Here is a 110,939-nt window from a genome sequence, read left to right on the forward strand (position 1 = left end):
AGCGCTATCCGTTTATGCCGCGTGCGCCTGCCTGAGATGCCAGCGTTCGCTGGCATGACGAAGTTTCCTGAAAGCCGCCAGTCAACTTCCCACCCATCCCGGCATTCGTTCGCGCTGCCTAGAACACCACGTTGCGCACGAAGCGCAGCAGGTCCGTTCCGCGATTGACGAAGACATAGGGGCGGTCGCTGCTGAAGATGAGGAAGTCGCCCGCCGCAATGGTGCGCGTGCCGGCATCCATCTCGACCGTCAGCACCCCTTCCACCACATAGAGCATCTCGTGCCAGTCGGCGGCGTCCGCTTCCGCCGGATAGCGATCGCCCGGCGCCAGCGACCAGGTCCATAGCTCCGCCTCGCGGGCGGCCGGCACGGTGCCGAGCAGGGTCGCACGGCTATGCGCGTCCTCGCCCTGCCAGGCGAGGGTATCGATCCGGCTATTGTCCGGCATGTCGGGCGCGCGCACGACGTGCGAAAAGCTGACGTCCAGCGCCTGCGCCAGCCGGTCGAGCGTCGACAGGCTGACATTGGCTTCGCCGCTCTCGATTCCCACCAGCATGCGCCGACTGACCCCGGCCGCGCTGGCCAGCGCATCCTGGCTCAGCCCCTTGGCGGCGCGCAGGCGACGGATATTGCCCGCGACATGGGAAAGAACGTCCGGGCGCGGGACTTCGACTTGACTGTGCAATATATTGCTCATAACGCACTGTGCATTATGTTGCACAATGCCGCCCTCGACAAGAGCCCTGCGCCCCGGCTGATGATCGGCCGCCCCGAACTCGCGCTGATCGGGATCACCGTGCTGTGGGGCGCGACCTTCCTGATCGTGCATCATGCCATGCAGCATAGCGGGCCGCTCTTCTTCGTGGGGATGCGCTTCGGCACGGCGGCGCTGCTGGCGCTGCCGCTCGCCTGGCCGGTGTTGCGCGGCCTGACGGCGCGCGAACTGCTGGCCGGGTCGATGATCGGCCTTGGCATCTTTTGCGGCTACACGCTCCAGACCTGGGCACTGCAGACCATATCGAGCAGCACATCGGCCTTCATCACCGCCGCCTATGTGCCGCTGGTGCCGATCCTCCAATGGGCGATATTGCGGCGGCGGCCGCGCTGGACCAGCTGGGTCGGCGTGGCGCTGGCCTTTGCCGGCCTGATCCTGATCGCCGCCCCGCGCGAAGGGCTGTCGCTGGGCAAGGGCGAGGCGCTGACGCTCATCAGCACCCTGGCGATCGCGCTGGAAATCATCTTCATCAGCCTGTGGGCCGGCAAGGTCGACATTGCCCGCGTCACGCTGGTGCAACTGGCGGTCACGGCGCTGCTTGCCTTTGGCCTGATGGCGCCGATGGGTGAGGCGATCCCGCCCTTTTCCTGGACGGTGATCCTGTCGGCCTGTGGCCTGGGCGCGATGACGGCGCTGATCCAGTTCGTGATGAACTGGGCGCAGCGCACCGTGTCGCCGACCCGCGCGACCCTCATCTATGCCGGCGAGCCGGTCTGGGCCGGGATATTGGGCCGGATCGCGGGCGACCGCCAGCCCGCCACGGCGCTGGCCGGCGCGCTGCTGATCATCGCCGCCGTGATCGTGAGCGAATTGAAGTTCGAGCGACGGGGCAAGGACTGACCCCCTCCCCCCGCCGCGCTTCGATCAGGCCCGCTTGAAGACCGGCGCCCGCTTTTCGAAGAAGGCCATGAAGGCTTCCTGCGCCTCGGGCGAGGCCAGCGCTTCGCGGAACAGCCGGGCTTCCTCCGCGATGCGCGCCTGCAAGGCGGCGGGATCGCCCTTCATCAGCCGGCGCGTCGCCGCCAGTGCTTTGGGCGGCTTGGCCATCAGCGCCGCCGCCTTGGCCCGCGCATGGTCGAGCAGCGCGTCCCCTGTCACGATCGCCGTCACGAAACCGGCGCGATCGGCCCCTTCCGCATCCAATGGCTCACCCAGCAACAGCATCGCCGCCGCCCTGGCATGGCCCATGATCGCGGGCGCGAGCAGGCTGGAGCCGGCCTCCGGCACGATGCCCAGATTGACGAAGGGCATGACGAAGCGCGCGTCGGGCGCGGCATAGACCAGGTCACAATGGAACAGCATCGTCGTGCCGACGCCCACGGCAAGCCCCTGCACCGCCGCGACGATCGGCTTGTCGAAGGCGGCGATCGCGCTGATGAAGTCGAAGGCGGCGGCCCCGCCCTCCGGCCCGGCCATGAAGTCCTTGAGATCATTGCCGGCGCAAAAAGCGTCCCCCCGTCCCGCAAACAGCACCACGCCAATCTCCGGCCGGCTCGACGCATCGGCCAGCGCCGCCGTCATCGTCCGGTACATCGGCCCGGTCAGCGCATTCTTCTTGTCGGGCCGGTCGATATGGATTTCGAGCACGCCGTTCGTCTCGATGATGGCGATAGGGTCGCTCACGCAAATTCTCTCCCAAAGCTGTGTGCCGAGGCTGTTGGCCCAGAGGATGGGGCGGCGTCTATCCTTTTCCAAGCCCCTTCCCTATGCCCGGAACCATGATGACTCGCCTGCGCCTGATCCTCGATCCCTTCCTCGTCCTGCTGCTCTGCACCGTTGCCCTAGCGTCGGTCCTGCCCGCGCGCGGCCAGGGCGCCCATATCGCGTCGATCGTCGCGGATGCCGGCATCGTGCTGCTTTTTTTCCTGCATGGTGCCAAATTGTCGCGCGAGGCGATCTGGGGCGGCGCGAAGGCGTGGCAACTCCATCTTGCGACTTTGGGCACGACCTTCCTCTTCTTCCCGCTGGTCGGCATCATCCTGCAGCAGATCGGCGCGATCCCGGAGAATATGCGGGCGGGCCTGCTGTTCCTGGCGCTGCTGCCATCGACGGTGCAAAGCTCGATTGCCTTCACCGCGATCGCGCGCGGCAATGTCGCCGCCGCCGTGGTCAGCGCCTCCTTCTCCAACCTGCTCGGCATCGTGCTGACGCCGCTACTGGTGGCATTGCTGATGCAGCGCGGCGGCAGCAACCTCATCTCCCTCTCCTCTGTCGAGGGGATCATGCTGCAATTGCTGTTGCCCTTCGTGCTGGGCCATCTTGCCCGGCCCTGGATCGGCGGCTTCGTGTCGCGGCACAAGACGCTGGTCGGCCGGGTCGATCGCACATCGATCCTGCTGGTGGTCTATTCCGCCTTCAGCGCGGCGGTGGTCGAAGGGCTGTGGCACCGGGTCTCGCGCGCGGAGCTGGCGCTGCTCGCGCTGCTCTGCATCGCCATGCTCGTGATCGTGCTGCTCTTCACCTGGGGGCTTGGGCGGCTGCTCGGCTTTTCCCGCGAAGATGCGATCGTGCTGCAATTCTGTGGCTCGAAGAAGAGCCTCGCCTCGGGCGTGCCGATCGCCGGTGTCCTCTTCCCGGCGGCGGCCGTCGGGCCGATCATCCTGCCGGTCATGCTGTTCCACCAGATTCAGCTGATGGCTTGTGCCCTGCTGGCACGGCGCTATGGGGCGCAGGCGGCCGATAGGGCCGATTCGCAGATGGCAACCATATCATGACCCAACCGATCCTGACCGACATTCCGATGGAGAGCTTCCTCTCCCACATCGACGCCGTGGCCGGCGCGATCGCCAAATCGGACTGGCGGCCCGACTATATTGTCGGCGTCGGGCGCGGCGGGCTGGTGCCGGCCACCTATCTGTCCCACGCCATCAGCCAGCCGATGCTGTCGGTCGACCTGTCGGCCCAGGTCGTGGGCTTTTGCGACGAACTGCTCGACAAGCTGGTGGCGATGGCGCTCGAAGGATCGCGCCTGCTGTTCGTCGACGACATCAATGACAGCGGCCGCACGATCAACCAGTTGCGCGCGGCGCTGGCCGGTGCGCCGGCCGATCATCTGCGCTTTGCCGTGCTGATCGACAATGTCAGCTCGGCCGCAAAGGTCGAATATCGCGCGACCACGATCGACCGTGTCGTCACCAAGGACTGGTTCGTCTTCCCCTGGGAAGCGGTTGCCAGCCGCGCGTCGATCCTGTCCGACTGGGGCGAAGTGCCCGAACGGACCAGCTGAAAGTCTGTTTTAGAAAGCCGGCACCAGCCCGCTCCCCCGCCCAGCCACCCGACAGGATGACACCGGATCGGGTGGCTGGGCGGGGGAGCGGGCTGGTGCCGTACCGAAAAAAAATCGCTCTCTCGCGATTTTTCAAACGGGCTCCGAGCGACCTGTCACAAAAATATAATGGAATTTTGCCGCCCATTCGTTATACAAATGTATAACTGCATTGGGGCTTGCGGGGCAGATGGACGAAAAGGGAAGCGCGCCGGATCCGGACGCGGGCTATAGCCTGCCGGCATGGACCTATAGCGATCCCGAATTTTTCGCCGTCGAAGCCCGCCGCATCTTCCGCCCGAGTTGGCAGATCGTCGCCCATGACAGCGACCTGCCGGCGCCGGGCGATTTCCATGTGCTGGACTATCTTGGCGAGAGCATCATCGTCATCCGCGGGGATGACGGCGAAGCCCGCGCCTTTACCAACGTGTGCCGCCACCGCGGCGCGCGCCTAGTGGACGGGCCTTCGGGTCGCACCAGAAAGCTGGTCTGTCCCTACCATGCCTGGACCTATGGTCTGGACGGATGCCTGACGGGCCTGCCGATGGCGGGCAGTTATGGCAGCCTCGACCGGTCCAGGCATGGACTTGTCCCCATCGATATCGAAAATTTCCACGGCTTCCTGTTCGTTCGGCTTCAGGATGATGGCGGACCGTCGGTGGCGCAGATGATGGCGCCCTATGTCGACGAGATCGCGCCCTATCGCTTTTCCGAACTGCGCGCCCTGGGGCGGGTGACGCTGCGCCCGCGCGCGGTGAACTGGAAGAATATCGGCGACAATTATTCCGACGGCCTCCACATCGCGGTCGCCCATCCCGGCCTCAAACGGCTGATGGGCGATGGCTATGGCGTCGAAGCCAGCCCCTATGCCGACAAGATGTGGGGGCCGATCCTCGACCGTCCGTCCGCCAACCTGTCCGAGCGCGCCTATCAGCATTTCCTGCCGGCCATCCCGTATCTTCCGCCCGATCGGCAGCGGCTTTGGACCTATTTCAAGCTCTGGCCCAATTTCGCGTTCGACATCTATCCCGACCAGGTGGACTTCATGCAGTGGCTGCCGGTCTCGCCGACCCAGACGCTGATCCGCGAGATCAGCTACGCCCTGCCCGACAACCGCAGGGAGATGAAGGCGGCGCGCTATCTCAACTGGCGCATCAACCGCCAGGTCAACGCCGAGGATACGGCGCTTGTCGCCCGCGTGCAGGCCGGCATGGCGTCGGACAGTTTCACCGTCGGCCCTTTGAGCGAACAGGAAGTGGCGCTGCGCCATTTCTGCGCGCGGATGCGCGCCATCATTCCGCAGGCGCGCCAGCATCGCGCCCCTGCCCCCGGCTGGAGCCACATCGCATGACCAAAGCCTATGACGCCGTCATCATCGGCGCCGGCCATAATGGCCTTGTCTGCGCCTTCTACCTCGCCCGTGCCGGATACAAGGTGCGCATGGTCGAGCGCCGCAATGTCGTCGGCGGCGCGGCGGTGACTGAGGAATTTCACCCCGGCTTCCGCAACTCGACCGCCAGCTACACGGTCAGCCTGCTCAATCCCAAGGTCATCCGCGACATGAAGCTGGCCGACCATGGCTATCGCGTGATCGAGCGGCCGATCAGCAATTTCCTGCCCCAGCCCGATGGCGGCTATCTGAAGCTGGGCGGCGGGCTGGAGCGGACCCAGGCCGAGTTTGCCCGTTTCAGCGCGCGCGACGCCGCCACCTTGCCGGCCTATTATGACGCGCTGGAAGTGGTCGCCGATGTGTTGCGCGACCTGGTGCTCAAAAGCCCGCCCAATGTCGGCGATGGCCTGACCATGGTGGTCGAGGCGCTGAAGCAGGGCCGCCGCGTCGCCGGGCTCGACATCGAGCAACAGCGCGACGTGCTCGACCTGTTCACCAAATCGGCCCGAACCTTCCTCGACAGCTGGTTCGAGAGCGAGGCGGTCAAGGCCGCCTTCGGCTTCGACGCGGTGGTCGGCAATTTCGCCTCCCCCGACACGCCGGGCAGCGCCTATGTGCTGCTGCACCATGTGTTCGGCGAAGTGAACGGCAAGAAGGGCGCCTGGGGTCACAGCGTCGGCGGCATGGGCACGATCACCCAGGCCATGGCGAAGGTCGTGCAGGCGATGGGGGTCGAGATCAGCCTGGAAGCTCCGGTCGATCATGTGCTGGTCGATGGCGATCGCGCCGTCGGCGTGAAGCTGGCCAGCGGCGAGGAAGTGATGGGCACCAGCATCATCGCCAATGTCGGCCCCAAGCTGCTGTACGAGCAGATGATGCAGCCGGCCCACCTGCCCGCCGATTTCCTGAAACGGATCAGGGCGTTCAAGGCGGGATCGGGCACCTTCCGCATGAATGTCGCGCTCTCCGCCCTGCCCGACTTCACCTGCCTGCCCGGCATTGGCGAGCATCACCAGTCCGGCATCATCATCGCGCCCACGCTCGACTATATGGACCGCGCCTATCTCGACGCGAAGCGCGACGGCTGGTCGAAGCAGCCGATCGTCGAGATGCTGATCCCGTCGACCATCGACGACAGCCTGGCGCCCGAGGGCTGTCATGTCGCCAGCCTCTTCTGCCAGCAATTCGCGCCCGAACTGCCTGATGGGCGCAACTGGGACGATGAGCGCGAAGCCGCCGCCGACCATATCATCGCCACGGTCGAGGCTCATGCGCCCGGCTTTGCAAAGAGCGTGATCGCCCGCCAGATCCATTCCCCGCTCGACCTGGAACGCAAGTTCGGCCTGGTCGGCGGCGACATCATGCATGGCAATCTGACGCTGGACCAGATGTGGGCGGCGCGCCCTGTGCTGGGCCATGGCGCCTATCGCGGGCCGGTGAAGGGCCTCTACATGTGCGGCGCGGGCACCCATCCGGGCGGCGGCGTCACCGGCGCGCCGGGCCATAATGCCGCGCGCGAGGTGCTGAAGGATCGCGCCCTGTGGGGGAAATGGCGCGGCCGGGCCTGATCGGGTCTTTCCCCGCCTTGCCCCAACCGAAAGCCTGGCCTAAAGACCCGGCTCATGCCCGACATCTTCATTCCTGATGCAACGCCCGAGCTGACCGGCCGGGCGCTGTTCCCGCACCGGCACCTGCTGTCGATCGCCGACCTCAAGCCCTGGGAAATCCGTTTCCTGCTGGACGAGGCCGAACATTGGGCGCGCACCAACAAGGGCCAGGCGCGCAAGCATGATGACCGGCTGGCCGGCATGACCCAGATCAACGCCTTTTTCGAGAACAGCACCCGCACCTTGCTGTCGTTCGAGATCGCCGGCAAGCGGCTGGGCGCCGACGTCGTCAACATGCACGCCGGCCAATCGAGCGTGAAGAAGGGCGAGACCCTCATCGACACCGCCATGACCCTCAACGCCATGGCCGCCGACGTGATCGTCATCCGCCATGCCAGTTCCGGCGCGGTCGCGCTGATCGCGGACAAGGTCGACTGCCCGGTGCTGAATGCGGGCGATGGCTGGCACCAGCATCCGACGCAAGCGCTGCTCGATGCGCTCACCATCCGCCGCCGCAAGGGCGGGTTCGAAGGACTGGTGGTCGCCATCTGCGGCGACGTGCTGCACAGCCGCGTCGCCCGATCCAACATGCTCTGCCTCGCCGCGCTGGGCGCGCAGGTGCGCGCGGTCGCCCCGCCCACCCTGCTGCCGCCCGAGGTCGAGATGCTGGGCGCCACCCCCTATAGCCGGATGGAAGACGGGCTGGATGGCGCCGATGTCGTCATGATGCTGCGCCTCCAGAATGAGCGGATGGACGGCGCCTTCATCCCGTCGGCGCGCGAATATCATGCGCTTTATGGCCTGACGCCCGAACGGCTGGCGATCGCCAAGCCCGATGCCCTGGTCATGCATCCCGGCCCGATGAACCGGGGCGTCGAGATCACCAGCACGGTAGCGGACGATCCCGATCGGTCGGCCATCACCGAACAGGTGGCGATGGGCGTGGCGGTGCGCATGGCGTGCCTGGATGTTCTGACGCGCAAGGCGCGTGGCGTGGAGGGATGGGCGTGAGCATCCCGACCAACAAGGAAAAAGAGATGGGCGTAGGCCGGATCGCAATCGTCAACGGCAAGCTGGCCGATCCGGCGGGCGATGCCCTTGCCCCCGGCACCGTCCTGATCGAGGGTGACCGCATCCTGGCCACCGGCGCGATCGACATTCCCGCCGACGCGCAGCAGGTCGATGCCGGCGGGCTGGTGGTCGCGCCGGGCCTCATCGACCTTGGCGTCTTCGCCACCGACAAGCCGGCCTTCCACTTCGGCGGCATCACCCGCGCCGCCCTGATGCCCGACCAGCGCGCGCCGCTGGACGAGGCCGGCCTGATCCGGGAAGCGACCCGCGCGGGCAAGCCCGACTTCTGGGTCCACCCGATCGCCGCCGCGACCCGTGGCCTCAAGGGCACGGAGATGGCCGAAATGGGCCTGATGCAGATTGCCGGGGCCAAGGCGGTCGGCACCGGCCGCCAGTGGATCGCCGATTCGGGCGTGATGCTGCGCATCCTCTCCTATGCTTCGGGCCTTGGCCTCACCGTCATCGCCCATGCCGAGGATGGCGGCCTGTCCGCCAAGGCGGTGGCAACCAGCGGCGAGACCGCGACGCGCCTCGGCCTTGCCCATGCGCCCGCCTGCGCCGAGGCGATGGCGATCGCCCGCGACATCATGCTGGCCCGCGAGACCGGCGCCGCCATCCATTTCCGCCTGGTCACGACCAGGGCCGGCTTCGATCTGATCCGCGCCGCCAAGGCGGAGGGGCTCACGGTCAGTTGCGGCATCAGCCCCGCCTATCTGTTCCTGAACGATCAGGCGGTGACGGCCTTCCGCACCTTTGCGCGCCTGTCGCCGCCCCTTCGTTCGGAAAATGACCGCCAAGCCTCGATCGCGGCAGTCGCCGACGGCACCGTCGATGTCATCACATCGGGCCATGATCCGCGCGGACCGGAAGACAAGCGCCTGCCCTTCGCCGATGCGTCACCCGGCATGGCCGGCGCGGAAACGCTGCTCGCCTTGTCGCTCAACCTGGTGCGCGACGGCCATGTCAGCCTCAACCGGCTGATGACCCTGCTCAGCGCCAATCCGGCGAAGATATTGGGTGTCAATGCCGGCAGCTTCGCGCCCGGCAGCGCCGCCGACCTGATCCTGGTCGATCCCGATGCGCCCTGGATCGTCGATTCGGCGAAGATGGCGGCGTCGGCCGGCAACACGCCGTTCGACAAGGTGCCGGTGCAGGGCCGTGCCCGCCGCATCATGAAGGGCGGGCAGTTTTTCTAAGCGGACTGGCGTTGCGGCTCGCCGAGCCGCCGCCCCTTGCGCTGCCGCTTGTCCGCATAGAGCCGCGTGTCGGCGACATGCAGGACGGCGGCGGCGTCCGCCCCATCCTGCGGGAAGGTGGCGATGCCGAAACTGCTGCCGACCGACAGGCTGCACCCCTGCCAGCCCACAGGCGCAGCAACGGCCTGCCTGATGCCGGGCATGCGCCGATGCAGGGCGTCCACATCCGTTTCCGCGTCCTGGAGCAGCGCAAATTCGTCGCCGCCAAGGCGCGCGATGCTGACCGCATCCGGCATCAAGGCGCGCAGCCGGCCACCCAATGACGTCAGCAAAGCGTCGCCCGCCTGATGGCCATGCTCGTCGTTGCACTGCTTGAACCCGTCGAGATCGGCGAGCAGCACACTGAAGGCAGCACCCCGCTCCACCCGTTCACTGATCGCACGCATAAAGCTCAGCCGGTTGTCGAGGCCGGTCAGCGCATCGGTGCCGGCCAGCCGTGCAAGGTCGCGCTGCGACACCAGCATCGCCACCGTCTCGCGAAACTTGCCCAGCACCAGATTGGCCTGCATCACCGTGACGACCGCCATCATCACTGCCATCGCCCGCACGCCCAGATTGTCATAGAGCGCCATCTTCATCAGGATCGGCAACACCGCCGCGCCCATCGCGCCGATCGCGGCGCGTGGCACGCTCAGCAAGGTCGTCGCCGCAACCAGCGCGCCGATGCCGATGAACACCGGCGCCACCATGCAATAATAGATTTCGGTTTCGGTGAAGGCGTTGACCGCCCACAGGCCCGCCACCAGCCCGGATACGGTCGCGACATGCGCCACCCGCCTCAGGCTGCGCACCTGCTCCAGGGCATCCGTCGCCAGCGAGCCGCCACGCCAGCGCAGCAGAGATATCGCGCAGACCAGCAGGAGCAGCGCGGGCGGCGTCATTTGCTGCCACAGCGGCAGGTCGCCCATGACCGCGAGCGCCATCGCGAGCGCGTTGGCCATGATCAGCAGGCACAAAAGCGGCAGCGCGCGATGGAAACGGCGATATTGGGTATCCAGCACGGCATCGCGCGCTCCGTCCGGCACGGGCGCCGTGAACGGGCCATCCCACCCCTTCAACCGCTGCTTCCAGCGTTTTTCCGCCACTTAGCCGCTCCCTGCCATCTCGCTGCGAGCGCCCTTGAGTAGAGAAATGAGGTTAATCGTCCAACAACGGGAAACCCTAACGGGGGAAAACCATGAGGTCCGCGAATCAAGGAACCCTATTGCCTTTCGCGCGCTACCCCTGTTCAGCAGGGGATATTCATGACCGAAACGATCGCCCAGCAGGTGCATGTCGATGCACCGTGGAAAATCCCGCCCCGTGCCTGGTGGGAGATATTGAAGCGTGTCTATGCGGCCATGTCCGCCAATCATCTGGGCCTGCTGTCCGCCGGCGTGGCTTATTATGCCTTCCTGTCGATCGCCCCGCTGCTGGCGGCAGTGGTGCTGACCTATGGCCTGGTCGGCGATCCGCAGATCGTCGCCCGCCATATGCAGGCGATCATCACCGTCGTGCCCGCCGACGCCGCCCAACTGATCAACGACCAGTTGCTGGGCATGGTGAGCGCGCGCAAGCCCGCGATCGGATTCGGCCTGTTCCTGGCCCTGGGCCTGGCCGTCTATGGCGCGACCCGCGCCGCCTCCGCGATCATGGAGGCGCTCAACATCGTCTATGCGCAGAAGGAAGGGCGCAACATCTTCGCCTTCTACCGCGTGTCGATGGGAATCACCTTTTCCGCCGTGCTGGTGGTGGTCGCCGGCGTCCTGACCGCCACGATCATCGGCCTCCTCCAGAAACTGCTGACCAACTGGGGACCGGGCGTATTGTTCGCGATCAAGGCGACGACATGGATCTGCGCGGGCCTGCTCGCCAGCACCATCTTCGGCCTTATCTATCGCTTCGGCCCGCATCGTCGCCGGGTGCGATGGCAGTGGCTGACGGTCGGATCGATCGCCGCGACGCTGTTCTGGCTGATCGCCACGCTGGCGGTCTCCTTCTACGTCTCCACCTTCGGCGATTACAACAAGACCTACGGCTCACTCGCGGCCGTGGTGATCCTGCAACTCTGGCTGTTCGTGTCCGCCTATATCGTCCTGCTGGGCGCGCAGATCAACGCGGAGGCGGAACGGCAGACCAGCGTCGACACCCTTGTTGAAGAAGTTGCATAAAGTCGCTTGCCCTCCCCGATAGGCCACGCTAAAGCGCCCTCCTTCGCTGGCTCGGGCCAGTGCAGGAGTGTAGCTCAGTTGGTAGAGCGTCGGTCTCCAAAACCGAATGCCGTGGGTTCGAGTCCCTCCACTCCTGCCAAGCGAACTGGCCGCGAACCTTGTAAATCCATGGGTTCGCGGCTAAGTGCGCTTAGCGAAGTACGGGTCGCGAAGCGCGACCGCACCCCCAAACGCTGAACATGGCGGGATCGGGAGGGCGGACTGTTGCTTTGCGCTTTGGTGTTGATTTTGAAGGTGAACAGGCAGCGCGATGGCGAAGACTTCTCCGGGTGAGTTCGTCAATCAGGTCAAGACCGAATGGTCGAAAATTGCGTGGCCGACCCGTCGCGAAACGTTGATGACGGCCGTTCTGGTTGTCATCATGACCTCATTGCTTGGCATCTTCTTCTTCGGTATCGACACCTTCTTCGGTGCGATCGTCCAGTGGCTGCTGAGCCTCGCATCGGGTCGTTGAACGCAGGGCGTTCTACAAGGAGTTTAAGACGGTAACATGGCGCGCTGGTACATCATCCACGCCTATTCGGGCTTCGAGAACAAGGTCAAGGAATCGATCCTGACCGAGGCCGAGCGCATGGGCCTGTCGCAACTGGTCGAACAGGTCGAGGTTCCGACCGAGACCGTCACCGAAGTGAAGCGCGGCAAGAAGGTGCTGGTCGAACGCAAGTTCATGCCGGGCTACGTCCTCGCCAAGCTGGCGATGAACGACGATGTCTATCACCTCGTCAAGAACACGCCCAAGGTCACCGGCTTCCTGGGCTCGAGCGGCAAGCCGCAGGCAATCAGCGAGAGCGAAGCCGCCCGCTATTTCGGCGCCCAGAAGGAAGCCGCCGCCGCCCCGAAGCACAAGGTCAATGTCGATTACGAGATCGGCGACAGCGTCAAGGTGCTGGACGGCCCCTTCGCCAGCTTCAACGGCGTGGTCGAGGAACTGGATTTCGAAAAGAACCGGGTCAAGGTGTCTGTGTCGATCTTCGGTCGCGCCACCCCGGTGGAACTGGACTTCGAGCAGGTCGAACTGTCGAAGTAAATATCGCCGCAAGGCTTTTGCAAAAAGGGTCGCCCGCTTTCCAGCCGGCGGCCCTTTTTGTTGGGGACATATCGCTTTTCGGCCCAATTCGCCGAAAGACAGACTCCCCCTTCCCTTTGGACGAGAAGGTCGCTATAGGGCCGCGCTTCCATGCCCGTCCCTCGGGATGGCTGGATATGTGCGGGAGGCTCCCTTCGGGGCGCCGCTAGACCGCTAAACTTGAACCGGTGAATCTGTCCGCAGATTCACCAGCTATAGAGTGAGTGAAAATGGCCAAGAAGATTACGGGCTATATCAAGCTCCAGGTGCCCGCCGGAGCCGCCAACCCCTCGCCGCCGATCGGCCCTGCCCTGGGTCAGCGCGGCGTGAACATCATGGAATTCTGCAAGGCGTTCAACGCCTCGACGGAAAAGATGGACAAGGGCACCCCGCTGCCGACCATCATCACCGTCTATGCCGACCGTTCGTTCACCTTCGTGACGAAGCAGCCGCCGGCTACCTATCTGATCAAGAAGGCCGTCAACCTGAAGTCGGGCTCGAAGGAGCCGGGCAAGGTCGTCGCTGGCAAGATCACCCGCGCCCAGCTCGCTGAAATCGCCCAGGCCAAGATGGTTGACCTGAACGCGAACGACATCGACGCTGCGACGAAGATCATCGAAGGCTCCGCTCGCGCGATGGGCCTCGAAGTGGTGGAGGGCTAAGACCATGGCAAAGCTGACCAAGAAGGCGAAGGCCCTGGCGACCGCGATCGACCGCGAAAAGCTGCACGGCGTTGACGAGGCCCTGGGCCTGATCAAGACCCACGCCACCGCCAAGTTCGACGAAAGCGTCGAAATCGCGATCAACCTGGGCGTTGACCCGCGTCACGCCGACCAGATGGTCCGTGGCGTCGTCACCCTGCCCGCCGGCACCGGCAAGGACGTTCGCGTCGCCGTGTTCGCTCGCAACGACAAGGCCCAGCAGGCGCTCGACGCCGGTGCCGACATCGTGGGCGCTGAAGACCTGCTCGAATCGATCCAGGCCGGCAACATCGACTTCCAGCGCGTCATCGCCACCCCCGACATGATGGGTCTGGTGGGTCGCCTGGGTAAGGTTCTGGGTCCCAAGGGCCTGATGCCGAACCCGAAGCTGGGCACCGTGACGCCGAACGTCGCCGAAGCCGTGAAGGCCGCCAAGGGTGGTCAGATCGAATTCCGCGTCGAAAAGGCCGGCATCATCCACGCTGGTCTGGGCAAGTCGAGCTTCTCGGCCGAAGACCTGCGCAAGAATTTCGACGCCTTCGTCGACGCGATCGTCAAGGCGAAGCCGTCGGGTTCGAAGGGCAAATATGTCCGCAAGATCGCCCTGTCGTCGTCGATGGGCCCGGGCGTGAAGGTCGACGTGGCGGAAGTCGCTTCGGTCTGATCCTGCACGGATAAGTGATAAAGGGGCCGCCTTCCCTCCTTGCGGGGGAAGGCGGCCTTCTTATTTTATAGGAACATCCGCCCATCAAAGAGGCGGACGTGAGGGCCATGGGCCGGGCCGAGGGGTATTTTCGCTGCCTCGACCATAGGGGGACACCCCTCCACCACCAGCGCTGCTGGCGGTCCCCCTTCCCTAGCCGGGGAGGATTTCGGAACCAGGGGTCTGACCACCCCCTGGGCTCCCGCGGTCGGGAGCATGGAAGGTCTTTGTATCCGTCGGGAATGGCGGGTCGCTTTTACCGATGGAAAACAGAATATGTCCTTTGAACATCTCCCCTCAATTCTCGCCCAGGCGCTGGCCACCAAGGGCTATGAAAACCTGACCCCGGTCCAGGCTCAAGTCACGCAGGAAGAAGCGCATGGCCGCGACCTGCTGGTGTCGGCCCAGACGGGTTCGGGCAAGACCGTGGCCTTCGGCCTCGCCATGGCCGGCGAGCTGCTGGGCACGCAAGAACGCCTGCCGGTTGCCGGCCTGCCGCTGGCGCTGGTGATCGCGCCGACGCGCGAACTGGCGCTGCAGGTCAGCCGCGAGCTGGAATGGCTCTACGGCGCCGCCCGCGCCCGCATCGCCACCTGCGTCGGCGGCATGGACGCCGCCAAGGAACGCCGCGCACTCAGCCATGGCGCCCATATCGTCGTCGGCACACCGGGCCGTCTGCGTGACCATCTGGAGCGCGGTGCGCTCGACCTGTCGGCGCTGAGCACCGTCGTCCTCGACGAAGCCGACGAAATGCTCGACATGGGCTTCCGCGAGGATCTGGAGGGCATTCTAGACAGCGCGCCCGAAGGCCGCCGCACCCTGCTCTTCTCGGCCACCATGCCCAAGCCGATCGTCGCGATGGCCAAGCGCTATCAGTCGGACGCGCTGCGCATCTCGACCGTGGGCGAGGAACGCGGCCATGGCGACATCAGCTATCAGGCCATCACCGTCGCCCCGTCCGATATCGAAAATGCGGTGGTCAACCTGCTGCGTTTCCACGAGGCGGAAACCGCGATCCTGTTCTGCGCCACCCGCGACAATGTCCGCCATCTGCATTCCAGCCTGACCGAGCGGGGCTTCGCTGCCGTGGCGCTGTCGGGCGAGCATAGCCAGAATGAGCGCAACCACGCGCTCCAGGCGCTGCGCGACAAGCGCGCCCGCGTCTGCGTCGCCACCGACGTCGCCGCGCGCGGCATCGACCTGCCCAGCCTGACGCTGGTGGTCCATGTCGAACTGCCGCGCGACGCCGAAACGATGCAGCATCGTTCGGGCCGCACCGGCCGCGCCGGCAAGAAGGGCACCGCCGTCCTGATCGTCCCCTATCCGCGTCGTCGCCGCGTCGAATCGATGCTGCGCGGCGCCAAGATCCCGGTCGAATGGGGCAACCCGCCCAGCAAGGAAGCGATCCTGGAGCAGGATAATACCCGGCTGCGTTCGACCCTGATGGAAAAGGCCGAACTGGACGAGGCCGACTGGGCACTGGGCGCCGAACTGCTGGCGGAAAAGTCTGCCAAGGAAATCGCTGCGATGCTGGTGAAGAGCGCCCGTGCCTCGCTGCCCGCGCCCGAAGAACTGCTGGACCGCAGCGAAGCGCCGCCGCGCCAGGAAGGACCGCGTCCGGGCTTTGAGGACACCCAGTGGTTCCGCATGGACATCGGCCGGCGCCAGAATGCCGATCCACGCTGGATCCTGCCGCTGATCTGCCGCCGTGGCCATGTGTCGCGCGGTGACATCGGCGCGATCCGCATCACCACGAACGAAACCATGTTCGAAATCCCCAAGGCGATCGCCAGCCGCTTCCTGTCGGCCGTCAAGCGCTCGGGCGAAGCAAATGACGAGGGCGCCGACGTCGCGTTCGAGATGGTCGATGGCGCTCCGCGCGAGCAGGCCCGCGACAATCGCCGCCAGGGCAATCGCCCGAACGACCGTGGCCCGCGCCCGGCCGGCTACGCCCCCCGCCCCTTCAAGGGCGGCCCCAAGCGCCCCGGCGGCCCGCGCAAGCCGCGCGGCTAAGCGCTTGGGCATAGCCTCCTGAACGAAAAGGGCGGTGAACGATCAACCATCGTTCACCGCCCTTTTTTTGCTTTCCAGGTTCAGCCGGCTCCGCACAGTTGCAGCATGCGCGACGCCAGTTCCCGCTCACCCATGACGACATGGGACACCCCCAGCGCTTCGAGATGTGCGACCTCGGCATCGCTGTGGGCACGGACGATGACCTGCAGATTGGGGTTGAGATGGCGCGCATGCTCGTTGATCGCACCGCCCTCGAACCCTTCGGGCACGGCGACCAGCAGGTAGCGCGCCTCGCATATGCCCGCCGCCAGCAGATGCCGGTCCTCCAGCGCATTGCCGCGCACCACCGAAAGGCCCGCCTCCTCGGCCTCCTCGACCCGCTCGACGTCATCCTCGATCACCACGAACTGGACGTGGCGCTCAGCCAGGCGGTTGGCGATCAGCTTGCCGACCCGGCCATAGCCGACCAGGATGACATGGCCCAGGCGGGGTCGATCGGCCGCCGCTTCGGGCTGCGCCTCATCCTCTTCCTTCTTGTGGTCGCGCACGATCAGCGAGAAGAGGATCGGGTTGATGAAGATCGATACGATCGCGCCGGCCAGGATCAGGTCGCGTGCATCGGCCGGCAATACGCCCAGCCCGCTGCCCAGCGACGCCAGAATGAAGGAAAATTCGCCGATCTGTGCCAGGCTGGCGGCGATCGTCAGCGCCGTGACGTTGGGATGGCCAAAGGCGCGGACGATGCCCCAGGCGGCGATCGATTTGCCGACGACGATGATGAGGACGGTGGCCAGCAGCGGCAGCGGCTGCTCGATCACGACCGCCGGGTTGAACAACATGCCGACAGACACGAAGAACAGCACCGCAAAGGCGTCGCGCAGCGGCAGCGTCTCTTCCGTCGCGCGACGGCTGAGCGGGGTTTCGCCCAGGATCATGCCGGCAAAGAAGGCGCCCAGCGCGAAGGATACGTCGAACGCATAGGCCGCGCCGAAGGCGACCCCCAGCGCGATCGCCAGCACGGCCAGCCGGAACAGTTCGCGCGATCCGCTATGCACCACCCAGTGCAGCGCCCAGGGGATAAGCCGGCGCCCGACCACCAGCATCAGCACGACGAAGCCGACGACCTTGAGCAGGGTGCCGACCAGCGGCGCGATCAGCGCACTGGCCCCGCCGCCCGCATCGGCATTGTTCATCACACCCGCCAGAGCCGGCAGCAGCACCAGCGCGAGGACCATCACCAGATCCTCGACGATCAGCCAGCCGACCGCGATGCGCCCGCGTCGGGTCTCGACCAGGTCCGCCCCCTGCAGCGCGCGCAGCAGCACGACCGTGCTGGCGACCGATAGAGCGAGGCCGAAGACCAGCCCGCCCATCAGCGGCCAGCCCATCAGATAGCCAAGGCCCATGCCGAGCAGGGTCGCGACCGCGATCTGCACGATCGCGCCGGGCACGGCGATCGCCTTGACCGACAGAAGATCCTTGAGCGAGAAATGCAGGCCGACGCCGAACATCAGCAATATGACGCCGATTTCAGCCAGTTCATTGGCGAGGCCGCTGTCCGCGACGAAGCCGGGGGTGAAGGGGCCGACCATGATGCCGGCGACCAGATAGCCGACCAGCGGCGACAATTTCAGGCGATGGGCGATGGCGCCCATGATGAAGGCCACGACGAGGCCGGCAACGATCGTCCCGATAAGGGGCGTATGGTGGGGCATGAATATCCTTCCCTGTCCGCCGACAGCAGGCCTTCATCCTGCCGCCGGCGCGGAACATTGTCTATTATTCGACGATGCCGAGCATCGCGATCGAGAGCAGGGCGCCGGCGGCGCCGAGCCCGGCCATGACGACGGGCATGAACCAGCCGGGCGGATTGCGCCGGCTACCGCGCAACTTTCTTCTGCGGGGCATGATCTCAAATCCTTCTGTCTGACGGACGCCCGTTATGACGGGCGGTAAAAGGTCAGACGAAGGCGGGCGGGGCGCGAGCGCGACGACTCCGCGCACGCAGGCAGCTTTGGTCGGCGACCAGCAGCGGCAAGGGCGCATCGGGCGCCAGACGGCGCCAGGACAGCATGAGGGCAAGCGCCGCCGCCAGCAGCCAGGGCAGAGCCGCCCCGTCGCCATCGGGACGGGGCGCGCGCACCATATGCGGCGCGGGCAGCGAGCGGGCCTTGAGTACCACCCCGGTGGTGGCGGAGCTGAAGGCGGAACCGTTGAACTTGCTCGACGGCGGGCCATCGGGCGCAAGCGCACATAACAAAGCAACCAGGATTGCAGCCCACAGCGACGCGATGAAGGGCATCCTGCCCTTCCTCACCGCACCCTGGGGATGTAATCTGCTCATCGGCGCCTATATTCCCTTCCCTCCCGGATGTAGGAAGTCTAAGGACCAAAAACCAGCCCACAAGCTGGGTCCATGGTGGTTGACAGAATCGAGTCATTCCACTACCGGGCCACATTCCCGCGCGGGTCGAACAGGCTTTTTGTCCTCGACGATCTGCGTAAAGCAGATTTGAACGAGAAGAGACCAAGCCATGTTCGCTATCGTGCGCACGGGCGGCAAGCAGTATCGCGTCGCCGCCGGAGATAAGATCGTCGTTGAAAAGCTCGCTGGCGAAGCCGGCGACAAGGTTACGCTGGACGACGTCCTGCTGGCCGGCGAAGGCGGCGACCTGAAGGACGCAGCCAAGCTGACCGTCGCAGCCGAAATCATTGCGCAGGCGAAGGGCGAGAAGGTCATCGTCTTCAAGAAGCGCCGTCGTCACAACTATCGCCGTAAGAACGGCCACCGCCAGAATCACACGATCCTCAAGATCGTGTCGATCGCCTGAGCGCAGCTGAAGTAAGGAGTTTAGGTCATGGCACATAAGAAAGCTGGCGGTTCGTCGCGTAACGGTCGCGATTCTGAGTCGAAGCGCCTTGGCGTGAAGAAGTTCGGCGGTCAGGAAGTGATCGGCGGCAACATCATCATTCGCCAGCGCGGTACCCGCGTATATCCCGGCCGTAACGTCGGCATGGGCAAGGATCACACCCTCTTCGCCCTGGGCGAAGGTCGCGTCGTGTTCCACGACGGCAAGCTCGGCCGCAAATATGTATCGGTCGACGCGGTAGCCGCGGCAGCCGAATAACGGACGATCGATGACGGGTCGTCCTTCGCAAAAGGGACGTCCCGCCTGATCGGCCTTGCAGATAGCTGCACCGATCGGGATCGAGGGAAAAAAGGGCGCCCCTTAACAGGGAGCGCCCTTTTTCCGTTCTGACGAACTTTACCGGGCACTCCTCCCGATTTCCCTCAACCCTCTGGAACCACTGGCCTTCTCGCGCGTCGTGCGGGCGGGGCTCAGCCAGAGACGACCGTCGTCAAGCCGTCATGATTGGCGGCTAATGGCGCGCAGATAGAGGAGAGACGTGAATGTTCGCCCGTACCCCCCGCCTGCTGCTGCGGCCCGGCTGGATGGAAGATGCCCCCGCCCTGGCCCAGGCCATCGGCAATGAAGCGGTCCTGCGCAATCTGAGCCGCGCACCCGCCCCCTATGGCCTGGCCGATGCCGAGGCCTTTCTGGCGCTGCCGCAGGATTCGCGCATGCCGCGCCTGCTGGCCTTCACCCGTACCCGGGGGGCGCCACGCCTGGTGGGCGGCTGCGGCATCCATGCCGCCGAGGATGGCGCGCCGGAACTGGGCTACTGGATTGCCCGCCCCTATTGGGGGCTGGGTTTCGCGACCGAGGCGGCCCGCGCCGTCATGAGCATTGCCCGCGCGCATAATCTGCCCGCGGTTCGTGCGGTCCATTTTGCCGACAACCGCGCGTCGGGCCATGTCCTGCGCAAGATCGGCTTTCGCGCCAATGGCACGGTCGAGCGGCGTTACAGCCCCGCTCGCGGGGCCGAGGCCGACTGCCTGGTCTTCGACGAGGGTGAGGCCGCGCGTATGAGCGTGGACTTTGCCCTGGATCTCTATGGTGATGCGCTGCCGGCGCTCGCCGCCTGATCGAAAAGTGCGGGCGCCGATCGCGGCGCCCGTCTCTTACCCCTGGCTGGGCCGATCGAACACCCGGGTCGGCGCCCCATGGAAATCGACATCGCCCAGCGCGGCAAAGCCCAGCTTCTCCGCCACCTTGATCGATCCTGAATTGTCCGGCGCGATGATGCAGCGGATCGACGGCGCCGCCAGATGCGCATCGGTCCAGGCGAAGATCGCCGCCATCGCCTCGGTCGCGATGCCGCGCCCCCAGGCGGCCGGACCAAGTACCCAGCCCGCCTCCGGCACGCCGTCCAGTTCGGCAAGGCCCCGCGCCGCGCTCAGCAGTCCGGCCTCGCCCAGCAATTCTCCATTGGCGCGATCCTCGATCGCCCACATGCCATAGCCCAGCAACGCCCACATGCCGGCATAGCGCAGGATGCGGAACCACACCGCCTGCGCATCGAGCGCCGCGCCGCCGATGAAGCGCACCACGTCGGGATCGGCCCAGAGCGCCCGGCAGGCGGCATAATCCTCCACCCGGTGCGGACGCAGGATCAGACGGTCGGTGGTGAGCATGGGCGCGCTTGTCATCGCCCAGCTATGGCGGGTCACGCGCACGCCGGTCAAGCGCAGCCACACTCGGCGGTAGCCTTCCCACCGCCCCTGTGCCATGGGCAGAGCAACGTGCCCGCACCCACCCCCCTCAAACGCTCCCGCCTCAGCCCGGACGAAAGCCGCCTGCTCGCACTGGAAGCCGCCCGTGCCCTGTTGCTGGAAGCGGGGCCGCAAGCCGTGACGCTGAAGGCCGTGGGCAATCGGATCGATCGCACCCACGCCAATCTGCTCCACCATTTCGGATCGGCGGCGGGGCTGCAAAAGGCCCTGGCCGGATATCTGGCCGACACCATCACCGCCACGATCGGCGACGCGGTCAACGCGGCGCGGCGTGGCGAGGTCGAGCCCCGGCGGATCGTCGACATGACCTTCGATGCGTTCGACGCCGGCGGCGCCGGCGCACTGGCCAGCTGGATGCTCGCTTCGGGCAATGAGGATGCGCTCGACCCGGTGGTGGATGCGATCCACCGGCTGGTCGACAAGCTGGCCGCCACCGCGCTGCGCCCGCAACTGGCCGAGGTGATCCGCGACAATACGCTGATGCTGGTGCTGCTGGCGCTGGGTGATTCGCAGATGGGCGGTCCGATGGCTGCCGCGCTGGGCCTCAGCCGTGAAAAAGCGCGCGAACTCGCCGCCCGCAGCCTGGTCTCCGCCCTCACCGAAGAAGCCCGGTTGACGGCGACAGCGAAAGTGACGCAGGCTAAGGTTTAATTTTGCCCAAGAAGGCGCTATGGGCGCGCCATGCATTTTCTCGATCAAGCAAAAATCTACATCAAGTCCGGCTGGGGCGGTCCCGGCGCGGTCAGCTTTCGGCGTGAAAAATATGTCGAATATGGCGGCCCGGACGGCGGCAATGGCGGCAAGGGCGGCGACATCATCTTCGAGGCCGTAGCCGGCCTCAACACGTTGATCGACTTCCGCTATACCCAGCATTTCAAGGCGCAGCGCGGCATGCCCGGCATGGGCAAGAACCGCTATGGCGCGGGCGGCAACGACCTCATCGTCAAGGTGCCGCTGGGCACCCAGATCCTGTCCGATCCCCAGCCGATCGAGGGGACCGAGGACGAAGACGGCTATCCCGAATATGAGGAACAGGAAATCCTGGCCGACTTCACCGAGGTCGGGCAGCGTGTGAGCTTCCTGCGCGGCGGCGACGGCGGCCGCGGCAACCTGTCCTACAAGACCAGCACCAACCGCGCGCCGCGCCAGCATGGCACTGGCTGGCCGGGCCAGGAAATGTGGGTCTGGCTGCGGCTGAAGCTGCTGGCCGATGTCGGTCTGGTCGGCATGCCGAACGCCGGCAAGTCGACGCTGATCAACCAGGTGACGAACACCAAGGCCAAGGTCGGCGCCTATGCCTTCACCACCACCAAGCCGCAGCTGGGCGTGGTGCTGCACCGCGACCGTGAATTCGTGCTGGCCGACATTCCCGGCCTGATCGCGGGCGCGGCCGAGGGCGCGGGCATTGGCGATCGTTTCCTGGGCCATATCGAACGCTGTCGCGTGCTGCTGCACCTGATCGACGCGACCGGCGACGATCCGGTCGAAGCCTTCCGCATCGTCACCGACGAACTGGCCGCCTATGGCGGCGGGCTGGACGAGAAGCCGCAGATCGTCGTGCTCAACAAGGGCGACCTGCTGGGCCAGGAACTGATGGAAGACATTGCCGAGCAGCTGCGCGAGCAGGCCGGCGTGGAAGATGTCTTCATCATCTCCGGCGCGACCGGCGAAGGCGTCACCCCGTTGCTCGACACGGTGCTGGAAATCCTCGACGAAGAGCGCATCGAGGAGAAGGCCGACGACGAAAGCGACGGTGAAGCCACCTGGTCGCCGATCTGACCGCCTCTCCATTTCCTGTGTTTCGGATGTTCGACCAGTGACAACTTCGCTGTCCGGTTTCCCGCCCGCGCTGGTCCGCCGCCTGGTCATCAAGATCGGGTCGGCGCTGCTGGTCGATCCGGCGGGGGAAGTGCGTGTCGACTGGCTGCGCACGCTGGTCGCCGATGTCGCCGCACGCAAGGCGGCCGGACAACAGGTCATCATCGTCTCGTCTGGCGCGATCGCGCTGGGCGCGCGCCGGCTGAAACTGCCCAAGGGCGGACGCGGCAGCCTGGAGGATGCGCAGGCCGCGGCCGCCACCGGCCAGATCGCCCTGTCGCAATGCTGGGCCAGCCTGCTGCATGAGAAGGGCATCACCGCTGCGCAGATGCTGGTGACGCTCGACGATCTGGAGCATCGCCGCCGCTACCTCAATGCGTCGGCCACGCTGGAACGGCTGATGGCGCTCGACGTGGTGCCGGTGGTGAACGAGAATGACAGCGTCGCCACGGCGGAGATCCGCTTTGGCGACAATGATCGCCTCGCGGCGCGCATCGGACAGGCGGCACGGGCCGACGCGGTTGTGCTGCTGTCGGACGTGGACGGGCTTTACACCGCCAACCCGCACGCCGATGCGAATGCCATGCTGATCGAGAGGATAGAGCGCATCGACGCGCGCATTGCCGCCATGGCCGACACCGGTTCCGCGTCGGGCATGGGATCGGGCGGCATGGTGTCGAAGATCCAGGCGGCACAGATCGCCACCGGCGCCGGCGCCCATCTCGCCATCATCTCGGGCAAGGTCGACGCCCCGCTCAGCCATTGGGCCAATGGCGGCCGCGGCTCCATCTTCCTCGCCGCCGAAAGCCAGGGCGCGCGCAAGGGCTGGCTGTCGGGCCGACTCACCGTGCTCGGCCGGATCATCGTCGATGCCGGTGCCGAAGCGGCGCTGGGCAAGGGCAACAGCCTGCTGCCGGCCGGCGTCGCGCGGGTCGAGGGCGTGTTCGCGCGCGGCGACGTGGTCGACATTCTGAGCCAGGACGGCCGGGTGATCGCCCGTGGCCTGACCGAATATGACAGCGAGGCTGCCGCGAAGATCGCCGGCCGCCGCAGCGAGGACATCCCCGCCCTGCTCGGCGAAATGTCCCGCACCGTGCTGGTCCATCGCGACCATATGGCGATGTTCTGACCTATTATGTCCCTTAGAATTGCCATGACCGGCGCGACGGGTTTCGTCGGCGCCGAAACGCTCGATCAGGCGCTTGCCGCCGGTCTCCAGGTCAACGCCCTCACCCGCCGGGCACAGCCGCCGCGCGCCCATCTCAAATGGGTGCCCGGCTCGCTCGACGATGCCGCCGCGCTCGACACGCTGGTGCGCGACGCCGACGCCGTGATCCATATCGCCGGCGTCGTGAACGCGCCCGACCGCGACGGGTTCGAGGCCGGCAATGCGCGCGGCACGATGGCGGTGGTCGACGCCATGCGCAAACGCGGCGTGCGCCGGCTGGTCCATGTCTCCTCGCTCGCCGCGCGCGAGCCGGGCATGTCGGACTATGGCTGGTCGAAGGAACTGGCCGAACGCCATGTGAAGGCCAGCGGCCTCGACTGGACGATCGTGCGCCCGCCCGCCATCTACGGCCCCAATGACCAGGAAATGCTGGAACTGTTCCGCATGGCCAAGCGCGGCATCATGCTGCTGCCGCCCGGCGGCCGGCTGTCGGTGATCCATGTCGCCGATCTCGCGCGGCTGCTGCTGACGCTCGCCTGCGAAAAGGAACAGAGCCAGACCCGCACCTATGAGGCGGACGACGCGACGCCCGGCGGCTGGGACCATCAGGAATTCGGCCAGGCGATCGGCCGGGCCGTGGGCCGCAATGTCCGCACCTTCGCGACGCCGCAATGGCTGCTGGCGACCGCCGCCCGGCTCGACCGGCTGGTGCGCGGCCGCAATGCCAAGCTGACCCCCGACCGGGTCGATTATTTCTGCCATCCCGACTGGGTCGTCGCCAAGCGCAAGCAACCACCCAAGCGGCTGTGGACGCCGCAGATCCCGACCGAGGAAGGGCTCAAGGCCACGGTCGAGGCCTATCGCGCCAAGGGCTGGCTGTAGCCGGGCAGCAGCCAGGTCGCGCCCTTTAGATGGGACAAAGCGACGACCGCATTGCGACGAGAAGCTGACGTTTCCAATTCCTCCCAAGCTTGTCTTGGGGAGGATTATCGGACCATCCGCTTCCCACCCCTTTCGTCATTCCCGCGAAGGGGGGAGCCCATCTCCTGACCTTGCGTATCGCACTAGGCTGGGGCGATGGATCCGCGATTCCGCGGGGATGACAGTAGAAAACGGACCGGCGCTTAACCACACTTTCCCACCTGCCCCCTTCCCGCATGGCCCGCTCTCCGCTAGCGCATGCGCCACAAAAGAAAGGGGAGCATCCTTATGCGTTTGACGATTTCGCTGGCCGCGCTCGCGCTGGCCATCATGCCCATGGCCGTCCAGGCCCAGGACGGGGACAGGAAGAAGGATGAGGCACCGGCCGCCGAAGCCGGCGTGCCGGCCCCCAATGTCTCGGTCACCCATCATAAGGGCGTGTTCGGCGGCAAGGCGATCAGCTACACCGCGACCACCGGCGAAACCTATCTGAAGGACAAGGATGGCAAGCCGCTCGCGGCGATCTATGCCACATCCTATGTCAAGGATGGCGGCGATAAGACCCGGCCGATCACTTTCCTCTACAATGGCGGCCCCGGCTCGGGCTCGCTCTGGCTGCACATGGGTGCCTTCGGACCCAAGCGCGTGGTTCTACCCGATGCGCAGGATGACGGCGCCCCGCCCTATCCGCTGGTCGACAATGCCGAATCGCTGCTCGACGTCACCGACCTCGTCTTCATCGACCCGGTCGGCACCGGCTTCTCGCACGCCATCGGCAAGAAGGATCCCAAGGATTATTGGGGCGTATCCGTCGACGCCAAGTCGATCGCCGACTATATCCGCCTGTGGCTCGGCGAAAATGGCCGCTGGTCCTCGCCCAAATATATCGGCGGCGAAAGCTATGGCACGACCCGTTCGGTCGCCCTCATCAACGAGCTGGAGGGCAGCTACAACGACGTTTCGGTCAACGGCATCATCCTGATCTCGTCGATCCTCGACTTCGGCGCCTCGGCCGAGGTGCAGGGCAATGAAATGCCCTATATCCTCAACCTCCCCTCGATGGCGACGACCGCCTGGTACCACAAGAAGATGGGCAATCCGCCCGCCACCGTGGCCGAAGCGGCGCAGCAGGCACGCGCCTTCGCGATCGGCCCCTATGCCGCCGCGCTGCTCAAGGGCAACCAGTTGTCGGACCAGGAACGCGCGAGCGTCCGCGCCGAACTGGCCCGCCTCACCGGCCTGTCGGAGCAGTTCGTCGACAATGCCGAACTGCGCATCACCCCCGGCCGTTTCTATAAGGAATTGCTGCGCGATCGTGGCGTCAGCATCGGTCGCCTCGACACCCGCTATACCGGCAAGGATTATGACCGCGCCGGCGAGGAGCCCGACAATGACCCCAGCTTCTACGCGATCGACGGCGCCTATACCGCCGCGATGAACAGCTATGCCCGCGACGAGCTGAAGTACAAGACCGAGCGTCAATATGTGACGATCGGCGGGGTCAGCGGCTGGGACTGGAAGCTGCAGGGCCAGCGCGGCCGCGACAGCGAAGTTTACGCCAGCGTCGCCCCTTATCTCAGCAAGGCATTGCGCGAGAATAGCGGCCTGAAGGTATTCGTCGGCCAGGGCTGGTATGATTTCGCCACCCCCTTCTTCGGCGCCGAATATGCGATGAGCCGCACCGGCTTCGATCCCGCGCGGATCCAGTATCATTATTATGATGCCGGCCACATGATGTATGTCCGCCCCGACGACCTGCGCAAGCTGAGCGCGGATATCCGGGCGTTCATCACCGCGCGCTGATCAACGCTACCGATCCGTCCCTTCTTCCCGCGTCTGCCAGTCTTCCCGACCATGGCGGACGCGCAGGATGAGGGGCCGGTTCTCCTCGACCAGGTCATAGAGAATCAGATGCGCTCGAAAGCGGCGCACCCGCATCGGCGGCACGATCTCCTCACGCAGTCGCGCGGAGAACGGATATTTTGCGATCCGTTCGAAGGCCGCCGCCAATCCCGCATGATAGAGATCGGCCTGCGGCAGCCCGAACCGTTCGATACCGTCCACGAAAATCGCCATAATATCGTCCGACGCCGCACGGGTCAGACGATAGCGCGCCATCTCAGCGCTGCAGCCCCACCTGATTCAACGCCCGCTGGCGGATATCGTCCATCGTCTCGTCGCTGATCCCGCCTTCCCGGCCTTCATCGACCAGCATTTGCATATGGGCAATCTTCCCCTGTCGCTCCTGATCGCGGCGGATCAGGTCGCGCACATAGTCGCTCGCATCGCTGTATCGTCCGGTCGCGGATTGCGCCTTTACCCAGTTCTTCATCGGATCGGGCAGGGAAATATTCATCGTCGCCATAGGTTGCTCCTGCTTCATCCTATCGCATCTTGGCAAAGATTGCCAATCATTCAAAGGCACCGCAGACATGCCTCGCCATCGTAACAATCCCCCTTTAACGCCCGTAAAATCCCCTTATGCTCCTGCCCAGCAAGGGAGATTCACACATATGCGCCACGCGCTCACGGCCTTTCTGGCCGCTGTCAGCTTTTCGTCCATCGCCATGGCCCAGACTCCGGTCGCCGCGCCGGCCCAGCCAGCCTCTGAATCAGGGATGGTCCAGCCCACCCCCACGCCGCAGAGCGAACTGCCCGGCCTGATCGCCAAGGACATGGAGGGACTGATGACCCTCTATCGCGACCTGCACGCCAATCCCGAACTCTCGCTGCAGGAGGTGAACACCGCGGCCAAGCTGGCCAAGCGCCTGAAAGCGATGAAGTTCGACGTGACCGAGAAGGTCGGCGGCACCGGCGTGGTCGCGGTGATGAAGAATGGCTCGGGGCCGGTTCTCCTCATTCGCGCCGATATGGACGGCCTGCCCGTGGTCGAGCAGACCGGCCTCGACTTCGCGTCCAAGGTGCGCACCAAGACGCCCGAGGGGATCGAGACCGGCGTGATGCACGCGTGCGGCCATGACACCCACATGACCGCCTTCATCGAGACCGCCAAGCTGCTGTCGAGCCAGAAGGACAAGTGGAAGGGCACGCTGGTGATGATCCTCCAGCCGGCCGAGGAAGTGGGCAAGGGCGCGCGCGACATGCTGGAGGACGGGCTCTACACCCGCTTCCCGCGCCCGACCCATGCCATCGCCTTCCATGACGCCGCCAATCTCCAGGCCGGCGTCGTCGGCTATACGCCGGGCTATGCCCTCGCCAATGTCGACAGCGTCGATATCGTGGTGAAAGGGCTGGGCGGCCATGGCGCCTATCCGCAGACGACCCGCGACCCGATCGTGCTGGGTTCGCGCATCGTCACCTCGCTGCAAACGTTGGTCAGCCGCGAACAGGATCCGCAGGATCCCGCCGTGGTCACCGTCGGCAGCTTCCAGGCCGGCGCCAAGCATAATATCATCCCCGACCAGGCACTGCTGCTGCTGACCATCCGCAGCTATTCGGACGAGACCCGCGCCAAGCTGATCAAGGGGATCGAGCGGATCGCCCGTGGCGAGGCGATCGCCGCCGGCGTGCCGGATGACAAGATGCCGGTCGTCAGCGTGAAGGACGAGTTCACCCCATCGACCTACAACCCGCCCGAATTTGCCGAGCAGATGGGCAATTTGCTCAAGGGCCATTTTGCCGAGGGCCGCGTGGTCAAGACCCCTGCGGTGATGGGCGGCGAGGATTTCGGCCGCTTCTACCGCGCCGACAAGTCGATCAACAGCTTCATCTTCTGGGTCGGCGGCGTGTCGGCGGACAAGATGGCGGCGGCGGACGCCGGGCAGATCACCCTGCCCTCGCTCCACAGCCCCTTCTGGGCGCCGGAGGCCGACAAGGTGATCGCCACCGCCAGCGAGGCGATGACCGTCCTCGCCATGGACATCCTGAAGAAGGACTAAGTTCAGTCGCTGGCCGCGTAGCGGCGCCGATGGATGTCCATCAGCGCTAGCGCGGTCAGCGCCACGCCCAGCCCCAGGATCATGTCGATAAGATAATGGGTGCCCTCAACCGGCGTCGACAGCAGCATCGCCGCGTTGAGCGCGACGATCGGCCAGCGCAGCGCCGCGATCCGCCAGCCCGCCGCAATATACAGCACCGCCGCCGCCGTATGGAAGCTGGGTGCCGACACGATCCCGCGCAATTGGCCGAGGTCAATGGCATGGACCGCATGCGTCCGCAGCGCCGGGATCAGCCCCTGCTGCCACAGCTCGCTTTCGGGCATGTAGCGGATTGGCGCATGCCACAGATAGGAAAATGGCCCGACCGCCGGCATCAGGCTGAACAGGATCAGGGTGATGACCGCCGCCAGCCAGAAGGTCGCGATGAAGCGCCAGGCCCGTTCCTGCTCGCCCGCCCGCGCCATGCACCATAGCAGCAGCGCCGGCGTCACATAGATGCTGCGATAAGCAGCCGTCCCCAGCAATTGCAGCGCACGATGGTCCGCCGCCAGCCGATACCAGGCGAGCCAGTCGAAGCCCAGCGCCGCGTCGATATGCTGCAAGGTCGCATCGGCATAGCCATAGGTCAGCGCGGCAACCGGATAACTCGCCGCCGCGCCCATGACCGAGATCAGCGCGAACAGGCCGACATAGGTGGTAAATGGCGCCACCGTTCCGGCATGGCGCCAGCCACTGCGCGGCAGGCCGAAGCGCAGCGCCAGCAACAGCGCCGCCGCCGCGCCATAGGCGATGCTGCTCGGCTGCCAGAAGTCGATGCGCAGCTCAGCTATGTCCAGCAGCAGGGCGAGCAGCACCATGCTCACGCCCAGCGCCGCCAGAAAATGCCGCCGGATCGCCAGCGGGCGCGTGATGATCGGCACCGGACGCGCCTTCTGCGCGGCAACAGGCTCAGCCAGGGGCCAGGAGGTTTCGATCGATGGCATGGCGCATAGGTCCGGGAAGAAAGGCGGAAAGGCCGCCCTTCCGCCTCCCGTGCTTAAGCTGCGATGAACCGTTGCACTCCACCACCCGTCAGGGCTGCAACAACCAGCCCGCGCCACCGCCCAGCGCGATGATCGCCGGCATGCTCCACCGCCCCTTGATCCGCCAGGCACAGAGCGCGCCGACCAGAACGATCAGGCCCGCCGCCCAGAGCCGGTCCGCCCGCATCGCCGCCGCCCAGCCCAGTTGCACCAGCGTCGCCGCAATCACCCCGACCACCGCGGCCGCGACCCCGGCCAGCAGATGGTGGAGCGCCGGATTTTCGACCAGCGCCTCCAGCCGTTCATAGAAGATCAGGGAAAAGGCGAAGGCCGGCAGGAACATGCCCGCCGTGATCGCCAGCGCCCCGCCCAGCCCTCCGGCCATATAGCCGGCAAAGGTCGCGAAGATCACCAGCGGCGCCGGCAATATTCCCGCCAGCGCTACCCCGTCGAGGAACAACCCGTCCGACAGCCAGCCGCGCCCGACCGTATCGCCGCGCACATAGGGAATGGCGGTATAGGCGCCGCCAAAGGTCAGCAGCCCGCCCTTCAGACCGGCAATGAACAGCAGCAGCGCGTCGGGCCGCGCTGTGCCAGCCGCCACGGGGATCGGCGCAACAGCCACGCTCCCCTGGTGCAACAACAGCGCCAGCATGACCGCCCCGACCAGCACTGCGCCGATGACCATGGGCCGCGCGCGAAAGGCATGGACCAGCCCCGCCGCCAGCAACGGAATCCAGAAAGGCGTGCCCAGCAGCGTCGCGGCAAAGGCGCCGATCGCCAGCGCCCAGAGCAGCCGGTCCTCCAGCACATGGCCGCCGATCCGCTGCACCGCGCGCGCGATGATCGCCAGCACCACCAACTGGACGCCGAACAGCACCGGCAGCGCCCAGCCCGCGCCGGCGATCCAGTCGCGATAGAGCCAGGCCGCGACCAGCATCAGAGCCAAGCCGGGCACCATAAAGCCCAGGCCCGCAAGCAGCCCACCGATCCGCCCGCGCGCCATGATCCCCATATGGACGCACAATTCATGCGCCTCCGGTCCCGGCAATATCTGCATTACCGCCAGCAACCGGTTGAAGCGCGGGGCGGAAAGCCAGCGCTCCTCCTCGACCAAAGTCTGGCGCAGCATCGCGATCTGCGCCACCGGCCCGCCAAAGGCCAGGCAGCCAAAGCGCAGGAATTTGAGAAACAGCGGAAAAAGGCGGATCGGTGGAGGACCATCATCCAGTGTCGTCATCGTCATCGGCTCCTGCCGCAGGCGCGGCGCATGGAGCGGAACTTGGACGATCATCGCCTGAACGGGCGCCCGCACGGCCCGTTGGCGCTCATCATAGCATCGCGCGCCGCGAAGAAAAGAGGCCGCGCAACAGGATGGGGCGACCGTTTAGCCGCCCCTCCTGAATTCCCGATCAGGCGCCGAAGCCGCCGTCGATCGTGTGCATGGCACCGGTGATGATGCCGGCTTCCGGCCCCGCCAGATAGGCCGCCAGCCCGGCGATTTCCTCACCCGTGGCATGGCGCTTGATCGCCATGAAGCCGTGCATGGTGGCGCTCATCGGGCCATCGGCCGGGTTCATGTCGGTATTGGTCGGGCCGGGCTGGATGATGTTGACGGTGATGCCGCGCGCGCCGAAGTCGCGGGCCAGGCCACGGGCCATGCCCTGCAGCGCCGACTTGGTCAGCGCATAGGCCGCGCCGCCCTCGAACGGCATACGGTCGCCATTGACCGAACCGATGACGATGATGCGGCCGCCGTCGTTCATCTGCCGTGCCGCCTCGACCGCCGCATGATAGGGCGCACGGACATTGATATCGATCATCCGGTCGACAGCATCGGCGTCCAGCGTCAGCGGATCGCCCAGCACCAGCGTACCGGCATTGACGACCAGCACATCGAGCGCGCCCTCGCCCGCAACCACGTCGATCACCGCTTGGCGATCGGCCGCGTCGGACCGGATGGCACGGGCGCCGACATCGGCGGCGAGCGCCGTGGCGGCATCCTGCGACCCGGCATAGGTAAGGCAACATTCGCGCCGTCACCGGCGAAGCGCCGCACGATCGCGGCACCGATACCCCGGCTGCCGCCGAGGACGAGGACTTTCTTGGCAGTGAAATCGGTCATGGGACAATTCCTTGCTAAATTTGTAATGATCGCTATATAAATTACCAATCGCGCCCGTCAAGGATTTTTGTAATGACCATTAAAGAAAAAGCCAAGAGCCGGGGCCGCCCGCGTTCCTTCGACGAGGACGCCGCCCTTTCCGTGGCTCAGGCGCTGTTCCATCAACATGGCTATGACGGTGTCGGCGTCGCCGCACTGGCGCAGGCGATGGGGATCAATCCACCCAGCCTCTATGCCGCTTTCGGTGACAAGGCGGCCCTGTTCGATCGGGTGCTGGCGCGCTATGCCCGTAATGCCCTGCCGGTGGACGATATCCTTGTGCCCGGCACCCCACCGGCCGCCGCACTTACCGATCTGCTGCGCACCGCCGCCCGCATCTATGCCACCGATCCGGCCGCGCCGGGCTGCATGGTGCTGGAGGCTGCGCGCGGTGCCGACACCGCCGCCGCCGCACAGGCGCGCTGCTGGAAAGACAGGAGCGTCGATCGGGTCCGGGACTATCTGGCCCCCGGCCATCCCGACCAGGCGCTACCGGTCGCCGACTATATGGTGGCGATCATGTCCGGCCTGTCGTCAGATGCCCGCGACGGCAAGCCGGTCGAGCGACTGCTCGCCATTGCCGACATGGCCGGCCTCGCGCTGGACTCCACATTGGCCGCAAACTAATTATTGCGGCCGATGCCCCTTGCGCCATTTGGTCAGCAGATGGCGCGCCAGCATCAGCGGCGGCATCCGCAACCAGTGCGACCGCACGAAGAAGGCGAAGACCAGCGCTTTACGCGTCTCCTGCCCCCAGCCATTGCGCGCCAGCAGCCGACTGATGAAAGCTCGGTCGCTCCAACGCAATTTATAATCGACCTCTATAGGCACATGATAGGCTTTGACCTCGGTATCGAAGAGATGATGAGATAGGCGCAACGCCCGCCAAACTGCTGCAGTCAATTGGTGATGCGCCGCCTTCTCGAAGAGGCAGAGGTAAAAATCATCCTGTCGTTCCGACGATTCCTCACAGAGGCAATGAATATCCCACAGGTTGCGCAGACCGCCCTGCAAATCGCCGTCCGCCAGCAGATGCGCTGCCGCATGACAGACCCGGTCCTCCGCGCACAGCATATATAATCCATCGGTTATCAACACCGCATCCGCCATCATCGCGGCTGCATCCGGCGTCGGCCGCGCCGTCAGCGGCAGCACGGTATGATGCACGTCGATCATCCGGTCGCGCTCGGCGTGGATCATCGGCGGCAGCTCATGCATCCACTGCCGATAATAGGCGTCGTCATACGGGTCTTCCTTGACCCATTCCCAGCCGGCCGCGACCAGCGCATCGGCCGCCGCGTCGATCCGGTCGCGCGGCACCAATATGTCGAGATCGCCGATGAAACGCCCTCGCCCCGCCGGCAGGCCCGCCGCCGCATAGGCCGTCCCCTTGAGCAGGATCACCGGCAGGCCGATCGGCGCCAGCGCCGCGCGCGCCCGGTCCGCCTCCCAGATCGCCTGCCGCGCCTCCCGCGCCGCATCATCCCGCGTATCGGCCAGGATCGGCCGCACCGCATCGGGCACGCCCAGCCCCTCCAGCCGGAAGGCCAGCGTGCCGATAAGCCGCTCCGCCCGCGCCATCGCGATCAGGCTGTTCCAGCCGGTCGCATCCAGCGCCGCCGTCGTCGCCGGATCGCGCAATGCCATGACCAGCAGCGCCGCGCTCATGCGATCTCGCTCCACAGCCGGTCGACCATGGCGATCGCCGCCTCGCCCGAAGGGAAGTCGATCGCCCGCGCCGGCACCTGCGCCACGAAGCGCGTCAGCGCGGCAAAGCCCGGTTCGCCCAGCGCCACATAATTGGTCGATGCCTGGGTCAGACGCATGAACACCTCGCCCTGTCCCACCGGCCGCTCCGCCGGCCCGGAACCAAAGCGCGGGAACAGCAGCAGCGCCGGCATCCCGCCCTCGCCCATCCGCGCCACCGCGTCGGCGCGCGGCACCATATGACGGATGTCGCCCTTGGCCGTCGCGCCCAGCAGCGGCCCCATGCGCGCCGCTGGCACCTCGCCCGCGATCACGTCGATCGCCTTGTTCTTGAGCGACACCAGCCGGGGAAAGGGCAGGATCGCGCCGCTATCGAGATCGAGCAGCGCAAACTCGTCGCCCATCAGCCGCCAGCCGCGCTCGCCCAGTTGCGCCGCCAGGGTCGACTTGCCCGACCCGGACTCGCCGGTCATCACCAGCACCCGCCCGTCCTTCTCGACGCTCGAGGCATGGAGCAGCAGATGCCGGCGCCAGCCCAGCGCCATTTGCAGGTTCATCCCCATTTCCGCCGCCAGCAGCCCATGGGCCAGGCTCATCGGCGCGGCATCGGCCAGGCCATGATCGCCGGTGATGAAGATGGACGGCCGCACCCAGCGCCGGACCGCGCTGGTCGGCTGCAACCGCACGGTGAAATCGGCGATCGCCCCATCGACATCGGGATAATCGGCATAGAGCCGCGCCAACTGATCGATCGGCTGTGCCCAGGCGGAGCCGATGCGGAAGGTCGCCGGGCCGATGCGCAGGGTCAGGCTATGCCTCATGCCGGGCGCACCAGCCCGATCCGGTCGAGATAGGCGAGATGCTGGCCGATCTCGCCCACCACATCGCCCTCGCCCAGATCATAGAGCAGGGCCAGCCGATCGCGCAGCATCGTCGCGCTCGCCGGCAGGCCGTCGGCCATGGTGTCCAATATCTCGGGCACCGGGCTTATCACCATATGGGTCTGGCCCGACGGGCGATGATAGAGCAGGACGATATCATCCAGCGGCCGGACGATGATCGCCTCCGCCCCTTCGCGACGATAAAATTCTTCCCCGACCATGCGTCCGGCACCTCCATGGCTCCCCTCTTGCCCTAAAGCCAAAAGGGTAGCCAAGTGCCTAACGCATCAGGGAAAGGCCTGCAGCGCCACGCCGACCGGAAGCTCCCGCGCGCCGACCGTCATCAGCGCGCGCATATAGGTGTCCAGCGCCCGGTCCAGCCCATGTTCGCGCACCGCCTGCGCCAGTTGCGCGGGCGGCGCCGGATGCTCCAGCGCCCACTCGATCGCGCGGGCAAAGCCATCGACATGGCCGACCGGCACCGGCGGATGCTGGCCGGCCGCGGCCAGCAGCGGATGGATATTACGGGTGCAATCGGTCGCCACCACGCCCGCGCCACAGCCCAGCGCCTCGATCATCGTGCCGGCCAGCCCTTCCCAGCAGGACGGCTGCAACAGCAGGTCCGCTTCGGCAAACAGGCTGGCCATGCGGTGCGGGCAATCGACGAAGCCCAGAAACTCGACCCGGTCCGACAGGCCCAGCCGCGCGCATTGCGCCTCCAGCTGCGCGCGCAGCGGCCCCTGCCCGACGATGCGGAGCCGCCAGTCCCGGTCCCGCAGTTGCGCCAGCGCGGCGAGCGCGGTCGCCTGGTCCTTCTGCGGCGCCAGCCGCCCGACCATCAGCAATTGTGCCGGGCGCTGCGGGCAACAGGCGGTGCCGCGATCGTTGCACGCCTGCTCCATCAGCCGGGTGACGGTGGGACGCGGCATCAGCCGCACGTCGCGGCCGCCAAACGGCCCTTCCTCGGCCAGCAATTGCCGATCGGTCTCGCCCATGACGATGGTCATGCTGCAGGCCCTGGCGATGGCGCGGAACCGCGTCTTGCGCGCCCAGGCGGACAGGCCCTGCTGCCCCGGCCGAACGATCGGGTTGGAAATGCGGCCGACCGCGCGGGTCTGCGTGCCCAGCGTCGCGGCGGCGACCAGCATGTTGCTCTGGTTGCCGGCCGAATAGATGACATCGGGCCGATGGCGCCGCACCATCGCGGCCAGCGGCAGGAATTGCGCGATCATCGACAGTCGCCGGACCCAGCGCGGCGCGCAGACACGGCGCACCGTCAGCGCCGGGTCGATCAGCCCGGCCAGCGGCCCGTCCAGATGCGCCAGCCACAATTCGACCCGCAGGCCGCGCCGATGGAGATGATTGGCGAGCTGGATGGCGACCCGGTCCAGGCCGCCGTCACCGGGGCGATAGAGATAGACGACCGCGAATGGAGAATGTGCCGCCACCTGGCGTGCATGGAACATGGTGTCGCCCTTGCGCTCGACGGAACTGTCGATGCTTCGACGCCGTCAACGCGGGCGACCCGTAATCGGTTCTTTCAGTTCGACGCAGCTTTAGGGCTTAGCGTGGCATTTGCAGCGATGCGAAACAGGTAAAGCCGCTCTGCCCCGACTGAAGACGGCGGATATAGTTCAGATAGGCCTGATTCTGCTCATAGCTGGTGCCCGGCAGCGGCCGGCCGCGCAGCGCCTGCTTGACCTGCTCGCCGGTATAGGTGCGCCCCGTCGCGGGGAAGGCGCCGGGCGTACCCGCCGGCACCATCTGGCCATTAGGGGCGATATAATTGCCCGACCGCGACGGATCAGGCACCGGAATGGTGCAGTTGAGGACCGAGGCGGCGGTATTCGCCAGCGCCGGGCGGATCGACACGATCGCCGATGCCGCGACGGCGCCACCCATCAACAGCTGGCGCCGCGATGGCGTTGCCAGATCGGGTGCGACAACATCGTTCGTCGCCTTCTCAGGCTCCACGCTTTCCTGTCCGGGGATCCGCTCGCTCATGTCACAATGTTCCGCTATCGCGCTTGCCAAAGCGTAAATATTGGGCGCTATTCCCTGTAGCCATCGCAGCAAATGCGCGCAAAATCCAGCACGGTAACCATGAATCGACTGACAATTTCACAGATTACGGCCTCGCTGGCCGTGCTTTTACTCGGCACTGGCGGCGCGCTGATTCTCGGCGGATCGCCGCTTGCCATCGCCTTGCCGGTACTGGCGGGGCTGATCGTCCTGGTCATCACGGCAGAAGCCGGGCCGGTCGGCCGTGATACGCCCACCATCGCGCTCGACGCGCCTGACCTGTTCGTCCATCCCGACTTCCCCGGCCTGCTGGAAGCGATCTCGGACCCGCTGATGCTGGTCGAGCGCGGCCGCATCGTTCAGGCCAACCACGCCGCCAAGCGCCTGCTCGGCAGTCATATCGAGGGCGAGGACGCCCGCATCGCCATCCGCCACCCGGCCGCCGCCGAACGGCTGGCCAGCGTAGCGCCACTCGCCGAACCGGTGATGATCGAACTGGTGGGCCTGGGCACCCGCGAACAACGCTGGCAGATGCGCATCGCCTCGGTAGGCGCAGTCGGCGACATGCGACGCCTCGTCCATCTGGTCGACCATAGCGGCACCTATGCCGCCGAGCGGATGCGCGTCGATTTCGTCGCCAATGCCAGCCATGAGCTGCGCACGCCGCTGGCCGGCATATTGGGCTTCATCGAAACGCTCGCCGACCCGGAACTGGGCAAGGATGTCGAGACTCGCAAGCGCTTCCTCATGATCATGGACGGCGAAGCGCGACGGATGCAGCGCCTGATCGACGATCTCATTTCCTTGAGCCGGATCGAGGCGGAGAAATATCGCCTGCCCGAAGCCGCCGTCGACCTGTCGGAACTGACCGCCGAAGTGGTCGGCGTGTTCCGCACCAGCAATGGTGATCGCGGTCGCGAGGTGGAGATGGATATCACCCCCGGCCTGCCCGCCATCCAGGGCGATCGCGCCCAGTTGTCGCAGTTGATCCACAACCTCATCGGCAATTCGGTCAAATATGGCCGCCCCGGCACGCCGATCCACGTCAATCTGGGCGAAGGCCCCAGCGGCATGGTACGCCTGTCGGTGGCGGACGAAGGCGAAGGCATCGGCCCCGATCATCTGCCCCGCCTGACCGAACGCTTCTATCGGGTCGATTCGGGACGCAGCCGGGCAATGGGCGGCACGGGCCTTGGTCTCGCCATCGTCAAACATATTGTCGAACGCCATCGCGGCCGGCTGGATATTTCCAGTGTTCTTGGAAAAGGCACTAATGTCAGCATCTTGCTGCCCGGCGCCCCCATCGACGGGAGCGCAGCCCGCGCCAAGGCGTAAGAAAATTTCACGCCAAAGACGCGATCCGGCCCCTATGTCATGAAAATGCAATCTGACTGTCACAAAGGCGCGATGGTCCGCGGCTAGGCGCCTCCTTGAGGGGCGCGACATTGCGAATCGCGGCCTGTTAGTTGGAGGTTCCCGTGAAGCAATTCGCCCTTTTCGCCGCGACCGCTGTGGCCGCCCTTTCGCTTGCCGGCTGCGGCGACCAGTCGGGCGGCGCTGGGGCAACCCGTGACCAGATCCGCGCGGTCGGTTCCTCCACCGTCTATCCCTTCGCCACCGCGGTTGCCGAACTGTTCGTGCAGGGCAATCCCGGCATGAAGTCGCCGATCATCGAATCGACCGGCACCGGCGGCGGCATGAAGCTGTTCTGCGCCGGCGTCGGCGCCCAGCATCCCGACATCGCCGATGCCTCGCGCCGGATGAAGAAGGCGGAGTTCGAGCAGTGCGCCGCCAACGGCGTCAAGGACATCATCGAGATCCAGGTCGGTGTCGACGGCCTCGCCTTCGCGGAATCCAAGCAAGGCCCCGGCCTGAAGCTCACCCCCAAGATCGTCTATGAGGCGCTGGCCGCCAATCCCTATGGCAAGGGTCCGAACAAGGCCCAGACCTGGAAGGACGTAGACCCCAGCCTGCCCGCGATCGCCATCTCCGTCTTCGGCCCGCCCTCGACCAGTGGCACCCGTGACTCGCTGGCCGAACTGATCCTGGAAAAAGGCTGCCAGAGCGACGAGGCGATGAAGGCGCTCAAGGAAAAGAGCGAGGACGAGTATAAGGCCACCTGCACCCGCATCCGCGAGGATGGCAAATATGTGGACTCGGGCGAGAATGACAATCTGATCGTCCAGAAGCTGGGTGCCAACCCGAACGCCGTCGGCGTCTTCGGCTTCAGCTTCCTGGAAGAAAATAAGGACACGCTCAAGGACGTGCCGATCAACGGCATCGAAGCCAGCTACGAAACCGTCTCGACTGGCCAGTATCCCGGCGCCCGCCCGCTCTACATCTATGTGAAGAAGGCGCATATGCAGGCGATCCGTGGCCTGCAGGGCTTCCTCGACACCTTCGCCGCCAACTGGAACCCCGACGGCGCGCTGACCAAGCGCGGCATGGTCGCGGCACCGGAAGACGTGCGCAAGAAGAGCGCGGAAATCGTCAAGTCGCTCACTGTCCTCGACGGTTCGCAGCTGAAGTAAGGGCATCATGACCGGTCCTGCAATCCTCCTGCTGCTGGCGGGCCTGGGCGCGATCGCCTGGGTCAGCGCTCGCGCCCGTGCGCTGCGCCTTTCCGGCGTGGCGCGCGCCAGCGGTCGCCGCGACGCGGTACACAGCCTGCCCGGCTATCATGGCTGGTATGTCGCGCTGTGGACGCTGATCCCGGCCGGCATCTTCCTGGCGGTCTGGGCAAATGTCTCGCCCGGCCTCGTCACCCAGTCGGTGCTGGGTGACCCGGCGGCGCAGAGCCTGCCGATGGACGGCTTCTCCCGCTCCGCCATCCTGGGCGAGGCGCGGGCGATCGCCACCGGCGCGCAGGCCGGCGCCTTCAACCCCGCCGCGCAGGCCCTGGTCGAACCCTATCGCACCGCGCTCAGCCATTATGGCCTGGCCGGCGCGGTGCTGGCGCTGGTGCTCGCCTTTGCCGGCGGCGCCTATGCCTTCACCCGTGTCCGTCCCGATTTCCGCGCCCGCACCCGGGTCGAGCGGCTGGTCATGGCGACGCTGCTGATCGCCTCGTTGCTGGCGATCATCACCACGCTCGGCATCGTCGCCTCGCTATTGTGGGAAAGCTTCCGCTTCTTCTCGATGGTGAACCCGATCGACTTCCTGTTCGGCACCAAATGGAGCCCGCAGTCGGCCGCCATGGGCTATGGCAATGAGGATGCGTTCGGCGCGGTGCCGCTCTTCTGGGGCACGATCTTCATCGGCGCGATCATCGCCATGATCGTCGCCATCCCGCTCGGCCTGATGAGCGCCATCTACCTGACCCAATATGCCAGCCCGACGGTCCGCAAGTGGATGAAGCCGACGCTGGAGATGCTCGCAGGCGTCCCCACCGTCGTCTATGGCTATTTCGCCGCGCTCACCATTGCGCCGGCGCTGCGCGACTTTGCCGTGATGATCGGCATCCATGGCGCTTCTTCCGAAAGCGCGCTGGCCGCTGGCCTCGTCATGGGCGTGATGATCATCCCGTTCGTCTCCTCCATGGCCGATGACAGCATCGCCGCCGTGCCGCAGTCGATGCGCGACGGCAGCCTGGCGATGGGCGCCACCACCAGCGAGACGATCAGCCGCGTGCTGATCCCGGCCGCCCTGCCCGGCGTCGTCGGCGGCGTGCTGCTCGCCGTCAGCCGCGCCATCGGCGAGACGATGATCGTGGTGATGGCCGCCGGCCTTGCTGCCAACCTCACCCTCAACCCCTTTGCCAGCGTGACCACGGTGACGACCCAGATCGTCCAGTTGCTGACCGGCGACCAGGAGTTTGACAGCGCCAAGACGCTTGCCGCCTTCGCGCTCGGCCTGGTTCTGTTCATCGTCACCCTGCTGCTCAACATCGTGGCCCTGCGGGTCGTGAAGAAATATCGCGAGGCTTACGAATGAGCCCGAACATCCCAATTCCGTTCGGGCTGAGCCTGTCGAAGCCCTCCACTGAGCGAAGCGAAGTAGCTTCGCGTCGCTCAGCCCTGCCCTTCGACTTCGCTCAGGGCGAACGGGGAATGAAACGATGAGTGCCAAGAACCCCACCGACTGGAAGTCGGACGCCATGCGCAAACGGATCGCCCGGCGCTATGCCGCCGAACGTCGCTTCAAGGCGGCGGGCTTGCTCGCCGTGGCGCTCAGCGCCGCCTTCCTCGCCTTCCTGCTCTTCACCATGGTCGGCAACGGCATGCGCGGCTTCACCCGCACGGAAATCGCCCTCAAGGTCGATTTCCCCGCCTCGCCGCTGCTGCTCGACCCGGCCAACATCACCGACGAGGCACTGGCCAACGCCAATCTGCCGATGGTGACCAGCGCTGTCGCGCAGAAGACATTGGGCAAGGATGCCGACGCGCTGATCTCGCCGAGCGCCTGGATCTCGATCCGTGACGCGATCAAGGCCGATCCGAAGATCCTGAGCCGCACCGAGACGATCGACGTGCCCGCCGCGACCGCGATCGACCTCGCCGCCAAGAGTAAGGGCACGCCCGAAGCCGAGGTTCAGGTCGCGCGCCTGCGTCAGGCCGGCCTGCTCGCCACCGGTATCAACTGGGGCTTCCTGACCGCCAGCGACGGCACCGATCCGACCCAGGTCGGCATCTGGGGCGCGTTCAAGGGGTCGCTGCTGACCATGCTCGTGACCCTGCTGCTCAGCTTCCCGATCGGCGTCGCCACGGCGCTCTATCTGGAGGAATATGCCCGCAAGAGCTGGTGGACCGACATCATCGAAGTGTCGATCAACAATCTGGCGGCCGTGCCCTCGATCATCTTCGGCCTGCTCGGCCTGTCGATCTTCCTCAACCTGCTCCAGCTTCCCCGCTCGGCCGCACTGGTCGGCGGCATGACGCTGGCGCTGATGACCATGCCGGTCATCGTCATCGCCGGCCGCAACGCGATCAAGTCGGTGCCGCCCAGCATCCGCGACGCCGCGCTCGGCATCGGCGCCTCGCCGGTCCAGGTCGTGTTCCAGCATGTGCTGCCGCTGGCCCTGCCCGGCATCCTCACCGGCACCATCATCGGCATGGCCCGCGCGCTCGGCGAAACCGCTCCGCTGCTGATGATCGGCATGCGCGCCTTCATTGCCACGCCGCCTGGCGGCATCGTCGATCCGGCCACCGTTCTGCCGGTGCAGATCTTCCTCTGGTCGGATGAAGTCTCCAAGGGCTTCGTCGAAAAGACCTCGGCCGCCATCATCGTCCTGCTGGCCTTCCTGCTCGCGATGAACGGCCTCGCCATCTACCTGCGCAACAAGTTTGAAAAACGGTGGTAATCACACCCATGACCGAAGAACAGCAAAGCCTGGCCATTGCCAATCCGAAGATGACGGCCCGTGACGTCAAGGTCTTCTATGGCGAGAAGCAGGCGATCAAGGGCGTCTCGATCGACGTCGACATGGACCATGTCACCGCCTTCATCGGCCCGTCGGGCTGCGGCAAATCGACCTTCCTGCGGACGCTGAACCGCATGAACGACACCGTTGCCTCCGCCCGGGTCGAAGGGCAGATCACGCTCGATGGCGAAGATATCTACGCCCCCTCGATGGACGTGGTGCAGCTGCGCGCGCGGGTCGGCATGGTGTTCCAGAAGCCCAATCCCTTCCCCAAGTCGATCTACGAGAATATCGCCTATGGCCCCCGCATCCACGGCCTGGCGGCGGGCAAGGCGGACATGGACGTGATCGTGGAAAAGTCGCTGCGCCGCGCCGGTCTGTGGGACGAGGTCAAGGATCGGCTCAACGACAGCGGCACCGCCTTGTCGGGCGGCCAGCAGCAGCGCCTGTGCATCGGCCGCGCCATCGCGGTCGAACCCGAAGTCATCCTGATGGACGAGCCCTGCTCGGCGCTCGACCCGATCGCCACCGCCAAGATCGAGGAACTGATCCACGAACTGCGCGGCCGTTACGGCATCGTCATCGTCACCCACAACATGCAGCAGGCCGCGCGCGTGTCGCAGCGCACCGCCTTCTTCCACCTGGGCGAACTGGTCGAATATGGCGTGACGAGCGACATCTTCACCAACCCGCGCCAGGAGCGGACCAAGGACTATATCACCGGTCGCTACGGCTGATCGGGGGGAGAAGAAACATGGCTGAACATACGATCAAGGCATTTGACGAGGAAATCGACCGGCTGCGCGGCCTGATCGCCGAAATGGGCGGTCGCGCGGAAGCCGCGATCGAGAATGCGATGCTGGCGCTGCAGCGTCAGGACCAGCGCCTCGCCGCCGAAGTGGTCGCCGACGACAAGCGCATCGATGCCCTCGAAGCGGAAGTCGAAAAGCTGGTGGTGCAGATCATCGCCCTGCGCGCGCCCATGGCCAATGATCTGCGCGATGTGATCGCCGCCTTGAAGATCGTCAGCGTGGTCGAGCGGATCGGCGACTATGCCAAGAATATCGCCAAGCGCGTGCCGCTGATCGCCGCCAATCAGCACAAGCTGGAACCGGTGTCGCTGCTGCCCTCCATGGGCCAGGTCGCGGGCGAGATGGTTCAGGACGCCCTGAACGCCTTCGCCGCGCGCGACGCCGAACTGGCGCTGGCGGTGGTGGAGCGCGACCAGGTCGTCGATGATTTCTACGACAGCGTCTTCCGCACGCTGGTCACCTACATGGTCGAAAATCCCAAGACGATCAGCGAGTGCGCGCACCTGCTGTTCATCGCCAAGAATATCGAACGCATCGGTGACCATGCGACCAATGTCGCGGAAATGGTCTATTATGCCGCCACGGGCCAGACCCTGCCCGAACGCGAACGCGGCGGCACCCAGCAGCAGGAGAATTAAGGCATGGCGCGGGCGAAGATGCTGCTGGTGGAGGATGACGCGGCGCTGGCCGAACTGCTCATCTGGCATTTCAAGCGTGAGGATTTCGAGGTCGCCCATACCGTCGATGGCGAGGAAGCGCTGCTGATGGCGCAGGAAAACACGCCCGACATCGTCCTGCTCGACTGGATGGTCGAAAGCCTGTCGGGGATCGAGGTCTGTCGTCGCCTGCGCCGCATGAACGGCACCGCCAATGTGCCGATCATCATGCTCACCGCGCGCGGCGAGGAAGAAGATCGCGTGCGCGGCCTGGAAACCGGCGCCGACGACTATGTCACCAAGCCCTTCTCCCCGCGCGAACTGGTCGCCCGCGTCGGCGCGGTGCTGCGTCGCGTCCGCCCGGCGCTGGCCGGCGAGACGCTGACCTTCGCCGATGTCGAGATGGACACGGTCGGCCACAAGGTCCGCCGCGGCGGCCAGGTCATCCCGCTCGGCCCCACCGAGTTCCGCCTGCTCAAGCATTTCCTGGAGCATCCCGGCTGGGTCTTCTCGCGCGAACGATTGCTCGACAGCGTCTGGGGCCAGGACAGCGACATCGAACTGCGCACCGTGGACGTCCATATCCGCCGCCTGCGCAAGGCGATCAATGTCGACGGTCGCCACGACATCATCCGCACCGTCCGCTCGGCCGGCTATGCGCTGGACACTGACGGCATGGCCTGACCCTCGCGGCCATCGCGGACCAGAAAAAAACCTCCCCGGCACACCGCCTGGGGAGGTTTTTCTTTGTTCACTGCCAGTCGTCCACGTCCGATCTAAAACCGATCAATTACGCACTCAGCAGAAGCTCAGATAAAAGCAAGAATTCCGATCACAGCGCGCCTGGCAAGGTCCGTGCCTCGGATTGGGTCTGAAACCATCTGTAGATCGGCCCTATAACCGGTATCCGCTCCAATTTCTCTTGCTGGATGGCACTGTCCAGCCCCTGCAGCTGGGCATCGAACACACGTCCTTCCGCCGAGAGTTTGAGCTGTTTCAGAACACTGATTTTGCTCTTCCCCTCATCCATCCGGCGAAGATAGAAGGCCAGCCCTTCGGGATCGACGGGACGACCCAGCATGGTAACATAGGCCCAGCGGACGAAAGCCTCGCTGTCCATGGCAAGAAGCTGCTGCAATGATGCCGATGGAACGGTCGATCGTGCAACGGGTGATATGGAATCGCGATTCGGCATAAGCTGTCCCCTGTAGGGAACAACTTATGCCGACAATCGGAAGACTCAAGCGGCCTTGCGCGCCTTGCTGAGCTTCTTGAGCAGCATGTCGCGCTTCAGGCGCGACAGATGGTCGATGAACAGCACGCCTTCAAGATGGTCGATCTCATGCTGCAGGCAGGTGGCGAGCAGCCCTTCCAGTTGTTCCTCATGGATGCGACCGTCGCGGTCCATCCAGCTGGCCCGGATCACCGCCGGCCGCTCCACCTCGGCAAACTGGTCTGGCACCGACAGACAGCCTTCATTATAGGCCGACTGTTCCTCGGATTCCTTCAATATCTCCGGATTGATGAACACCATCGGCTTCTTGACCGGCGGCGCGTCTTCCTCATCCGATTCCGGCTCCTGCAGATCCATCACCAGGATGCGTTTGGGCACGCCCACCTGGATCGCGGCCAGGCCGATGCCCGGCGCGTCATACATGGTGTCGAACATGTCGTCGATCAGACGCTGCAGATCGTCGTCGATCGCCTCTACAGGGGTCGATATGGTACGCAGGCGCGGATCGGGCGCCTCAAGGATCGGAAGAATGGCCATGGCGGAAACATAGGCGGAACGGGGGAAAAGTTCAAGCGAGACGGGCATCCGTCCACGCGCCGCTTGCCGCCCCGCCCGGCCGGGTCTAGGCGAAGGGGCGTGACCGACGAAACCGCACAGCAGCGCCGCTACAAATCCTTCGAGGATACCCACCAGATGCTGATCGAGCAGGCGGTCGGGCTGATCGCCGATCGCGGCATCGATGCGCTGTCCCTCTCCGCGCTTGCCCGCGCCGCGGGGGTCAACCGCACCACTATCTATTATCATTTCACCGATCGTGACGCCCTGGTCGCGGCGGTAAAGCTCTGGTCATCGCAGCAGATCGTCGCCGCCTTCCGCCCGGAACTGCCGCGCCAGGCACGGATCGACTATGTCACCCGCTTCGTGCTCGACAATCCCGCCATCATGTCGCTGTGGATCGAGGATTTCATCGCGCCCGGCGACATCCGCGCCAGCTATCCGCATTGGGACGCCCTGGTATCGGGCATCGGCACCAGCCTTGCCGTCGCCTTCCCCGACGAGCCGATCGACGCCGAAGTCTATTGCGTGATGCTGCTCACCAGCGCGCTGATCGGCCCGCGCGTCTTTCGCCATCGCGTCGCCCCCGATCTCGACACCGAAGCCACCATCGCCCGCTTCCGCCAGGAACAGCAGCGGGTGCTGCGCCGGGATGGCATCGCCGACGACTGATACAATTTACAACAATAGTGTTGCAAATTTAGGTTGCCCCGCTCATGCTGTCGAAAAGACAGACAGCGGAGAGCGATGATGCACGGCGAACGGCCCGGCTTTCAGGGCATGAGCGACGACAGTCTGGCCTGGCTCGGCACCGCGCCGATCCCCGCCGCCCCTTATCATGATCCGGCCTGGTTCGAGCTGGAACGGGAAGCGGTGTTCCGCCGCTCCTGGCTTCAGGTCGGCCATATCTGCGAACTGCCCGACAGCGGCAGCTTCATCCGCCGCGAGATCGAGGCACTCAATGTGTCGCTGCTGATCGTGCGCGGCCGCGATGGCGAGATTCGCGCCTTCCACAATGTCTGCACCCATCGCGGCACCCAGCTGGTCGAGGAGGAAAGCGGCCGGCGCGGCACCTTCTCATGCCCCTATCATCGCTGGTCCTTCGGCACCGATGGCGCATTGCTCGCCGCCCCCGATTTCGAGCGTTTCTTCATCGACAAGGCCGACTGTGCCCTGCCCCGCGTCGCGCTCGACATCTGCGGCGGGCTGATCTTCGTCCATCTCGGCACGCCGGACAAAGGCTTGCGCGACGATCTTGGCCCCTATGCGACGATGCTCGACGGCTTCCCGGCGGCGCAGGCCACGACCTTCTCCGAATATGTCTATGAGATCGACGCCAACTGGAAACTGACCTACGACAATTTCCAGGAGAATTACCATCTCCGCTTCATCCATCCCCGCTCCGGCGCACCGGCCGTGGGCGAGGATAATCCGTTCGGCTATCCGGTGAAGATGGGCTTTCACGGCCCCCACCGCACCCAGACGATCTGGACCAATCCCGATCCCGCACCCAAGCCGGTGCAGGCGCAATCCTTCGGCCGCGCCGCCCGCTTCGCCATGGCCGACGGCACCGCCGGCCCGCACAGCCGCGACTATCTCGCGCTGTTTCCCAATTTCTTCATCCTGGGCTCGCCGGCCCAGCCTTTCTCCCACACCGTCTGGCCGATCGACGCGCGCCGCTCGCGGGGCGTGATCCGCCTCTACTGGCAGGGCGAGGATGACTGCGCCAGCCGCCGCTACGCCCGCGAATATGCCATGGCCAGCGCCCGCGACATCCATGCCGAGGATCGCGACGTGATCGAGGCGGGGCAGCGCGGCCTCAACAGCGGCGCGCTCAAACATATCCATTTCCAGGCGCAGGAGGCGCTCTGCCGCCACCTCTTCAACGCCGTCGACGAACGGGTGCAGGCTTGGCGTGCCGAACGCACCGGCACCACGCCCGTTGCGCGCGCGGAGGCAATTGCATGACCGCTCTCCTCCCCGCCGCCTTCGAGGCACTGGTCCCCTTTGCCGATCGCTGGGTGATCGACGGATCGATCGCCCGTGCCGCCCGGCGCGGCGATGCCGACCCGGCCGACCGCGCGGCCTTCTTCACGGCGGCCGCGCCCCTGCTCGACGCCGCCCTCGCCCATCTCGACCGCTACCCGATCGACACCCTGCCGCAGGCAGAACAGCGGTTGATGGACATGATGCTGACCCTCGCCCATGTCTCGCTGACCGAGGAGATATTGGGCGATCAGGAACCCGCCCACGCCCGCCAACGCCAGTCGATGCGCATCACCCGCAGTCCGGCCGGCGCTTGAGAGCGGCAAGTTCGCCAGCACCAGGGGCAACCGGTCTGGCCTGTTTCCTTACTCCGGCGGGTCGGGTTCGGCCGGTTTCTGCGCCCTTTGTTCGTCGACAAATTCGCTGATCGCCTTGCCGCTGGCGTTGAGCAGCGGATAGGTGCGGGCATCGGACAGCCAGTCGGGGCGGCGCGCGCCGCTGCCGTAGAAGGTGTCGTAGACAAGGCTGAAGGCAAGGAAGATCAGGGTCGCGCCAATCAGCCCCTTGATCGCGCCAAAGCCGCCGCCCAGCACCCGGTCGATCGGGCCGAGCACCGACTGGCGGGTGCGCTGGCCGATCGCGCGGGCGAGCAGCTTGCCCGCACCGAAGGTGACGGCGAAGATCAGGAAGAAGGCCAGCACCGCCGCGCCGCTTTCGCTGCCGACGAAGCTGGTCAGCAATTCTGTGACGGACGCATGGAACAGGCTGATCGCGAAAATGCCCGCGACCCAGGCGATCAGCGACAGGGTTTCGGTCACGAACCCGCGCAGCAGGCCGAATATGGCGCAACCACCGATGAGGAGGAGGACGAGGATATCGACGGCGTTCATGCCGCGCTGGCTATCCGCGACCGAGCATCTGGTCAACCAGCTGTGCAAGCGTGCGGAAGCCGCTGACCGAAATCCCCTTCACTCCGTCCGCGCCGGACGCCGGCACGAAGGCGCGGTTGAAGCCCAGTTTCGCCGATTCACGGAGCCGCAGCGGCGTGTGCGAGACCGGCCTGATCTCGCTCGACAGCGCAACCTCGCCGAACAGCACGACATCGGCGGGCACCGGTCGTTCAGACAAAGCCGACATCAGGGCGGCGGCGACGGCGAGGTCAGCGGCCGGATCGGACAGGCGATAGCCGCCCGCGACATTGAGATAGACTTCGCAGGTCGAGAAACTGAGGCCGCAGCGCGCCTCCAGCACGGCCAGGATCATCGCCAGCCGGCCGCTGTCCCAGCCGACCACCGCGCGCCGGGGCGTCGCCCCGCTCGACAGCCGCACCACCAGCGCCTGAATCTCGACCAGCACCGGCCGCGTCCCTTCCAGCGCGGGGAAGACGGTGGCGCCCGTCACCGTCTCGTCGCGATTGGTGAGGAACAAGGCGGACGGATTGGCGACCTCCTCCAGCCCTTCGGCAACCATCGAGAAGACGCCGATCTCGTCGGTGCCGCCGAAGCGGTTCTTGATTGCGCGCAGGATGCGATATTGGTGGCTGCGCTCACCCTCGAACGCCAGCACCGTGTCGACCATATGTTCCAGCACGCGCGGGCCGGCGATGCTGCCATCCTTGGTGACATGACCGACCAGGATCAACGCGGTGCCGCGCTGCTTGGCGAATTTGATCAGTTCCTGGCTCGACGCGCGCACCTGGCTGACGGTGCCGGGCGCGCCCTCGATCAGGTCGCTGTGCATGGTCTGGATCGAATCGATGATGAGCAGGGCTGGCGGCACGCCGTCGCTCAGCGTCGTGAGGATATCGCGCACCGATGTCGCGCTCGCCAGTTGCACCGGGGCGTTGCCAAGGCCGAGGCGCTGGGCGCGCAGCCGCACTTGATCCGACGCCTCCTCGCCGCTGATATAGGCGACGGTCAGCCCGCGCGCGGCGACCCGCGCCGCCGCCTGCAGCAGCAGGGTAGACTTGCCGATGCCCGGATCGCCACCGATCAGCGTGGCCGACCCCGGCACGATGCCACCGCCCAGCGCCCGGTCGAACTCGGCGATACCGGTGCTGGTCCGGGGTGGCAGTTCCACCTTGCTGTCGAGGCCGACCAGCGTGATCGCCCGGCCGCCGCCCTGCAGGTCATGCCGGGCGGAAAAGACGGTCTCGGCCGCTTCCTCGACGATGCTGTTCCATTCGCCGCAGTCATCGCACTGCCCCTGCCACCGGCCGGAGGCGGTGCCGCATTGCTGACAGACGAATTTGCGCTTTGCCTTGGCCATATCTTTCATCTCCGAACGGCACTTATTTAACTCTTGAGAAGGGAACATTTCAAGAACGATGATCGCCCCACTGGAAACATAGCGATGGCTGGCGCATTGAAGGAAGATGTCCGCCACGATCCGCGTCGCCAGCTATAATATCCGCAAGGCCATCGGCACCGACCGCCGCCGCTCGCCCGAGCGGGTGATCGACGTGCTGAACGAGGTGGATGCCGACATCATCGCGTTGCAGGAGGCAGACCGGCGCTTTGGCATCCGCCATGCCGCTATCCCGCCACTGCTGCTCGACAGCCAGAGCGGCTACAAGCCGGTGCCGCTCAACGTCCAGACCGATAGCATGGGCTGGCACGGCAATGCCATCATCGTGCGGAAAGAGGCGGAGGTCGCCGCCTATGACGTGCTGCACCTGCCCTGCCTGGAGCCGCGCGGCGCGACCATGGCGGAGGTCGCGATCAAGGGTGCGACCCTGCGCGTGTTCGGCATGCATCTCGACCTGTCGGGGCTGTGGCGGCGCAAGCAGGCCGCGGCGGTGATCCATGCCGCGGCGCAGGGGCATGCCCTGCCGACGGTGCTGATGGGCGATCTCAACGAATGGAGCGCCGAGCGCGGCTGCCTGGCCGACTTTGCCCGCCATTACAGCTTCGCGCCCTGCGGCCGCAGCTTCCACGCCCGCCGCCCGGTCGCCCGGCTCGACCGGATCATGCATTGCGGCCGCATCCGCCTGGTCGACAGCGGCGTCCACGAAAGCGCCGCTGCCCGCAAGGCATCGGACCATCTGCCGATCTGGGCGGAGTTCCGGCTGGGGTGAATGCGGGCGCGTGTTGGGGATGGCTGAGGGTCTGGAGGCGACCAAAAGCTGAAACTAAGACCTCTGACCAAACATTCTTGTGAGCGGGAGTTGCGATACCATCATGCCAATTGCGCCGGGCATTACTAATGCCTGCACGATGCCGAACAGCGGCATCGTTTGTGCTTCGTCGGTCGCTGCTGCAGCTATGAGAACTCCTCCCCACAAGGCGATCGTCGAATAAACTCCGGTCTCACCTTCTATCCATTCATCTCCCAAAACCGCATGGAAACGAGGCCGGTCCAACAAGCCGCCGGCAATCCAAGCGATGAACGCGATGAAGATAGCTATCACACTTAATATCGCCAGCGGACGATATTGGGCGGATGCAGCCGTTACGACAATAAGAACCGGGTTTAAAATCCAGAAGGTCGGGTTGCGTATAAACATCACTGTTGATTGCCATAAAGCTTTTATCAATTCTAGATTGGGCGATCAGCAGGTCGCGCACCGTGCCGCCGCCCACGCCTGTCAGCAGGGCGAAAAGGCGAAGGTCACCAATGTCTGGCGCCTTTCTGATTTGGGTTTGAGAGCAGCCATTCCACAAACCACCCAACTCCGTCATCCCAGCGAAGGCTGGGATCTCACCTCCTTCTGGGTTCTGAGAAGAACAGAGAGATGCCAGCCTTCGCTGGCATGACGGGATAAGGACCTGTCCGCAACCCACCAATTTTCGTCATTCCCACGGAGGCGGGAACCCATCTCCTGACCTCGCATGTCGCACTGGGCTGGGGAAATGGATCCCCGCTTGCGCGGGGATGACGGCAGAAAACAGGCCGTAGCTTAGCCACCCTCCCCGCCATCCCCCCTTCTCGCTTTCGGACAAGGGGTGGGACATTCCGCCTCTCGACAAGGCGGCCTGGCTTTGCGATCCCTATCCCCATGAGGGAGAAGGAATTACGCCTCGCGCTCGTCTGTTATGGCGGGATCAGCCTGGCCGTCTACATGCACGGCATCACCAAGGAAATCTGGCACCTGACGCGGGCGAGCCGGGCCTTTCATGACGGGGTGGCGCCGCAGGGGGCGAGCGAGGCGGTCTATCATCGGCTGCTTGCCGATATCGAGGCAGCGAGCGGCACGCGGCTGCGCATCCTGCCCGACATCATCGCCGGCGCCAGCGCGGGCGGCATCAACGGCATCTTCCTGGCCCAGGCGATCGAGACCGGCCAGTCACTGGAGCCGCTGACTGCGCTGTGGCTCGACAATGCCGATGTCGACGAACTGCTTGATCCCGATGCCCGCCCCGCCCGCGCGCTGACCAAATTCTGGGCGACGCCGCTGGTATGGATGGCCGCGCGCCGCCCCGGCGACGCGGTCGAGCGCACGGTGGCGCCCGACACGCGCGAGGAGGTGCGGATGAAATTGTCGCGCTTCATCCGCTCGCGCTGGTTCGAGCCGCCCTTTGGCGGGGCGATATTCTCGACCATGCTGCTCGACGCCTTCGACGCGATGGCGGCGACCCCGGCCGGCCCGTCGCTGCTGCCCGACGGCCATCCACTCGACCTGTTCGTCACCGTCACAGATTTCGACGGCCATGTGCAAAGCCTGAGCCTCAACAGCCCGCCCCAGGTGATCGAGACCGAGCATCGGCTGTCGATCGGCTTCCGCGGTCGGGGCGGCAGCGTCAGCGGCTTTGCCGATCCGGCCGAACTGGTCTTTGCCGCGCGCGCCACTGCCAGTTTCCCCGGCGCCTTTCCGCCCTTCACCGTGCGCGAGCTGGACCGGGTATTGAAGCGCCGCCACCGCGCCTGGCCCGGCCGCGACGCCTTCCTGGCGCGCGTGCTGCCGCGCCGGGCGGCACGGGGCGAGGCGGAGGACGCGGTGCTGATCGACGGATCGGTGCTGGCCAACGCCCCCTTTGCCCAGGCGATCGGCGCGCTCAAGAACCGGCCGTCGCGGCGCGAGGTCGACCGCCGCTTCGTCTATATCGATCCCAAGCCCGGCCACCGGTCGATCCACCTCAACCGCGAGGGCGAGGAGGAAGCAGCGCCGACCGGCGAGAATGCCCCCCTGCCCGGCTTTTTCCGCACCATCTTCGGCGCGCTGTCGGACATTCCTCGCGAACAGCCGATCCGCGACAATCTGGAGGCGATCGACCGCCATTCCGCCCGCATCCGCCGCATGGGCCGGATCATCCAGGCGCTGCGCCCCGGTATCGAGGCGGAGGTGGAGGGGGCGATCGGCCGCATGCTGTTCCTCGACCGGCCGACGCCGGCGCGCTTGTCGGCCTGGCGCGGCAAGGCGCAGCAGCGCGCCGCCGCATCGGCCGGATTCGCCTTCCCTGCCTATGCCCATCTCAAGCTGTCGGGCATCGTCGAGGATCTGGCCGCGCGCCTGTTCCAGCTGAGCGGCGAGGATGCGCCGATGATGCGCGAAGCCTATCGCCAGGCGATCTGGAAGCAGGTCCGCGCGATTGGTGCCGACCAGTTGACCGAGGATGCCGGCTCCGCCGCCGCGCCCGTCCTGTTCTTCCGCACCCATGACCTGGCCTTCCGCATCCGCCGCCTGCGCTTCCTGGCGCGGCGACTGGCCGAGACGCTGGAGCTGGAGGCCGATGCCGACAGCGAGGCGGTGCAGGCGATGCACGACGCCATCTATCGCGCGCTCGCCCTCTATACCGAATGCGATGGCAATGATTTCTACAATGACCATGTCCGCGCCGCCGCGGCACAGGTGCCGACCGACGCCGGTGCGGCGCTGGAGGCGATGGCCCAGGCGCGCGGCCTGCGCGCCCGTGACGAGGCGGCCGACATGCTGCTGGCCGAAGCGCTCGCCAACCTGCCCAAGGCCGGGCGCCGCACCATGTTGCTGGCCTATCTCGGCTTCCCCTTCTCCGACATCGCGACCTTACCGTTGCTTCAGGGTGACGCTGTCGATGAATATGATCCGATCAAGGTCGACCGGATTTCGCCCGAAGATTGCACCGCAATCCGCACGGGCGGTGCGAACGCTACGCTAAAAGGCATAGAATTCAATAACTTTGGTGCCTTTTTCAGCCGGGTCTACCGGGAGAATGACTATCTGTGGGGCAGGCTCCATGGGGTGGAGCGACTGCTGGATATCGTAATTTCCGCAATTCCTGCCCCAACCCGTCTTCCCGAAGGCGCGTTGCGCAACTATAGGCGGGCGGCGTTTCTGGCGATCCTCGACGAGGAAGAGTCGCGCTTGCCGCATGTTGCGGATCTGATCGCCGGACTGCGGGAGGAAATCGGGTGAAGGGGCGTTTGAAGCTGTTTCCGATGATGCTGGCGCTGGTGCTCGTCACCGGCTGCAAGGGCTCGTCCGACGACAGCGCAGAAGCCGCCCCGGTCAGCGCGCCGCAGCAGGTGGCCGTTGCCGTCGTCCAGCCCGATGCGCCGCCGCCCGCTCCCCCCGCCGTCCTGCCCTCGCGCCCGGCGCCGATCGTCACCGTCGGCCCGCCCGGCCCGACCAATTCGCTCGACCTGCCGCCCTCCGGCAATGCGGCCCAGCCCGCCCCCTTCCCGCGCGAAGTCACCGCCTTCATGGTCGACCGCGACAGCTGCGACCATTTCCGCGGCGAGGAACCCTATGATGCGGAACGGCGCGCCTATATCGAGGAAAGCGTCGCCGAACTCTGCTCAGGCACCGACGTCAAACTCGCTCTGCTACGCAAGCGCTATGAAAAGTTGCCGGACGTCATCAGCGCACTGAGCAGCTATGACGCGCGGATCGAGGGCGAGGAACCCTGAGCGACATCAGGGTGAGGGTGGCGCCTGTAGCATATCCAGCCCGCCAATCCTGACAGCGAAGACACGGCCCCGAGCGCCGGGCTGGGCGTCAGGCCCGACTTGGCCACGCGGCCCCGTCGCGCCGACATCGCCCGGATGCGCGCCGCCACATGTCCCCGGCTGAGATCCGCGTGATCCCCGCGCACCACCCTGGCCACCCGGCCCCGCAGCCCCGCCGCGCCCGCCAGCCCCGCCGCCGGTCAGGATGTCTCCTGCGGTGAAGAGGTCGGTGACCGCTGCCGGACCGATGACATAGACCGCGCCCCCGTCGCCGCCATTGGCACCGGCGCCGCCATTGCCCCCGGGACCGCCGCGCCCGCCGTCTCCGCCATTGCCTGCCCCGCGACTGCAAATTCCCATATTCGCCCTGCCATCCCGTCCATCGCCGCCATGCCCGCCGACTCCGCCAGTGCCGCCCGCACCACCGGGGCCACCCGGCACACCACGAAAATCGATGTTCATGCGCACCTGATTGAGTGGGCTGCCCGTGGCTGTCGCCTCCAGCCCGCCGGCCACGATATAGAGATCGGGCACCCGCGCCGTCGCGCCCTCTCCGCCATTGGTGCCGCGCCCGCCCGGCCGTCCCGGCTCACCGTCAGAGCCACGGCGGCCGCCACGGGCACCGCGCGTACCGGCCTGTCCCGCCTGGCCCTTCGGCCCGGCCAGCAGCGCGGTATTCCGCCTGATGCCCAGCAAGGACTGTGGATCCTCGATCCGCATCCGCTTGGCGAACAGCAGCACCCAGGGATGCTGGCCAGTAAACTCGATCGTGCCATCAGGCTTGAAGATCAGTTCGTCGACCGCCAGCGTCTGGCCCGGCACCTTCTCAACGCCGCGTATCTGCAGGATTTCCGACACCGAATAGGCTCGGCCGATCGCAGCGCGCACCTCCGCCGGCAGCGCCGCCAGATCGGCAGTCTCGATCGCCGCCCGCGCCTCGGCCATCGGTGCAGCCTCCTGCGCCTGCCCCGACAGCGGCGCCATGGCGCCCAGCATCAACCATCCGATCCTCTTCATGACAGCCTCCGTCCACGCACCGGCCCCTGTGCCGGTGGCGCGATGAAGGCCCGGATCAGCGCCTCTTTTCAATCGGCTGGACCAGGCAAGATCATCCGCTTTGGAGCATCCTCAACGGATCATCCCGCCATTCGACCGCGTCGCACCATGACATTTCGATATCGCAACAAGGGCATGGACGGACGCGCACCGTCGCCAGCCCCCCATGACCTTGCGCCTATTCGGATCAGCTTGTCGTCAGGCGGCAATCGCCAGACAGGCTTCCCGGATGTCGCGGGCCAGTTCGTCGACCCGCTCCACCTGCGCATCCCAGGCGAACATGAATCGCGCGCCGCCGCCGATGAAGGTGTAGAAGCGCCAGCCACGCGCGCGCAGCGCGTCCAGCACCGGCGCGGGGGCCGACAGGAACAGGGCATTGGCCTCCACCGGGAAGATCGGGTTGACATCGGGCAGGTCGGCGATCGCCGCCGCCAGCCGGCGCGCGCAATCATTGCCGTGGCGGGCGTTGCGCAGCCAAGCGCCGCTTTCCAGCAGGCCGATCCAGGGCGCCGACAGGAAACGCATCTTCGACGCCAGCTGCCCCGCCTGCTTGCAGCGATAGTCGAAATCCTGCGCCAGCGCGCGATCGAAGAAGATCACCGCCTCGCCCACGGCCATGCCATTCTTGGTGCCGCCAAAGCAGAGCACATCGACTCCCGCCTTCCAGCTGATCTCCGCCGGGTCGCAGCCCAGGCTGGCGCAGGCATGGGCAAAGCGCGCGCCGTCCATGTGCAGTTTCAGGCCCAGTTCGCGGCACACGGCGGAAATCGCGCGCACTTCATCGACCGTGTAGACAAGGCCGGTCTCGGTCGGCTGGGTGATGGTGACGACGCGCGGCTTGGGGAAATGGATGTCGGACCGGCTGGTCGCCAGTTGCCGGATCGCTTCGGGCGTCAGCTTGCCATCGGCCGAGGGCGCGGCCAGCAGCTTCGACCCGTTGGAGAAGAATTCGGGCGCGCCGCATTCATCGGTTTCGACATGGGCGGCCGCCGAACAGATCACGCTATGATAGGATTGGCACAACGCCGCGAGCGCCAGCGAATTGGCGGCGGTGCCGTTGAAGACGAAGAAGACCTCCGCATCGCCGCCGAACAGGGTGCGAAAATTGTCCGCCGCGCGCTGCGTCCATTCATCCTCGCCATAGGCCGTCGCCGATCCGCTGTTCGCCGCGAGCATCGCATCGAGCGCCTCGGGGCAGGCCCCGGCATAATTGTCGCTGGCAAATTGCTGTGTGGAAATGGGCACGTCATGCTTCCGTCTGCTGGTGTGTGACCAAGCATCGGATCAACGTCGTCGTGGCTGCATGTCCCGTTTACTTGCCGGTCCGGCCACATCCCCCTCTTGGCAAGGGGCACCACCTTGCTCGGGGAGCAGGTTGGTGTCGGACGTTGGCCCGACTCTTGATGTTGCCGGGGCGATTATCGGCCAGGCGATGCCGCGTCAAGCGTCAGCGCAGCAGCGCCTCTATCCCCTTCGCCAGATCGATGTCGCGTTGCGACAGGCCGCCGGCATCATGGGTGGTGAGCGTGATTTCGACGCGATTATAGACGTTCGACCATTCGGGATGATGGTCGGCCTTTTCCGCCAGCAAAGCCACCCGCGTCATGAAGCCGAAGGCGGCGATAAAGTCGGGAAAGGTGAAGCTGCGCGCGATCCCGTCCGGTTCGGCGACCGTCGTCCATTCGGGCAAATCCGCCAGCGCGATCGCGCGTTCCGTTTCGTTCAGTCTGGCAAGCATTTCTCTATCCTGCGTTATTTCTTTCGCCTATGTGACAGCCATGCCTGACACTGGTCAATCGTTCCGCTTCGCCCCTACCCCTCAGGAAATCGAGATACTCGCGCTGGAGGCCCTGAGCCGCCTGCCCGAGCCCTTCCGCTCCTATCTCTCCAATGTCGTGATGCTGGTCGAGGATTTCGCCGACGCCGATATCCTGAAAGAGATGGAGATCGACGATCCGTTCGGCCTGACCGGCCTCTATAGCGGGCGCCCCTTCGGGCAGGAGGCGCAGACCGGCGACCTGCCGCCGACCGTGCATCTTTTCCGCCGCCCGCTGCTCGACGAATGGGTCGAAACCGGCGTGCCGCTCGAAGCGCTCATCACCCATGTCGTGGTGCATGAGATCGGCCATCATTTCGGCCTGTCGGACATCGACATGCATGTGCTGGAGGATATGGTCGCCCCATGAGCGGCGCGGCGCTGCGCCTGTCGGGCCTTGCCTGTCTGCGCGGCGGACGCCTGCTCTTTGCCGGCGTCGACCTGGTGCTGGCGGCCGGCGGCAGCGCGCTGCTGCACGGGCCGAACGGCATCGGCAAGTCCAGCCTGCTGCGCCAATGTGCCGGATTGCTGCCCATTTATGCCGGGACCATCGACCGCCAGGGCAGCGTCGCGCTGGCCGACGAGCGGCTGGCGCTCGACATGGAATTGCCGCTCCACCGCGCACTCGGCTTCTGGGCACGGCTCGACCGGGTGGATGAGGCCGCGCTCGACCGCGCACTCCACGCCATGGCACTCGCCCCCTTGCGCGACGTGCCCGTGCGCATGCTGTCCACCGGCCAGCGCAAGCGCGCCATGCTCGCCCGCGTGATCGCCAGCGGCGCGGATATCTGGCTACTCGACGAGCCGGCCAACGGCCTGGACGACGCGTCGGTCGCGCTGCTCGGCGCCGCGGTGGCAGATCATCTGGCGGTCGGCGGCATCGTCGTCGCCGCCTCGCACCAGCCTTTGCTGCTGACCGATCCGGTGCGGATCGCCATGGCCGCCCATGTGCCGGACCCGGCGCAGGAGGCGTCATGCGATTGATCGCCCTGCTCGTCGCCCGCGACCTGGGACAGGCCTGGCGCTCGGCCGGGCTGTGGCTGCCGGTCGCCTTCCTGCTGCTGGTCGCCAGCCTCTACCCCTTTGCCGTCGGCCCCGACGCCGCCCTGCTCGCCCGCACCGGCGGCGGCATGCTGTGGATCGCGGCGCTGCTCGCCAGCCTGCTGCCGGTCGATCGGCTGGTCGCGCCGGATCGCGATGCCGGCATCCTGGACCAGATCGCGCTGCGCGGCATCAGCGAGGAGATGGTGGTGATCGCCCGGCTGATCGCCCATTGGCTGGGTTTCGGCCCGCCGCTGATGATCGCCGCCCTGCCCGCCGCCGCGCTGCTGAAGCTGGACGGCGCCACGATCCTGACGCTGGAGGCCGGGCTGTTGATCGGCACGCCCGCGCTTGCCGCGCTTGGCCTGCTGGTGGCGACCCTGACCGCCGGGCTGCGCTCGTCGGGCGCTCTGGCGGGCCTGCTCGCCCTGCCGCTGGCGGTGCCGCTGCTGATCTTTGGCGCGGGCACACTGGGCGACGGCAGCGGCGCGGCATTCAAATTCCTCGGCGCCGCCTCCCTGCTGCTGGTCGCGATCACGCCGATCGCGGGCGGAGCGGCGATCCGCGCCGGCCGGGAATGAGGTTTGTGCAACGCGCAAGGCGTTGACATTGGCGGGCCGCAATGGTCCCATGCTGCATCGCAACAAACTCCGACAGCGGGCCATGCCCGCCAAGCGCGAGGTGCCCGATGCCCGATCCGACTGCCGAGCCCGAAAGCCGCCTGATCGACCTGGCGCTGCAGGGCGGCGGCGCCCATGGCGCCTTCACCTGGGGCGTGCTCGACCGCCTGCTGGAAGAACCCTGGCTGCGGATCGACGGCATATCGGGCACGTCGGCCGGGGCGATGAATGCCGCCGTGCTGGCCAGCGGCTATGCCCATGGCGGCGCCCAGGGTGCCCGCCGCGCCCTCACCCGTTTCTGGAGCAAGGTGTCGGACGGGGCGATGTTCAGCCCCTTCCGCCGCAGCCCGCTCGACATCCTGCTCGGCCGCTGGACGCTCGACTTTTCGCCGCTCTATGTCGGCATGGACCTGATGGCGCGGCTCTGCTCGCCCTATGATCTCAATCCGGGCGGCTTCAATCCGCTGACCGACATCCTGAACGAATGCGTCGATTTCGACCATCTCGCCGCCAGCCCGATCCGCCTGTTCATCACCGCGACCAGCGTGCGCACCGGCCAGGCCCGCGTGTTCCGCAATGGGGAGATCACGCCCGATGTGCTGATTGCCTCGGCCTGCCTGCCGACCATGTTCCACGCAGTCGAGATCGATGGCGAGGCCTATTGGGACGGCGGCTATTCGGGCAATCCGACGCTGACGCCGCTGGTGCGCGACTGCGATTCGGACGACACCATCCTGATCCAGGTGAACCCGGTCGAGCGCGCCACCGACCTCTACGCCGCGCGCGACATTGCCAGCCGATTGAACGAGATTTCCTTCAACGCCGTGCTGCTGCAGGAAATCCGGATGATGGCGCTGCTGCGCCAAGTCGCCGATCCCGGCCATGGCGAGGGCGCAAAATGGGCCAAGATGCGCATCCACCGCATCGCCAGCACCGACATGCTGCAATTCGGCCATTCGTCCAAGCTGAATGCCGAATGGGCGTTCCTGTGGAAACTCAAGAAGATCGGGCGCAAGGCGGCGGATGATTTCCTGAAACAGCATGGCCAGGCGATCGGCCGGCAATCGACGCTCGATATCGACGCGCTGCTCGCCCATGTCTGACATGCTGTCTGACGCGGTCAGCTTCCTCGGCATCCTGGTCGCGCTCGGCGCGCTGATCGCCATGGCCTATCGCGGCTGGAGCGTGCTGTTCCTCGCCCCGGCGCTGGCGATGATCGCCGCCAGCTTTTCGGGCTATCCGATGCTGGCGAGCTGGACCCAGATCTTCATGGTCGCGGCCGCCGGCTTCCTCGCCCAATTTTTCCCGCTGTTCCTGCTCGGCGCGATCTTCGCCAAGCTGATGAACGACAGCGGATCAGTGCGTAGCATCGCCGATGCCATGATCGGCTGGCTGGGATCCGGTCGCGCGATCATGGCGGTGGTGCTGGCCGGCGCGATCCTGACCTATGGCGGAGTCAGCCTGTTCGTCGCCTTCTTCGTGCTGGTGCCGATGGCGCAGGCGCTGTTCCGCGCCGGCAATATCCCCCGGCGGCTGGTGCCAGCGACCATCATCCTGGGCACATCGACCTTCACCATGACCGCCCTGCCGGGCACGCCGGCAATCCAGAATGTCATTCCCATGCCGTTCTTCGGCACCTCCATCTATGCCGCGCCGGGCCTGGGCCTGATCGCGGCAATCATCATGCTGGCCGTGGGGCTGGGCTGGTTGCTGCGGGCACAGGCTGCGGCCGCCCTCCGGCAGGAGGGCTATGACCCCAGCCTCTCTCCCGCCGCGCCGGTCGACAGCGCGCGGATGCGCGAGCATACGACCACCGCCTCCACTTTCGACCCCGCCGAAATGGACAAGGGTGCGCCCACCGACGACTGCCCTTCGCTCGGCATCGCCTTCCTGCCGATCGGGGTGATGATCGGCTGCAACCTCATCCTTTCGCTCTGGCTGTTCCCGACCTGGGACGCGCCCTTCCTGGCAGAGCCTTTATGGGGCAGCACCAGCCTGGGCGCGGTTGCGGGCATATGGTCGGTGACGGCGGCCCTGATGATCGCGACGCTCGCCATCATCCTGTGCAACCGGGGGCGTCTCGTCAGTCTGCGCGACAGCATCGATTCGGGCGCCAATGCCGCCGTGCTGCCGATCATCAGCGTGGCGAGCCTGGTCGGCTTCGGCGCGGTGATCGCCGCGCTGCCCGCCTTCCACATGATCCGCGACTGGGTGCTGGGCATGGGCGGCGGGCCGCTGGTGTCGCTGGCGGTGGCGACCAACCTGCTCGCCGCGCTCACCGGATCGGCCTCGGGCGGGCTGACCATCGCGCTGGAGGCGCTGGGGCCGACCTATATGGACATCGCGGCGCAGACCGGTACCGATCCCGCCATCATGCATCGGGTGGCGGTGATCGGGTCCGGCACGCTCGACATCTTGCCGCATAATGGCGCGATCGTGACCCTGCTGGCGCTCAGCGGCGTCACCCACCGCGAATCCTATCTGGATATCGCCATGGCCGGCATCGTCAGTTCGCTCGCCGCGCTGGTCGCCGTCATCCTGATCGGGTCGATGGCCGGCAGCTTCTGACCCCTTCGTCCCTTGGCCGGGTCGACAGGCGCCTGCGCATCGGCCATGGGCTGCGCCATGTTCGGCATCATCGCATCTATATTGTTCGTCCTGATCTGGTCCACTGGCTTCATCGTCGCCCGCGCAATGGTGCCCCATGGCGCGCCGGAGCTGATCCTGGCCGCACGCCTGTGCCTGACCGCGCTGTTGCTGGGTGCGCTGGCGCTGCATGGGCGCCAGCCCTGGCCGCGCGGCCGGCGCCTGTGGCTGCATCTGGCGGCGGGCGCGATGCTGCACGGCTTTTACCTGACGCTCAGTTGGTGGGCGGTCGGCCATGGCATGCCGGCCGGCATCATGTCGCTGCTGGGCGCGACCCAGCCGCTGATGGTGGCGGTCGCCAGCGTCGCGATCCTGGGCGAGCGGTTGCCGGCGCGTGCCTGGAGCGGCCTTGCCATCGCCATCCTGGGCGTCCTCTGCGTGCTGATGCCGGCGATCGCCAAGTCGGGTGCGGGCGCGATCACGCTCATTCCCGCGATCGGCGGCATCGTCGCGGTAGTGGCGATGACCGGCGGCACGCTGATCCAGCGCGGCACGATCGGCGGCGATCCGATCTGGGTGTCGGGCGCGGTGCAGAATGCCGGCGGCGCGCTGGTGGCGATCACCGCCACCCTGATCGTGGGCGAATGGCGCTGGGATAATAGCCCGATGCTGTGGATTGGCCTTGGCTGGTCGGTGCTGGGCCTGTCGGCGGCCGGCCTGTCGCTGCTGGTCTGGCTGGTCCGGACCCAGGGGCCGACGCGCATGTCGATGCTCCTCCTGCTGGTGCCGCCGCTCGCCGCGGTCGAAGCCTGGCTGCTGTTCGGCGAGAAGCTCGGCCCGGTGCAGATCGCCGGTTTCGCGCTGGCGCTGGGCGGCGTGCTGCTGGGCCGGTCCCAACCGAAACGGACCGAGATGATCGAGCCGGCCTAAGCTGCCACCGCGCCGTCACGGGATCGTCACATCCTGCAACATGACGGTCATGATCGCGCGCTAGGGCGGGTCATGAGCAAATCCGGCCGCACCTCGCCGCTTCCCTCGATCCTGTCGCAGACGGCGGACATGCAGATGCAGATGACCTTGCGCCAGGTCGGCTTCGGCGCGGCGTCCGCCAATGCCATGCCCTATGTGCCGCCCAAGTCGGCGCCCGCGCCCCGCGACGACAGCGCGCTGGCGCTCAAGCGGCGCGACTGGCTGCTCCATGTCATGGAACAGCAGCGTGCCCTGTCCCCCTATGCCTCCGGCCTGCTGACCGCCGACGCGCTGTCGGGCGAGGATTTCCTCCATAATTTCTACGCGCCCGGCCGCCCGGCCCTGATCAAGGGCGCGATGGAGGGCTGGCCCGCCCGCGAAAAATGGACGCCGGACTATCTGGCCGATGCCATTGGCGACGCACAGATCGAATATCAGGGCGGCCGCACCCAAGCCACCGACTATGAACTGGCCAAGGACCGGCACAAGCGCCGTGCCCCCTTCCGCCAGTTCATCGCCCTGGTGCGCGATGGCGGCAATGACGCCTATCTCACCGCCTATAACAGCGCAGCCAATGGCCCGGCCCTCGCGCCGCTGCAGGCCGACCTTGGCCATCCCGACGCTTATCTGGCGCCGACGCCGGGCATGTTGTGGATCGGCGGCGCTGGCGCCTTCACCCCGCTGCATTTCGACCTCACCAACAATCTGCTGGCGCAGGTGACCGGCACCAAGCATGTCATCCTGGTGCCGCCGTCACAGACCGGCCGGCTGGCGCATAACCGCCATGTTTTCAGCGATGTCAGCGACCTGACCGATCCGGCGCGGCTCGCCCTCTATCCCCGCGCCCGCGACCTGCTGCGCTACGAAGTGCGCCTGACGCCGGGCGACCTGCTCTTCATCCCGATCGGTTGGTGGCATCAGGTCCGGTCGGAAAGCTTCTCGACCATGCTGACCTACACCCATTTCCACTGGCCCAATGCAGGCCATGAAAATTATCCCGCCGGCTAGAGCCTTGTTTGGAGAATGTGCTGCCGCACATTCTGCCGCACCGGCCCGCTCCCCCACCCGGCCACCCAGCGGCAGTATTCTATGGGTGGCCGGGTGAGGGAGCGGGCTGGCACCGTCTCAAAAATGCGCTCTTCCGCGCATTTTTCGAAATCAGCCCTCCCGCAGCCGCTCATGATGGCGGATCACCTCATCGATGATGAAGCGCAGGAACTTCTCGGTGAAGTCGGGGTCCAGATTGGCGTCCAGCGCCAACTGGCGCAGCCGCTGGATCTGGCGTTCCTCGCGGCCCGGATCGGCCGGCGGCAGGTCGTGCGTCGCCTTATATTCGCCAACCGCCTGGGTGACCTTGAACCGTTCCGCCAGCATGAAGACGAGCGCCGCGTCGATATTGTCGATGCTCTCGCGATAGCGCTTCAAAGTCTCGTCCACCTGGCATTCTCCACAGGGGCATCGCGGCGGGAAAGTGCGTGGCTTTTCCGTTACTGCGATGCGTCAATCAATCGTCCGGCGCGCTTTTTGCGCCATTGCGCCGCACAGGCAAGCTATTCCCGCTTGCCATCTGCTTTTTGCCCCGCCAGAGGACGCTTGTCATGACTGCATCCTCCCCCGGCAACGTCCATCCGATCGGTCGCACCAGCGCCCCTTCGCTCGCCCCCATCATGGCGCTCGTCGCCGATGGCATGAACCAGGTGAACAGCGTCATCCTGGACCGGATGCAGTCGCGCATCCCGCTGATCCCGGAACTGGCCGGTCATCTGATCGCCGGCGGCGGCAAGCGGCTGCGGCCGATGCTGACGCTCGCCTGCGCCGACCTGGTCGGCTATGCCGGATCGCGCCATTACAAGCTGGCCGCATCGGTCGAGTTCATCCACACCGCCACGCTGCTGCATGACGATGTCGTCGACGGCTCTGGCCTGCGCCGCGGTCGCAAGACCGCCAACATCATCTGGGGCAACAGCGCCTCCGTGCTCGTCGGCGACTTCCTCTTCTCGCGCTCGTTCGAGCTGATGGTCGAGGCCGAGTCGCTCAAGGTCTTGAAGATCCTGTCGGGCGCATCGGCCATCATCGCCGAGGGCGAGGTCAACCAGCTGACCGCCCAGCGCAAGATCGACACCAGCGAAGAACAATATCTCGACATCATCGGCGCCAAGACCGCCGCCTTGTTCGCCGCCGCCTGCCGCATTTCCGCCGTGGTCGCCGACCGCAGCGAGGCGGAGGAGCATGCGCTCGACGTCTATGGCCGCAACCTTGGCATCGCCTTCCAGCTGATCGACGATGCGATCGACTATGAATCGGACGGCGCCACCATGGGCAAGGATGCCGGCGACGATTTCCGCGACGGCAAGGTCACGCTGCCGGTGATCCTGGCCTATGCGCGCGGCTCGGACGAGGACAAGGCCTTCTGGAAGGCCGCGATCTCGGGCCATCGCATCAGCGACGAGGATCTGGCCCATGCGACGCAGCTGCTGCGCCAGACCGGCGCGATCGCCGACACGCTGGCCCGCGCCCGCCATTATGGCCAGCGCGCGATCGATGCCCTGGGCATGTTCGATGCCGGCAAGGCGAAAGCGGCCCTTACCGAAGCGGTCGAATTCGCGATAGCACGGGCATACTGAAGCATTTTCGAAGCGGACGGTACGTCCGCTGACTCGGAAAATGCGGCAGACCATAAGTTGAGGAGACGGGTAGCTTCGCTCGTTTCCCCTTCCAATATCCGTTCGCCCTGAGCGAAGTCGAAGGGCAGGACTGAGCCGCAGGCGAAGTTCCTTCGCTTCGCTCTGGTGCGGGCTTCGACGTCGCTCAGCCCGAACGGGGTAATATCGTGATCCTCTCCCCCGAAACCATCGCCTTCCTCATGGCCGCCGCCTTCATGGCCGGCGGCATCGACGCGATGGCGGGCGGCGGCGGCCTCATCGCCCTGCCCGCGCTGCTCGCCGCCGGCGTGCCGCCGGTGCCGGCGGTCGCCACCAACAAGCTGCAAAGCTGCCTCGGCACCTTCGGCGCCTGCGTCGCCTATGCCCGACGCGGTCATATGGATCTTGCGACCTACAAGGGGCCGGTGATCGCCGCTTTCATCGGATCGATCGGCGGCGCCTGGCTGCTGCAACGGGTCGATCTCTCGATCCTGGCCGGGCTGATGCCCGCGCTGCTGATCGCGATGGCGGCCTATTTCACCTTCTCGCCCAAGCTGAGCGATGCCGATCGCCATGCCCGCGTCGGCATGTGGGGCCTGTCCGGCATGATCGGCGTGGTCGGCTTCTATGACGGCTTCTTCGGTCCCGGCGCCGGCGCCTTCTACACCACCATCTTCCTGGCGCTGGGCGGCCTGTCGCTGCTGCGCGCCACCGCCCAGACCAAGGCAGCCAATTTCGCGTCCAACGTCGCGGGGCTGCTGACCATGGTAGCGGGCGGCCATGTCATCTGGGTCGCGGGCCTGGCCATGGCGGTCGGATCGATCGCCGGCGGCCAGATCGGATCGCACCTCGCCATGCGGTTCGGCTCGAAACTCATCAAGCCGGTGCTGATCCTCATGTCGCTGGCGCTGACGACCAAGATGCTGCTCGATCCGACAAACCCGATCCACATCTATCTGTTCGGCTAGACGCAAGCCAACATGCAGACGGCGCCAAAGCCGAAAGCGAGCAATCCGGTAAGCAGCGCAGACGACATGCTTCCTCCCACGCGATATGAGCCCGGACAAGGTCGCATAGAAGCGAGCGGATTGCATCAAGAGTTGAACAAGACACACCCTAATTTGCCATCGCCAACATAATCGCCAGCCATTACTCTGCCACCACCAGTAGTTGATGCACAGCTTAGCCCCCTTTGCCCCTATCTTGCGGGAGACATCATGCTCAGTTCGCTTCTTGCCCTTGCTGCCGCTGCGGCGACGCCCGCGCCCGCCGACCTTACTGCGATCGAAGCCACCTGCTTCGACTATGTCGACGGCCAGTTGGAGGGTGATCCCAAGCGGGTCGCGCGGGCGCTTCACCCCGATCTCGCCAAGCGCCGGGTGGTCGGCGAGACCGAGGATGAGAAGCTGGGCCTGCAACGCATGTCGAAGGAGGAACTGGTTGGCCTGACCCGTCAGGGCGCGCTCAAAACACCGCGCGAGCAATGGAACCGGTCCTGCAAGATCCTCGACGTCACCGGCAATATCGCTGCCGTCCGCGTAGAAACGCGGTGGTTCGTCGATTATTTCCACATGGGGAAATTCGCCGACCGCTGGGTCATCGTCAACGCGCTCTGGTATTCCAAGCCCAAGCCGCCGGCACAATAGCCGCACAGCCGACTTGTGGTCGCGGCCCATTGGCGTCAGAGGAACGGCCATGACCACCCCCGCCCTGCCGATCCATGCCGTCTTGCCCGACCTGCTCGCCGCCCTGCGCGCGGGCAGCAATGCGGTGCTGGTGGCGCCGCCGGGTGCAGGCAAGACGACGGCGGTCGCGCCTGCGCTGCTCGACCAGCCCTGGTGCGACGGCCAGGTGCTGCTGCTCTCTCCCCGCCGCCTCGCCGCGCGGGCCGCGGCCGAGCGCATTGCCGAGATGCTGGGCGAGCAGCCGGGCGGCACGGTCGGCTATGCGACCCGCATGGACAGCAAGGTCAGCGCGAAGACGCGGCTGCTGGTGCTGACCGAAGGCATCTTCGTCCGCCGTATCCAGGATGACCCCGAACTGGCCGGCGTGTCCGCCGTGCTGTTCGACGAAGTGCATGAGCGCAGTCTGGATAGCGATTTCGGCCTGGCGCTCGCGCTCGACGCGCAGGCGGCACTGCGCCCGGACCTGCGCATCCTGCCGATGTCGGCGACGCTGGACGGCGCGCGCTTCTCCACCCTGCTCGATGGCGCACCGGTGATCGAGAGCGAGGGCAAGATTCAGCCGCTGGACCTGCGCAATATCGGCCGCCATGCCGAAAAGCGGATCGAGGATGAGATGGCCGCCGCCATCCGCCGCGCGCTGGACGAGGAAGCGGAGGGCGACCTGCTCGCCTTCCTGCCCGGCGTCCGGGAAATCGAGCGCACCGCCGAGCGGATCGAGGGTGGCGCGTTCGAGGTCCACATGTTGCACGGCTCGCTCGATCCGGCGGCCCAGCGTGCCGCCATCCGCCCCGCGCGCGAGGGGCGGCGCAAGGTGATCCTCGCCACCTCGATCGCCGAGACCAGCCTGACCATCGACGGCGTGCGCATCGTCGTCGACTCCGGCCTTGCCCGTCGCCCGCGCTATGACCGCGCCGCCGGCGTCACCCGCCTCGTCACCGAGCGCGCCAGCCAGGCGTCGGCCACCCAGCGCGCCGGCCGCGCCGCGCGCCAGCGGCCCGGCGTCGCCTATCGCCTGTGGGAAGCGGCGGCGACGGCGGGCATGCCGCCCTTCGACCCGCCCGAAATGTTGGAAAGCGACCTTTCCAGCCTGCTGCTCGATTGCGCTCTCTGGGGCGTCGGCGACCCGGCCAGCCTGCGCTGGCTCGACGCGCCGCCCGCCGCCGCAGTGGCCGAGGCGCGCAAGCGACTGACCGCCTTGGAGGCACTCGACGTCGACGGCCGCATCACCCCCCATGGCAAGGCGCTCGCTACCCTGCCGCTGGCGCCGCGCATCGCCCATATGCTGGTGCGCGCGGAGGAGCGTGGCCTCGCCCGGACCGCCGCCGAGATCGCAGTCCTGCTCGGCGAACGCGGCCTGGGCGGGCAGGACACCGACCTCACCCTGCGGCTCCAGCGCTGGCGGCGCGAGGGCGGCAAGCGGGCCGAGGCCGGGCGGGGATTGGCGAAGCGCTGGGTAGCACTTATCAAGCCCCTCCCTTCCAAGTCAAAGGGAGGCACGGGACTCCCTTCGAGGGTTGGGGTGGGTGCCTCCGAAGGAGGCTCGCTTCGCTCGCCACCCACCCCCGCCCCCTCCCTGGAAGGGAGGGGAGGTTTTGACCACGATGTCGGCCTCTGCCTTGCCCTTGCCTTTCCCGATCGCGTCGCCAAGCGCCGCTCGGCCGACGGCGCCGACTGGGCCAGCGTGGGCGGGCGCGGCTTCCGGCTCGATCCGCTCTCGCCGCTGGCCAGCGAAGCATGGCTGGCGGTGGGCGAGGTGCAGGGCAGCGCCGCGGGCGCGCGCATCCTGTCGGCCGCGCCGATCGGCGAGGCGGAGGTGATCGCTTTGTTCAGCGAGCGCATTGCCGAGCATCGCACGGTGAAATTCCGCCCCGCCAATGGCGGGATCGAGGCGCTGCGCGAGCGCCGGCTGGGCGCAGTACGCCTATCGTCCGGCTCCGATGACCGGCCCGATCCCGATGCGGTGGTCGCCGCGCTGATCGACGGTGTGCGGCAGTGTGGCCTTGCCCTCCTCCCCTGGTCGGAGGCGGCACAATCGCTGCGGACGCGGGCGGGCTTTGCCGGGATCGACGCTCTGTCCGACGCCGCCCTGATCGACACGCTGGACGATTGGCTGCCGCCGCTGCTGACGGGCAGGCGCCGCCTGTCCGACATCGACCGCTCGCTACTGTCGGGCGTGCTCGAAACGCTGATCGGCTGGGACGGCAAGCAGCAGCTCGACCGGCTCGCCCCGCCTGATTTCCGTTCGCCCGCCGGCTCCACCCATGCGATCGACTATGCCGCCGAGGGTGGCCCGCGCGTGGAGTTACGGGTCCAGGCGCTGTTCGGCCTGTCGCAGCATCCGACCGTCGGCAACCAGCGCATCCCGCTGGTCCTCTCTCTCACCTCGCCCGCCGGCCGGCCGATCCAGACGACGCGCGACCTGCCCGGCTTCTGGGCGGGCAACTGGCGCGACGTGGCCAAGGAAATGCGCGGCCGCTATCCCCGCCACCCCTGGCCCGACGATCCGGCGAGCGCCAATGCCACATTGCGCACCAAAAATGCGGACGCGCGCCGGAACTCTTGACTTCACGGCGACCGCTGGTGCAACGCACAATGACGATTTTACGGAGTTCCATCGCGATGACCGCGCGCATTTACCAGATCCAGAAGAACGCCCTCCAGTCCGGCAAGGCGCTGACTCACAAGTGGGTGCTGGAATATGCGCCCGCCGAAGCGAAGAAGGCCGATCCGCTGACCGGCTGGGCCGGCTCGGGCGACACCAAGCAGCAGCTCAAGCTCAGCTTCTCCTCGCAGAACGCCGCCGTCGCCTATGCCGAGCGCGAGAAGATCGCCTACACCGTCATCGCGACCCCGCCCAAGACGCTGAAAATTCAGGCCTACGCCGACAATTTCCGCTGATCCTCCCGCCCCTTTGGGGCTGGAATAGCAGGCCGCAGCGCGACACGGCGCGCCGCGAACAAGGCATTTTGCCCCAGATGCTGCCCGATTGACGCCTTATTCGCTTGCCAAAGAGCAAGCCAAGGCGGCAAAAGCCGTGCTTTCATGGAAAGATTGACGAGATAATGACCGATCGCAGCGAGATTTTCGACAGCGTCGCAGCGCAGATCGCCCCCTTCAACAAGAAGGGCGTCGCACTGTCCGAAGCCACCACCTTTGCCGGCGACCTGGAATGGGACAGCCTGACCGTGATGGATTTCGTCGCCGCCATCGAGGACGAGTTCGACATCATCATCACCATGAACATGCAGGCCGAGATCGAGACCGTGGGCCAACTGGTCGACGCGGTCGCCAAGCTCAAGGCCGCCTGATTTAGATTTTTGCCGTTCGCCCTGAGCGAAGTCGAAGGGCGTTGCTGAGCGAAGGCGAAGCAGGAAACCTCGGCTCCGCTCGGCAGAGAGCTTCGACTTCGCTCAGCTCGAACGGTTAAGGGACTTTGGATATTATGACCGACGCCGCCATCGCTACCGAAACCCGCGATCTCTTCTCCAAGTTCGATCCGCTGATCAACGAGCGCGAGGCGCTGCTGGCGACGGGCGTGCGCGATCCTTATGCGATCGTCATGGATCAGGTGCTCTCGCCCACGCGCGCGATCATCAAGGGCAGGGAAACCATTCTGCTCGGCACCTATAATTATATGGGCATGACCTTCGACCCCGATGTGGTCGAAGCCGGCAAGAGGGCGCTGGACGAATTCGGCGCGGGCACGACCGGCAGCCGCGTCCTCAATGGCACCTATCAGGGCCACAAGGAAGTCGAGGACGCGCTCAAGGAGTTTTACGGCACGTCGGGCGCCATGGTCTTTTCGACCGGTTATCAGGCGAATCTGGGCATCATCTCCACCCTGGCGGGCAAGGGCGACTATGTCGTGCTGGACGCAGACAGCCATGCGTCCATCTATGACGGCTGCGCCATGGGCAATGCGGAGATCGTCCGCTTCCGCCACAACAGCGTCGAGGATCTGGACAAGCGCTTGGGCCGCCTGCCCGCCGACGCGCTGAAGCTGGTCGTGCTGGAAGGCGTCTATTCGATGCTGGGCGACGTCGCGCCGCTGCCCGAGATGGTCGCCGCCATCCGCAAGCATTCCAATTGCATGATCCTGTGCGACGAAGCCCATGGCATGGGCTTTTTCGGCCCCAACGGCCGTGGCGCATACGAGGAACAGGGCGTCGAGGGCGAGATCGACTTCGTCGTCGGCACCTTCTCCAAGTCGGTCGGCACGGTCGGCGGCTTCTGCGTCTCGAACCATCCCAAGTTCGAGATCCTCCGCCTCGTCTGCCGCCCCTACGTCTTCACCGCGTCGCTGCCGCCCAGCGTCGTCGCCACCGCCGCGACCAGCATCCGCAAGCTGATGCACGCCGGTGAGAAGCGCGCGCATCTGTGGAAGAACAGCCAGCGCCTGCACAAGGGCCTCACCGACCTCGGCTTCAAGCTGGGCAGCGCTACACCGCAGTCCGCGATCATCGCCGTCATCCTGACCGACCAGATGCAGGCGGTGGCGATGTGGCAGACGCTGCTGGAGCTGGGCCTCTACGTCAACATGGCGCGCCCGCCGGCGACCCCGGCCGGCACCTTCCTGCTGCGCTGCTCGCTCTGCGCCGAGCATAGCGACGAGCAGGTCGAGCAGATCATCGCCATGTTCGAGACCGCCGGCAAGGCCACCGGCGCGATCAACTGATCGCGCTTTTCGACACTCCGACGATCGACCGGGTATTTCCTGCGACAGAATCTGCTACAGCAGCGGAACCATCTAACCTGCATATTCGCGCGGTTAACATAGTTCGGTTAGTGTAACGGTATATGGCGGAACGCGACGTGATCGACGAACAGGACAGGGGCTGGCGTGCCGTGGCACGGCGTTACATGCCCCTGGTCCTCGGCATATTGCTGATCGGATCGCTCGGCGCCCTGCTCTACAGCGCCAGCAGCGCCTCGCGCGATCACCAGCGCGCGCTGGCGGAACAGCAGCGCAGCTGGGAGATCATGGCGCTCGCCCGCGCGTTCGAGGCAAAGACTACCCGCGCCGAAGTGACGCTGGCCCGTTATGTCATCAGCCTTGATCCCGACACCGGACGGCTGTTCCAGGACCAGTGGCGCACCGCCGCCAGCCAGCTCAAGTCGCTGACCTATGCCACCCGCAAATCGGACTGGCAGCGCGGCAATGTCCGTGCGCTCCAGGTCGCCTTCAGCCAGCGCGGCAAGACATTGAGCGAGATCGGCCTGCGCACCACCTATGACCAGAAGATGGGCGCGCTGGCGCAATTCCATCAGGCCGGTCAATCGCAGGATATCAAGCGGCTGACCGCGCTGATCGACCTGGTGATCCAGGCCGAAAATGCGCGCCTGCGCGAACGCAGCCTGGCCGTCAGCCTGGCGGGCGACCGCACCGAATTTGTCGGCAAGACGTCGCGCATAGTGGGTCTCGCCCTGCTGGTCTGCATCCTCTTCGCGCTGTGGCTGGTCAATGCGGCCTATACCGAACGGCGCAATGCCCGTCGCATGGCCGATATCGAGGCCGAACGCGCAGACCGGCTGGAAGAGGCCGTTGCCGCCCGTACCGGCGAATTGTCCGACGCCTATGAACAGCTGAAGCGCGAATCCGCGGAGCGGGCCGCCGCCGAGGATAATCTGCGCCAGATGCAGAAGATGGACGCGGTCGGGCAATTGACCGGCGGCATCGCGCATGATTTCAACAATATGCTGGCGGTCGTGGTCGGCGGCCTGGAACTGGCCAAGCGCAAGATGCGGCTCAAGCCCGCCGAGGCCGGCCATCATCTCGACAATGCGATGGAGGGCGCCAATCGCGCCGCGGCGCTGACCCGCCGCCTGCTCGCCTTCGCCCGCTCCGAACCGCTGCTGCCCAATGCGGTCGATCCTGACGGTCTGCTGCGCGGCATGGCCGACCTGGTCGATCGCACCATCGGCGACCAGATCATCGTCAGCTTCGCCCATCGGGCCAGCGGCTGGCGCATTTTCGTCGACCAGCATCAGATGGAAAACGCCCTTCTGAACCTGTGCGTCAATGCCCGCGACGCGATGGAGGGGCGTGGCACGCTCACCATCTCGACCGGCCAGGCGCGGCTGGTCGCGAACGAGATCGGTGAATGCCCGGCCGGCGACTATGTCACCGTCACCGTCGCCGACAATGGCTGCGGCATGACGCCCGAGGTGGCGGCGCGCGTATTCGAACCCTTCTTCACCACCAAGCCGGTGGGCAAGGGCACCGGCCTTGGCCTCAGCCAGATTTTCGGCTTCGTGCGCCAGAGCCAGGGCGAGATCCGCATCGAGTCCGAACTGGGCACCGGCACCAGCGTCCATATCTATCTGCCGCGCCGCATCCTGACCGAGCAGGAGGCCGCCGCACAGGCGCCCTCGATCGAGCAGTTCGATACCCTCCATCCGCCGACCCGCATCCTGGTGGTGGAAGACGACCCGCGCGTGCTGAACCAGACCATGGCGGCGCTGGCCGAACTGGGCCATTTGCCGATCGCCTGCGACCACCCCAGCAAGGCGGCCAAGCTGCTCAGCAACAATGCCGATATCGGCCTGATCATGAGCGACGTGCTGATGCCCGACATGACCGGGCCGGAAATGATCCGCACCCTGCCCGCCCATATGCGCCACCTACCGGTGCTGTTCGTCACCGGCTTCACCGGCGACGCGACCGACAGCGATGATTTCAGGGGGCATGAGGTGCTGCGCAAGCCCTATACGCTGGCAGCGCTGGGTCTGGCCCTGTCCAATGCCCTTAACGGATCGAACCACCCAGGAACAGCCGCGGCAGCAGAGTGACCGCGCCCAGCAGCGGCCAGCGCCGCTGCCAGGGCTTGATCGCGATCCTCGTCCCGGCATGCCGGTTGATCTTCCACGCCAGATAATCGATCCCGCCGGCATAGGTGAAGCTCGCCTTGGCGAGGCGCACCACCGACAGATATTTGCCCCGCCGCTGCAACCCGCGCCAGAGCTTCGCGGCATTCCCCGGCGATGGCGACAGTCCTTGCGCCAGCGCGGCCGCGCCGAAGCGACGATAGCGGTCGGGATCGGCATCGACGATCGAGAGCGAACGTCCCGTCTTCTCCGCCCGCAACTCGGCATTGTAGGTCAGGGTGAAGCCGGTCTTCCACAGGACGATCGGATCATCCCCCTGCCCTTGCGCCATCGGCCGGGCGAGCGACAGCAAAGTCGGCGCGGCCTGCGCCACCGCCGCCAGCGTTCGTTGCCGCGCCAGATCATCCGCCGCCCAGAGCAGCCGCGAAGGCTGGGCAAAACGTGCCCAGACCGAGACATTGTCGGCCTTCACGCTGTTCAACCGGGCAAAGTCCGCTTCCGACAGCACCGCATATTTGGCGATCAGGCCGCCATGTTCGAACGGAAACACATTGGGCGGGATCGCCCGGTTTGCGCGCGCCAGCCAGCCCTTGCCATAGGCCGCCTCATAATCGGAGACGATCAGGTAGAAATCGAGCATCAGCCCGTCGAGATTGGCCTCGCGCAGGCAGGAGCCGTAGAAGAGCACCGCCCGCGCCGCACCGGGATATTTTGCCGCCAGCGCCCCCGCCATCGCGGCCGCGCGCGGATCGGCCGGCGCGGACAGTTCGGCAGTGACGAGCGAGATCAGGCTGTTGGTCATCGCCATGCGCTTTAAAGCCTGATCCCACTCGGTGGAAGCATCTTGCGCATCGCTTGAAGGCGATTTTCTGCCTCCACACAGGGGCCAATCTGACCCCACTTTAAATCCTGCTCCCGCACATGTCCGATGAGAGATGGTTCAGGAATCGGATATTTCTCTGTCCACCCAACGGAAACGCAGCGTTGGCATTCCGCTGGCTGGTCCGGGCGTCGTGACGGTCTTATTCCTCTCCCCATGACATTGCATCCCCAGATCGCGGCCTTTGCCGCCCAGCTTGACGATCTTTCCCGCCTGCTGCGGGCACAGGGCGCGCGGCCCTGGGCGGATCGGATCGACCTCATTCAGCGCGCCGTGGCGGACTCCAACTATGCCGGCGTCACCCGCTTCCTGGAACTGTTCGAGGGAGAGGTTGGCTTTGCCGAACTGACCCTTTCGGACGAAGCGGCCGATGCCGCACTGGCGCAATGCCGGGCGGCGGCGTTGGCGATGGCGCAGCGGCTGGCGCGCGAGGAAGGCTGATCCGGCTATAACCTGCGTCCCTGCGACATTTGCCTGATTGACGCCGCCCGCGCTTTGGGCAAATGCGTGGGGCGTCTCCGGTGCCGAGGATTCGGCAGCGGGCACGATGCGGGAGAGCATGGGCGCCTTTCAGGCTCGAGCCCGTCGCCGAAGGAGCAACCGCCCCGGAATCTCTCAGGCCAAAGGACCGCATCGCGCGTAGATACTCTGGAAAGCGGATGGCCCCGTGCCGTCCCACCGAAGGGGTAAGCCAGCCGGCCCCAAGCCGCTGGTCAAAGCTCTCAGGTTCCGTGACAGAGGGGGTGGCATGCCGGAAGCGCCGATTCGTCGGCTGCGCTGGCCTGTCGCCGCATCCCTCCTACGGAAAGGTCTTGCCATGACCGCCATTGACGACGTCGCCGCCCTCGAAGCGGAACTGCCCCTCGAAGCCCTGCCGCTGGACGCCTGGCATCGTGCCAAGGGCGCGCGCATGGTCGGCTTCGCCGGCTATCACATGCCGATCCAGTATGAAGGCATCATGGCCGAACATAGCTGGACCCGCGAACATGCCGGCCTGTTCGACGTCAGCCATATGGGCCAGCTCACTTTTTCCGACGAGACCGGCGGCGCCAGCGTCGATGCCGCGCTCGAAACCCTGCTGCCCAGCGACATCAAGGGGCTGAAGCCCTTCCGCCAGCGCTATTCGATGCTGCTGGACCAGGAAGGCGGCATCCTTGACGACCTGATGGTCTCGCGTCCGGGTGTTCCTGGAGAAGAGGGGGGCGCGTTCGAGGGCGCGGCGATCTACATGGTCGTCAATGGCGCGACGAAATATGACGATATCGGCTGGATGATCGAGCATCTGCCCGACGACGTCACCATGAACCATATGGCCGATCAGGCGCTGCTGGCGCTGCAAGGGCCGGAAGCGGGCGAGGCAATGGCCGCGCTCATCCCCGAAACCGCCGACCTTATCTTCATGCAGTCCGGTCCCTTCACCTGGCGCGGCGTTCCGCTGTGGATCAGCCGTTCGGGCTATACCGGCGAGGATGGCTTCGAGATCAGCGTGCCAGGCGATTCCGTCGCGCTGCTGGCCGATGCGCTGTGCGAATTGCCGCAGGTCAAGCCGATCGGCCTTGGCGCGCGTGACTCGCTGCGTCTGGAAGCCGGCCTGCCGCTCTATGGTCATGACCTGTCGCCCGCCGTCAGCACGATTGGCGCCGATCTGGGCTTTGCTATCCAGAAGCGCCGCCGCGAGGAAGGCGGCTTCATCGGCCATGCCCGCGTGCAGAAGGAACTGGCCGATGGCCCCGGTTCCAAGCGCGTTGGCCTGAAGATCGAAGGCCGCCTGCCGGCCCGCGAAGGCGCGCAAATCTATGCCGGCGACGTGCTGGTGGGTGAAGTCACCTCGGGCGGCTTCGCGCCGAGCGTGGGCGCGCCGATCGCCATGGGCTGGGTCAGCCTGCCTTATTCCGCGCTGGACACCGCGCTGGAGATCGAGGTGCGCGGCAAGCGGATTGCAGCGGCGGTTGCGCCGATGCCGTTCGTTCCGCATCGTTATCGCCGCAAGGCCTGAATTACCGCTTTTCGAGGAGAGCAAGCATGAGCCGCTATTTCACCGACGAACATGAATGGATCGACGTTGCAGGCGACATCGCCACCGTCGGCATCACCGACTATGCGCAGGAACAGCTGGGCGACATCGTGTTCGTCGAACTGCCCGCCGAAGGCACGACCTTCGAAAAGGGCGACGACGCCGCCGTCGTGGAATCGGTCAAGGCCGCGTCCGACGTCTATGCCCCGATCTCGGGCGAAGTCGTCGAAGCCAATGGCGCGCTGGAAGACGAGCCCGCTCTCGTCAACAGCGATGCCGAGGAAGATGGCTGGTTCTTCAAGCTGCGCATCGCCGACGCCAGCGAACTGGAAGGCCTGATGAACGAAGCCGCCTACAAGAAGTTCGTGGCGAGCCTCTAAGCAACAGAAATAAGCCCCTCCCTTTCAAGGGAGGGGGAAGGGGTGGGTCGCGACCGCAGGGAGCGTCCGCCCTATCGCCACGGAGCAGCGCTCGCTCCGCTCGCGACCCCCCCCTTGATCGGAGGCACGTGACTCCGATCAACCCTCCCTAATAGGGAGGAGGAGAAAAACGAAATGCGCTACCTACCCCTTACCGACACCGACCGGCAGGAAATGCTGTCGGTCATCGGCGCCGAGACGATCGACGACCTGTTCATCGACGTGCCCGTCGAAGCCCGCCTGAGCGGCACCATCGCCGGCCTGCCCGATCACGCCAGCGAACTGGCGGTCGAGCGCCACATGGGCGCCCTCGCACGCAAGAATCTGTCGGCAGGGGAAGCGCCCTTCTTCCTGGGCGCCGGCGCCTACAAGCATCATGTCCCCGCCAGCGTCGATCATCTGATCCAGCGCGGCGAGTTCCTGACCGCCTACACGCCCTATCAGCCGGAAATCGCGCAGGGCACGCTGCAAGTGCTGTTCGAATTCCAGACCCAGGTGGCTCGCCTGTTGGGCGTCGATGTCGCCAACGCCTCCATGTATGACGGCTCGACCGCCTGCTGGGAAGCGATCGGCATGGCCCGCCGCATCACCAAGCGCGGCAAGGCTTTGCTCTCGTCGGGCCTGCACCCCCATTATGTCTCGGTCGCCAACACCATGGCGAAGTTCACCGGCGACGCGCTGGTGCATCAGGCGCCGACCCTCGATGCCGCGACCGATATCGACGCGCTGATTGCATCGATCGACAAGGACACGTCCTGCGTCGTCGTCCAATATCCCGACATTCTCGGCCGCATCGCCGACCTGACCCCGCTGGCCGACGCCGCCCATGCTGTCGGCGCGCTGCTGGTCGCCGTGGTGACGGAACCTGTCGCTCTCGGCGCGATCAAGGCACCCGGCCATATGGGCGCGGACATCGTCGTGGGCGAAGGCCAGTCGATCGGCGTCGGCCTGCAGTTTGGCGGTCCCTATCTGGGCCTGTTCGGCTGCAAGCAGAAATATGTCCGCCAGATGCCGGGCCGCCTGTGCGGCGAGACGGTCGACGCGGCCGGCAAGCGCGGCTTCGTGCTGACGCTTTCCACCCGCGAGCAGCATATCCGCCGCGAAAAGGCGACGTCGAACATCTGCACCAACTCGGGTCTGTGCGCGCTGGCCTTCAGCATCCACATGACCCTGCTGGGCGAGAAGGGCCTGCGCGAGCTGGCGACCCTGAACCACGGCCTCGCCGTGCAGGCTGCCGATCGCCTCGCCAAGGTGCCGGGCGTGACCCTGCTCAACGACGGCTTCTTCAACGAATTCACGCTGGTCCTGACCAAGGATGCGCGCGATGTCGTCCGCAACCTCGCCGACAAGGGCGTGCTGGCGGGCGTCTCGCTCGGCCGCCTGTTCCCGGACGCGCCGGAGATCGGCAACGGCCTGGTCGTCGCCGTGACGGAAACCGTCACGCCGGAGGATATCGAAACCCTTGCCGCAGCGCTTGAGGAGGAACTGGCATGACCATGTTGAAGGAAGGTCGCCCGACCACCCCGCAGGCCGTCGAGGAAGAGCATATGGCCCCGCAAACCGCCACCGGCAATCGCGCGCTGATGCTGGAGGAAAAGCTGATCTTCGAGATCGGTTCGACCGACACCACGGGCGTCGATTTCGCCGACGCGCCCAAGGTGACCAGCCGCCTCGGTTCGCTCGCCCGCACCGACAGCATCGGCCTGCCCGGCCTGTCGGAGCAGGAAACGGTGCGCCATTACACCCGCCTGTCGCGTCAGAATTACGCCATCGACCTTGGCCTTTTCCCGCTCGGCAGCTGCACCATGAAGCACAACCCCCGCCTCAACGAAAAGGTCGCGCGGATGCCCGGTTTCGCCGACATCCATCCGCTGCAGCCGCAGTCGACGGTGCAGGGCGCGCTGGCCGTCATCCATGAACTTGCCCGGTGGCTGGTGACGCTGACCGGCATGCACTCGGTCGCCATGTCGCCCAAGGCCGGCGCCCATGGCGAACTCTGCGGCCTGCTGGCGATCCGCGCCGCGCTCGAAGCGCGTGGCGACGCGCGCAGCGTCATCCTCGTCCCCGAAAGCGCCCATGGCACCAACCCGGCGACGGCCGCCTTCTGCGGCTACAAGGTCGAGGATATCCCGGCGACCCCGGATGGTCGCGTCGACCTGGAAGCCTTGAAGGCGCGCCTTGGCCCGGACGTTGCGGCGGTGATGATCACCAACCCCAACACCTGCGGCCTGTTCGAGCGCGACATGAAGACGATCTCCGACGCGGTCCATGCCGCCGGGGCCTTCGTCTATTGCGACGGCGCGAACTTCAACGCCATTGTCGGCCGGGTCCGCCCCGGCGATCTGGGCGTCGACGCCATGCACATCAACCTGCACAAGACCTTCTCCACCCCCCATGGCGGCGGTGGTCCCGGTTCGGGTCCGGTCGTGCTGTCGGAAGCGCTCACGCCCTTCGCGCCTTTGCCTTTCGTCGAAAAGCAGGACGACAAGTTCGTACTGGTGGAAGAGGAAACGGCGGAGGATCACCACGCCCAGACCTTTGGCCGCATGGTCGCCTTCCATGGCCAGATGGGCATGTTCACCCGCGCGCTGACCTATATCCTCAGCCACGGCGCCGATGGTCTGCGCCAGGTCGCGAGCGACGCGGTGCTCAACGCCAATTACATCCTGCGCAGCCTGGATGACGTGCTGGATGCGCCCTTCGGCGGTGCCGGCCCGTGCATGCATGAGGCGCTGTTCAGCGACAAGGGCCTGGCCGAAGGCTTCACCACGCTCGACATCGCCAAAGGCCTGATCGACGAGGGCTTCCACCCGATGACCATGTATTTCCCGCTGGTCGTCCATGGCGCGATGCTGGTCGAACCCACCGAAACCGAAAGCAAGGCCGCGCTCGACCAGTTCATCATGGCGCTGCGCAGCCTGGCGGAGCGAGCCAAGGCGGGTGACGAGGCGCTGAAGGGCGCGCCCTATCACGCTCCGCGCCGTCGCCTCGACGAGACGCTGGCCGCGCGCAAGCCGGTGCTGACCTGGTCCGAACCGGACCTGGCGGTCGCCACCGAATAAGCCAGAAGCAAAGGGCGGTGGAGGGTCTCCACCGCCCTTTGCGTATCGGCCGGCCACAGACAAGGATTTGTCCATGACACAGGACGCCCCCGCACTCTGGACGCCGCAGGGTAACGGCCCCGATCCGCGCCGCCATGCCCCCGCGACGCTGCGCAACCGCGATGCGATTGCCGCTGTCCTGCGGGATGAACTGCCGGATGCCGGGCTGGTGCTGGAAGTGGCGAGCGGCAGCGGCGAACATATAGTCCACTTCGCCGTCACTTTCCCCGCGCTCGATTGGCAGCCGAGCGATCCCGATTCCGCCGCGCTGGCCTCGATCGCGGCGCTGCGGGGAGACGCCAATCTGCCCAATCTGCGCCCGCCGCTACTGCTCGACGCGGCTGGTGCCGACTGGCCGATCGATGCGGCCGACGCGGTCCTGTGCATCAACATGGTGCATATCAGCCCCTGGGGCGCGACGCTGGGGCTGCTGGCCAGTGGCGCGCAATTGCTGGCGCCGGGCGCACCGCTGATCCTCTACGGCCCCTATGTCGAGGATGATGTGCCGACCGCCCCCTCCAATCTGGCGTTCGACCGATCGCTGAAGGATCGCAACCCGCAATGGGGCCTGCGGAAGCTCACCGATGTCGATCAAGAGGCAGCCGGGTTCGGGCTTGAACGCACGCGCCGCGTGGCCATGCCGGCCAATAATCTCATGCTGATCTATCGCAGAAGATAGCGGATCGCCTCGCTCCAAGCGCCCATCTTGAGGCGGCTCCCCCGCCCCCATCCGGATAACCCTATATTCTTGCGGCCTAGACCAGCGCCCCGCAAATTTCGGCGTGGCGTTTTTCGGCATAGCGGTCGGTCATGCCGGCGATGAAGTCGGCGATGTGGCGGCTGCGGGTCGGTTCCTCCAGCGCGCACTCGTCGCGCCATTCGGGCGGCATCAGGCCGGGGTCGGCCAGATAAGCGCGAAACAGGTCCATCACGATCACCCGCGCCCGGTCGGCCGCAGCGAGCTGGTCGGGATGATGATAGAGGGTCGCATACATGAAGCGCTTCAAGTCGCGCTCCTGCGCCGCCAGTTCCGGCGAGAAGGCGACCAGCGTGCGGCCCAGCGCGCGGACATCGGCGACCGTCTCCACCCCGGCGGCCGCGATATTGGCGCAGGTGGTGGTGAGCAGGTCATTGGCCATCACGCCAATCTGTTCGCGCACCAGTTCGCGCAGCAGCCGGTCCTGCGGCACGTCGGGATAGCGGGCCGTCACCCGATCCCAGCAATGGCGCACCAGCGGCACGGTCAAAAGCTGTTCCAGGCTCAACAGCCCGGCGCGCAGGCCATCGTCAATGTCATGATTGTCATAGGCGATGTCGTCGGACAGCGCCGCCAGCTGCGCCTCCAGCGAGGCATGGCTAGTGAGATCCAGCGGGAACGTCGCGTCCAGCTCGCGCATCGCCCAGCCGGGCTTCGTCACCGGCCCATTATGCTTGGCCAGCCCCTCCAGCATTTCCCAGCTCAAATTGAGGCCACGAAAGCGCGGATAGGGGGAATCCAGCAGCATCAGCGTGCGCAGCGTGTGCGCATTATGATCGAAGCCGCCATGATCCTCCAGCGCCGCTTCCAGGGCATCCTCGCCGGCATGGCCGAAGGGCGGATGGCCGATATCATGGGCCAGGCACAGGGCCTCGGTCAGATCCTCGTTGAGGGCGAGCGTGCGGGCGATGGCGCGGCCGATCTGCGCCACCTCCAGGCTGTGGGTCATGCGCACGCGATAATGATCGCCGTCGGGCGACACGAAGACCTGCGTCTTGTGCCGCAGCCGGCGGAACGAGATCGAATGGATGATGCGGTCGCGGTCGCGCTGGAAAACGTCGCGCGGGCCGCGCATCTCGCCGCCCGGCTCGGCATGGAGCCGTCCCCGGCTCTGGTCGGGCTGAGAGGCGTAGGATGCGAGCATCGTCATGCGAACCCCTTATTTGCTTCCCAGCTTTTCGACCACTTCGCCCGCATCGCTCTGCCAGGCAAAGGCGTCGGCGCCGGCCTTCTTTAGGTCTGACTCGACTGCCCTGGCGCGGGTGAAGCTGGCGAAGGGACCGATCAGCAGGCGGGAAGTCTGGCCCCAGCTCGCGCTCCATCCATCCTGCGGTGCGACCGCTTCATATTTGCCGCGCAGCCGCTTCATGGTGAAGGCCAGCGCGCTCTTTTGCCCGGTGCCGATCTGCACCCAGTTGCGCGCGGGATTAGCAGCCAGCCGCTTCTTTTCCTCGGCTTCCTTCTTCGCCTTCGCGTCAGCTTCCGCCTTGGCCTTGGCGACCGCTGCCTTCTTCGCCTTGTCGGCCTCCGCCTGGCGCGCGGCCGCGCGGCGGGCGGCCTGCAGCTTTTCGACCTCGGCCAGGTCAACCGCGACCACGTCCGAGCGGCGCTCGCTGTCGGGCACGTCGATGGCGTGGATGATGTCGGCGAGGCTCCGGGTCGCCTCCGGGCTCGGCGGCGGCGCAGCGCTATCGGCCGGCGGCGTGAATTCGGTGGCGACGGGTGCCGATGGCGTCGGCGCGGGCGGCGTGCCCTGCGGCCCGGGCGGGGTCACGCCCGACGCCTGAGCAAGGGCGCTCGAATTGAGCTGCGAGGCAGTGCTCGGCTGGCTGGTGGTCAGTGCTGGCGCGGTCGAGCGCGGTGCGCCGCCGTCGAGCGCGTCGAGGCCCGGCGCCGGCGGCCCCTGCACATCGGCCGATGCGCTGCGGACCGGGGCGGGAGACGGCGCTGGTGTCGGTGCCGAGGTCGGTGCTGGCGTCTGGGTCGTCGCCTGACCGGGCACCGGCTGCACTATCTCCGAACGCGCGCTCTGGCTCGACGTCGGCTGGACGACCGGCTGGCGTCCGCGCGTGTCGGCGGGCAGCGGCTGGACGGTTGCGGGCGCGGGCGTCGGCGTGGGGGCAGCGGGCTGCGTGGCTTGTGCAGCCACCTGCGTCCGGCTCTGGGTCGGCGCGGGCTGGCTGGCAGAAGGCTGGCTGGCGGCGGGCGTGCCGAGCGGCGCGCGCGCCAGCGACGTGCCGCGCTGCCGGCCACTGCCGTTGCGGGTCGTGCGGCGATCCCCCTGGACCGGGGCGGTCGAAGCGGCGGCCACCGGCGCGGCATCGCGCGACGCCAGTTGGACGCCCGGCGCCGGCGGCGTCGGCACGATCGGCGTGATGCTGGTCGCGACCACCTGCGGGAAATGGCCGAAATGGACCGCAGCCGCCTTCTGCGCCGCCGTCAGATAGGGCATTTTCTGCATATAGGGGTTGATGGCGCTCGCCAGCTGGGCCGGCATGGTCTGGTCGACCACCTTCTTGGCCTCCGCCTGGCGGTTGTTCATCGCCAGGATGAAGGCATTATAGCGCCAGGCGGCCCGGTCGCTCTTGTAGAGCAGCGGCTGCAGCACCTTGTCTGCAGCCTCGACCTGCCCCGAAATGCCGAGCGATGCGGCGTAGCGGCGCACCAGTTCGGCATCGTCCGGGGTGCGTTGCAGGGCGGCATGATAATCGCGCTGCGCCCCGGCCTGGTCGCCGGTCATGTCGCGCGCAAGGCCACGGTCGCCCTGGATGCTCGCTTCGGGATAGCCAGCACGGGTCGCCTGGTCGAACAGGCGCAGCGCCTCGGCGGGGTTCTGCATCTTCAGCATGACCCGGCCCAGGCCCGCCTTGGTGCGTCCATTATTGGGCTGGATCGCGTCGGCGCGGGCAAAGAAACCCGCTGCCGCGCGGGCATCGTCCAGCTCCAGCGCGGCTTCGCCTGCCCCCACCAATGCGTTGAAATCGCGTGGATTGGTGGCCAGCTTCGCCAAATTATTGTTGAGGTCCGCGGCGCCCGAGGGCCGGACCAGATCGGCCTGGTCGGTTTGCGCCTGCGCAGCCGTGGCAAGAAGCAGGCTGCCGAGAATCCATAGATGAGATCGTGTCACATGGCCCCCTTAGAGCCTGATCGTTTGAGGAGGAAGCGCTTCGCGCTTCAGCCGATAACGTGAATCAGGCTCTACTCGATGATTTCAGACCTTGATTCACGCTTCGGGCTGATTCAGCCCGAAGCGATCAAGGTCTAGCGGATCGCGGAAGTAATGGGAAATGACCTGCACAAAAAAGCGCGCCGGGTCGCCCGAAGCGACCGACGGCGCGCCTTTGGCAGGCCGGCGCGGGCATTCGCCCGCATGCAAGCCTTACTGGTTGTTCTGGCGATTGAGGAAGCGCGGAATGTCGAGACCCTGCGCGCCATCATCGGCACCCGGTGCCTTTTCGCTGCCGCGAGTGAGGCCCGCCATGCGTTCGAACAGCGTGCCGCCGGAGGCAACGCGCGGCGCCGCCTGGGCCGGCTTGGGCGCAGCATCCGGTGCCGCCGGTTCTGCGGCTTCCGCGCCCAGCAGCAGTTCATCCTGCGACGGATCTTCGTCGGAGAAGACAGCAGCCGGACGGCTCGGCGCGAAGGCCGGCGGCGAAAGCGGAGCCGCCGGCTTTTCTGCGGCAGGCTGTGCCAGCGGTGCCGGTGCCGGCACTTCCGGCACGTCCAGTTCCAGCGCCTCGGGTTCCGCCACCGGTGCAACGGCGACCGGGGCCGGCGCAGCAACCGGCGCGGCACGCGGCGCCGACTGCGGCACGGAAACCGCCGGACGGCTGGCAAAGCTGAACGGCTGGGTCAGCGGCGCGGCCTGGCTGCCGACATCATTGTCGATGCCGGTCGCGACCACGGAGACCCGGATCTTGCCATTGAGCTGGTCGTTGAACGCCGAACCCCAGATGATGTTCGCGTCCGGATCGACCAGTTCGCGGATATGGTTGGCGGCCTCGTCGACCTCCATCAGGCGCATGTCCTCGCCACCGACGATCGACACGATCACCCCCTTGGCGCCGCGCATCGACACGCCGTCGAGCAGCGGGTTGGCGATCGCCTTTTCCGCGGCCTGGAGCGCACGGCCGTCGCCTTCGGCTTCACCGGTGCCCATCATCGCCTTGCCCATTTCGCCCATCACCGAACGGACGTCGGCAAAGTCGAGGTTGATGAGGCCCGGCATGATCATCAGGTCGGTGATCGAGCGCACACCCTGCTGCAGTACCTCGTCCGCCATCTGGAACGCTTCCTTGAAGGTCGTGTTCGGGTTGGCGATCAGGAACAGATTCTGGTTCGGGATGACGATCAGCGTGTCGACATGCTTCTGCAGCTCGTCGATGCCGCTTTCCGCCGACTTCATGCGGCGATTGCCCTCAAAGGTGAAGGGCTTGGTCACGACGCCGACGGTCAGGATGCCCTTTTCACGCGCAGCCTTGGCGATGACCGGGGCCGCACCGGTGCCGGTGCCGCCGCCCATGCCGGCGGTGATGAAGCACATATGGGCGCCTTCCAGCGCCTGTTCGACGGTGATGATCGTTTCCTCGGCCGCCGCGCGACCGATTTCGGGGCGCGAACCGGCACCCAGACCCTCGGTGATCTGCGGGCCAAGCTGAATGCGCCGTTCGGCCGGCGAGGCATTCAGCGCCTGCGCATCGGTATTGGCGACGATGAAGTCGACGCCCTCGACACTGGCCGCGATCATATTCGCAATGGCGTTACCGCCTGCACCGCCAACGCCTATCACCGCAATGCGTGGCTTCAATTCATCCACATGCGGCGGGCTGATCTCGATGCTCATATACTTTGCTCCCTCAGCTTCCTCGTCAGGAAGTGACAACCGTCATCAATTGTTAACACCAGAAAATAGAGTATTTCACCAGCTATTTTCGTTCTCGTACAAATTCACTCAGTAATTGGTCCGCATCGCCCGCATCATGCGCTGCCACCATTGCGGGGCGCCCAGACGATGCACGGTTTGCGGTGCGGGCGCCATCGCCCTTAGATCAACCGGGTTCGAAGCGCCGTAAAGCGCCAAGCCGGCCAAAGTTGCGAAGGCCGGGCCACTATGCGCTTCGGGCATGGCAGACAAGCCGCGCGGACGGCCGACCCGCACTGCACGCCCCAGCGCGCCCTGGGCATAGTCGGCAATACCCTTCATCTCCGCCCCGCCGCCGGTCAGCACGACCTGGCGCCCGGTGCTGTTGAAGCCCATGCCGGCCAGCACCGCGTTAACCTCGGCCATGATCTGGTTAAGCCGTTCACAGATGACCCCGACCAAAGCGGCGCGGGTGATCTTGCCCCCTTCCGCATTGGGTCCGGCGCTCTGCCCCGGAATGGCGACATCGCCATGGGGCGTCGCGATCTCGATCATCTCGCGGAAGTCGCGGCGGTTCTGCATCGCCGAACCATAGAAGCATTTGATCCGTTCCGCCTGGCTGCGGCGGATGCCGAAGGCCGAAGCGATATCGTCGGTAATGTCGGACGCGCCCATCGGGATCGAATGCAGCCCCACCAGCATGCCGCCGGCATAGAGCGAGACATTGGTGACCCCTGCCCCCATCTCGACCAGCGCCACGCCCAGGTCGCGCTCCTCTTCCGACAGGCAGGCAAGCCCCGTCGCGATCGGCGAGGCGACGATCGAATTGACGTTGAGGTAAGCGCCACGCACGCACAGGTCGAGATTGGCGAGCGGCGCGCCATCGGCCAGCACGACATGGATATCGACGCCCAGCAAATCGGCATGCATGCCCAGCGGCTTCTTCACCGGCACCTTGCCATTGATGGTGAAGCAGGTCGGCTGGGCGTGCAGGATGATGCGGCCATCGGGGTCGATCCCCTGCTGGCCGGTGGTCAGCAGATCATCGATGTCCGACTGCTCGACGCGATAGCCGCCCATGTCGCGCTCGACCGTGACGACGTCGCTGACCAGGCTGCCGCCCGAGAAGCTGACCCAGACATCCTCGATATTGGTGCCGGCGACACGCTCGGCCTGTTCCACCGTCTCGCGCACGGCCAGTTCGGTGCGCTCCATGTCGGCGATGAAGCCACGGCGCACGCCCCGGCTCTCGCGCTGACCGGTGCCCAGGATCGCCAGCTCACCCGTATCGGTGCGCCCCGCAATCAGCGCGGACACCTTCCACGATCCGATATCGATCGCGGTGATGAGCTTTTCGACCTTGGGCTGTGCCATGACTTAGCCTTCCTCGCCTGCGGCAGGCGCACTTGCGGTCTTTTCCGCCTTGGCATCCGCCGCTGCCGGCCTGTTGCCCGGATTCTCGCTGGTCTGGCCCTGCGGCAGACGCAGCACGAAACGATCGGGATCGCGCATGTCGAATTTGACGATCCCCCGGCCGAGCAGCCGGTTGACGCCGTCCATCCGCGCGAAATTCACCAGTGCTGCCGCCGATGTCTGTTCGCCCTCGGGCAGCGACAGCGTCTCCCCCGACTGAAAGCGCAAATCCCAGCGACGGTTCCCGACCCAGGTCGCGCCAGCCAGCATCGGCTTCAAGGCCGGCGCGCTTTCCATCAGCTTGTTGAGGCCGGCGGTCTGGAGATTGGCGCTGGGGCCGACCACCAGCGGCAGGTCCGGCATCGCGCCGGCCGACACCGATTGCAGCACTACGCCCGCCACGTCGATCAGATGCAATTGTCCATCATGCTGCCACACCGCGACCGGATCACGCTCTACGATATCGACGACCAGCGTGTCGGGCAGACGGCGGGAAATGCGCGCATCCTTGACCCAGCCAAGCTTCAGCATTTCCTGACGGACCTTAGGCAGGTCGAGCGAGAGCATCGAGCGATCGACCTGGCCGAGCGCGATATTATAGACCGGCATCTCGTCCATCCGCTCGACGCCGCGCACCTCGACCTTCTCCACCTCGAAACCGGCGCGCGCGGCCAGGCTCGCCGCCTGCTGGCGCGCCATGTCGGGCAGGCCGGCATAGATGGCGATGGCGATCAATATGCCACCGAAGATCGCGAAAATGGCCCAGGTCGCCAGCTTCTGGAGCGTATCCTCGCTGATCGGCAGCAGTTCGAGCAGCCGATCGAAGGAGGATTGGCGCTTGAGCTGGCGGCCACGGCCCGATCCGGCCTTGGCGCGCACCTTGCCCCGCGCCGTGCTCAGCCGCGCCGTGCCGCCGCGCCGGATCCGTGCCTCAGCCATTGCCAGCCCCCATGTTCGGTCCCCTCGTCAACGCTTCCTCGCAGATCCGCTCGACCAGCTCGGCATAGTCGATGCCCAGCTTTTTCGCCTGCTCCGGCACCAGGCTCAAGGGGGTCATGCCCGGCTGGGTATTGACCTCCAGCAGGTAAAGCCCCTCGACGCCCTGGCTGTCGTCCCAGCGGAAGTCGGAGCGCGACGCGCCCTTGCAGCCAAGCAGCTGGTGCGCCTCGAGCGCGATCGCCTTGCATGCCTGCGTGATCTCGTCCGGTATCTCCGCCGGGCAGACATGTTCGGTCATGCCGTCGGTATATTTGGCGTCGAAATCATAGAAGCCGCTCTTGGGGCGCAACTCGGTGACGAGCAGCGCCTCATCGCCCAGCACGGCGGTGGTCAGCTCGCGCCCGCGAATATAGGGTTCGGCCAGCAGTTCGAGAAATTCCTGCCAGGGGCCGACGCTGTCACGGGCAATGGGATTGCCATAATTGCCCTCGGCCGTGACGATCGCGACACCGACCGAGCTGCCCTCATTGACGGGCTTCAGAACATAGGGGCGCGGCAGCGGATCGCCGGCGTACAGGCTCTCGCTCGTCACGATATGGCCGCCGGGCATGGGGATGCCGTGCGGCACCAGCGCCTGCTTGGTCAGTTGCTTGTCGATCGCGATGACCGAGGTGGCAAGGCCGCTATGGGTGTAGGTAAGGCCCATCAGGTCCATCATGCCCTGCACCGTGCCATCCTCGCCCGGCACGCCATGCAGCGCGTTGAACACCACGTCCGCCCCGGTTTCGGCCAGGCGCGCGGCGACGTTGCGATCCATGTCGATCCGCGTGACCCGATGCCCGCGCGATTCCAGCGCCTTGGCCACGCCCTCGCCGCTCGACAGCGACACCGGCCGCTCCGCCGACCAGCCGCCCATCAATACGGCGACATGCCAGGGACCACGGCTCATGCGTAATACTCCAGATCAATTCCAATATTCGTCATCCCAGCGAAGGCTGGGATCTCATTGTCTTCACCGACAATGAAAGAAGGGAAGTGAGATGGCGAAGCGAGTCCCGTGCCTCGCTTTGCCCTTCGCTGGCATGACGGAAGAAATTCACCGATCACTTCGCCAACCCCACGGCATCTCTGTTTGCGCCGTCGGCAAACATGCCGACACGCTGGATTTCCCATTCCAGCTCGACGCCGCTCTTTTCCTTGACGCGGCGGCGGACTTCCTCGCCCAGCGCTTCGATGTCGGCGCTGGTGGCGTCGCCGGTGTTGAGCAGGAAGTTGGTGTGCTTCTCGCTCACCTGCGCGCCGCCCAGCGCGAGGCCGCGACAGCCCGCTTCATCGACCAGCGCCCAGGCCTTGTGCCCTTCGGGATTCTTGAAGGTCGATCCGCCGGTCTTGCTGCGCAGCGGCTGGCTTTCCTCGCGCGCGGTGGCGATGCGGTCCATTTCTGCCTGGATCGCGGCTGGTTCGCCGGGTTCGCCCCGGAAGGTGGCCGACACGACAACCGCGCCGTCGACCATGTTGGAATGGCGATAGCTGTAATGAAGATCGCGGTTGAGCAGGGTCACCTGCTCCCCCGAACGCAGCACGACTTCGCATTCGACCAATATGTCGGCAGTCTCGCGGCCATAGGCACCGCCATTCATCCGCACGAAGCCGCCGACCGTGCCGGGGATGGAACGGAGAAATTCGAGACCGGCAATGCCGGCATCCCGCGCGGTCGAGGAGACAAGGATGCCCGACGCACCGCCACCGCAGACCAGCGTAGTGGCGTCCAGCGCCTCCACCTTGGCGAAGGGCTTGCCCAGGCGCACGACCACGCCCGGCACACCGCCATCGCGAACGATCATGTTGGAGCCAAGGCCCAGCGCCATCACCGGCATCGCCGGACCGAGCATGGCCAGGAAATCGGACAGGTCGTCGGTGTCCTTGGGCTCGAACAGCCATTGCGCCGCCCCGCCCGCCTTGAACCAGACGAGCGGTGCCAGCGGCGCATCGGCCTTGAGCGCGCCGCGAACGGCCGGGAGAGAAGCCATCACCGTCAACCGCGCACGCCCCAGAGATTCATCCAGCTCTTCATCGCCTTCATGCCCGCCTCGCCGGCCTGATGCGCGGCCATGCCGGTCTGCACCTGCTTCTGCGCCGCCTCGACCATGTCGCGCGCGACTTCCACGCCCTGCATCTGCATGTCGATCATGCGCTTCTGCATTTCGAGGCCGACATTGAAGAGCTCGAACATCAGGCGGTTTCCTTGACCTTGGCGGTGACCCCAGCGGACAGGCCCGCCGCCCATTTGGTGATGTCGCCGGCCCCCAGGCAGATGATCATGTCATCAGCCTGGACATCGGCGGCGATGACGCGGGCGAGATCGTCCGCATCGGCGACGGTGGCGGCGTTGCGATGGCCGCGACGCTTGAGCCCGGCGACCAGCCCCGCGCTGTCGACATCCTCGATCGGCTGCTCGCCGGCGGTATAGACCGGCGCGGCATAAACGATGTCGGCATCGTTGAAGGCCTGCTGGAAATCATCCATCAGGTCGCGCAGGCGGGTGAAGCGATGCGGCTGGACGACGGCGATCACCCGGCCCTTGGCACCTTCGCGGGCGGCGGCGAGCACCGCCCTGATCTCGACCGGATGGTGGCCATAATCGTCGATGACGGTGGCGACACCTGCCCCGGCCGGGATTTCGCCGACCTTGGTGAAGCGGCGCTTCACGCCGCCGAACTTGGCGAAGCCGGTCTGGATGGTCGCGTCGTCGATGCCCATCTGCAACGCCACGCCGATCGCCGCCATGGCGTTCAGCACATTGTGGCGGCCCGGCATCGGCATTTCGATCCCCTCGATCCGGCGGGTCGCGCCGTCGCGTTCGCGGATCTGGACGTCGAAGCGATTGCCGCCGGGCACCGGCTGGACATTCTCGCCGCGAATATCGGCCTGGGCGGAGAAGCCATAGGTGACGATGCGGCGGTCCTGCACACGCGGCAGGATGGCCTGCACCTCGGGATGGTCGAGGCAGAGCATCGCCGCGCCATAGAAGGGCACATTCTCGACAAACTCGACAAAGGCGTCCTTCACCGCGTCGAAGCTGCCATAATGGTCGAGATGTTCGGGATCGATATTGGTCACGACCGCGATCGTGCCGTCGAGGCGCAGGAAGCTGCCGTCGCTCTCATCGGCTTCCACGACCATCCAGTCGCTGTTGCCCAGGCGCGCGTTGGAGCCATAGCTGTTGATGATGCCGCCGTTGATGACGGTCGGATCGACCCCGCCCGCATCCAGCAGCGCCGCGACCATCGAGGTGGTCGTGGTCTTGCCATGGGTGCCGGCGATGGCGACCGTGGACTTAAGGCGCATCAGTTCGGCCAGCATTTCCGCGCGGCGGATCACCGGTACGCGATTTTCCAGCGCCAGTTCCACTTCCGGATTGCCGCGCTTGATCGCGGTCGAGGTGACGACCACGGCGGCATCGCCCAGATTTTCGGCCTTGTGGCCGATCATCACCTTGATGCCCTTGGCGCGCAGCCCTTCCACGACATAGCCTTCGGCGACGTCGGATCCTTGAACCTTGTAACCCAGATTATGCATGACTTCGGCGATACCGGACATGCCGATGCCGCCAATGCCGATGAAATGGATCGTGCCGATGTCGGTGCCGACACCCTTCATGCGTTTAACTCCGAAACAACACCGTCATCCCAGCGAAAGCTGGGATCTCTCTTTTCTTCAAGAGCGACGGAGACAGAAGAAGTGAGATGCCAGCCTTCGCTGGCATGACGGAAGAGGGATGCCATCAGGCCGGCACCCCCTGCAAATTGAGCGTGGTCGGCGTGGGGCCGACACGAAGCGGGTCATTCATGATCGGCGCGGGGCCGATGCTTTCGAGCAGGTCGGCCATGTCGCGCGCCGCATCCGGGCGGCCACAGGCACGGGCGCGCTTGGCGGCATTTTGCAGGGCGCCGGGTTCCAGCGCCATCTTCTGCATCTGCTTGGCCAGTTCCACGGCGGTGAAGCGCGACTGGGTTATGGTGCGGGCGCCGCCAGCCTCGGTCATCTCGCGCGCATTGGCGGTCTGGTGATCGTCCATGGCGCTGGGCAGCGGCACCAGGATGGCGGGACGGCCGGCACAGGTCAGCTCGGCCAGGGTCGATGCCCCTGCCCGCGCGATCATCAGGTGCGACCAGCCCAGCTTTTCGGGCACGTCGTTGAAATAGGTGGCGAGATCGGCCGGGATTTCCATCTCGGCATAGGTGGCACGCACCCGCTCGATATCCTCGGCCCGGCACTGCTGCGTCACCTGAAGGCGGCGGCGCAGCGCGATCGGCAGCATCGACAGCCCTTCGGGCACGACGCTCGACAGGATGCTCGCCCCCTGACTGCCGCCGATCACCAGCACGCGGAACACGCTCTCATCGGTCAGCGCGGGAAATTCCTCGTCGCGCAGCGCCTTCACTTCCTCGCGCACCGGATTGCCGACCAGATGCACCTTGCCGGCATATTTGTCCTTGAGGCGCTCGACCACCGGATAGGCGGTGGCGATCGCGTCGACCCGGCCGGCGAGCAGGCGGTTGACCCGGCCCAGCACCGCATTCTGTTCATGGATTGCGGTCGGTATGCCGTCGGCCAGCGCGCCCAGCAGTGCAGGCATGGCGGGATAGCCGCCAAAGCCGACCACGGCAGTCGGCTTGAACGTGTCGTTGAGCCGACGGGCCATCGCCCGGCCGGCCAGGATCGCCTTCAAGGCGCCGGGCCAGCTCGCCGGATTCTTGGTCATGCGTCCCGCGGGCATGACATGGACCTGAGCCCGGTTTTCTGGGGCCTTGTCGAAGATGCCTGGGATCTTGGCGCCGCGTTCATCGGTGACGAGGGCGACATGATGGCCGCGCGCCATCAGCTCCTCTGCCACCGCATGCGCGGGAATCATATGACCACCCGTCCCGCCGGCGGCGAGGACGAAGTGACGGGAAATGCTCATCGACCACTCCATTTGACGACCGTGTGCCGACCCATGAAGGGGTTGCGCCGCGTGAATGCGAGCAGCAGGCCGACGCCGATACAAAGCGCCAGCATAGAGGAGCCACCGTAGCTGATAAAGGGCAGCGTCATACCCTTGGACGGAAAAATCTGCGCATTGACGCCCATATTGATGATCGCCTGCAGTCCGAACTGGGTGGTGAGGCCGGCGGCGGCGAAGATGGTGAAATTATCCTCCTCATCCAGCAGGCGCAGCAGCACGCGCACGATGATCGCCAGATAGACGCAGGCGATGGCGATGCAGGCCAACAGCCCGAACTCCTCGCCGATCACCGAGAAAATATAGTCGGTATGCGCTTCGGGCAGGCGGAACTTGTTCTGGCCGCCGCCCGGCCCGACGCCGGTGAAGCCGCCATGGGTGATGGTTCGAAAGGCCAGGTCCGTCTGGTCCGGGCCGGTGTCCATCTGGACGCCGATGCCCAGGAAGTCGTTGATGCGCTGGCGGCCATTTTCATAGAACATGTAGACCGCGACCAGTCCGGCCAGCGCCAGCCCGCCCAGCATGGCGATCCAGCGCATTTCGAGGCCCGAGAGCATCAGCAGCACGCCCCAGCAGGCGAGGAAGATGACCGTCTGGCCAAAGTCCGGCTGCTTCATCAGGATTGCCGCGATCAGCAGCGTCATGGCCCCGGTCAGCGGCATCACAGGCAGGCTCTGATCCTTCGCACGCAGCGACAGCAGCCAGGCCAGCGTCACCACATAGACCGGCTTCAGGAACTCCGAAGGCTGGAAGCGGAAGCCCGGCAGGTCGATCCAGCGCTTGGCGCCGTTCACGGTGGAACCGAGCAGCGGCACGAACAGCAGCATCAGGAAGAAGAAGACAGCCAGGAAGATCGCCAGCCGCCGCGCCTGTGGCCGGGGCAGCATGGAGATGACCAGCATGATCGGCAGGCCGATGAACACCCAGATCAGCTGGCGATAGAAATAGATGAGCGGATTGACCGCCACCTGCGCGGTCGAACGATCGATCGCGGCCACCGGCGATGCGGCAGCCACGGCGACCAGCCCGATCGCCATCAGCGCGACGATCAGCGACAGCAGCACCCGGTCGATTTCCCAGAACCAGATGGCCAGCGCGGTACGCTCGCGCGGCACGGTGCGGGTCTTGAAGCCCTTCACCAGTTCGCCCGCCCTGAACATACCTTTCCGTCCCTCGCTATCCATCCCGTTGCCCCCGATCGCCCTGTCTATTCCAGTGCGTTCTATTCCAGCGCGTTCACGGCCGCGGCAAAGGCATCGCCGCGCGCCTCGAAATCCCGGAACTGGTCGAAACTGGCGCAGGCCGGCGACAGCAGCACGACATCGCCCGGCTGGGCGATGCGCGCGGCGCGACGGACGGCGGCGCTCAGCATCTCGCTGTCATCGACCGCCATGTGCGGCCGCAGCAGGTCGGCAAACATGTGCCCCGCCTCACCGATGGTGTAGGCATGGGCGATATTGCCATAATAAGGCGCGCATTCGTCCAGATTGTCGGACTTGGCGACGCCGCCCAAAATCCAGTGGATGCGGGGCTTGCCATCCTTCGCCGGCCAGGCGCCCAGCGCCGGGGCGGTCGAGGCGGCATTGGTCGCCTTGCTATCATTGACGTAGAGCACGCCATTATGCGTTCCCACCGCCTGCATCCGGTGCGGCAGGCTGGCATAGCTGGCGAGCGCCGCCATGATGGTCGCGTCGTCGATGCCCAACGCCCGGCCGACCGCGATCGCGACGGCGGCATTCTGTGCATTGTGCGGCCCCTGCAGCGACGGCCAGCCAAGCTGAGCCTCCGGATCGATATCGGCGGCTTTCACTTCGCGCAGTTGCGCCGGGGCCGATGCGGCAATGCCGCGGCTCGGCTCATCCTCGGTCGCGATCACGGCAACATGATCGGCCGACTGCATCGCAAACAATCGCGCCTTCGACGCGACATAACCTGCAAAGCCATTGTAGCGATCAAGATGGTCGGGCGTGATGTTGAGCAGCACCGCGACGTCGCAGTCGAGGCTGTGGGTCAGGTCGATCTGGTAGCTCGACAGTTCCAGCACATAGACGCCCACGCCGTGCAGGTTCGGCTCCAGCGGCGGCTGGCTCAGGATCGGCAGGCCGATATTGCCGCCCATCACTGTGGGATAGCCCGCCTGTTCGATGATATGATGGATCAGCGCCGTGGTGGTCGACTTGCCGTTGGTGCCGCTGATGCCGACGACCTTGTGCGGCGGCAGCGTCGGCCGGGCGAGCGCGAACAGTTCGATGTCGCCGATGATCGGCACGCCGGCGATCTTGGCACGCATGGCGATGGGGTGACGGTTCAGCGGCACGCCCGGCGACACGACGATGCCGTCGAAACCGGCCAGGTCGATCTCCATCGGGTCACCCAGTTCCGCCTTGTCGGCGACGGCCGCCCGCGCTTCCTCGCGACTGTCCCAGGCGACGACACGCGCGCCGCTGGCGACGAGCGTCTCGACCGTGGCGAGCCCCGAACGGGCCAGCCCCAATACGGCGTAGGTCTTCCCCTTGAAGGCCTGCGAAACGATCATCCGCTTACCTCAGCTTCAGCGTGGCGAGGCCGGCGAGCGCCAGCACGAAGGAGATGATCCAGAAGCGGATCACCACGGTCGGTTCGGCCCAGCCAAGCTGTTCGAAATGATGGTGGATCGGTGCCATCTTGAACACGCGCCTGCCGGTCCGCTTGTAGAAGAAGACCTGGATGATGACCGACAGCGCCTCGACCACGAACAGGCCGCCGACGACACCCAGCACGATTTCATGATGGGCGGTGACCGCAATCACGCCGATCGTGCCGCCCAGCGCGAGCGAGCCAGTGTCCCCCATGAAGACGGCGGCGGGCGGCGCGTTGAACCACAGGAAGGCCAGCCCCGCCCCGATGATCGCGCCGCACAGGATGGTGAGGTTGCCCGCACCCGGCACATGCGGGATGCCAAGATAGTTGGCGAAGTCGGCACGACCGACGAGATAGACGATCGCCATGAAGGCCATGCAGGCGATGATGACCGGCATGGTGGCCAGGCCGTCAAGCCCGTCGGTCAGGTTCACCGCATTGCCGAAAGCAACGATGACGAAGGCCGCGAACAGGAAGTAGAACGGCCCAAGCTCGATCGCCGGCCCATTGTAGAAGGGCACGTAGAGCGCGGTATTGCCATGCTGGTTGACGATCATCCAGGCAGCGAAACCGGCGATCAGGAATTCGAACAGCAGGCGCATCCTGGCCGACAGCCCCTTGTGGCTGGCCTTGGTCACCTTGTCATAATCGTCGAGGAAGCCGATTGCGCCGAAGCCCAGCGTGACGAACAGACAGGCCCAGACATAGGTGGAGGACAGGTCCATCCACAGCAGCACCGATATGACCATGGAGGTCAGGATCATCAGCCCGCCCATGGTCGGCGTGCCGCGCTTGGCAAGATGACTCTGCGGCCCGTCGCTGCGGATCGGCTGGCCCTTGCCCTGGCGCACGCGCAGCCAGCCGATGAATTTGGGGCCGATGACGAGGCCGATGATCAGCGCGGTCGCGATCGCCGCGCCCGCCCGGAAGGACAGGTAGCGGATAAGGTTGAAGGCCCCCGCAAAATCCAGGGTCTGGGCAAGCCAGTAGAGCATCAGTCTTTATCTCCGTCGCGGGCGGCATCGCCAAGGGCGGCGACCAGGCGGGACAGCCCGATGCCATTGGAGCCCTTGACCAGGATCGCGTCACCCGCGCGCATTTCCTTGTTGATCAGATCGGTGGCCGACGCGGCGTCGGGCACATGGGCGAAGGCGACGAGCCCCCCAAGGGCGTCGGCCAGCGGGGCCATCTCCTCGCCCACCAAAATCGCATAGTCGACGCCATTCTCGCTCAACGGTTGCGAGAGTGCGGCGTGCAGTTCGGTGCTGCGGCTGCCCAGTTCGCGCATGCCGCCCAGCACGGCGATGCGGCGGTCGGCCTGCTCCCGGCCGAGCTGCTTGAGGGTCGCCGCCATGCTGAGCGGATTGGCGTTATAGCTTTCGTCGATCAGCAGCGCCTCTCCGCCCGCCACCGGCAGGATGCGGCGCTCGCCACGGCCGGGCAGGCCGGGCATTTCCGCCAGTGCCAGACCGGCGACAGCCAGATCGCCGCCCAGCGCCTCGACCGCGGCCAGCACGGCAAGTGCATTGGATACCCAATGCTCGCCCGGCGCCCCGACGGTGAAACAGAGTTCCGCGCCGGGCAGCCCCGCCGTGACCAGCGTGCCGCCGCCCGGCGCCGGCACGGTATCGCGCACGAAAATATCCGCCTCCGGGCTGAAGCCGAAGGTCAGGATATGATCGGCATGACGCTCCGCCTTGCCATAGAGGGTAGCGACATGCGGGCTGTCATAGGGAATGATCGCGGTGCCGCCCGGCTCCACCCCCTCGAAAATCTCGGCCTTGGCCTCGGCGATCTTTTCCTCGGTGCCGAAAAATTCGATATGAGCGGGGGCGATGGCGGTGACGATCGCGACATGGGGGCGCACCTGGCGCGTCAGCGCGGCCAGTTCGCCGGCATGGTTCATGCCCATTTCGAACACGCCATAGGCTGCGTCGCGCGGCATCCGCGCCAGGCTGAGCGGTACGCCGACATGGTTGTTATAGCTTTTGACCGAACGGTGGACGCCCCCTGGGCACACCCGATCAAGCGCCAGGAACAGGGCTTCCTTGGTCCCTGTCTTGCCGACCGATCCTGTCACGCCGATGATCTTCGCACCGCTGCGCTTGCGCGACGCGCGGCCCAGCGCTTCCAGCGCGGCGGCGCTATCGGGCACCAGCACATGGGGATGATCGACCGGCTCGCTGACGATCGCGCCCGCCGCGCCCTGAGCAAAGGCCTTGTCGATGAACTTGTGGCCGTCGGTGGTTTCGCCCTTCATCGCGACGAACAGATCGCCCACGCCCACCTCGCGACTGTCGAAGGCGACGCCCGAAACGGCGAACGGCGCCGACACGGCGCCGCCCGTAGCTGCTGCGATCTCGGCCGAGGTCCAGAGATCGCTCACCCCGCGCACTCCCGGGCCACGGTGACATCGTCAAAGGGTAGCACCCGGTTGCCGATGATCTGGCCCTGCTCATGCCCCTTGCCGGCGAGCAGGACGATATCGTCGCCCCCTGCCTGACCGATGGCGGCGGCGATCGCCGCGCGGCGCCCGCCAATTTCCTCCGCCCCCGGCGCGCCCGCCATCACGGCGGCGCGGATCGCGGAGGGTTCCTCCGAACGGGGATTGTCGTCGGTGACGATCACATGGTCGGCCAGGTCCGCCGCCACCTTGCCCATCAGCGGGCGCTTGCCCGCGTCGCGATCGCCGCCGGCGCCAAACAGGGCAATCAGCCTGCCTTTGGTATGGGGGCGCAGCGCCTCGATCGCGGCGCGCAGGCCGTCGGGCGTATGGGCATAGTCGACATAAACGGGGGCACCCGCCCTGCTGATGACCGCGCGTTCCAGACGGCCGCGCACCGGCTGGACCCGACCCAGCAATTCCAGCACCTTGGCGGTGTCGCCGCCGGTCGCGATGACGAGGCCGGCCGCCGTCAGCGCATTGGCCGCCTGATAGGCGCCGATCAGCGGCAGATTGACCTTGTAGAGCTTGCCGTCGGCTTCGATTTCCAGCGTCTGGCCCAACTGGGTCGGGGTGCGGTTGGCAAGACGCAGTGCCTGCCCCTGCACCCCGACGCTCAGCACACGAAGCCCCCGCTTCGTAGCCCGCTGGATCGCCTTGTCCGACCATTCATCGTCGGCCCAGATGACGGCGGCGCCGCCATCACCCACGACTTCGTCGAACAGGCGCATCTTGGCGTCGAAATAGCTATCCATGTCGCCATGATAATCGAGATGATCGCGCGACAGGTTGGTGAAGGCGCCGGCCGCAACCGGCAGGCCTTCGGTGCGATACTGGTCAAGGCCATGGCTCGACGCCTCGAACGCGGCATGAGTGATGCCCTCGCGCTTGAGGCCCGACATGTTGGCGAGGAAGGTGACGATGTCCGGCGTGGTGAGGCCGGTCGACACCTGATCGACCGAGGTGGTGACGCCTAGCGTGCCGATCGAGGCCGACTTGTGGCCCAGCATCCGCCACAGCTGGCGCGCCAGTTCGACCGTGCTGGTCTTGCCATTGGTGCCGGTGACGGCGACGGTCACATCGGGGAATGGCGCGAAATAGCGCGCGGCCAGTTGCGCGAACAGGCGGCGGGGATTGGCGTCGGCGATATGCACCGCGCCCTCGACCTTCGCCTCCGGCCGGGCCACGACCGCAACCGCGCCGGCCTTTACCGCGTCGGCAATGAAATCCTCGCCATTGACGCGCAGCCCCTGAAAGGCACCAAAGATGGTGCCCGGCGCGACCTTGCGATTGTCGATGGCAAAACCCGTCACGGACGTGTCGAGGCCGGTGCTGCCACCGACCTCGACGCCCAGCTCCTCGATTAGCGACCCGAGGCGCATCACTCTGTCTCCTTGTCGCCGTGCAACAGCGGCATCAAATCCGAAATATCCACGTCCCGCCGCTCGTCCGGCATTACGCCAAGCATCGGCCCGGTGCGCTCCACCACCCGCTTCACCACCGGCGCCGCCGTCCATGCAGCGGTGCGCAGGCCATATTGGCCCGTCGCCTCGTCCATCGTGACGAGAACCACATAACGGGGATTGTCCATCGGGAAGGCGGAAGCGAAAGTCGTCACCAGCGAAGTCTTGTTGTAGCGCCCTTCCTGGGGCTTTTCAGCGGAACCCGTCTTGCCGCCCACCCGGAATCCCTTGGCGTCGGCGCTACGCCCTGTACCCGCCGACACGATCATCCGCAACAGCTGGCGCATGCGCGCGCTGGTCGCAGCGGAAAAGACACGGCGCCCTTCGGGCACTTCGTCGGCCTTGAGCTTGCGGATCGTCGCCGGGCGCCAGATGCCGCCATTGACCAGCGCTGCATAGGCGGCCGCCAGATGCAGCGGCGTCACCGCAATGCCATGGCCATAAGAGGTCGTCATGCTGGTGATGCGCCCCCAGCTGGACGGCCAGATGCCCTTGGCACGCTCATTGAACTCGATCGGCGAGCGCTGGTCGAAATCCAGGTTTCGAAACAGCTTCTGCAGCGGCGCCGCGCCCATCTCGTCAGCAATCCGCGCGGTGCCGATGTTGGAGCTGTGAACCAGGATTTCCGGCACGTTGATCCAGCGGCCGAGCGAGTGATCGTCCTTGATGCGAAAACCGGCGACCGCCAGCGGCGCGGTCGCGTCATAGCGCTTGCTCATCGACGTCACGACACCCGCATCCATGGCCGCCGCGATCGACAGCGGCTTGAACGCCGAACCCAGCTCATAGCGGGCCTGCACCATATGGTTGCAGAGCGGCGATTCGGAGCAGCGCTTGCCGGCATAATTCTGGAGTTTGTTGGGATCGAACACCGGGATCGAGGCCATGGCGATCACTTCGCCGGTATTGACGTCCATGATGATGCCGCCCGCGCCCTTGGCCCGGGTCTGGACCAGCTGGGCATAAAGCTCGCTCTCCAGCGCGCCCTGCACCCGGCTGTCGATCGACATGGCAAAAGGCTTGCTGCGCTGCGCCGGGTCGATCATCCGATCGTTGAACGCGGCCTCCACGCCCATGCCGCCCGTGCCCTCGGCATTGGGGGCAAAGCCCAGCACATGCGCGGCCAGTGTGCGCTGCGGATAGAGCCGCTCCTTTTCGCGCGGGAATTCGATGCCGATCTCGCCCAGCGCATTCACCGCCGCGACTTCCTCGGGCAGCGCGCGCCGGCGCAGATAGGCCCAACCACGCCCGGTCAGCTTCTTGGCGAAGACCGCTTCGGACTCGTCCGGGAAGATTTCATGCAGCTTGCGCGCCAGTTCGTCAGGATCGCCGATCAGTTTTGAAGGCCGCACGGCGATCGAATAGGCATCCATGGTGCGCGCCAGCGGCACGCCATTACGGTCCACGATATCGGCGCGCGCCGGCGTAAAGCCCGACAAACCATCGCCGTTGCCCGTGCCGCTTGCGAAAATACCGACCCAGGTCAGCCGCAGGATCAGCACGGCCGTGATCATCATGAACAGGATCAGCAGCAGCATCAGGCGATTATGGGCAATCGCCGTCAGACTGACCCGCTGTCGCCCGGCGCGGGCTCCACCCGGCTGGACGATGATCGTGGCCATCAGCGCGCTCCCTTCCGTTCGCGCGCCGCCCGAGCGCTCAGATCACCCATGGTACTGTCGTCCAGCAGCTTGGCGTCGAGCATCGCCATACGCTCGGCCCGCCGCGCGACCGGATTGGGCCGCGACACATCACCATCCACCTTGGCGCGCTGTTCGGCCAGCTTCACCGGCGCGGCGGGCTTGGCCAGCTTCTCGACATTGTCGGCGGCATGGGCCTCGCGAATCACGGCGATGTCGCTGCGGATCTGGCTGGCGGCGGGACTGGCCGGCGCGGCCTGTGGCGCGGACGGCAGGTCAGCCGGGGTCTCCACCATCGCCACCATCACCGGCGGCGCGACATAGTCGGGGCCATTGGGCTGGACGCCATCCAGATGCGCCAGCGCCTGTTCGCCCGCCAGATACTGACCGGCGGTCGGCGTCGCATACATGAAATCGTCCTGGTTCCAGCGCTCCAGCTGACGCATGCTGGCACGCGCGCTGAACTCTGTTTCCAGATAGCGGATATCGCCGCGCGCCTGCGCGATCTGCATCCGTACCCGCATCACGTCATTGCGCTCGGTCGCAACCTTGAGCGACACGAGATAGGCGCCCAGCGCACCCAGCGCGACCAGCAACACCCAGATCAGGCTCTGCAATCTCTTGACCGCGATCATGGCCGGGCACTCCGATGGGCATTGGCAACAGGGGCGCTAGTCCGCACGGCGCTGCGCAGGGTGGCGGAACGGGCACGCGGATTGCGCGCCAGCTCCGCTTCGCCCGGCTTCACCGCCTTGGCCGGTTTTTCGAACGCGGGCGCAGCATCTGCCTTTTTCTCAGGCAAATGACGCGATCCACCCGCCTCGCTGCCGCTGCGCTTGCGCAGGAACTGCTTGACGATGCGATCCTCCAGACTGTGGAAGGTCACGATCGCAAGGCGGCCACCCGGCTCCAGCAGCGCTTCCGCCGCTTCGAGCGCGCGTTCCAGTTCCTCCAGTTCGCGATTCACATGGATGCGGATCGCCTGAAAGGTGCGGGTCGACGGATCTTTCTTGTCATGCGGCTTGTAGCCCAGCGCCCGGCGCACCACGGCGGCGAGCTGACCGGTCCGCTCCAGCGGGCGCGCATCGACGATGGCACGGGCGACCCGGCGCGAACGCGGCTCCTCGCCATAGCGATAGATGACGTCGGCAATATCCTCTTCCGCGGCAGTATTGAGGAAATCGGCCGCGCTAATGCCACCCTGGCTCATCGTCATGTCCAGCGGACCGTCGGACTGGAAGGAAAAGCCGCGCTCGGGCCGATCAAGCTGCATCGACGACACGCCGATATCCAGCGTGATGCCCGACACGCTGCCGACGCCACGCTCGGCCAGCAGCTCTTCCATCCGCGAAAATTCGCCGGGGATCAGGGTAATGCCCTTTTCATCGGCGAGCGCCTGTCCTTCCCGGATCGCATCGGGGTCGCGATCAAAGGCAAAGACCTGCGCGCCAGCGGCGGCCATGGCACTGGAATAACCGCCCGCGCCAAAGGTGCCGTCGACATGCCGCTCGCCCGGGGTAATGGCGAGCGCATCGAGCACTTCGGTCAGGAGGACAGGGATATGCGGCGCGGCGCTCACTTGCCGCCCTCCGCTGCGCGCTGTTCCAGCCAGCGACGCACCTTGTTGCGGATCAGCGCCGGGCGATCCGGACTTTCGACCAGCGCCTCGGGCTTCCAGATCTGGAAATAACGGCCAACGCCATAGAAGAACACGACGTCGGTGATACCAGCCTCTTCCTTGATATCGGGGTGCAGGAAGAAGCGGCCACCCTCGTCGAAATTCACGTCTTCGATCGTGCCCAGGCGATTCTCGCGCTCCAGGTCACCGTTGAAGGGGCGATTGGCGGCGCGCGCCTCGCGCTCCAGCTCATTCACTTCCTCGAACAGGAACAGCTTGTGGGACAGGCCGAAGCCGGTGGCGCAGCCATTGTCCATATGAACCGAGAGACACAGGCGGTTTTCGCCACCACTGCCCAGCTTCACCTGGCGGCGCATCTCCAGGGGCAGCACGAAACGGCCCTTGCCGTCCGCGACGCTGAACGCGTTGCCCGAATAGAGAATGACATCCGACACGCTGGAAATTCGCCCCTTTTAAGCAGGGCGCAGGCTTCCCGTCGCCAGAATCGCACATTCGACTCCCGGCGCAAGACTCTCGCAAAGCCTGACTAACCCCAATGTTGGAATATCTACCAAGCATGAGGCGGCCTGCAAAGGGAAATATTGGGTGAAGTTGGGAAAAGCCGGTCAGAAACGGGATTAACCGTTTTTTACTCCTTTCACCAGCCTATTTTCACTTTTTGTTCTCATGCCATTCCGCCCGGAACGGCGGCGTAGCAGCATCAGACCCAGTATCGCCCAGCCTGTCCCAGCCAGAAGCGCCGATCGCAGCCCCAGCCGGACATCCGCGACATCGCGCATCCAGCGGCGGCCATCCGGCATCTTGCCCCCCAGCCATTGCACCACCAGCGCCGGCGTATCCGCACTCCAGGCACGCGGGTCGAGCGGTCGCGCCGGATCGACCAGCCACAGTCGATCGTCGACCAGGTCAGCATCGCCCAGCAGAAGCACTTCCCCGCGCCCGATCCGCAGCGGCAGCGGAACAGCCGCCCCCTGCCCCACCGATGACAGGAATTGCATCCCGGCCATCGTCAAAAGTCGCCCATCCGGCAGGAAATGGCGTATTTCCCGGTCGCGCACCGCCCCGCCCTGCACGCCCCAATGCGCCAGCAAGGGGCCAAGCGCGCCGACCATCGGCGCCCGGCGCCGGTCGCCCAGCGGCAGATCGGAGGGCCAGCGCAGGCGCGGATCTGTGAGCAGCAGCAGCCGGCCGCCATCCCGGACCCAGCGATCGAGCGCGACTAGCGCCTGCGGCGCCATCGGACGGGGCTGCGCCAGCAGCAGGACGGACGCACCGGATGCGGCCAGTGCCTGCGAATCATCGATCGGCCGCACGTCGAACCGGCTGCGCAACAGCGTCACGATCGGCGCGTCCCGCCTTGTCCCCGCCCCACCCTCTTCCCAGAAGAGCGGCAGCGCGGCGATGACGGCGAGCACCGGACGATCAGGCTGGGAGGAAATGGGACGGGCCGGCCCGAAGCCAAGCAGCAGCAGCGCCACGACCAATGCGACAAGCGCCGGCAGCCAGCGCCGCTGCCACAACCAAGCGCCACCGCCGGCCGCCGTCAGGGCCAGCAGCACCAACCCGACCATCGCCCAAAGTTCGGGCATGCGTGCAGCAGCCAGGGCACAGAAGAGCAGCGCCATCCCGGCGCCACCCAGCCCCACCCACAGCGCATGCAGCATATCCTGCCGCGCCAGCCACCAACCCGCCGGCGCCAGCAGCAACAGCGCCGGCCAGCCCCAGCACCATGGGTCCGCCTGCCCCGTGCGCCAGGCAGCCGCCAGACCGGCAAGCAGCATCAGCGTTGCCGGCAGCAACAGGGTGAGCAACTGGGAAAGAAAGCGAGCGAACGGCATCATCGCCGGTCAGGGCGTCTGCGGCGCGGGTTCCTGGTCCATCGGCTTGCGAATCTTGGGATCGGGCTGCAGATCGGGGACGATCGGCGCCATTTCCTGCGCGGGCTGCACCCCCAGTTCGGCAAGCGGCTCCTTGGGCGTGGTGGCGGCGACAGCGGCATTGACGTCGATCGTCGGCACGGCCGGCGGCGCGGACGCAATATCGTCCACCCGCGCCTTGTCGATGACGATATTCGCCAGCCCGACGAGCAGGACGACACCTGCCAGGCCGGTCAGCCCGATCTGAACGCGCTGCAACCCCTCCTGACGGCGGGAATGATCAGCCATGAACATGCTCTATTTTATGCCGCCGCGACCCGTGTCGGCCCGTCAATTGTGCGCGAGCCAGGGGAACACCGTCAAGCCCTTCGATTCGAGCCACTGGCGGTTGTAGAGGGTCGACAGGTAGCGGAAGCCGGTATCGCACAGGATTGTCACGATTTTCTTGCCCGGCCCAAGCTGCTTAGCCAGCGCCACCGCGCCCGCGACATTGATACCCGACGACAGGCCCAGGCACAGGCCTTCCTCAGCCAGCAGGCGACGAACCCACTCCAGCCCCTCCTCGTCGGAAATGCGGAACTGGGCATCGATCGGCGCCCCTTCCAGATTGGCGGTGATGCGACCCTGACCGATGCCTTCGGCCACCGAATTGCCCTCCGCCTTCAACTCGCCATGGGCATAATAATTATAGAGCGCCGCGCCATGAGGGTCGGCAAGCGCGATGGTGATATTCTCGTCATGGGCCTTGAGACCCAGCCCCACGCCGGCGATCGTGCCGCCGGTGCCTGCCGCGCAGACGAATCCATCGATCCGGCCTTCCATCTGGGTCCAGATTTCCTCGGCCGTGCCGATGATATGCGCCTTGCGATTGGCGATATTGTCGAACTGGTTGGCCCAGATCGCCCCTTCCGTCTCTTCGGCCAGGCGGCGCGAGGTGTGGACGAAGTGGCCGGGGTTGGAATAGGGCGCCGCCGGCACCGTCACCAGTTCCGCCCCCAGCGCGCGCAGCGTGTCCATCTTTTCCCGGCTCTGCGTCTCGGGCATGACGATGATCGACTTGTAACCCTTGGCATTGGCGACCAGTGCCAGGCCGATGCCGGTATTGCCCGCCGTCCCCTCGACGATCGTGCCGCCGGGCTTCAGCAGCCCCTTCTCCTCGGCATCATTGACGATGAACAGGGCGGCGCGATCCTTCACCGACGCGCCGGGATTGGCGAACTCGCACTTGGCGTAGATATCGCATCCTGTGGCATCGGACGGACCGGCGAGACGCACCATCGGGGTGTTACCGATCAGGGCGAGGCTATCTTTCTGGAGCAGCATGCACCCCGCATAGCGGAGCGGATGCGTGCTTGCCAAGCAAGGGAATGCAGCGTCGCGAAAAGAGCCGGTTTGCCCGGGCTTCAGACGGCAATCGCCCTGCCCCGGCACGAGGCCCGCCCCATTCCGTGGAGGAATTGGAAAGGAAAATCGGCTATGGACAAGGCCGCGCGGCAATCAGGCCCGCTCGATACCGGCAGGGTGATGCGGCTTTCGCGACAACAGGAACGATGGATCTGGCATGGCGGCCTGGGGGCGCTCGCGCTTGCGGTGCTGGTCGTGCCGCATCTCATCACCGCCGCGCCGCTCGACATGCTGGCCGAGGACCATCATGGCCCCGATCCCGCCGAACAGGCCGGCGCCAATTTCCCAGGCTCCGCCTTCTTCTTTGCCGAGGGTGCCTTTGATCCTGCTCCCGGCGCACTCACCATCCAGAGCCCGCATGTCATGGGTCTGGCCGAGGTGAAGACCGCCCCCGCGACCATCTTTCGCGGCATCACGGCAACCGACAGCTATCGCGCGCTCAACTGCCTGACATCGGCCATCTATTATGAAGCCGGAAACGAGCCGGAGGAGGGCCAGCGCGCCGTGGCCCAGGTGGTGCTGAACCGCGTGCGCAGTCCGCTATGGCCCAACACCGTGTGCGGCGTCGTCTATCAGGGATCGGAACGCACCGACTTCCACTGCCAGTTCACCTTCAGCTGCGACGGCGCCATGGCCCGCCTGCCCAACGCCGTCGCCTGGGTCCGCGCGCGCGGCGTCGCCCAGCAGGCGCTTTCCGGCAAGGCTTATGCCCCGGTGGGCCTCGCCACCCATTATCATACCCTCGCCGTCCGCCCGGCCTGGGCCGCTACGCTGCAACCCGTGGCCGTGATCGGCGCCCATATCTTCTATCGTGGCATGGGCTTCAACGGGACGCCCGCCGCCTTCAGCGACGCCTATCTGGGGCGCGAGCAGATTTCCGGTCCGGCCCACCGGATATGGCCGGCCCGTCCGGTGACACCCGCCGAACTGTTGGGCGCGGGACCGGCAGCCGCCTATGTGCCGCTGCCATCTACCACGCCCCCCACATCGGAGGTCCAGACCATGCCCATTCCGGCCCCGCTCCTATCGACGGACAAGCTGCCGGAATCGACGATCCGCCCCGAATATCGCAACAGCGGCCGGCCGCTCGGCTGAACCGCACCGTCTTTTTCCGCTCGCCTGCGGAAATTATTTTTGGTTAACATTCGATCAACCAGTGAAATGCTTGAAAACATGAGCATTTAAAATTCAGGAGCGGGAGCGGAAATCGGGAACCACCCGCTTTGTCGCTCGTTCTGCATTTCGGATAGCAAATCTTTTGCCCCCCGCTCTTGCTATCCAAAAAATATGAGCCCGGAACGCATCACCCCCCCCCGACGCGTTCCGGGCTCAGACTTTTTCGGGCCATCTTCCCTCGCCATCAAATCGGTGACACGCGGTGGAACCCTTCCTTTCCAGGAATGTTCTGAAACGGTCACCGAATGGCTCGCCATACGGTCGGCCGATAATTCGGAAGGAGAAACCGATGACCAAGACAATCGTCACCGCCCTGCTGCTCACGGGCTCGCTGCTGGTCGCCGCATGCAACACGGTGGAAGGCGCTGGCAAGGATGTGCAGAGCGCCGGCAAGGCGGTCGAAAAGTCGGCCAACTAAGCGTATAAAAAGGCCCGCGAACTGCGGGCCTTTTCTTATGCGGAGGCTTCCTCTGCAGCCGCTTCGGCTGCGGCGCGCTTCGCCTGACTCCGATCGGTGAACCAGATCGCCACCAAGGTGATTTCGTAGAGCAGCAGAAGCGGAATCGCGAGCATCAGCTGCGACACGACATCGGGCGGCGTCAGCACCGCCGCCAGGATGAAGGCGCCCACGATCATGTAGCGGCGCATATCCTTGAGCTGATCGCGCGACACGAAGCCCGCGCGATTGAGCAGCATCAGCAGCACCGGCAGCAGGAAACAGATGCCAAAGGCCAGGATGAACTGCATCACCAGGCCCAGATAGCTGTCCGCACTCGGCAAAGCTTCGACCTGCAAACCGCTGCCATTGCCCTGATAGCCCAGGAAGAAATGGAAGGCGGTCGGCATCACCACGAAATAGGCCAGGCTCGCCCCCAGCGCGAACAGGAAGGGGGTCGCGATGATGAAGGGCAGCAGCGCCTTCTTTTCCTTCGCATAGAGCCCCGGCGCGACGAACGCCCACAGCTGGTTGGCGATGATCGGGAAGGACAGGCAGAAAGCGCCGAACAGCGCGATCTTGATCTGCACGAAAAAGGCTTCGTACAGCTTGGTATAGACCAGCTTGCCGCCGGCATCACCAAAGGCTTCCTTGAGCGGATGCACGAGGATGGCGAAGAGCTGCTCGGAAAAATAGAAGCAGATCGCCCCGGTGATGGCGAGCGCATAGACGCATTTGAGCAACCGGCCGCGCAGTTCGATCAGATGGTCGAGCAAGGGCGCCTTGCTGTCGTCGATATCGCCGATCATGCCGCTGCATCCCCCTGCTTGGGCGCAACGGGCTCCTCTGCGACATAGGGTGGCTTGTCCGCCACCGGCGGCGGTGCAGCCTCCGCCACATAGGGCGGTGCGTCGACCGCGGCAGCAGGCGCCTCCGCCACATAAGGTGGCTTTTCGTTCTGGACCGGATCAGACGGCGCATCGCTGGCCGAAGCATGCTCGATGACCTGGGTTTCGGGAACCTGGGTCTCGGGCGGATGCTCGGCCATGATGCGCTTATTCTGCTCGGCCCATTTCTTTTCCAGCTCCTCCAGCTCGACTTCGCGCACCATGGCATCGATGCCGGTGCGGAAATGCCGGGCCATGCCCTGCGCCTTCCCCACGATCTGCCCCACCTTGTAGAGCGCACGTGGAAGATCCTTTGGCCCGATCACGATCACAGCAATGATCACGATCACCAGAAATTCGGACGAATCGATGCCAAACATGCGCGACTACCAGCCTGCGTTAGAGATCAGGCCTTGGTCTTTTCTTCGGTCGCGCTCGGCGCGTCCTGCTCGGGCACGCGATGGCCCTCGATCCGGGTTGCCGGCTTGGCAGAAGTTGCCTCATCCTCGTCGTCGGCCATGCCCTTCTTGAAGCTTTTGATACCCTTGGCCACGTCACCCATCAGGCCGGAAATACGACCGCCACCGAACAGCAGCATGACGACCAGGAGCACGATCACCCAGTGCATCAGCGAGAAAGAACCCATTTTCACATACTCCTGAAAGGAGGCCTTTCTAGGCCTCTTCCTCATCCTTTTCCAGAACGGATTGGCCGCCCAGACCCTCCAGCGCCAAATCAACCGGATCCAGCAGCCCTGCAGCCCGCAAATCGTCCAGACCCGGCAGGTCTCGGCGGCTGCTAAGGCCAAAATGTGACAAAAACTCTACGCTCGTCGCATAGATGAGCGGGCGTCCCGGCACTTCGCGCCGCCCCACAGGGCGAACCCAGCCCGCCTCCATCAGCACATCGAGCGTGCCCTTGGCCACCTGAACGCCGCGAATCGCCTCGATCTCCGCCCGGCTCACCGGCTCATGATAGGCGATGATCGCCAGCGTCTCCATCGCCGCGCGGGACAGCTTGCGCGTCTCGTCCCGTTCCCGGCGCAAGATATGCGCCAGGTCGGCGGCCGTCTGGAAATGCCAGCGCCCGCCCCGTTCGACCAGATTGACGCCGCGCCCGGCATAATCCTGCGCCAGCCCGGCCAGCGTCGCGGGCAGGTCGCCGCCATCGCCGACATGGGCGCGCAGTTCGACGGGCGTCAGCGGTTCCTCCGCCGCAAACAGTGCCGCCTCCACCGCGCGCGCGAAATCATCCATCTCCCGGATCACTGCAACTGCTCCCATTGATCGCCCGACAGCGCCGCACGCAGGTAGATCGGCTCGAATATTCCGTCCTGGCGTATCTCCACCCGCCCCTGCTTGGCCAGTTCCAGCATCGCGACGAAACTGCTGGCCAGCGCCGATTTTGCCATCGGCCCATCGCGATCGTCGGGCAGGAAGGATTCCAGAGTCGTCCAGTCGAGTGCCGACCCCACCAGCGCGCCGACCCGCCGGATCGCCTCGTCCAGCGTCATGACCGGTCGCACCGCCACCATATGGATCACCGGCTGGTTGCGCGCACGAATCTGGCCATAGGCCTGGATCAGTTCATAAAGGCTGGCGGTCCATTTGGGCCGGCGCACCATGTGCAGCCCCTCGGGCCGGGGGCGGACAAAGACGTCGCGCCCGATCCGGTCGCCGGCCATCAGTCGCGCGCCCGCCTCGCGCATCGCGTGCAGCCGTTGCAGCCGCAATTGCAGCCGCAGCGCCATTTCCTCGGGCCTGGGTTCGGGCTGCGCCTCCCTGGGCAGCAGCATCGCCGATTTGAGATAGGCGAGCCAGGCCGCCATCACCAGATAGTCGGCGGCCAGTTCCAGCTTCAGCTGCCGGGCGCCATCGACATAGGCCAGATATTGCTCGACCAGCGCCAGGATGGAAATTTCGCGCAGATCGACCTTCTGCGTCCGCGCCAGCGCCAGCAACAGGTCGAGCGGCCCCTCCCAGCTTTCGAAGCTGACGGTCAGAACCTCGGCGGGCGTCGCGGCCGGGGCGGTGAAGAGATCGTCCATCGCCCCCGCGTCCGCGATCAGGCCGGAACCAGCGCCAGCAGCGTGTCGCGGGTCGCCAGCAATTCTTCCATCGGCGGCAGGTCGGCGACATGGGCCGACGCCATCGCCCGATCGAGCCGCGCCCGCGCAGCCGGCGTGATCTCCGACAGCAGATTGGCGATGCCGACCATATCATCCATTCGCCCCCAGCAATTGAGCGCCAGGTCGCACCCGGCCGCGACCACGCCGGCGGCCAGTTCGGGAATCGAGCCCTTCAGTGCCTTCATGTCGAGATCATCGGACATCAACAGCCCGTCAAAGCCGATCCGCTGGCGAATGATGTCCTCGATCACGATCGGCGACAGGCTGGCCGGCCGGTCGGCATCCCATGCGGTGTAGACGACATGGGCCGTCATCCCCATCGGCGCGGCCTTGAGCGCACGGAACGGCGCCAGGTCGGTTTCCAGTTCCTCCGTCCCGGCATGGACGACCGGCAGTTCCAGATGGCTGTCGACCAGCGCGCGGCCGTGCCCCGGCATATGCTTGACGATGCCCACGACATTGCCGTCGGCCAGCCCCTCGATCACCGCGCGGCCAAGCGCCGCGACCCGCATTGGCTCGGCGCCCAGCGTCCGGTCGCCCATGATGTCGCTCGCCCCCTCCTGCCGCACGTCCAGCAGCGGCAGCGCATCGACCGTGATGCCAACCTCCGCCAGCATCAGCGCGAGCGCCCGCGCATTGGCCCGCGCCGCCGCGATCGCGCTGGACGGCGCAATGTCATAGAGGCGGTCGAATACGGCGCCGGCAGGAAAGCTGGGCCAGACCGGCGCCTGCATCCGCGCGACCCGGCCGCCCTCCTGATCGATCATGATCAGCAGATCGTCGCGCCCGTGCAGCGCGCGCAGTTCGTCGGTCAGCGCCCGCACCTGCGCGCGATCG

At 66.0% G+C, this 110,939-nt stretch carries 116 protein-coding genes, 1 tRNA gene, 1 pseudogene and 2 riboswitches (1 of these 120 running past the window's edge); of the genes and pseudogenes, 61 read left to right on the forward strand and 57 right to left on the reverse strand.

Features of this window, described 5'->3' with window-relative positions; all coding sequences use genetic code 11:
• Positions 1–118: 118 nt before the first annotated feature.
• Positions 119–697: a helix-turn-helix domain-containing protein gene (locus GGQ90_RS07885; protein WP_188081633.1), complete on the reverse strand. Its 579-nt coding sequence runs from the start codon at positions 695–697 to the stop codon at positions 119–121.
• 15 nt (positions 698–712) lie between these two features.
• Here GGQ90_RS07885 and GGQ90_RS07890 point away from each other — a divergent pair, with 15 nt between their 5' ends.
• Complete coding sequence (locus tag GGQ90_RS07890) at positions 713–1,615, forward strand: DMT family transporter (RefSeq protein WP_188081634.1); 903 nt, start codon at positions 713–715, stop codon at positions 1,613–1,615.
• Between the two features lie 24 nt (positions 1,616–1,639).
• Here GGQ90_RS07890 and GGQ90_RS07895 read toward each other — a convergent pair whose 3' ends face one another.
• Positions 1,640–2,398: an enoyl-CoA hydratase-related protein gene (locus GGQ90_RS07895; RefSeq protein ID WP_188081635.1), complete on the reverse strand. Its 759-nt coding sequence runs from the start codon at positions 2,396–2,398 to the stop codon at positions 1,640–1,642.
• A 98-nt stretch (positions 2,399–2,496) separates the two neighbouring features.
• Between GGQ90_RS07895 and GGQ90_RS07900 the strand changes: the two genes are divergently transcribed.
• From GGQ90_RS07900 to GGQ90_RS07925, 6 genes are all read left to right on the forward strand, one after another.
• Positions 2,497–3,489 (forward strand): bile acid:sodium symporter family protein, encoded by a 993-nt coding sequence (locus GGQ90_RS07900; RefSeq protein WP_188081888.1) that lies wholly within the window; start codon positions 2,497–2,499, stop codon positions 3,487–3,489.
• Positions 3,486–4,001: a phosphoribosyltransferase gene (locus GGQ90_RS07905; RefSeq protein ID WP_125987611.1), complete on the forward strand. Its 516-nt coding sequence runs from the start codon at positions 3,486–3,488 to the stop codon at positions 3,999–4,001. The genes GGQ90_RS07900 and GGQ90_RS07905 overlap by 4 nt, the downstream gene beginning before the upstream one ends.
• A gap of 229 nt (positions 4,002–4,230) precedes the next feature.
• The gene (locus GGQ90_RS07910) at positions 4,231–5,391 is read left to right on the forward strand and encodes an aromatic ring-hydroxylating oxygenase subunit alpha (protein WP_188081636.1); all 1,161 of its coding nucleotides are present in this window, start codon (positions 4,231–4,233) and stop codon (positions 5,389–5,391) included.
• Complete coding sequence (locus GGQ90_RS07915; RefSeq protein ID WP_188081637.1) at positions 5,388–6,998, forward strand: phytoene desaturase family protein; 1,611 nt, start codon at positions 5,388–5,390, stop codon at positions 6,996–6,998. The genes GGQ90_RS07910 and GGQ90_RS07915 overlap by 4 nt, the downstream gene beginning before the upstream one ends.
• 54 nt (positions 6,999–7,052) lie before the next feature.
• Entirely contained in the window at positions 7,053–8,048 is a 996-nt protein-coding gene (locus GGQ90_RS07920) for an aspartate carbamoyltransferase catalytic subunit (protein ID WP_188081638.1), read from the forward strand.
• 26 nt (positions 8,049–8,074) lie between these two features.
• Complete coding sequence (locus GGQ90_RS07925; RefSeq protein WP_188081889.1) at positions 8,075–9,304, forward strand: dihydroorotase; 1,230 nt, start codon at positions 8,075–8,077, stop codon at positions 9,302–9,304.
• Here the strand turns inward: GGQ90_RS07925 and GGQ90_RS07930 are convergent.
• Positions 9,301–10,449, reverse strand: a complete 1,149-nt coding sequence (locus GGQ90_RS07930) for a diguanylate cyclase domain-containing protein (protein WP_188081639.1) — start codon at positions 10,447–10,449, stop codon at positions 9,301–9,303. The genes GGQ90_RS07925 and GGQ90_RS07930 overlap by 4 nt on opposite strands.
• A 159-nt stretch (positions 10,450–10,608) precedes the next feature.
• On the opposite strand from GGQ90_RS07930, the gene GGQ90_RS07935 reads away from it, so the two are divergent.
• From GGQ90_RS07935 to GGQ90_RS07965, 7 genes are all read left to right on the forward strand, one after another.
• A complete protein-coding gene (locus GGQ90_RS07935) occupies positions 10,609–11,514 on the forward strand; it encodes a YihY/virulence factor BrkB family protein (RefSeq protein WP_188081640.1) in 906 nt (301 codons plus the stop codon).
• 63 nt (positions 11,515–11,577) lie between these two features.
• Positions 11,578–11,653, forward strand: a tRNA-Trp gene (locus GGQ90_RS07940).
• 171 nt (positions 11,654–11,824) lie between these two features.
• Complete coding sequence (gene secE, locus GGQ90_RS07945; protein ID WP_188081641.1) at positions 11,825–12,028, forward strand: preprotein translocase subunit SecE; 204 nt, start codon at positions 11,825–11,827, stop codon at positions 12,026–12,028.
• A 36-nt stretch (positions 12,029–12,064) separates the two neighbouring features.
• A complete protein-coding gene (gene nusG, locus GGQ90_RS07950; protein WP_188081642.1) occupies positions 12,065–12,601 on the forward strand; it encodes a transcription termination/antitermination protein NusG in 537 nt (178 codons plus the stop codon).
• Between the two features lie 269 nt (positions 12,602–12,870).
• Complete coding sequence (gene rplK, locus GGQ90_RS07955; RefSeq protein WP_188081643.1) at positions 12,871–13,302, forward strand: 50S ribosomal protein L11; 432 nt, start codon at positions 12,871–12,873, stop codon at positions 13,300–13,302.
• Positions 13,303–13,306: 4 nt separating this feature from the next.
• A complete protein-coding gene (rplA, locus tag GGQ90_RS07960; protein WP_188081644.1) occupies positions 13,307–14,005 on the forward strand; it encodes a 50S ribosomal protein L1 in 699 nt (232 codons plus the stop codon).
• 315 nt (positions 14,006–14,320) lie between these two features.
• Positions 14,321–16,057, forward strand: coding sequence for a DEAD/DEAH box helicase (locus tag GGQ90_RS07965; protein ID WP_188081645.1), 1,737 nt, complete (start codon positions 14,321–14,323; stop codon positions 16,055–16,057).
• A gap of 80 nt (positions 16,058–16,137) precedes the next feature.
• On the opposite strand, the gene ybaL is transcribed toward GGQ90_RS07965, so the two are convergent.
• The 3 genes from ybaL to GGQ90_RS07975 form a co-directional block, all read right to left on the reverse strand.
• Entirely contained in the window at positions 16,138–17,772 is a 1,635-nt protein-coding gene (ybaL, locus tag GGQ90_RS07970) for a YbaL family putative K(+) efflux transporter (protein WP_188081646.1), read from the reverse strand.
• A gap of 64 nt (positions 17,773–17,836) precedes the next feature.
• Positions 17,837–17,965, reverse strand: a complete 129-nt coding sequence (locus GGQ90_RS29655) for a hypothetical protein (RefSeq protein ID WP_281391425.1) — start codon at positions 17,963–17,965, stop codon at positions 17,837–17,839.
• A 52-nt stretch (positions 17,966–18,017) separates the two neighbouring features.
• Entirely contained in the window at positions 18,018–18,359 is a 342-nt protein-coding gene (locus tag GGQ90_RS07975) for a hypothetical protein (protein ID WP_246428176.1), read from the reverse strand.
• A 232-nt stretch (positions 18,360–18,591) separates the two neighbouring features.
• On the opposite strand from GGQ90_RS07975, the gene rplU reads away from it, so the two are divergent.
• From rplU to GGQ90_RS07990, 3 genes are all read left to right on the forward strand, one after another.
• A complete protein-coding gene (rplU, locus tag GGQ90_RS07980) occupies positions 18,592–18,888 on the forward strand; it encodes a 50S ribosomal protein L21 (RefSeq protein WP_004207901.1) in 297 nt (98 codons plus the stop codon).
• 27 nt (positions 18,889–18,915) lie between these two features.
• A complete protein-coding gene (rpmA, locus tag GGQ90_RS07985) occupies positions 18,916–19,185 on the forward strand; it encodes a 50S ribosomal protein L27 (RefSeq protein ID WP_004207902.1) in 270 nt (89 codons plus the stop codon).
• 284 nt (positions 19,186–19,469) lie between these two features.
• Complete coding sequence (locus tag GGQ90_RS07990; protein ID WP_188081648.1) at positions 19,470–20,045, forward strand: GNAT family N-acetyltransferase; 576 nt, start codon at positions 19,470–19,472, stop codon at positions 20,043–20,045.
• A 36-nt stretch (positions 20,046–20,081) separates the two neighbouring features.
• Here GGQ90_RS07990 and GGQ90_RS07995 read toward each other — a convergent pair whose 3' ends face one another.
• Positions 20,082–20,609, reverse strand: a complete 528-nt coding sequence (locus tag GGQ90_RS07995) for a GNAT family N-acetyltransferase (RefSeq protein WP_188081890.1) — start codon at positions 20,607–20,609, stop codon at positions 20,082–20,084.
• 156 nt (positions 20,610–20,765) lie between these two features.
• On the opposite strand from GGQ90_RS07995, the gene GGQ90_RS08000 reads away from it, so the two are divergent.
• From GGQ90_RS08000 to GGQ90_RS08020, 5 genes are all read left to right on the forward strand, one after another.
• Entirely contained in the window at positions 20,766–21,344 is a 579-nt protein-coding gene (locus tag GGQ90_RS08000; protein ID WP_188081891.1) for a TetR/AcrR family transcriptional regulator, read from the forward strand.
• A 30-nt stretch (positions 21,345–21,374) separates the two neighbouring features.
• Complete coding sequence (gene obgE / locus GGQ90_RS08005) at positions 21,375–22,472, forward strand: GTPase ObgE (protein ID WP_188081649.1); 1,098 nt, start codon at positions 21,375–21,377, stop codon at positions 22,470–22,472.
• A gap of 37 nt (positions 22,473–22,509) precedes the next feature.
• Positions 22,510–23,640, forward strand: a complete 1,131-nt coding sequence (gene proB, locus GGQ90_RS08010) for a glutamate 5-kinase (RefSeq protein WP_188081650.1) — start codon at positions 22,510–22,512, stop codon at positions 23,638–23,640.
• A gap of 24 nt (positions 23,641–23,664) precedes the next feature.
• Positions 23,665–24,561 (forward strand): NAD-dependent epimerase/dehydratase family protein, encoded by an 897-nt coding sequence (locus GGQ90_RS08015; protein ID WP_188081651.1) that lies wholly within the window; start codon positions 23,665–23,667, stop codon positions 24,559–24,561.
• A 327-nt stretch (positions 24,562–24,888) separates the two neighbouring features.
• Positions 24,889–26,403, forward strand: coding sequence for a S10 family peptidase (locus tag GGQ90_RS08020; protein WP_188081652.1), 1,515 nt, complete (start codon positions 24,889–24,891; stop codon positions 26,401–26,403).
• 6 nt (positions 26,404–26,409) lie between these two features.
• Here GGQ90_RS08020 and GGQ90_RS08025 read toward each other — a convergent pair whose 3' ends face one another.
• A complete protein-coding gene (locus GGQ90_RS08025; protein WP_188081653.1) occupies positions 26,410–26,718 on the reverse strand; it encodes a type II toxin-antitoxin system RelE/ParE family toxin in 309 nt (102 codons plus the stop codon).
• A gap of 1 nt (position 26,719) precedes the next feature.
• Complete coding sequence (locus tag GGQ90_RS08030) at positions 26,720–26,965, reverse strand: type II toxin-antitoxin system ParD family antitoxin (protein ID WP_188081654.1); 246 nt, start codon at positions 26,963–26,965, stop codon at positions 26,720–26,722.
• Between the two features lie 148 nt (positions 26,966–27,113).
• Here GGQ90_RS08030 and GGQ90_RS08035 point away from each other — a divergent pair, with 148 nt between their 5' ends.
• On the forward strand, positions 27,114–28,499 hold the full coding sequence (locus tag GGQ90_RS08035; RefSeq protein WP_188081655.1) for an amidohydrolase: 1,386 nt from the start codon (positions 27,114–27,116) through the stop codon (positions 28,497–28,499).
• Between the two features lie 2 nt (positions 28,500–28,501).
• Here the strand turns inward: GGQ90_RS08035 and GGQ90_RS08040 are convergent, their stop codons facing one another.
• From GGQ90_RS08040 to bdcA, 3 genes and pseudogenes are all read right to left on the reverse strand, one after another.
• On the reverse strand, positions 28,502–29,482 hold the full coding sequence (locus GGQ90_RS08040; RefSeq protein ID WP_188081656.1) for a phosphatase PAP2 family protein: 981 nt from the start codon (positions 29,480–29,482) through the stop codon (positions 28,502–28,504).
• Positions 29,483–29,570: 88 nt separating this feature from the next.
• Positions 29,571–30,836, reverse strand: a complete 1,266-nt coding sequence (gene chrA, locus GGQ90_RS08045; RefSeq protein ID WP_425506105.1) for a chromate efflux transporter — start codon at positions 30,834–30,836, stop codon at positions 29,571–29,573.
• Between the two features lie 97 nt (positions 30,837–30,933).
• Positions 30,934–31,646 (reverse strand): annotated as a pseudogene (gene bdcA / locus GGQ90_RS08050) (SDR family oxidoreductase).
• A 72-nt stretch (positions 31,647–31,718) separates the two neighbouring features.
• On the opposite strand from bdcA, the gene GGQ90_RS08055 reads away from it, so the two are divergent.
• The gene (locus tag GGQ90_RS08055) at positions 31,719–32,312 is read left to right on the forward strand and encodes a TetR/AcrR family transcriptional regulator (RefSeq protein ID WP_188081658.1); all 594 of its coding nucleotides are present in this window, start codon (positions 31,719–31,721) and stop codon (positions 32,310–32,312) included.
• Here GGQ90_RS08055 and GGQ90_RS08060 read toward each other — a convergent pair whose 3' ends face one another.
• The 5 genes from GGQ90_RS08060 to GGQ90_RS08080 form a co-directional block, all read right to left on the reverse strand.
• Positions 32,313–33,353, reverse strand: a complete 1,041-nt coding sequence (locus GGQ90_RS08060; protein ID WP_188081659.1) for a nucleotidyltransferase domain-containing protein — start codon at positions 33,351–33,353, stop codon at positions 32,313–32,315.
• Positions 33,350–34,213, reverse strand: a complete 864-nt coding sequence (locus GGQ90_RS08065; protein WP_188081660.1) for an HprK-related kinase A — start codon at positions 34,211–34,213, stop codon at positions 33,350–33,352. The genes GGQ90_RS08060 and GGQ90_RS08065 overlap by 4 nt, the downstream gene beginning before the upstream one ends.
• Positions 34,210–34,494, reverse strand: a complete 285-nt coding sequence (locus tag GGQ90_RS08070; RefSeq protein WP_188081661.1) for an HPr-rel-A system PqqD family peptide chaperone — start codon at positions 34,492–34,494, stop codon at positions 34,210–34,212. Before GGQ90_RS08070 ends, GGQ90_RS08065 begins: the two co-directional genes overlap by 4 nt.
• Before the next feature lie 66 nt (positions 34,495–34,560).
• Positions 34,561–35,739, reverse strand: coding sequence for a glycosyltransferase (locus GGQ90_RS08075; protein ID WP_188081662.1), 1,179 nt, complete (start codon positions 35,737–35,739; stop codon positions 34,561–34,563).
• Positions 35,740–35,836: 97 nt separating this feature from the next.
• Positions 35,837–36,277 (reverse strand): hypothetical protein, encoded by a 441-nt coding sequence (locus tag GGQ90_RS08080; protein WP_188081663.1) that lies wholly within the window; start codon positions 36,275–36,277, stop codon positions 35,837–35,839.
• Positions 36,278–36,376: 99 nt separating this feature from the next.
• Here GGQ90_RS08080 and GGQ90_RS08085 point away from each other — a divergent pair, with 99 nt between their 5' ends.
• The 7 genes from GGQ90_RS08085 (at position 36,377) to phoB (ending at position 43,806) form a co-directional block, all read left to right on the forward strand.
• Positions 36,377–37,630 carry an ATP-binding protein gene (locus tag GGQ90_RS08085; protein WP_188081664.1) on the forward strand — a complete coding sequence of 418 codons (1,254 nt, stop codon included), beginning with the start codon at positions 36,377–36,379 and terminating at the stop codon, positions 37,628–37,630.
• Between the two features lie 143 nt (positions 37,631–37,773).
• Positions 37,774–38,826, forward strand: a complete 1,053-nt coding sequence (locus GGQ90_RS08090) for a substrate-binding domain-containing protein (protein ID WP_188081665.1) — start codon at positions 37,774–37,776, stop codon at positions 38,824–38,826.
• Between the two features lie 7 nt (positions 38,827–38,833).
• Positions 38,834–40,228, forward strand: coding sequence for a phosphate ABC transporter permease subunit PstC (gene pstC, locus GGQ90_RS08095; RefSeq protein WP_188081666.1), 1,395 nt, complete (start codon positions 38,834–38,836; stop codon positions 40,226–40,228).
• 124 nt (positions 40,229–40,352) lie between these two features.
• Positions 40,353–41,594 carry a phosphate ABC transporter permease PstA gene (gene pstA / locus GGQ90_RS08100; protein WP_188081667.1) on the forward strand — a complete coding sequence of 414 codons (1,242 nt, stop codon included), beginning with the start codon at positions 40,353–40,355 and terminating at the stop codon, positions 41,592–41,594.
• A gap of 8 nt (positions 41,595–41,602) precedes the next feature.
• Complete coding sequence (pstB, locus tag GGQ90_RS08105) at positions 41,603–42,391, forward strand: phosphate ABC transporter ATP-binding protein PstB (RefSeq protein WP_188081668.1); 789 nt, start codon at positions 41,603–41,605, stop codon at positions 42,389–42,391.
• A 17-nt stretch (positions 42,392–42,408) separates the two neighbouring features.
• Entirely contained in the window at positions 42,409–43,104 is a 696-nt protein-coding gene (gene phoU, locus GGQ90_RS08110) for a phosphate signaling complex protein PhoU (protein ID WP_188081669.1), read from the forward strand.
• A 3-nt stretch (positions 43,105–43,107) separates the two neighbouring features.
• The gene (gene phoB / locus GGQ90_RS08115; protein WP_188081670.1) at positions 43,108–43,806 is read left to right on the forward strand and encodes a phosphate regulon transcriptional regulator PhoB; all 699 of its coding nucleotides are present in this window, start codon (positions 43,108–43,110) and stop codon (positions 43,804–43,806) included.
• Between the two features lie 148 nt (positions 43,807–43,954).
• On the opposite strand, the gene GGQ90_RS08120 is transcribed toward phoB, so the two are convergent.
• Together GGQ90_RS08120 and def are read right to left on the reverse strand one after the other, a co-directional pair.
• On the reverse strand, positions 43,955–44,317 hold the full coding sequence (locus GGQ90_RS08120) for a DUF4214 domain-containing protein (RefSeq protein ID WP_188081671.1): 363 nt from the start codon (positions 44,315–44,317) through the stop codon (positions 43,955–43,957).
• Positions 44,318–44,362: 45 nt separating this feature from the next.
• Complete coding sequence (gene def, locus GGQ90_RS08125) at positions 44,363–44,893, reverse strand: peptide deformylase (RefSeq protein ID WP_188081672.1); 531 nt, start codon at positions 44,891–44,893, stop codon at positions 44,363–44,365.
• A 99-nt stretch (positions 44,894–44,992) separates the two neighbouring features.
• Between def and GGQ90_RS08130 the strand changes: the two genes are divergently transcribed.
• The 3 genes from GGQ90_RS08130 to GGQ90_RS08140 all read left to right on the forward strand — a co-directional run bounded on the left by GGQ90_RS08130 (position 44,993) and on the right by GGQ90_RS08140 (position 47,214).
• Positions 44,993–45,583 carry a TetR family transcriptional regulator gene (locus GGQ90_RS08130; protein ID WP_188081673.1) on the forward strand — a complete coding sequence of 197 codons (591 nt, stop codon included), beginning with the start codon at positions 44,993–44,995 and terminating at the stop codon, positions 45,581–45,583.
• A gap of 78 nt (positions 45,584–45,661) precedes the next feature.
• Positions 45,662–46,879, forward strand: a complete 1,218-nt coding sequence (locus GGQ90_RS08135; RefSeq protein WP_188081892.1) for an aromatic ring-hydroxylating oxygenase subunit alpha — start codon at positions 45,662–45,664, stop codon at positions 46,877–46,879.
• The gene (locus GGQ90_RS08140) at positions 46,876–47,214 is read left to right on the forward strand and encodes a hypothetical protein (RefSeq protein WP_188081674.1); all 339 of its coding nucleotides are present in this window, start codon (positions 46,876–46,878) and stop codon (positions 47,212–47,214) included. The genes GGQ90_RS08135 and GGQ90_RS08140 overlap by 4 nt, the downstream gene beginning before the upstream one ends.
• Positions 47,215–47,262: 48 nt before the next feature.
• Here the strand turns inward: GGQ90_RS08140 and GGQ90_RS08145 are convergent, their stop codons facing one another.
• Together GGQ90_RS08145 and radA are read right to left on the reverse strand one after the other, a co-directional pair.
• Entirely contained in the window at positions 47,263–47,787 is a 525-nt protein-coding gene (locus tag GGQ90_RS08145) for a CvpA family protein (protein WP_188081675.1), read from the reverse strand.
• Positions 47,788–47,797: 10 nt separating this feature from the next.
• Positions 47,798–49,165 carry a DNA repair protein RadA gene (gene radA, locus GGQ90_RS08150; RefSeq protein ID WP_188081676.1) on the reverse strand — a complete coding sequence of 456 codons (1,368 nt, stop codon included), beginning with the start codon at positions 49,163–49,165 and terminating at the stop codon, positions 47,798–47,800.
• A 106-nt stretch (positions 49,166–49,271) separates the two neighbouring features.
• Between radA and GGQ90_RS08155 the strand changes: the two genes are divergently transcribed.
• A complete protein-coding gene (locus GGQ90_RS08155) occupies positions 49,272–49,973 on the forward strand; it encodes an endonuclease/exonuclease/phosphatase family protein (protein ID WP_188081677.1) in 702 nt (233 codons plus the stop codon).
• A gap of 54 nt (positions 49,974–50,027) precedes the next feature.
• Here the strand turns inward: GGQ90_RS08155 and GGQ90_RS08160 are convergent, their stop codons facing one another.
• Positions 50,028–50,402 (reverse strand): hypothetical protein, encoded by a 375-nt coding sequence (locus GGQ90_RS08160; RefSeq protein ID WP_223178156.1) that lies wholly within the window; start codon positions 50,400–50,402, stop codon positions 50,028–50,030.
• On the opposite strand from GGQ90_RS08160, the gene GGQ90_RS28970 reads away from it, so the two are divergent.
• The 3 genes from GGQ90_RS28970 (at position 50,389) to GGQ90_RS08170 (ending at position 53,722) form a co-directional block, all read left to right on the forward strand.
• Positions 50,389–50,652 (forward strand): hypothetical protein, encoded by a 264-nt coding sequence (locus GGQ90_RS28970; protein WP_223178157.1) that lies wholly within the window; start codon positions 50,389–50,391, stop codon positions 50,650–50,652. The genes GGQ90_RS08160 and GGQ90_RS28970 overlap by 14 nt on opposite strands.
• Positions 50,653–50,894: 242 nt before the next feature.
• The gene (locus GGQ90_RS08165) at positions 50,895–53,228 is read left to right on the forward strand and encodes a patatin-like protein (RefSeq protein ID WP_188081679.1); all 2,334 of its coding nucleotides are present in this window, start codon (positions 50,895–50,897) and stop codon (positions 53,226–53,228) included.
• The gene (locus tag GGQ90_RS08170) at positions 53,225–53,722 is read left to right on the forward strand and encodes a hypothetical protein (RefSeq protein WP_188081680.1); all 498 of its coding nucleotides are present in this window, start codon (positions 53,225–53,227) and stop codon (positions 53,720–53,722) included. The genes GGQ90_RS08165 and GGQ90_RS08170 overlap by 4 nt, the downstream gene beginning before the upstream one ends.
• 6 nt (positions 53,723–53,728) lie before the next feature.
• Here the strand turns inward: GGQ90_RS08170 and GGQ90_RS29660 are convergent, their stop codons facing one another.
• The 3 genes from GGQ90_RS29660 to GGQ90_RS08185 form a co-directional block, all read right to left on the reverse strand.
• Positions 53,729–54,778 (reverse strand): hypothetical protein, encoded by a 1,050-nt coding sequence (locus tag GGQ90_RS29660; protein ID WP_188081681.1) that lies wholly within the window; start codon positions 54,776–54,778, stop codon positions 53,729–53,731.
• Between the two features lie 237 nt (positions 54,779–55,015).
• On the reverse strand, positions 55,016–56,062 hold the full coding sequence (locus tag GGQ90_RS08180; protein ID WP_188081682.1) for a beta-eliminating lyase-related protein: 1,047 nt from the start codon (positions 56,060–56,062) through the stop codon (positions 55,016–55,018).
• A gap of 57 nt (positions 56,063–56,119) precedes the next feature.
• Positions 56,120–56,229, reverse strand: a riboswitch (SAM-I-IV-variant riboswitch).
• Positions 56,230–56,264: 35 nt separating this feature from the next.
• Complete coding sequence (locus GGQ90_RS08185) at positions 56,265–56,555, reverse strand: 4a-hydroxytetrahydrobiopterin dehydratase (protein ID WP_188081683.1); 291 nt, start codon at positions 56,553–56,555, stop codon at positions 56,265–56,267.
• A 40-nt stretch (positions 56,556–56,595) separates the two neighbouring features.
• Between GGQ90_RS08185 and GGQ90_RS08190 the strand changes: the two genes are divergently transcribed.
• The 7 genes from GGQ90_RS08190 to GGQ90_RS08220 all read left to right on the forward strand — a co-directional run bounded on the left by GGQ90_RS08190 (position 56,596) and on the right by GGQ90_RS08220 (position 62,857).
• Positions 56,596–57,003, forward strand: coding sequence for a metallopeptidase family protein (locus GGQ90_RS08190; RefSeq protein ID WP_188081684.1), 408 nt, complete (start codon positions 56,596–56,598; stop codon positions 57,001–57,003).
• Entirely contained in the window at positions 57,000–57,617 is a 618-nt protein-coding gene (ccmA, locus tag GGQ90_RS08195; RefSeq protein ID WP_188081685.1) for a heme ABC exporter ATP-binding protein CcmA, read from the forward strand. Before GGQ90_RS08190 ends, ccmA begins: the two co-directional genes overlap by 4 nt.
• The gene (locus GGQ90_RS08200; RefSeq protein WP_010336308.1) at positions 57,608–58,255 is read left to right on the forward strand and encodes a heme exporter protein CcmB; all 648 of its coding nucleotides are present in this window, start codon (positions 57,608–57,610) and stop codon (positions 58,253–58,255) included. Before ccmA ends, GGQ90_RS08200 begins: the two co-directional genes overlap by 10 nt.
• Before the next feature lie 107 nt (positions 58,256–58,362).
• The gene (locus tag GGQ90_RS08205; RefSeq protein WP_188081686.1) at positions 58,363–59,397 is read left to right on the forward strand and encodes a patatin-like phospholipase family protein; all 1,035 of its coding nucleotides are present in this window, start codon (positions 58,363–58,365) and stop codon (positions 59,395–59,397) included.
• A complete protein-coding gene (locus tag GGQ90_RS08210) occupies positions 59,390–60,862 on the forward strand; it encodes a GntP family permease (protein WP_188081687.1) in 1,473 nt (490 codons plus the stop codon). The genes GGQ90_RS08205 and GGQ90_RS08210 overlap by 8 nt, the downstream gene beginning before the upstream one ends.
• A 45-nt stretch (positions 60,863–60,907) precedes the next feature.
• A complete protein-coding gene (locus GGQ90_RS08215) occupies positions 60,908–61,810 on the forward strand; it encodes a DMT family transporter (RefSeq protein ID WP_188081893.1) in 903 nt (300 codons plus the stop codon).
• Positions 61,811–61,882: 72 nt separating this feature from the next.
• On the forward strand, positions 61,883–62,857 hold the full coding sequence (locus GGQ90_RS08220) for a cupin-like domain-containing protein (RefSeq protein ID WP_188081688.1): 975 nt from the start codon (positions 61,883–61,885) through the stop codon (positions 62,855–62,857).
• 150 nt (positions 62,858–63,007) lie between these two features.
• Here the strand turns inward: GGQ90_RS08220 and GGQ90_RS08225 are convergent, their stop codons facing one another.
• A complete protein-coding gene (locus tag GGQ90_RS08225) occupies positions 63,008–63,286 on the reverse strand; it encodes a chorismate mutase (protein WP_007708202.1) in 279 nt (92 codons plus the stop codon).
• A gap of 161 nt (positions 63,287–63,447) precedes the next feature.
• On the opposite strand from GGQ90_RS08225, the gene GGQ90_RS08230 reads away from it, so the two are divergent.
• The 8 genes from GGQ90_RS08230 to GGQ90_RS08265 all read left to right on the forward strand — a co-directional run bounded on the left by GGQ90_RS08230 (position 63,448) and on the right by GGQ90_RS08265 (position 72,965).
• Positions 63,448–64,473 (forward strand): polyprenyl synthetase family protein, encoded by a 1,026-nt coding sequence (locus GGQ90_RS08230; protein WP_004207933.1) that lies wholly within the window; start codon positions 63,448–63,450, stop codon positions 64,471–64,473.
• A 206-nt stretch (positions 64,474–64,679) separates the two neighbouring features.
• A complete protein-coding gene (locus GGQ90_RS08235; RefSeq protein WP_188081689.1) occupies positions 64,680–65,459 on the forward strand; it encodes a TSUP family transporter in 780 nt (259 codons plus the stop codon).
• Between the two features lie 249 nt (positions 65,460–65,708).
• Complete coding sequence (locus tag GGQ90_RS08240) at positions 65,709–66,137, forward strand: nuclear transport factor 2 family protein (protein ID WP_188081690.1); 429 nt, start codon at positions 65,709–65,711, stop codon at positions 66,135–66,137.
• Between the two features lie 49 nt (positions 66,138–66,186).
• Positions 66,187–68,739, forward strand: a complete 2,553-nt coding sequence (gene hrpB / locus GGQ90_RS08245; RefSeq protein WP_188081691.1) for an ATP-dependent helicase HrpB — start codon at positions 66,187–66,189, stop codon at positions 68,737–68,739.
• A 56-nt stretch (positions 68,740–68,795) separates the two neighbouring features.
• A complete protein-coding gene (locus tag GGQ90_RS08250; RefSeq protein ID WP_188081692.1) occupies positions 68,796–69,074 on the forward strand; it encodes an ETC complex I subunit in 279 nt (92 codons plus the stop codon).
• Positions 69,075–69,238: 164 nt separating this feature from the next.
• Entirely contained in the window at positions 69,239–69,484 is a 246-nt protein-coding gene (locus GGQ90_RS08255) for an acyl carrier protein (RefSeq protein WP_188081693.1), read from the forward strand.
• Between the two features lie 134 nt (positions 69,485–69,618).
• On the forward strand, positions 69,619–70,851 hold the full coding sequence (gene spt, locus GGQ90_RS08260; protein WP_188081694.1) for a serine palmitoyltransferase: 1,233 nt from the start codon (positions 69,619–69,621) through the stop codon (positions 70,849–70,851).
• Between the two features lie 122 nt (positions 70,852–70,973).
• Positions 70,974–72,965, forward strand: a complete 1,992-nt coding sequence (locus GGQ90_RS08265) for an ATP-binding protein (RefSeq protein WP_188081695.1) — start codon at positions 70,974–70,976, stop codon at positions 72,963–72,965.
• Here GGQ90_RS08265 and GGQ90_RS08270 read toward each other — a convergent pair.
• Complete coding sequence (locus GGQ90_RS08270) at positions 72,922–73,803, reverse strand: hypothetical protein (RefSeq protein WP_188081894.1); 882 nt, start codon at positions 73,801–73,803, stop codon at positions 72,922–72,924. The two genes, GGQ90_RS08265 and GGQ90_RS08270, sit on opposite strands and share 44 nt — an antisense overlap.
• Before the next feature lie 234 nt (positions 73,804–74,037).
• Between GGQ90_RS08270 and GGQ90_RS08275 the strand changes: the two genes are divergently transcribed.
• From GGQ90_RS08275 to GGQ90_RS08300, 6 genes are all read left to right on the forward strand, one after another.
• Positions 74,038–74,322 (forward strand): hypothetical protein, encoded by a 285-nt coding sequence (locus GGQ90_RS08275; protein ID WP_188081696.1) that lies wholly within the window; start codon positions 74,038–74,040, stop codon positions 74,320–74,322.
• 99 nt (positions 74,323–74,421) lie between these two features.
• Positions 74,422–74,522: riboswitch (glycine riboswitch) on the forward strand.
• Between the two features lie 176 nt (positions 74,523–74,698).
• Positions 74,699–75,877, forward strand: a complete 1,179-nt coding sequence (gene gcvT / locus GGQ90_RS08280) for a glycine cleavage system aminomethyltransferase GcvT (protein WP_188081697.1) — start codon at positions 74,699–74,701, stop codon at positions 75,875–75,877.
• A gap of 26 nt (positions 75,878–75,903) precedes the next feature.
• Entirely contained in the window at positions 75,904–76,275 is a 372-nt protein-coding gene (gcvH, locus tag GGQ90_RS08285; RefSeq protein ID WP_004207946.1) for a glycine cleavage system protein GcvH, read from the forward strand.
• Between the two features lie 174 nt (positions 76,276–76,449).
• Positions 76,450–77,808 (forward strand): aminomethyl-transferring glycine dehydrogenase subunit GcvPA, encoded by a 1,359-nt coding sequence (gene gcvPA, locus GGQ90_RS08290; protein ID WP_188081698.1) that lies wholly within the window; start codon positions 76,450–76,452, stop codon positions 77,806–77,808.
• Positions 77,805–79,376: an aminomethyl-transferring glycine dehydrogenase subunit GcvPB gene (gcvPB, locus tag GGQ90_RS08295; RefSeq protein ID WP_188081699.1), complete on the forward strand. Its 1,572-nt coding sequence runs from the start codon at positions 77,805–77,807 to the stop codon at positions 79,374–79,376. Before gcvPA ends, gcvPB begins: the two co-directional genes overlap by 4 nt.
• Before the next feature lie 73 nt (positions 79,377–79,449).
• The gene (locus GGQ90_RS08300; protein WP_188081700.1) at positions 79,450–80,094 is read left to right on the forward strand and encodes a DUF938 domain-containing protein; all 645 of its coding nucleotides are present in this window, start codon (positions 79,450–79,452) and stop codon (positions 80,092–80,094) included.
• A gap of 76 nt (positions 80,095–80,170) precedes the next feature.
• Here the strand turns inward: GGQ90_RS08300 and GGQ90_RS08305 are convergent, their stop codons facing one another.
• From GGQ90_RS08305 to GGQ90_RS08410, 24 genes are all read right to left on the reverse strand, one after another.
• On the reverse strand, positions 80,171–81,322 hold the full coding sequence (locus tag GGQ90_RS08305; protein WP_188081701.1) for a deoxyguanosinetriphosphate triphosphohydrolase: 1,152 nt from the start codon (positions 81,320–81,322) through the stop codon (positions 80,171–80,173).
• Positions 81,323–81,331: 9 nt separating this feature from the next.
• Positions 81,332–83,299 (reverse strand): tetratricopeptide repeat protein, encoded by a 1,968-nt coding sequence (locus tag GGQ90_RS08310; RefSeq protein ID WP_188081702.1) that lies wholly within the window; start codon positions 83,297–83,299, stop codon positions 81,332–81,334.
• A gap of 96 nt (positions 83,300–83,395) precedes the next feature.
• Positions 83,396–83,548 (reverse strand): hypothetical protein, encoded by a 153-nt coding sequence (locus tag GGQ90_RS28975; protein WP_223178158.1) that lies wholly within the window; start codon positions 83,546–83,548, stop codon positions 83,396–83,398.
• Positions 83,549–83,551: 3 nt separating this feature from the next.
• On the reverse strand, positions 83,552–85,015 hold the full coding sequence (ftsZ, locus tag GGQ90_RS08315; RefSeq protein WP_188081703.1) for a cell division protein FtsZ: 1,464 nt from the start codon (positions 85,013–85,015) through the stop codon (positions 83,552–83,554).
• Positions 85,016–85,123: 108 nt separating this feature from the next.
• A complete protein-coding gene (ftsA, locus tag GGQ90_RS08320) occupies positions 85,124–86,407 on the reverse strand; it encodes a cell division protein FtsA (RefSeq protein WP_188081704.1) in 1,284 nt (427 codons plus the stop codon).
• Between the two features lie 3 nt (positions 86,408–86,410).
• A complete protein-coding gene (locus GGQ90_RS08325) occupies positions 86,411–87,385 on the reverse strand; it encodes a cell division protein FtsQ/DivIB (protein WP_188081705.1) in 975 nt (324 codons plus the stop codon).
• Positions 87,378–88,334, reverse strand: a complete 957-nt coding sequence (locus GGQ90_RS08330; RefSeq protein ID WP_188081706.1) for a D-alanine--D-alanine ligase — start codon at positions 88,332–88,334, stop codon at positions 87,378–87,380. Before GGQ90_RS08330 ends, GGQ90_RS08325 begins: the two co-directional genes overlap by 8 nt.
• A gap of 154 nt (positions 88,335–88,488) precedes the next feature.
• A complete protein-coding gene (gene murB, locus GGQ90_RS08335; protein ID WP_188081707.1) occupies positions 88,489–89,415 on the reverse strand; it encodes a UDP-N-acetylmuramate dehydrogenase in 927 nt (308 codons plus the stop codon).
• 5 nt (positions 89,416–89,420) lie between these two features.
• Positions 89,421–89,618, reverse strand: coding sequence for a hypothetical protein (locus tag GGQ90_RS08340; protein WP_004207957.1), 198 nt, complete (start codon positions 89,616–89,618; stop codon positions 89,421–89,423).
• The gene (gene murC / locus GGQ90_RS08345; RefSeq protein ID WP_188081708.1) at positions 89,618–91,045 is read right to left on the reverse strand and encodes a UDP-N-acetylmuramate--L-alanine ligase; all 1,428 of its coding nucleotides are present in this window, start codon (positions 91,043–91,045) and stop codon (positions 89,618–89,620) included. The genes GGQ90_RS08340 and murC overlap by 1 nt, the downstream gene beginning before the upstream one ends.
• Positions 91,042–91,170 (reverse strand): hypothetical protein, encoded by a 129-nt coding sequence (locus GGQ90_RS29665; protein ID WP_281391426.1) that lies wholly within the window; start codon positions 91,168–91,170, stop codon positions 91,042–91,044. The genes murC and GGQ90_RS29665 overlap by 4 nt, the downstream gene beginning before the upstream one ends.
• Positions 91,170–92,351, reverse strand: coding sequence for an undecaprenyldiphospho-muramoylpentapeptide beta-N-acetylglucosaminyltransferase (murG, locus tag GGQ90_RS08350; RefSeq protein ID WP_188081709.1), 1,182 nt, complete (start codon positions 92,349–92,351; stop codon positions 91,170–91,172). The genes GGQ90_RS29665 and murG overlap by 1 nt, the downstream gene beginning before the upstream one ends.
• A complete protein-coding gene (gene ftsW / locus GGQ90_RS08355; RefSeq protein ID WP_188081710.1) occupies positions 92,348–93,550 on the reverse strand; it encodes a putative lipid II flippase FtsW in 1,203 nt (400 codons plus the stop codon). The genes murG and ftsW overlap by 4 nt, the downstream gene beginning before the upstream one ends.
• A gap of 62 nt (positions 93,551–93,612) precedes the next feature.
• Positions 93,613–94,926 carry a UDP-N-acetylmuramoyl-L-alanine--D-glutamate ligase gene (gene murD, locus GGQ90_RS08360; RefSeq protein WP_188081711.1) on the reverse strand — a complete coding sequence of 438 codons (1,314 nt, stop codon included), beginning with the start codon at positions 94,924–94,926 and terminating at the stop codon, positions 93,613–93,615.
• Between the two features lie 4 nt (positions 94,927–94,930).
• Positions 94,931–96,004 (reverse strand): phospho-N-acetylmuramoyl-pentapeptide-transferase, encoded by a 1,074-nt coding sequence (mraY, locus tag GGQ90_RS08365; protein WP_188081712.1) that lies wholly within the window; start codon positions 96,002–96,004, stop codon positions 94,931–94,933.
• On the reverse strand, positions 96,004–97,395 hold the full coding sequence (locus GGQ90_RS08370) for a UDP-N-acetylmuramoyl-tripeptide--D-alanyl-D-alanine ligase (RefSeq protein WP_188081713.1): 1,392 nt from the start codon (positions 97,393–97,395) through the stop codon (positions 96,004–96,006). Before GGQ90_RS08370 ends, mraY begins: the two co-directional genes overlap by 1 nt.
• Entirely contained in the window at positions 97,392–98,834 is a 1,443-nt protein-coding gene (locus GGQ90_RS08375) for a UDP-N-acetylmuramoyl-L-alanyl-D-glutamate--2,6-diaminopimelate ligase (protein ID WP_188081895.1), read from the reverse strand. The genes GGQ90_RS08370 and GGQ90_RS08375 overlap by 4 nt, the downstream gene beginning before the upstream one ends.
• Positions 98,834–100,537, reverse strand: coding sequence for a peptidoglycan D,D-transpeptidase FtsI family protein (locus GGQ90_RS08380; protein ID WP_188081714.1), 1,704 nt, complete (start codon positions 100,535–100,537; stop codon positions 98,834–98,836). Before GGQ90_RS08380 ends, GGQ90_RS08375 begins: the two co-directional genes overlap by 1 nt.
• Complete coding sequence (locus tag GGQ90_RS08385) at positions 100,537–101,190, reverse strand: colicin transporter (protein WP_188081715.1); 654 nt, start codon at positions 101,188–101,190, stop codon at positions 100,537–100,539. The genes GGQ90_RS08380 and GGQ90_RS08385 overlap by 1 nt, the downstream gene beginning before the upstream one ends.
• On the reverse strand, positions 101,187–102,134 hold the full coding sequence (rsmH, locus tag GGQ90_RS08390) for a 16S rRNA (cytosine(1402)-N(4))-methyltransferase RsmH (RefSeq protein WP_188081716.1): 948 nt from the start codon (positions 102,132–102,134) through the stop codon (positions 101,187–101,189). Before rsmH ends, GGQ90_RS08385 begins: the two co-directional genes overlap by 4 nt.
• The gene (locus GGQ90_RS08395; protein ID WP_188081717.1) at positions 102,131–102,628 is read right to left on the reverse strand and encodes a division/cell wall cluster transcriptional repressor MraZ; all 498 of its coding nucleotides are present in this window, start codon (positions 102,626–102,628) and stop codon (positions 102,131–102,133) included. Before GGQ90_RS08395 ends, rsmH begins: the two co-directional genes overlap by 4 nt.
• Before the next feature lie 183 nt (positions 102,629–102,811).
• A complete protein-coding gene (locus GGQ90_RS08400; RefSeq protein WP_188081718.1) occupies positions 102,812–104,035 on the reverse strand; it encodes a Gldg family protein in 1,224 nt (407 codons plus the stop codon).
• Positions 104,036–104,041: 6 nt separating this feature from the next.
• Positions 104,042–104,359, reverse strand: coding sequence for a hypothetical protein (locus tag GGQ90_RS08405; RefSeq protein WP_188081719.1), 318 nt, complete (start codon positions 104,357–104,359; stop codon positions 104,042–104,044).
• Between the two features lie 42 nt (positions 104,360–104,401).
• Positions 104,402–105,394, reverse strand: coding sequence for a cysteine synthase A (locus GGQ90_RS08410; RefSeq protein WP_188081720.1), 993 nt, complete (start codon positions 105,392–105,394; stop codon positions 104,402–104,404).
• A gap of 201 nt (positions 105,395–105,595) precedes the next feature.
• On the opposite strand from GGQ90_RS08410, the gene GGQ90_RS08415 reads away from it, so the two are divergent.
• On the forward strand, positions 105,596–106,570 hold the full coding sequence (locus GGQ90_RS08415; protein WP_246428185.1) for a cell wall hydrolase: 975 nt from the start codon (positions 105,596–105,598) through the stop codon (positions 106,568–106,570).
• Positions 106,571–106,940: 370 nt separating this feature from the next.
• Complete coding sequence (locus GGQ90_RS08420; protein ID WP_188081722.1) at positions 106,941–107,069, forward strand: entericidin A/B family lipoprotein; 129 nt, start codon at positions 106,941–106,943, stop codon at positions 107,067–107,069.
• A gap of 35 nt (positions 107,070–107,104) precedes the next feature.
• On the opposite strand, the gene tatC is transcribed toward GGQ90_RS08420, so the two are convergent.
• The 6 genes in view from tatC to nagZ are tightly spaced (at most 28 nt apart) and all read right to left on the reverse strand, a layout consistent with a single transcriptional unit that may run on beyond the window.
• On the reverse strand, positions 107,105–107,896 hold the full coding sequence (tatC, locus tag GGQ90_RS08425) for a twin-arginine translocase subunit TatC (protein WP_188081723.1): 792 nt from the start codon (positions 107,894–107,896) through the stop codon (positions 107,105–107,107).
• Positions 107,893–108,354, reverse strand: a complete 462-nt coding sequence (gene tatB, locus GGQ90_RS08430) for a Sec-independent protein translocase protein TatB (protein WP_188081724.1) — start codon at positions 108,352–108,354, stop codon at positions 107,893–107,895. The genes tatC and tatB overlap by 4 nt, the downstream gene beginning before the upstream one ends.
• A 26-nt stretch (positions 108,355–108,380) precedes the next feature.
• Positions 108,381–108,620, reverse strand: a complete 240-nt coding sequence (locus GGQ90_RS08435) for a twin-arginine translocase TatA/TatE family subunit (protein ID WP_188081725.1) — start codon at positions 108,618–108,620, stop codon at positions 108,381–108,383.
• A gap of 28 nt (positions 108,621–108,648) precedes the next feature.
• Positions 108,649–109,230 (reverse strand): SMC-Scp complex subunit ScpB, encoded by a 582-nt coding sequence (gene scpB / locus GGQ90_RS08440; protein WP_223178183.1) that lies wholly within the window; start codon positions 109,228–109,230, stop codon positions 108,649–108,651.
• Positions 109,231–109,238: 8 nt separating this feature from the next.
• Positions 109,239–110,021 (reverse strand): segregation and condensation protein A, encoded by a 783-nt coding sequence (locus GGQ90_RS08445; RefSeq protein WP_188081727.1) that lies wholly within the window; start codon positions 110,019–110,021, stop codon positions 109,239–109,241.
• Between the two features lie 17 nt (positions 110,022–110,038).
• Positions 110,039–110,939 carry the 3' portion of a beta-N-acetylhexosaminidase gene (gene nagZ, locus GGQ90_RS08450; protein ID WP_188081728.1) on the reverse strand. It continues 110 nt past the right edge of the window, so only the last 901 of its 1,011 coding nucleotides appear in the window; the start codon falls outside the window, past its right edge; it ends in the stop codon at positions 110,039–110,041.

It is taken from the genome of Sphingobium scionense, assembly GCF_014197035.1.
Taxonomy (GTDB): Bacteria; Pseudomonadota; Alphaproteobacteria; order Sphingomonadales; family Sphingomonadaceae; genus Sphingobium; species Sphingobium scionense.

Coding starts and splice junctions, on each gene's coding strand:
- GGQ90_RS08265 (WP_188081695.1), top strand. CDS start 70,974: ATGGCGGAACGCGACGTGATCGACGAACAGGACAGGGGCTGGCGTGCC.
- GGQ90_RS08055 (WP_188081658.1), top strand. CDS start 31,719: ATGACCATTAAAGAAAAAGCCAAGAGCCGGGGCCGCCCGCGTTCCTTC.
- GGQ90_RS07975 (WP_246428176.1), bottom strand. CDS start 18,359: ATGCCCTTCATCGCGTCGCTGTGGGCTGCAATCCTGGTTGCTTTGTTA.
- GGQ90_RS08160 (WP_223178156.1), bottom strand. CDS start 50,402: ATGTTTATACGCAACCCGACCTTCTGGATTTTAAACCCGGTTCTTATT.
- GGQ90_RS08070 (WP_188081661.1), bottom strand. CDS start 34,494: ATGGTCGGGGAAGAATTTTATCGTCGCGAAGGGGCGGAGGCGATCATC.
- GGQ90_RS07905 (WP_125987611.1), top strand. CDS start 3,486: ATGACCCAACCGATCCTGACCGACATTCCGATGGAGAGCTTCCTCTCC.
- gcvPA (WP_188081698.1), top strand. CDS start 76,450: ATGCGCTACCTACCCCTTACCGACACCGACCGGCAGGAAATGCTGTCG.
- GGQ90_RS08325 (WP_188081705.1), bottom strand. CDS start 87,385: ATGGCTGAGGCACGGATCCGGCGCGGCGGCACGGCGCGGCTGAGCACG.
- rplK (WP_188081643.1), top strand. CDS start 12,871: ATGGCCAAGAAGATTACGGGCTATATCAAGCTCCAGGTGCCCGCCGGA.
- GGQ90_RS08215 (WP_188081893.1), top strand. CDS start 60,908: ATGGGCTGCGCCATGTTCGGCATCATCGCATCTATATTGTTCGTCCTG.
- GGQ90_RS08240 (WP_188081690.1), top strand. CDS start 65,709: ATGCTCAGTTCGCTTCTTGCCCTTGCTGCCGCTGCGGCGACGCCCGCG.
- GGQ90_RS08405 (WP_188081719.1), bottom strand. CDS start 104,359: ATGGCTGATCATTCCCGCCGTCAGGAGGGGTTGCAGCGCGTTCAGATC.
- GGQ90_RS07990 (WP_188081648.1), top strand. CDS start 19,470: ATGTTCGCCCGTACCCCCCGCCTGCTGCTGCGGCCCGGCTGGATGGAA.
- GGQ90_RS08380 (WP_188081714.1), bottom strand. CDS start 100,537: ATGGCCACGATCATCGTCCAGCCGGGTGGAGCCCGCGCCGGGCGACAG.
- GGQ90_RS07910 (WP_188081636.1), top strand. CDS start 4,231: ATGGACGAAAAGGGAAGCGCGCCGGATCCGGACGCGGGCTATAGCCTG.
- murC (WP_188081708.1), bottom strand. CDS start 91,045: ATGAAGGGTGTCGGCACCGACATCGGCACGATCCATTTCATCGGCATT.
- GGQ90_RS08140 (WP_188081674.1), top strand. CDS start 46,876: ATGACCGCTCTCCTCCCCGCCGCCTTCGAGGCACTGGTCCCCTTTGCC.
- GGQ90_RS08340 (WP_004207957.1), bottom strand. CDS start 89,618: ATGTTCGAGCTCTTCAATGTCGGCCTCGAAATGCAGAAGCGCATGATC.
- radA (WP_188081676.1), bottom strand. CDS start 49,165: ATGGCCAAGGCAAAGCGCAAATTCGTCTGTCAGCAATGCGGCACCGCC.
- GGQ90_RS08270 (WP_188081894.1), bottom strand. CDS start 73,803: ATGACCAACAGCCTGATCTCGCTCGTCACTGCCGAACTGTCCGCGCCG.
- GGQ90_RS08230 (WP_004207933.1), top strand. CDS start 63,448: ATGACTGCATCCTCCCCCGGCAACGTCCATCCGATCGGTCGCACCAGC.
- GGQ90_RS08210 (WP_188081687.1), top strand. CDS start 59,390: ATGTCTGACATGCTGTCTGACGCGGTCAGCTTCCTCGGCATCCTGGTC.
- murB (WP_188081707.1), bottom strand. CDS start 89,415: ATGGCTTCTCTCCCGGCCGTTCGCGGCGCGCTCAAGGCCGATGCGCCG.
- GGQ90_RS29665 (WP_281391426.1), bottom strand. CDS start 91,170: ATGGCATCCCTCTTCCGTCATGCCAGCGAAGGCTGGCATCTCACTTCT.
- GGQ90_RS08420 (WP_188081722.1), top strand. CDS start 106,941: ATGACCAAGACAATCGTCACCGCCCTGCTGCTCACGGGCTCGCTGCTG.
- GGQ90_RS08065 (WP_188081660.1), bottom strand. CDS start 34,213: ATGAGGCATAGCCTGACCCTGCGCATCGGCCCGGCGACCTTCCGCATC.
- rpmA (WP_004207902.1), top strand. CDS start 18,916: ATGGCACATAAGAAAGCTGGCGGTTCGTCGCGTAACGGTCGCGATTCT.
- GGQ90_RS07920 (WP_188081638.1), top strand. CDS start 7,053: ATGCCCGACATCTTCATTCCTGATGCAACGCCCGAGCTGACCGGCCGG.
- GGQ90_RS08085 (WP_188081664.1), top strand. CDS start 36,377: ATGAATCGACTGACAATTTCACAGATTACGGCCTCGCTGGCCGTGCTT.
- GGQ90_RS08300 (WP_188081700.1), top strand. CDS start 79,450: ATGACACAGGACGCCCCCGCACTCTGGACGCCGCAGGGTAACGGCCCC.
- GGQ90_RS07900 (WP_188081888.1), top strand. CDS start 2,497: ATGACTCGCCTGCGCCTGATCCTCGATCCCTTCCTCGTCCTGCTGCTC.
- GGQ90_RS08385 (WP_188081715.1), bottom strand. CDS start 101,190: ATGATCGCGGTCAAGAGATTGCAGAGCCTGATCTGGGTGTTGCTGGTC.
- ybaL (WP_188081646.1), bottom strand. CDS start 17,772: ATGCCCCACCATACGCCCCTTATCGGGACGATCGTTGCCGGCCTCGTC.
- scpB (WP_223178183.1), bottom strand. CDS start 109,230: ATGGATGATTTCGCGCGCGCGGTGGAGGCGGCACTGTTTGCGGCGGAG.
- GGQ90_RS08060 (WP_188081659.1), bottom strand. CDS start 33,353: ATGAGCGCGGCGCTGCTGGTCATGGCATTGCGCGATCCGGCGACGACG.
- nusG (WP_188081642.1), top strand. CDS start 12,065: ATGGCGCGCTGGTACATCATCCACGCCTATTCGGGCTTCGAGAACAAG.
- GGQ90_RS08135 (WP_188081892.1), top strand. CDS start 45,662: ATGCACGGCGAACGGCCCGGCTTTCAGGGCATGAGCGACGACAGTCTG.
- GGQ90_RS07915 (WP_188081637.1), top strand. CDS start 5,388: ATGACCAAAGCCTATGACGCCGTCATCATCGGCGCCGGCCATAATGGC.
- murD (WP_188081711.1), bottom strand. CDS start 94,926: ATGATCGTTTCGCAGGCCTTCAAGGGGAAGACCTACGCCGTATTGGGG.
- GGQ90_RS08305 (WP_188081701.1), bottom strand. CDS start 81,322: ATGACGATGCTCGCATCCTACGCCTCTCAGCCCGACCAGAGCCGGGGA.
- GGQ90_RS08200 (WP_010336308.1), top strand. CDS start 57,608: ATGCGATTGATCGCCCTGCTCGTCGCCCGCGACCTGGGACAGGCCTGG.
- GGQ90_RS08400 (WP_188081718.1), bottom strand. CDS start 104,035: ATGATGCCGTTCGCTCGCTTTCTTTCCCAGTTGCTCACCCTGTTGCTG.
- GGQ90_RS08415 (WP_246428185.1), top strand. CDS start 105,596: ATGCGGCTTTCGCGACAACAGGAACGATGGATCTGGCATGGCGGCCTG.
- def (WP_188081672.1), bottom strand. CDS start 44,893: ATGGCCATTCTTCCGATCCTTGAGGCGCCCGATCCGCGCCTGCGTACC.
- GGQ90_RS08220 (WP_188081688.1), top strand. CDS start 61,883: ATGAGCAAATCCGGCCGCACCTCGCCGCTTCCCTCGATCCTGTCGCAG.
- GGQ90_RS08445 (WP_188081727.1), bottom strand. CDS start 110,021: ATGGACGATCTCTTCACCGCCCCGGCCGCGACGCCCGCCGAGGTTCTG.
- obgE (WP_188081649.1), top strand. CDS start 21,375: ATGCATTTTCTCGATCAAGCAAAAATCTACATCAAGTCCGGCTGGGGC.
- GGQ90_RS08145 (WP_188081675.1), bottom strand. CDS start 47,787: ATGAACGCCGTCGATATCCTCGTCCTCCTCCTCATCGGTGGTTGCGCC.
- GGQ90_RS07925 (WP_188081889.1), top strand. CDS start 8,075: ATGGGCGTAGGCCGGATCGCAATCGTCAACGGCAAGCTGGCCGATCCG.
- GGQ90_RS08185 (WP_188081683.1), bottom strand. CDS start 56,555: ATGCTTGCCAGACTGAACGAAACGGAACGCGCGATCGCGCTGGCGGAT.
- pstC (WP_188081666.1), top strand. CDS start 38,834: ATGACCGGTCCTGCAATCCTCCTGCTGCTGGCGGGCCTGGGCGCGATC.
- GGQ90_RS08025 (WP_188081653.1), bottom strand. CDS start 26,718: ATGGCGCGCTATCGTCTGACCCGTGCGGCGTCGGACGATATTATGGCG.
- GGQ90_RS08075 (WP_188081662.1), bottom strand. CDS start 35,739: ATGTTCCATGCACGCCAGGTGGCGGCACATTCTCCATTCGCGGTCGTC.
- GGQ90_RS08155 (WP_188081677.1), top strand. CDS start 49,272: ATGTCCGCCACGATCCGCGTCGCCAGCTATAATATCCGCAAGGCCATC.
- rplA (WP_188081644.1), top strand. CDS start 13,307: ATGGCAAAGCTGACCAAGAAGGCGAAGGCCCTGGCGACCGCGATCGAC.
- GGQ90_RS08035 (WP_188081655.1), top strand. CDS start 27,114: ATGCGCCACGCGCTCACGGCCTTTCTGGCCGCTGTCAGCTTTTCGTCC.
- GGQ90_RS08120 (WP_188081671.1), bottom strand. CDS start 44,317: ATGCCGAATCGCGATTCCATATCACCCGTTGCACGATCGACCGTTCCA.
- GGQ90_RS07995 (WP_188081890.1), bottom strand. CDS start 20,609: ATGACAAGCGCGCCCATGCTCACCACCGACCGTCTGATCCTGCGTCCG.
- GGQ90_RS07935 (WP_188081640.1), top strand. CDS start 10,609: ATGACCGAAACGATCGCCCAGCAGGTGCATGTCGATGCACCGTGGAAA.
- gcvT (WP_188081697.1), top strand. CDS start 74,699: ATGACCGCCATTGACGACGTCGCCGCCCTCGAAGCGGAACTGCCCCTC.
- rplU (WP_004207901.1), top strand. CDS start 18,592: ATGTTCGCTATCGTGCGCACGGGCGGCAAGCAGTATCGCGTCGCCGCC.
- pstA (WP_188081667.1), top strand. CDS start 40,353: ATGAGTGCCAAGAACCCCACCGACTGGAAGTCGGACGCCATGCGCAAA.
- GGQ90_RS08190 (WP_188081684.1), top strand. CDS start 56,596: ATGCCTGACACTGGTCAATCGTTCCGCTTCGCCCCTACCCCTCAGGAA.
- gcvH (WP_004207946.1), top strand. CDS start 75,904: ATGAGCCGCTATTTCACCGACGAACATGAATGGATCGACGTTGCAGGC.
- pstB (WP_188081668.1), top strand. CDS start 41,603: ATGACCGAAGAACAGCAAAGCCTGGCCATTGCCAATCCGAAGATGACG.
- GGQ90_RS07890 (WP_188081634.1), top strand. CDS start 713: ATGTTGCACAATGCCGCCCTCGACAAGAGCCCTGCGCCCCGGCTGATG.
- spt (WP_188081694.1), top strand. CDS start 69,619: ATGACCGACGCCGCCATCGCTACCGAAACCCGCGATCTCTTCTCCAAG.
- GGQ90_RS29660 (WP_188081681.1), bottom strand. CDS start 54,778: ATGAAGAGGATCGGATGGTTGATGCTGGGCGCCATGGCGCCGCTGTCG.
- ftsZ (WP_188081703.1), bottom strand. CDS start 85,015: ATGAGCATCGAGATCAGCCCGCCGCATGTGGATGAATTGAAGCCACGC.
- GGQ90_RS08255 (WP_188081693.1), top strand. CDS start 69,239: ATGACCGATCGCAGCGAGATTTTCGACAGCGTCGCAGCGCAGATCGCC.
- GGQ90_RS08080 (WP_188081663.1), bottom strand. CDS start 36,277: ATGAGCGAGCGGATCCCCGGACAGGAAAGCGTGGAGCCTGAGAAGGCG.
- GGQ90_RS07965 (WP_188081645.1), top strand. CDS start 14,321: ATGTCCTTTGAACATCTCCCCTCAATTCTCGCCCAGGCGCTGGCCACC.
- GGQ90_RS08030 (WP_188081654.1), bottom strand. CDS start 26,965: ATGGCGACGATGAATATTTCCCTGCCCGATCCGATGAAGAACTGGGTA.
- gcvPB (WP_188081699.1), top strand. CDS start 77,805: ATGACCATGTTGAAGGAAGGTCGCCCGACCACCCCGCAGGCCGTCGAG.
- GGQ90_RS08330 (WP_188081706.1), bottom strand. CDS start 88,334: ATGAGCCGTGGTCCCTGGCATGTCGCCGTATTGATGGGCGGCTGGTCG.
- phoB (WP_188081670.1), top strand. CDS start 43,108: ATGGCGCGGGCGAAGATGCTGCTGGTGGAGGATGACGCGGCGCTGGCC.
- phoU (WP_188081669.1), top strand. CDS start 42,409: ATGGCTGAACATACGATCAAGGCATTTGACGAGGAAATCGACCGGCTG.
- GGQ90_RS08410 (WP_188081720.1), bottom strand. CDS start 105,394: ATGCTGCTCCAGAAAGATAGCCTCGCCCTGATCGGTAACACCCCGATG.
- GGQ90_RS08275 (WP_188081696.1), top strand. CDS start 74,038: ATGACATTGCATCCCCAGATCGCGGCCTTTGCCGCCCAGCTTGACGAT.
- ftsA (WP_188081704.1), bottom strand. CDS start 86,407: ATGGCACAGCCCAAGGTCGAAAAGCTCATCACCGCGATCGATATCGGA.
- GGQ90_RS08020 (WP_188081652.1), top strand. CDS start 24,889: ATGCGTTTGACGATTTCGCTGGCCGCGCTCGCGCTGGCCATCATGCCC.
- GGQ90_RS07885 (WP_188081633.1), bottom strand. CDS start 697: ATGAGCAATATATTGCACAGTCAAGTCGAAGTCCCGCGCCCGGACGTT.
- mraY (WP_188081712.1), bottom strand. CDS start 96,004: ATGCTCTACTGGCTTGCCCAGACCCTGGATTTTGCGGGGGCCTTCAAC.
- GGQ90_RS08205 (WP_188081686.1), top strand. CDS start 58,363: ATGCCCGATCCGACTGCCGAGCCCGAAAGCCGCCTGATCGACCTGGCG.
- GGQ90_RS08165 (WP_188081679.1), top strand. CDS start 50,895: ATGAGGGAGAAGGAATTACGCCTCGCGCTCGTCTGTTATGGCGGGATC.
- murG (WP_188081709.1), bottom strand. CDS start 92,351: ATGAGCATTTCCCGTCACTTCGTCCTCGCCGCCGGCGGGACGGGTGGT.
- ftsW (WP_188081710.1), bottom strand. CDS start 93,550: ATGTTCAGGGCGGGCGAACTGGTGAAGGGCTTCAAGACCCGCACCGTG.
- secE (WP_188081641.1), top strand. CDS start 11,825: ATGGCGAAGACTTCTCCGGGTGAGTTCGTCAATCAGGTCAAGACCGAA.
- hrpB (WP_188081691.1), top strand. CDS start 66,187: ATGACCACCCCCGCCCTGCCGATCCATGCCGTCTTGCCCGACCTGCTC.
- tatB (WP_188081724.1), bottom strand. CDS start 108,354: ATGTTTGGCATCGATTCGTCCGAATTTCTGGTGATCGTGATCATTGCT.
- ccmA (WP_188081685.1), top strand. CDS start 57,000: ATGAGCGGCGCGGCGCTGCGCCTGTCGGGCCTTGCCTGTCTGCGCGGC.
- GGQ90_RS08435 (WP_188081725.1), bottom strand. CDS start 108,620: ATGGGTTCTTTCTCGCTGATGCACTGGGTGATCGTGCTCCTGGTCGTC.
- GGQ90_RS08250 (WP_188081692.1), top strand. CDS start 68,796: ATGACCGCGCGCATTTACCAGATCCAGAAGAACGCCCTCCAGTCCGGC.
- tatC (WP_188081723.1), bottom strand. CDS start 107,896: ATGATCGGCGATATCGACGACAGCAAGGCGCCCTTGCTCGACCATCTG.
- GGQ90_RS08375 (WP_188081895.1), bottom strand. CDS start 98,834: ATGCGCCTCGGGTCGCTAATCGAGGAGCTGGGCGTCGAGGTCGGTGGC.
- GGQ90_RS08040 (WP_188081656.1), bottom strand. CDS start 29,482: ATGCCATCGATCGAAACCTCCTGGCCCCTGGCTGAGCCTGTTGCCGCG.
- GGQ90_RS29655 (WP_281391425.1), bottom strand. CDS start 17,965: ATGCCCCGCAGAAGAAAGTTGCGCGGTAGCCGGCGCAATCCGCCCGGC.
- GGQ90_RS08015 (WP_188081651.1), top strand. CDS start 23,665: ATGACCGGCGCGACGGGTTTCGTCGGCGCCGAAACGCTCGATCAGGCG.